This is a genomic window from Geobacter metallireducens GS-15 (genome assembly GCF_000012925.1).
In the GTDB taxonomy this organism is placed as follows: Bacteria; Desulfobacterota; Desulfuromonadia; order Geobacterales; family Geobacteraceae; genus Geobacter; species Geobacter metallireducens.
In genome coordinates this window covers 1,944,174-2,057,571 of sequence record NC_007517.1, presented here as the reverse complement: position 1 = coordinate 2,057,571, position 113,398 = coordinate 1,944,174, and the positions used below count along the sequence as shown (strand labels likewise).

Here is a 113,398-nt window from a genome sequence, read left to right as displayed (position 1 = left end):
GAATATCTCGGGCATGGTCCAGCTGTCGCGTCGTATGATCGCCTTGCATCCCTTGGGGAGAATGCGGGGAACGTTTTCCAGGAGCCCGCCTCCCGTGATGTGGGCGATGCCGTTTACCCGGAAGTCCCGGAGAAGATTGAGAACTGACTTTACATAAATCCGGGTCGGGGTGAGCAGTTCATCGGCAACGCTCCGATCGTGTCCGGGAAGCATGTCGTTGATGCCAAACCCAAGGGTATCGAAAATGATTTTGCGGGCCAGGGAGTAGCCGTTGCTGTGGAGGCCGCTTGAGGCGAGGCCGATGAGGGTATTACCGACGGTGATGGAAGATCCGTCAATGATCTTGTCCCGATCCACAACACCGACGGTGAAGCCTGCCAGGTCGTACTCGCCGTCCTGATAGAATCCGGGCATCTCGGCCGTCTCGCCGCCAATGAGAGCGCATCCTGCCTGGATGCATCCTTCGGAAATCCCCTTGACGACAGCGGCGCCGCGCTCCGGCGAGAGGCTGCCGGTGGCAAAGTAGTCGAGGAAGAAGAGCGGTTCGGCACCCTGGACAACGATATCGTTGACGCACATTGCCACGAGATCGATCCCGACCGTGTCGTGGCGGTCCGCCATCATGGCTATCTTGAGTTTCGTGCCAACGCCGTCGGTGCCGGAAACCAGCACGGGATTCTTGTATTTGTTGGTGTTAAGCGAGAAGAGGCCCCCGAAGCCCCCGATGTCGGAGATTACCTCCGGTCTCGACGTGGCCCGCACGAACGGTTTGATCATTTTGACAAAAGTATTGCCGGCATCGATGTCAACGCCGGCATCTTTATAGGTAATTCCCTTAGCGCCCAAAATGTTTCCTCCCGTGAAATGACGAAAAAATTTACCCCATGAACCGTTAAAAGTCAAACCCTATCTGGTGGTCGTCAAGGCCCAAAAAATCAGTTTACAAGGGGGGTAACGTTCGCTTAAGATGCGGTCGAAAATGGGCGTTACGGATGTACATACAATCCATCAGATGACCTCCGGCGACCTCGACGAGGTGACGGCGATCGAGTCAGTGTCGTTCCCGCGCCCTTGGACAAGGGAACACTTCATCGACGAGCTCAATTCCCCCCACTCATATCCCCTTGTGGCACGTACCGCTGACGGTATTGTGGCGGGTTACATTTGTCCCCTGCTCGTTCTTGATGAGGGGGAAATCCTTGATGTGGCGGTGCGATTGGGCTCTCGCGGAAAGGGGGTCGGCGGAGCGCTTGTCCGTCGAGCCATCACCGAACTCAGGGCGCAAGGTGCCAGAGTTGTCTGCCTTGAAGTGCGTGTTTCCAATCTCCCTGCGTTGACCCTCTACCGGCAGTTGGGCTTCAGGGAAACCGGCCGGCGCAAGGGCTACTATGAGAACGGCGAAGATGCCATTTTGATGGAATATACCATCGACTACAGCGAGGGCCGTGCCGATGCAGTTTAAAGCGACAATCATTTCCAACCAGGAAGTTTCTCCGGGCTACTTCCGGATGCGGATTACCGCTCACCCGGAACTGACCGGGGCGCAGCCCGGGCAGTTCGTCATGGTCCGGGTTCGCGATGCCATCGATCCGCTGCTGCGGCGCCCCTTCGGCATTTTCGACGTGGGAACCGTCCCCTCCGAATATCCTGGCTGCAGTTCCGCCACGTACCTTGAAATGCTCTACAAGGTGGTGGGGAAGGGGACCGAAACGCTTTCCACCTATCATCACGGCGACCACGTTGACATTATCGCACCTCTGGGTACCGGTTTTGACCTGGGCGATCCGGAGGAGGAGAAGATCCTCGTGGGCGGAGGCGTCGGGATCGCTCCCCTCTATTACCTGGCAAAAACCCTGGTTGGGCGTTCCCGGGTACGGTTCTTCCTTGGCGGACGCACCAGGGATGACATTCTGTGTGTGACCGAATTCGAGAGGCTTGGGGTTGAGACCTACGTCTCCACCGACGACGGGACCCTTGGAGACCGTGGACTCGTGACTGACGTCATGGAACGGCATGTCCGCGAGGACGGACGAAAGAAGACCATTTACGCCTGCGGCCCTATGCCGATGCTGAAGGCGGTCGCCGGGATTGCCCGCCAGACCGGAACCTCCTGCCAGGTTTCGCTGGAAGCCTACATGGCCTGCGGCATGGGAGCGTGCCTCGGGTGCGTGGTGAAGGGCAGGGACCATGGCGACGAGACCCCGGATTACCGGTGCGTCTGTAAGGACGGACCTGTGTTCGCCTTCGATCAACTGATGTGGGTATAGTGGAGTGCCAATGAAAAGACCAGACCTCTCTGTCGAGATAGCGGGAATCAAACTCAGGAACCCGGTCATGACCGCTTCGGGGACTTTCGGCTACGGCGAAGAATTTGCCGCGTACGTGAATCTCGAAAAGATCGGCGCCATCATCACCAAGGGACTCTCTCTGAAGCCCAAGGCCGGCAACCCGACGCCACGCATCCAGGAAACCACCGGCGGGATGCTGAACGCTATTGGTCTCCAGAATGTGGGAATAGATGCCTTTATCGAGAAAAAGGTGCCGTTTCTCCGCACCGTCAACACGCCTGCCATCGTCAACTTTTTCGGCAATACCGTCGAGGAATACGCCGAGCTCGCCGAGCGGCTCGACAAGATTCCCGAAGTGGCCGGGATGGAGATCAACATCTCGTGTCCGAATGTGAAGCACGGCGGTATCGTTTTCGGCACCGAGCCCAAGGCGGCATATTCGGTGGTGAAGGCGGTACGGGAGGCCACCATCAAGCCGGTAATTGTGAAGCTCTCCCCCAACGTCACCGACATCGTGGAGATGGCCTGGGCCTGTGCTGACGCCGAGGCTGATGCCCTGTCCCTCATCAATACCCTGACCGGCATGGCCATCGACCTCAAGTCCCGGCGGCCCATCCTTGCCAACGTGACCGGCGGCCTTTCGGGACCGGCGGTGAAACCGGTGGCCCTCAGGATGGTCTGGCAGGTGGCTAAGGCGGTGAAAATTCCGGTGATCGGCATCGGCGGCATCATGTCCGGGACCGACGCCCTGGAGTTCATGCTGGCCGGCGCCACGGCCGTTCAGGTCGGGACCGCCAACTTTCTTGACCCGGCCGCTTCCGAGCGGATTGCGGCGGAAATGGAGCAGTATCTGGTTAACAACGGAATTACGGACGTGAAGGAGCTAATCGGCGCACTGCAGGTCTGAAAACCAGCAGACGAGTTGCTTCTGTGAGCGAAGGCGGGGTTCCTCCCCGCCTTTGTCCGTTTGTGGAAGGAGAGCGTAAAGATGGAAACGTGGCGAAAGGCCATCGCCGACAGCATAACCACCCCCGAGGAGCTTGCGGAGCTTCTGGATATTGATCCCGAACCCCTTGCGCCGCTTGTCCGGCGTTATCCACTGCGGATTACGCGGCGCTATCTGGGGCTCATCGGGAAGCCGGGCGATGCGATCTGGCGCCAATGCGTCCCTGACCCATGTGAGCTCGATGACGATCAGCTTTCCGATCCCCTTGACGAGGAACGGCTTTCGCCTGTTCCCGGCGTTATTCACCGCTATCCCGACCGGGTCGTCTGGCTCGTTTCCAACGAGTGTGCCGTCTACTGCCGTTTTTGCATGCGGAAGCGCCGGGTGGGATGCCCGCTGGCGGGGAGCAACGGGCGTTCCGGGGATGATGCGGTCAGGTACATCGCGGCGACACCGGCCATACGGGACGTGATCCTGTCCGGGGGAGATCCGCTGCTTCTGGATGATGAGCGACTCGAAGCGATCCTGGCACGCCTGCGCGCCATTCCCCACGTGGAGATGATTCGGATCGGCACCCGTACCCCCGTAACCCTGCCGGAAAGGATTACGGCACGGCTCTGTCGAATGCTCAAACGTTACCACCCCCTCTACGTCAATACCCATTTCAACCATCCGCGAGAGATCACTCCCGAGGCGACCAAGGCCTGTGCCCGTCTGGCAGACACCGGCATTCCCCTGGGCAACCAGACGGTGCTCCTTGCCGGCGTCAATGATGAGCCGGCGATTATGACGCTTCTCATGCAGCGTCTCCTCGCCATCAGGGTAAGGCCGTACTACATCCATCAGATGGACCTGGTTAGGGGAACCGGTCACTTCCGTACCAAGGTGACAACGGGGCTCGATATCATAGGGGCTTTGCGGGGGCATACCTCAGGGATGGCGACACCCTACTTTGTCATTGATGCGGCGGGTGGAAAGGGGAAGATACCGCTTCTCCCCGATGCCGTGGAGCGGCGGGGTGATACGTGGCTGTTACGGAACTACCGGGGAGAGATTGTCGAATACCAGGATCGGTGAGGGGGAGGGGAGTTACAGTTCCTCAGGGGGAAACGCCACCACGTCGTCAATGGTGTCGGCATCAAGCAACACCATCACGAGCCGGTCGATGCCGAGGGCGATTCCGGCCGCCTGGGGCATGGCAGTCAGTTCGGCAAGGAACTTCTCGGGGAGGGGAGTGGACGTCTGCCCCCGGGAGGTACGGAAGGCGTTTTCGCTTTCAAAGCGGGCGCGCTGCTCCACTGGGTCGGTCAGCTCAGAAAAGGCATTGGCAATCTCTACACCACCAAGATAAAGCTCGAATCGCTCTGCAACGGCTGGATCGTCTTTCTTTAGCCGCGCCAGGGCGCTGCGGCAGGAAGGGTAGTCATGGATGAACGTGGGACGGCCGATGCCGAGACGCGGTTCGATTTGTTCGACCATCATCTCGTCGAAGATGTCCCTTTCAAGGGCCTCATCCATGGTTATTCCACCATATCTGACAAACGCGTCACGCACGGTGATCCGCTCCCACACAGCGGTAATGTCGATCTCCTTGCCACGGAACGAAAGTGGCCCGCCGAATCCCGCCCCTTCAGCCACGAACCTTATCAGCAACTCGGTTTCATCCATCACCCCCCGATAGTCTGTACCTGCCCGATACCACTCAAGCATGGTGAACTCCGGGACATGCATTCTTCCCCGCTCACCGGCGCGCCAGCAGTGGGAGATCTGGAATAACCGCTCGTAACCCGCCGCCAACATCCGTTTCATACAGATTTCGGGAGAGGTCTGGAGGAACCAGCCGTCCGCCGGCACCGGGTCAATGTGGGACTCGGGCGCACAAGCAGGAATGCGAAGGGGGGTCTCCACTTCGAGATACCCCCCTTCAATAAAAAAGCGTCTTATTTCCTGTATGATGCGGGCCCGTGCCCGGAGCGCTCCATGGCGGCGGGCAAGGCGCCAGTTTGCCGTCATCGGCTTACCCCTTGACCCTCGTGGAGTAATCACCGGTGCGGGTGTCGACCACAATCATCTCGCCTTCCTCTATGAAGGGGGGTACGCGCAGGACGTAGCCGGTTTCCACAGTGGCTGGCTTGGAGTCACTGCCGGAGGTGTCACCCTTGACCCACGGGTCGGTCTGGACGACGCGGAGATTGACGAAGTTGGGAAGGGATACGCCTATGGCCTTTTCCCCAAACATCAGAACATCGACCTGGATGTTGTCGATCATGAAGTTCTTTGCATCGCCTACGGCGTCCTCGCTCATCTGGACCTGCTCGAAGGTCTGGTTGTCCATGAATGTATAGTGGTTGTCTTCCTTGTAGAGGTACTGCATCTGGCGCTCTTCAAGACGGGCCGGTTCGAAGGTCTCGCCGGAACGGTAGGTCCGATCGAGGGTAGTGCCGGTAATCATGTTGCGCATCTTGGTGCGGTACAGGGCCTGGCCCTTGCCCGGCTTGGAGAACTCGAAGGCGGTGACAAGATAGGGATCGCCGTCGAGGGTTATTTTCAGTCCTTTTTTTAAATCTGCCACAGTATACATACGTGAGCCCCTTTTGTTGGTGTTATCTGCAAAAAACGTACTTTTTTACACCATAATTGATTGGATGTTAAGTAAAAAATGGCAAGATGACGCAACACGATCATGGCTACCGATCAGAGCAATGCAACGGTCTGCCGGGCATAGAGAGGTGAACATGTTCTCAGGCTATTTGAGATGCGCTCTTGACCCTTGGTTGCAGGGTCGGGCACGTTTGCCCGAATCAGTTACGGCAGGTAATAGGGATAAGGCGCTTCTGCGGGGAAAGAGCCTGACTCCCACCGCAGAAGCGTGGAGGAAGGATTACTTGGCGCGGTATGTGATACGGCCCCGGCTAAGGTCGTAAGGAGAAAGCTCCACGGTTACCTTGTCTCCCGGAAGAATCTTTATGAAATACTTGCGCATCTTGCCTGAGATGTGGGCCAGTACCACGTGGCCGTTTTCCAGTTCGACCCGGAACATGGCGTTAGGGAGGGGTTCGATGACTGTACCTTCGACTTCTATGGCTTCTTCTTTACTCATGGGTTTGTTAGCGCTCCTTGGTGCAGATAAATAGATTGACGTGTAAAACTTCGCTAACTTACCCGCTATCCGTGGAAAATGCAAGCCGTTTTCCTTGTGCTTCGCGAGCTTGACCGCTTCTATATATCGTATTGGCAGCATGCTGTAGGGCGACAAACGCCTTTACTTCAGAACTGAAGGCGTAGTATGTAATAATTTCACCAATAAACTCGATTACAGGGAAGGTTTAACGCAGCATGGCGAGCTTGATCAGGGAAATGACCCTTGAAAACAGTCTGGTTGTCCGTTTTTTTGACCACACCCGTCTCTATTATGGCGATTTTTACCTGGTGAAAGTCGAGATTGTCTGTGTAGTCCCCCTGTGCCCCGACTATTTCGATGAACATGTGGAGATTGAGGAGGTGCGACGTCTTGTCGGGGATCCCGCCATGTACCGACGCACCGTGGAGCAGATGGGTGTTCCCTCCACCGCCATCGCTACCGTGACTGAACAGCTCATCGGCAATTTTATCTCCCATTCGCTTCCTTATTTTTCCGCGTCTGACTTTCCGCGCAAATTCCTCATGACTGAGCTCGCGAGGGCTCGAAATAAGCGCAATCTTTCTGCCCGCATCACGGCGTATCACCATGACTGAAGCCGTTGTCCGGATTGAGTCCCTGGCTTTCGGTGGAGCCGGCTTCGGCCGTGTCGAGGGGAAAGCCTGTTTCGTACCGTTCACCGCGCCGGATGACCTTGCCCGCATACGGCTGAGCCTGGTAAAGAACTCCTATCTTGAAGGGGAAATCGTCGAGCTCCTTGAAGCATCACCACGCAGAGTGGTTCCCCTGTGTCCGGTTTTTGGCATCTGTGGCGGATGCACATGGCAGCATCTTTCCTACGATGACCAGCTTGAGGCGAAGGAACGAATTGTTGGCGACACCCTCTGGCGTTTCGGTCGGATTGAGTCGGAGCGGGTCGCCAGGGCTGTTCCCTCCGACTCCCCCTACGGCTACCGCTCACGGGTCCAGTTCAAGGTGCGCTGGACCGCCGGAAAGCTCCAGATGGGCTTCTACCGCCGCGGATCCCACTATGTCGTGGATATCCCCGAAGGGTGCGCTATCTGCAATTCGGCCCTCAATCAGGTATTGGCGGAGATTCGCCCTGTCATCAGTTGTTTCGCTGAGCCCGACCGTATTCCCCAAGTGGACGTGGCCGTGGGAGATGACGGCGTCACCTTGGCCGTAGTGCATTATATCGGCGACAATCGAGATCGTGCACGGGCGCATTTTACCGCCTGCCGTAGTGATCTCCCAGCGGTGGGTGGACTCCATCTTCAGTGCGGCCGAAAGGAAAGCATTGAACCCCTCTGGGGGGATGATGCTCTCACCTACCGCTTCCCTGGCGACTTCTTGCCGAAACTTCCCTCCATGACCCTGAGCTTCAGCCGAGGCGGCTTCTCTCAGGTCAATTACCGTCAGAACCGGGAACTGCTGCGCGCGGTTCATCGAATGGCGGATCTGACCGGGGAAGAACGGTTGCTGGACCTGTTCTGTGGCAACGGCAACTTTGCCATTCCTCTGTCCCGATATGCCATGGCAGTTGTGGGGATCGAAGACTATGGCCCCTCACTGGAAGATGCAAGGCGCAATGCAGCGGCCAACGGTGCAGGAAAGATCGAGTTCATCCGTTCCGATGCCGCCGCTGGAGTGCGTCAGCTTGTCTCCCGTGAGAAACACTATTCGGTGGTTGTTCTCGACCCTCCGCGGACCGGCGCCAAAGAGGCGGTGACAGAGGTGACCTCCCTCAGGCCGGAGCGGGTTGTCTATGTTTCCTGCGACCCTGCCACCCTGGGAAGGGATCTCGGGCTCTTCCGCAAGTCCGGTTACGATGTCCGCGAATGCCTCCCCGTCGACATGTTCCCCCAAACGTTCCATATTGAAAGTGTCACCTTGCTGAGTAGAGCCGACTGATCCCTGGCCGTTTTAACAGACTTCCCCATACGTTCACGATTTAACGAACAGGAGGATCCATCATGTTTTTTTCCAAGTTATTCCGGAAGGATGCAGCGTCATGTCTGGAAAAAGGCGAAAAGCTCCTGGCTGCCGGCCGCTTTGCTGAAGCACGGCTTTCCCTGGAGGACGCCCTTGAGCGGCTTGATGCTCATTCTCCCGAAGGCGCGACCACGGCTGCCGTCATCAGAGAGAAAATGGTTGTGGCGGGAAACCGTCTCGCCGAGATGAATCTTCAGGAGGCGGAACATTGCCTGAAAAGTGGAGAGTTTGCCAAAGCCGAGGAACACCTTAATTTGACTCTCGATCTGGCAGATGACGTAACCATAAGGGACAAGGCGGTAAAGTCTTTTGCGCTTCTGGAAAAGCAAATCCCCCATGTGCATCACCATGAGAAAAAGGGGGGGTGTGGCGGCTGTGGCGGATCAACGTCGCAACATTCCGAAAACATTGAGCTTGAAGACGATGGTTTGAATGACATGGACCGGTTCGAGCTCCTTGTTCGTCCGTTGCCGGGTGATTTGCCCGAACGTTATGCTGATCTGGGAGAGGAATTTGCAGGAGGGTATCTGGCAGCCCACGGCGGTGACCAGATGACTGCTGAAAAGGTGTTCGAGCGGTTGTTGGCCTCCGGAGAGAGCGACATTCTTCTTTATGAATTGGCAATTCTCTCGCATCAGGGAGGGGACGGGCGCCGTTGCGAGACCCTGTTGCGTCGGGCGCTTGCTTTGAACGACACTAATCCTCTCTGCAACCTCAGCCTGGTGCAGTTGCTGACGGAAAATGGCCGCTTTACCGAAGCGGTGCCTCTTCTGGAACGGATGGTTGAGCGGGACATATTGCCTGATCAGGCAGGGATGTTCCTGGGTGAAATATATCGGGTGCAGGGAGAGAGCGATCGAGCCATTGCCCAGTTTTCGCAACTTCTTTCAACGCCTCTCAAACGGGAAGCGGCTGAGAGGCTGGTGGGACTTCTGGAGACAACCGGACGGTCCCAAGAGGCGGCTTTGGTCGCCAAGCAGTATCTGAAGGGGTGCTGTTAAAGATTCTTGGCGAATTTACTAAAGTTTTCGAGTCCGCATGCCGAAGAGCTTTCATGAGAGACGTACGTCTCTGCAATTCTTTCTCGATACCTAACCGGGAGGAGGTTGTGATGAACAAGTCTGAACTTATTGAGGCATTGGCGGCAGAAAAAGGGCTCACCTACAAGAAGGCGGAGGAGATTGTCTCCATAGTCTTCGATGCAATGACTGACGCCATGGTGCGGAACGAGCGGATCGAGATTCGCGGCTTCGGGAGTTTTGTCGTCAAGGATTACAAGGCTTATACGGGCAGAAACCCCAAAACGGGTGACCCCATTGAAGTGAAACCGAAAAAGCTTCCGTTCTTCAAAGTCGGCAAGGAACTCAAGGAGCGGGTCGATAACGGTCAGTAACCCCTTGCGCCGGCGTTCCGGTATCACCAGCTCTGTCGGAAGTTCAGCAGCCGTTGACAAAAAATTGTCTCTGTTCGAAACCCCTTTGGTGTCGTCGGACCCACCAGGTACGCAAGGCGCTAACTCTTCATGACAAGACTTTGTGTTTTTATCATAGCGGCCCTTGTCTTTGCCGCATCGGCCTTTGCCAACCCCGCCATGAACGGCTCGACGGGCCTCATCACGGTGCCTTCGGCCGAAACGCTCGACGCAGGGAATATCTGCGTGGGGGCTTGGGGAATCAGCACGGCGAAGAACAGCGACAACGCACTGACTGTTCCTGTTGCTCTTACCCTCGGCATTGGTACTTTCTGGGAACTCTACGGCTCATATCCGAACCTTCTTTTTAACGGCGACGAGGAGAAGGCGGGGCAAGGGTACGCCGAACTGGGGTCAAAGCTCAGGGTAATTGGGAAGCGGAGTTCACCCTTTAAGCTGGCGCTTGATCTGTTCCTTCAGCGCCAGATATCAGAGGACGCAGCTGTAGACGGTACCACAAATGGTGGTGGGAAGGTCATCGCTTCCTACACCACGGACCGGTTCGGGGTCCATGCCTATTCCGGGTACCTGCTGGCTGGCTCTCCTGAGGGCAAAAATTTCGATAATGAGATTCTTTACGGCGTGGGCATAGAGTATTCACCGGCGCTCCGAATGAGAGTCACTGGCGAACTTACCGGTAACACCAGCCGTGATCCAGCCCTTGCGGATTCATTGGAGGGACTGGTTGGTTTCCAGTACTATCTCTCCCCCCATCTTACTCTCAACTTGGCCGGCAGTATCGGTTTTGCCGATGGCAGCCCCGATTGGCGTGCGATTTTCGGCCTGACTGCCTGTCAGGGGGTCGGCAGCTACGTTAAGCCGGTGCCACGACTTGGACAGGGACTGGACCCTCTTGATGAACAAAAAAAGAAGGAACCAGTCAAAATCCGCAAGATTATCCCCATTTCCTCGCTTCTTGTCAGCTCCCTTGCACCTCAGGCGCCGGCCAACAAGCTTGAGGTTACGGTTGAGCCCGGTAAGGAGGAGATCACCATCAAGCCCTACGGTCAAGTGACTATTTCGGCTCAACCTGCTGCAGCCAAGGCCGTTTCTTCCGCCACCCTTGAAGAGGTTTCCCTGACTCAGGGAGGGGAAGAAGTCCGGCTGGCGTCACGGGTTTCGGGGACTCTGGAAAACTCCGCCCTTGAGTATACCCTTGCCCGTCTCGAAGGGATCACTCCTCTCTACAGTGTCGATGTGAAGGGGCAGAACGTTCAGGTTGCCTCGGCCCGTGATGGGGATATTGCCGACAGCATGAAGGTCTATCGAAAATTTCGCTTCCCGGACGTCACCTTCGACTTTGACCAGTGGAGTCTCTCGGCGGAGGGAAAGAAGTCCATCTCCGAGGTTGCAGAGCTGGTCCGAAAGGACACGAAGTGGGTTTATCTCAGGGTTGACGGCTATACCGACAATATTGGCTCGACCGACTACAACATGGATCTTTCCCTCAAGCGCGCCGTTTCCGTGGCCAGCTACCTCGTTGCACGGGAGGGAATTGATGCGGCCAAGATCTTCATCAAGGGGCTCGGCAAGTCCAAGCCGCTGGCAGACAATGCAACTTCTGACGGGAGAAAGTTGAATCGCCGGTGCGAGATTCTCTTCCTTATCCCCAAGGAAAGCTGATGAAATCGGCTGTTCCTCTCCTTCTTCTCTCGGCATTACTGATCTCTATTCCTGTCTCTGTCTATCCCCAGGCATCGTCAATTCAGGAAGAAGAGATCGGTACGGTGCGCCTGGGGGGCAGGGCTCCCTGCTTCGACACGAGGGTACGGCGAGAACTTGATTCTTTCGTTTCCAGACTTGCCACCCTTGACTCCGGTCGAGTTGTCAAGATTGAGGCAAATGCATCCTGGGGAGCCAGTCGGGAGGAACGGGTCAGAAATTCGTTACTGCTTGCCCTTGAAGCACATCGGTATCTCCGGTCACGACTCAGATCCGGACTCAACTTGTACATTGCTGCTGCATCCAGTCGCGAAGCGGAAAAGACTACCTTCATCAGGGTGGTCTCTTTTCCTGATTCCTTTGCAACTGCTCATGTCTCAACGGTGGGGAACCGGCAGCCATAACCGGAAACTGTCAGTGGAGTTGCGCCTGAGGGGGCTTTTCGATTACCGGGGGGGATTGGTTCCTGACAGCATGACCGGGACGTGCTACACTGTTTTTCAAGTTCAAGCGTGGCCTGTAACAGAACCGATTTCCTGCAGGGGGTATATGCAATGAGAACTTTGGTGCTTTCGTTCCTCTGTGGTGCTCTTTTCCTTGCGGGGTGCTCTCTCAAGGTTGTCCCGCAGCAGGTTCCCCAAGGGGTCATCAACACCGCCGACAATTCCCAGACAATTACGAATGATGGTATAGCCATCACGGCGGCGAATTCCGACCGGGAAATGGTTTCCTACAATCTCGACGGAACGGTCACCGCATTCGATGTCAGCATCCATAACCGGACCGACCGGGAGGTGGGGTTCGGCGTCGACTCGTTCGTTCTCCTTGATGACCAGAACCGCCAGCATCTCCCTCTTACACCCGAGCGGGTAAAGGAAATAGTTTCACGCGATTCCTACTACCTGATTCCCTATCCCTATGTGGGGTTTTACTATCTGGAAGATTACGAGAGGACATCTTCGTACACTGAAACCGGATCCCAACTTCCCTATTACTATGAAGTCTATCCCCAGGACATCTTTACCCGGGCACTCAACGCCGCCACTGTTATTCCCGGAGCCACGGCGGAGGGACTCGTCTATTTCAGGATCGATCTGGCAGCAATAAAGGGAATGAAGCTCCTCGTCTTCCGGAAGGGGGCGTCAAAATCCGCACCGCCCGATTTTACCTTCCCCTTTGTCATCTCCAAATAACGCGCAAGGACACGGACGTCCATGACTATCCTCTATGTCCTTGAGGCCCTGGGGGGGCTCGGCCTTTTCATCCTCGGCATGAAGACCATGACCGAAGGACTCCAGAAGCTTGCCGGCGACAGGTTCCGCCGAACTCTGGAGAGGGTTGCCGGTAATCGGCTGGCCGCGGCCCTTCTTGGCAGTTCACTTTCGTCACTTCTCCAATCGTCGAGCGCCGCCTGCATCATTACCATCGGCTTTGTCAACGCCGGGCTCATTTCCCTCTACCAGGCCCTGGGAATTCTCCTCGGCACCGGCATCGGCACGACACTGGCGGTCCAGTTCATCGCCTTCAAGATTACTTCCTTCGCCCTTCCCGCTATCTTCATCGGGGTGGCACTCAGGTTCTTCGTGCGCCGCCGCCGCTGGGTGAACGCCGGCGAGTTGCTACTCGGCGCAGGGCTCCTCTTTCTCGGCCTCCGCGTAATGGAGGCAAATCTCCAGCCCCTGCAGCAGAACGCCATAATCTTCGGCCACGACACGTTCTTGATTTCCAAGCACCTTACAGCCGTTCTCTTCGGGGCACTCCTCACCCTCCTCGTGCAGTCGGGAAGTACCGCGATCGGCATCGTCATGGCCCTGGCAGGAAGCGGGCTCGTCTCCTTCGAGACGGGTGCCGCAATGGTCATCGGCGAACTTGTCGGCACATCGGTCATCACTGCTGTTGCATCCATAGGGGGTACCCTTGAAGCGAAGCGCGCAGTCTTTTTCTACTTTGTAATCAATATATTTGCCGTTACCGTTGTGATGCTCTTTTTTCCTGCATTCATCGAGTTCGTCGTTACCCTGTCGCCTGCGGATCTTTCCTCGTCAGCCTCGGTTTCGCGGGTGCTGGCCAATACCCACACGGTCTTCAGCATCCTCAGCGCCTGCATCTTCCTTCCCCTCATCGGCTTCTTCGCCCGCTCGGCCCCTCGCATCATTCCCGGCAGCGAGCGGGCTTCCAGTGTCGAAGCACGGACGGTCTTCATTGACAACCGCGTCATCAACACCCCTCCCATCGCACTTCTCCAGGCCCGGAACGAACTGAGAAGAATGGCCGGAATCACCCGCACCATGTACGATGAAATGGTCGAGCAGTTCTTCCGCTATGATGCCAAGAAGTCCACTGCCATTGCCCAGAAGGAGAACACCATCGACATCCTCCAGAGGGATCTGTCCGATTTTTTGGTGACCCTTTCGCGGCAGCCGCTCCCACCGGAAGAGTCAATGGATATTCCGGTCATGCTGCAGCTCATCAGTGAGCTTGAGCATGTTGCGGACCAGTCTGAGGCGATCCTCGATTATTTGCGAAAGAAGAAAGAGGAAAAACTCCTCTTCTCAACCACGGCAATGCACGAGATCAGGAATCTGGCGCGCAAGGCAGAGGAAATGGTTGCTCTGGCGGTGGAAACAATCGAAACTCCTGCCGCGGATGCCATTGAAAAGGGGCGGGGGCTGAGGGACGAGGTGGTGCAGATGCGGGAGGCGATGCTCAATGGGCATATCAAGCGCCTCTCCACCGGCAAGTGCACAGTGCGGGCCGGGATCATCTACGCTGACATGATTTCGGCGTTTGCCAAAGTAGCCGATTCCTGTCTCACCATCATAGAAACCAGGAGGGAATTCACCTGATGCATGACGTACTGGCATCCATTGACCTTGGCACCAACACGGCTCGGCTCCTCATCGGGAAAGTGGAGGGAGGAGCTGTGGCCCCGATTCTCGTCAAGCGCCGCATAACACGACTTGGCGGGGGATTCACTCGGGAGGCCGGGATTTCTCCCGAGGCGTGGCAACGCTCCCTCGATGCATTGATTGATTTTGCCGCAGAGATGAAACGGGGAGGCGTTACGCGGCTGAGGGCCGTTGCCACGAGTGCGGTCCGCGATGCAGTCAATGGCGCCGCGTTCTGCAGCGAGGTGACTGAGCGGACCGGCATCCGGTTGGAGGTGATCGACGGTGAGGAGGAGGGGCTGTTGACATTGGCTGGGGTGATTTCGGGATTGAACCGCAAGGAAGGGGACTTCTTCGTTTTTGATGTGGGAGGAGGGAGCACCGAGTACACCCTGGCCGAATCACGCAGGCCGCTCCATACCGAGAGTCTCCCCCTCGGAGTGGTCAGGCTCACCGAAGGGAAACCCGATGTCCCGGCCATGGAAGAAAAAATCGGCAGGGAACTGGCCGGGCTCGGGAAAAGTCTTGAAGGGGAGGGCCTCCGGGGACGCCTCGATGGGGCAACGCTCGTCGGTACTGCCGGCACGGCAACAACCCTGGCAGCCATCAGCCTCCAGATGACCGACTATGACTACCGCCGCGTGAACAATCATGTCATCACCCGTGATGAGATCGGGAGGATCTTTACGATGCTCCTTCCCCTATCTTCAGAAGAACGCCTTACGGTGCCCGGGCTCGAAAAGGGACGTGAAGACCTCATAATCGCGGGCATCCTCATCACCCTCAAGACTATGGATGTCTTCGGTTTTGACCGGATGACCGTGAGCGACTTCGGGCTTTTGGAGGGAGTGTTGCTTGGCCTCGGCGTTTGATAGTATCAAACCCCTACAAAAGCTCTAAAAACCCAAAGGAGTTGACTTACAATCCGCTTATTTTGTATAGTCCTTGAACCGTTAAGGGGGGCTTTCCCCTTATTTTATTTTCCAGGGATTATACACACCATGAAGGAAATTCTTTCCGGCAACGAAGCCATCGCTCGGGGTGCTTTTGAGGCGGGGGTGAAGGTTGCCAGCGCCTACCCCGGCACCCCATCCACAGAAATCCTCGAAACTATCGTCAACTACAAAGAAATAGACGCCTCCTGGGCATCCAACGAAAAGGTTGCCGTTGAGGTGGCCATCGGTGCCTCCTTTGGCGGCGGACGGGCCATCGCGTGCATGAAGCACGTGGGGGTCAACGTGGCGGCCGATCCCCTGTTCACCCTGTCCTATACCGGCGTCGGGGGGGGATTTGTCCTGGTGGTTGCCGACGACCCGGAGATGCATTCGTCCCAGAACGAGCAGGACAGCCGCAATTATGCCAAGTTCGCCAAGGTGCCGATGCTGGAGCCGTCTGACTCCCAGGAGTGCAAGGAGTTCACCCGGATCGCCTTTGAACTATCCGAGCAGTTCGATACCCCGGTGATGCTCCGCAGCTGCACCCGCATTTCCCACGGGAAATCCATCGTTGAACTGGCGGAACCGGTGGCCGGTCTCCCGACCCCGAAGCTCGTAAAGAACCCCTCCAAGCTCGTCATGCTTCCCGGCAACGCCAAGATCCGTCACCCGTTCGTGGAGGAGCGGCTCGTGAAGCTTGCCGAGTATGGCGCCACGGCAACCCTCAACCGGATTGAGATGCGTGACACCGAGATCGGCATCATCACTGCCGGCGTTTCGTACCAGTATGTGCGCGAGGTGCTCCCCACCGCGTCGGTCCTCAAACTCGGCATGGTCCATCCGCTCCCCATGGCGCTCATTAAGGAGTTTGCCGCCAAGGTGAAGAAGCTGTACGTTGTCGAAGAGCTTGATCCCTTTATCGAGGAGCAGGTGAAAGCCGCCGGCATCGCAGTCATCGGCAAGGAGATCATCTCCCGTTGCGGGGAGCTCACCCCCGGAAGGCTCCGCAAGGCATTCAACCTCCCTGACGCAAGCCAGACCACCGTTGAAAAGCTCCCGGGTCGTCCTCCCAACATGTGCCCCGGCTGTCCCCACCGGGGGGTCTTTTACAGCCTCAGCCAGCTCAAGGCATACGTCACCGGCGATATCGGCTGCTACACCCTCGGCTTCATGCCCCCCCTCAACGCCATGGATACCTGTGTCTGCATGGGTGCGAGCATAAGCAGCGCCAGCGGCATGGTCCGGGTCCTTTCCCCCGAAGAAAAGAAGAAAGTGGTGGCGGTCATTGGCGACTCCACCTTCCTTCATACCGGCATAAACAGTCTCATGGAGATGGCCTACAATCAGTCTCCCGCCACGGTCGTGCTCCTCGACAACCGGATAACCGCCATGACCGGACGCCAGGATAACCCCGCCTCCGGCTGGACCCTGTCGGGCGGCGAGACCAACGCCGTCGATCTTGTGCAACTCTGCAAGGCCGTCGGTATCAGGCACGTGCGGGTGGTCGACCCCTTGAACCTGGAAGAAACCCGTGCAGCGCTCAATGAGGAGATGGAACGCCCCGAGCCGTCAGTCATCATAACCAACCGTCCCTGTGTGCTGGTGAAGCGTGAAGGGGTATTCAAAAAAGGGCTTCTCCTCTCGATTGACCAGGATCACTGCACCGGCTGCAAAGCATGCCTCAAGATCGGCTGTCCGGCCATCGAGTGGCAGCCAGCCCCTGACGGGAAGAAGGGGAAGGCATACATCGACCCGCTGCTCTGCAACGGATGCGACGTCTGCCGACAGCTTTGCAAATTCAACGCGATCGGGAGTGCCAAATGAGCGACACCATCACCAACATCCTCCTTGTCGGCGTGGGTGGGCAGGGGATTCTGCTCGCCTCGGAGGTTCTTTCGGAGACCTTCATGCAGGCCGGTTACGACGTAAAGAAAAGCGAGATCCACGGCATGTCCCAGCGGGGAGGGAGCGTCGTATCCCACGTCCGTTACGGCCGGGAAGTTCACTCCCCCATCATTCCCGAAGGTGAAGGGGATATTCTTTTCGGCTTCGAGATACTGGAAACCTACCGCTCACTTCCCCTCATGAAAAACGGTGGGACAGTGATTGCCAACGACCTGCGCATTCCACCGCCATCGGTTCTCCTTGGGCAGGAGACCTATCCGGACGACCTTCCCGGCAAGATCGCGGCCATGTTCCCCGATTCACTCCTGGTTGACGGCCAGAAGCTGGCCGCCGAGGCGGGAAATGTCCGTGCAGCCAATACGGTGCTTCTCGGGGCTGTGTCGAAGCGGCTCGACATTCCCGATGAATGTTGGATCAAGGCCCTGGAAAAGATGATTCCACCGAAGGCCCTCAAAGTTAACCATGTTGCGTTCCAACTGGGCCGGAGTCTTTGATCGGGTAAGGAGTTCACGATGAGCTATTACAATGAAGAGTTCGAGACGCTTCCCCGCCAAGCCCTGGAGGCCCTGCAGCTCAAACGGCTTCAGGCCACTGTAGCCCGGGTTTGCACATCGGTTCCCTTCTACCGGCAGAGCTTTGACCGGGCCGGCATCACCCCCGACAGTGTCAAGTCCCTGGCCGATCTGCAACGGCTCCCCTTCACCCTAAAGCAGAACATGCGCGACAGCTACCCCTATGGCCTCTTTGCGGCGCCCATGGAGGAGATTGTCCGCATCCATGCTTCCTCCGGCACCACCGGTAAGCCGACCGTGGTCGGCTACACCCGCAAGGACATCGATACCTGGTCCGAGCTCATGGCCCGCTCCTACGCCGCCGCCGGGGTCCACCGGGGGGACATCATCCATAACTCCTACGGCTACGGCCTCTTCACCGGCGGCCTTGGCGCCCACTATGGCGCGGAGAAGCTCGGCGCTTCAGTCATCCCCATGTCGGGGGGGAACACCAAGAAGCAGATTTTAATCATGAAGGATTTCGGTTCCACGGTCCTCACCTGCACCCCGTCATATTCGCTCTTCATGTCCGAGGCCGCACGGGAGGAAGGAGTGGATTTCCGCGAGTTGAAGCTCCGCGTCGGTATCTTCGGGGCAGAACCGTGGTCAGAGGCGATGCGGAGCGAGATTGAGGAGAAGCTGAACCTCTGCGCCATCGACATCTACGGCCTGTCGGAAATAATGGGGCCGGGTGTGGCCATCGAATGCTGCGAGGCGAAGAAGGGGCTCCACATCTGGGAAGACCACTTCATCCCCGAAATCATCAATCCCGAGACCGGTGAGGTTCTTCCGGAAGGGGAGCGAGGCGAACTGGTCATCACCACTATCACCAAGGAGGGGATCCCCCTCATCCGGTACCGTACCCGCGACATCACAAGCCTCACGTACGAGCCGTGTGCCTGCGGCAGGACCCACGCCCGCCTTACCCGTATGACCGGCAGAAGCGATGACATGCTCATTATCCGCGGAGTCAACGTGTTCCCGTCGCAGATTGAGTCAATCCTCATGGGAATCGAGGGGGTCGAACCCCACTATGTTCTCATTGTCGACCGCAAGGATAACCTGGATTCCCTTGAGGTTCAGGTGGAAGTGGACGAACGGCTCTTCTCCGATGAGATCAAGGTGCTCCAGTCCCTGTCCCAACGGGTCGAAAAGGAGATAAAGGACATTCTTGGCATATCATGCCGGGTCCGTCTTGTGGAACCCCAGACCATAACCCGGAGTGAAGGCAAGGCGAAGCGGGTCATCGACAATCGGAAAAGCAGCTGATGCCCGCCGGGGCACACTCGTGCCGCGTCCAAAACAAGGAGAGCGAGCAGGCCTGACCCTGCGAGGAGGATGGAATGAACGTTGAGCAGATCTCAATTTTTATTGAAAACAAGTCCGGCCGTCTTGCTGAAATCACCAAGGTCCTTGGCGACGCGGGGGTAAATATCCGTGCACTCTCCCTGGCTGACACCTCTGACTTCGGCATTCTGCGCCTCATCGTCAATGACCGGGAAACAGCGAAGCAGGTCCTGAAGGAAAGGGGCTTTACCGTCAGCAAGACCGAGGTGGTGGCCGTCGAGGTCCCCGACCGTCCCGGCGGCCTCTCCCAGATCCTTCAGGCACTGGACCGCGATCAGATCAACGTGGAATACATGTACGCCTTTGTGGAGCGGTGCGGTGAGAATGCCGTCATCATCTTCCGTTTCGACGAGACCGCAAAAGCAATCAGTACCCTCACGGGAAATGGATTCACTGTTCTCAAGGGCGCCCGGCTCTACGCCATGTGATCGCTACGCTGGGAGAGCCGCGGGGATCATCAGGGGAGACTGGGAGTTGGTGAAGTAATCAACGGGGAGGTTGTCCATGCTGAAGAAAAGTTCTTTCATACTGACGTTTGTCGTGTCGCTGGCTCTTCTGGCCGGAAGCGCCCTTGCGGCTCCCCCCATCAAGATCGGCGGGCTCTTCGCTGTGACTGGTCCTGCATCGTTCCTTGGCGAGCCTGAGCGCAACACCGCCCAGATGGTGGTGAACGGGATCAATGCTGCCGGTGGCGTCAAAGGTCGCAAGCTTGAACTGATCGCCTACGACACGCAAGGGGATGCCACCAAGGCGGTGCAGGCTGCCAACCGCCTCATCAAAGAGGACAAGGTTGCCGCAATCATAGGCCCCAGCACCACTGGTGACACCATGGCCGTCATTCCGGTTGTGGAACGGGCAAGAATTCCGATGATTTCCTGTGCCGCCGGAAGCAAAATCACCGAGCCGGTCAAAAAGTGGATTTTCAAGACCGCTCAGAATGATGGCCTCGCCGTGGCGAGAATCTATGGGGATCTGAAGAGGAAAAAAATATCAAAGATTGCTATCCTCACCGTTTCCGACGGTTTCGGTTCGTCGGGACGCGAGCAGCTGAAGGCGCAGGCATCGGCCTACGGGATCAGGATCGTGTCTGACGACACCTATGGCCCGAAGGATACCGACATGACAGCCCAGCTTACCAAAATCAAGGGGAGCGGCGCCCAGGCCGTCATCTGCTGGGGCACCAATCCGGGGCCGGCAGTGGTTGCCCGCAACGCCAAGCAGCTTGGCCTGAAGCTTCCCCTCTACATGAGCCACGGCGTTTCCTCCAAGAAGTTCATCGGTCTTGCCGGAGGTGCTGCCGAAGGAATCCTTCTCCCGTCCGGACGAGTTATCGTGGCCGATCTGCTTCCCAATTCAGACCGTCAGAAAAAGTCCCTTCTTGCCTTCGTGAAGGATTACCAGAAGCACTACAAGGCGGAGGGTGACCACTTTGGCGGCCATGCCTGGGATGCGATCATGCTTCTCAAAGGCGCTATCGAGCGTGGCGGCGAAAATCCGGCAGCCATACGGGACCAGCTGGAACGGACGCGGGGCTTTGCCGGCATCGGCGGTGTTTTCAGCTACTCTCCTTCCGATCACGCGGGACTCACCAAGGACGCTTTCGTCCTTGTGGAGATAAGAAAACAAGATTTCGCCCTGGTCAAGTAACCGCTTAATCATACATGGACCTTCAACCAATCAAGGGAGCGCAGGCTTTGTCGGTCTGCGCTCCCTCCTTGTGAGCCAGACACATAATCTATGCATATCGGTCAGCAGATAGCGCAGTACCTTCTTTCAGGCCTGTCGACGGGAGCCATCTACGCCCTTATCGGCGTCGGCTTCGCCATTATCCACAATGCCACCGGCATCATAAATTTTGCCCAGGGTGAATTCGTGATGTTGGGGGGCATGTTCACGGTGTTCTTTCTCACGGTTCTCAATCTGCCGCTTCTGGTCTCGGTAATTTTGGCAATAGCCGCATCAACCATTGCGGGGGTTGCCTTCGAGCGGCTCGCCATACGTCCCATGAAGAACGCTTCCCCCATCAGCCTGGTCATCATCACCGTCGGCGGGAGCATCCTCATCCGGGGAATCGCCATGCTCGTCTGGGGGAAGGATACCCATGCGCTCGAAACCTTTTCCGGCAACGAGCCGATCCAACTGGGGGAGGCGACGATCCTGCCGCAGCATCTCTGGATTTTCGCCGTGACGACGGTTGTCATCATCTGCAGCAAGCTCTATTTCAACTACACTATCAGCGGCAAGGCCATGCGGGCCTGTGCGTACAACAGCCGCGCCGCGGGGCTCGTGGGAATTGACGTCAGGCGCATGGTGCTTTTCTCCTTCGCCATCAGCTCCGCCATGGGCTCCATGGCCGGCATCATCATCGCCCCCCTCACCATGACCTCCTACGATGTCGGCGTGATGCTGGGCCTCAAGGGATTTTGTGCCGCCATCATCGGAGGAATGAGCAGCGGACTCGGCACCGTATTCGGCGGTGTGATCCTCGGAATTCTTGAATCCCTCGGCGCCGGCATTTTCTCGTCCGGCTACAAGGATGCCATCGCCTTCATCATTCTGCTCATTATCCTCTTCATCCGTCCCCATGGGCTCTTCTCAAAAGGCGATACGGAGCGGGTTTAACAAACACGGGCTCTTGTTATGACGAAATTGAGATCATTCCTGAAACATGAAATGGTGAAGTTCATCCTGTTCACCATCCTGATCCTCTTCCTTCCCTTGGCGTTCAAGGGAGGGTATCTCCTCAACGTTTTTGTCTTTGTAGGGATCCACACCCTCCTTGCCGTGGCGTTGAACCTGCTTCTTGGGTACGCGGGGCAGATTTCCCTGGGGCATGCCGCCTTTTTCGGGCTCGGCGCCTATGCTTCGGGGATACTGACCGCAACCCATGGCCAGAACCCCTGGCTTGCCATGGCGGTTGTGGCTGCTGCCGTGGGCACCCTTGCCTTCATCATCGGGTTCCCGATCCTGAAGCTCAAAGGGCACTACCTGGCCATGGCAACCCTTGGCTTCGGCATTATCGTGTACATCGCTTTCAACGAGGCGGTTGAGTTGACAGGTGGCCCTTCCGGGTTTTCGGGAATTCCGAATCTCTCCCTTGGTGGATTTTCCTTCGACACGGATTTCAAGAATTACTACCTCATCTGGGGGATGACGCTGGTGACGATCCTCCTGTCGCTCAATCTGGTCAATTCCCGCATCGGGAGGGGATTGAAGGCGATCCACGATTCCGAGGTGGCTGCACGGGTGATGGGGGTGAACGTACGGTTTCTCAAGGTACAGATTTTTGCCCTGTCGGCGGTAATTTCTTCCATAGCAGGCAGCCTTTACGCCCACACCATGACCTTTGTCTCCCCCACCTCCTTTGGTTTCAATTTTTCGGTGGAACTGGTGACCATGGTAATCATCGGCGGACTCGGGAGCATCTACGGCTCGTTCCTCGGCGCAGCGCTCCTGACATTCCTGCCCGAGATTCTCAGGGCGTTTCAGGATTACGACATCGTGGTCTACGGCCTTCTGCTCATCTTCATGACCCTGTTTATGCCCGGCGGCCTTGTCCGGGGGATTCCGGCGCTCGTGGGCCAGATCGTCTCGCGGGCCGGGGCAGGGAGCAAGGCCGATGCTTGAGGTTCAGGGAATCACGCAACGTTTTGGTGGGGTCACCGCCCTCGAAGATGTCTCCTTCCGGGTGGCGGATGGGGCCATCACCGGCATCATCGGTCCCAACGGCGCCGGGAAAACCACGCTCTTCAATATTGTGACCGGCATCTATACGCCAACCTGCGGTACGGTGCATCTGCAGGGAAAGAACGTGACCCGTTTCACGCCGGAACGGCTGGCTTCCCTCGGCATGGTCCGTACCTTCCAGAATATCGAGCTCTTCGGCAGGATGACGGTGCTGGAGAATGTGATGGTCGGTCTCCACACGAAAGGGAAGAGTGGCATCATCGCTTCGTCTCTCAGGCTTCCCTGGCAGGTGGCCGAAGAGCGAAGGTTCCGGGAGCGGGCTCTTCACTGGCTCGAATTCACGGGGATCACCGACCTGGCTGACCATGAGGCGGGGAGTCTTCCCTTTGGCAAGGGTCGACTCCTTGAAATCGCCCGGGCAATGGCCCTAGAGCCGAAGGTAATTCTCATGGACGAGCCGGCCGCAGGCCTCAACAGCCGGGAAACCCTTGAGCTGGCGCGTCTCATCCAGAAAATCCGGGAATCGGGTGTCACCGTTGCCCTTGTGGAGCATGACATGGAACTCGTCATGGACATCTGCGACGCCATCGTGGTTCTCAATCTGGGGCGCAAGCTGGCCCAAGGGACGCCGCGGGAAATTCAGGAAAATCCGGAAGTGATATCAGCCTATCTCGGGGAAGGATAGGGAATGCTGAAAATCAAGAACATCAACACCTTCTACGGCAAGGTTCACGCCCTCAAAAACATCTCGATTCACCTGAAGCAGGGAGAGATTGTCACGCTGATCGGCGCCAACGGCGCGGGCAAGACGACAATCCTCAATTCCATCTCCGCCGTGACACCACCGGCCACCGGGCAGATTCATTTTGACGACCAAGATATTGCTGGCCTCGGACCCGACAGGATCGTGAAGCTTGGCATCTGCCAGGTTCCCGAAGGGAGGCAGGTCTTTAAACCCCTCTCCGTGGAGGACAATCTGGACCTGGGAGCCTATCTCCGCTACCGGGGGAGGGAAGGGCGGAGCGCCATCCGCAAGGACCTGGACGACATGTATGCCCTCTTTCCCCGGCTCCACGAGCGGCGCAAGCAGGCTGCCGGAACTCTTTCCGGCGGCGAGCAGCAGATGCTGGCCATGGGGAGGGCACTCATGGCGCGGCCCAAACTCCTCCTGCTCGATGAGCCTTCAATGGGACTTGCTCCCCTTGTGGTTCAGGAGATTTTTCGGGTCATCGAGCAGCTCCGAAGCGAGCGGGGGACCACCGTGCTCCTCGTGGAGCAGAACGCCAAGGCGGCCCTCAAGATGGCAGACCGGGGGTATGTGCTTGAAACAGGTAAAGTAGTGCTTGAAGGAATTGCCTCTGAGTTGTTGGAAAACAAGGAGGTTCAGAGGGCTTACCTCGGGAAAGACAAGAAGGAAATCTGGGAAAGATAGGCGAGGTCACCGTATGCAGATCTGGGAACCAACATACGAATGCATGCCGCGCGAGGAGCTGCAGCAGCTTCAGCTGGAACGGCTCCAGGCAACCATCAACCGCGTATACAAGAATGTCACCTGCTACCGGAACAAGTTCAACGAGCTTGGTATCGTCCCTGAGGACATCCAGTCCCTCGACGACCTCAGGAAACTCCCTTTCACTACCAAGGAGGACTTACGCCTGAACTATCCCTACGGGATGTTCGCCGTGCCGCTCCGGGAGGTCGTGCGGATCCACTCCTCGTCGGGAACCACCGGCAAGCCCACGGTGGTCGGTTACACCAAGCACGACATCAAGGTCTGGTCGAATCTGGTGGCCCGCTTCATGACCGCCGCCGGCGTCACCCTCGACGACGTGGTTCAGGTCGCCTTTGGTTACGGTCTCTTTACGGGCGCTTTTGGCCTCCATTACGGGACTGAAACCATCGGGGCGTCGGTGATTCCCATGAGCTCCGGGAACACCGAAAAGCAGATCATGATCATGCAGGACTACAAGACCACGGCGCTGGTCAGCACCCCCAGCTATGCCATCACCATCGCGGACCGGATGGAAAAGATGGGAATCGATCCCAAGACCCTGTCGCTCAAGGTGGGGCTCTTCGGCGGTGAGCCATGGTCAGAAGCGATGCGGAAGGAAATCGAAAGCAGACTTTTCATCAGTGCTACCGACAATTACGGTCTCTCGGAAGTTATTGGCCCCGGCATTGCCGGCGACTGTGAACACAAGTGCGGCATGCACATCTTCGAGGATGCCTTCATCCCCGAGATCATCGATCCGGATACCGGCGAGGTGTTGCCGCCGGGGAGCGTCGGTGAACTGGTGCTGACCACCCTCACCAAGGAGGCGTTCCCCATGATCCGTTACCGGACCCGGGACATCACGTGCCTCGATTACTCCCCCTGCGCCTGTGGCAGGACCATGGTCCGCATGAAGAAGACCATGGGGCGCAGCGATGATATGCTCATCATCAAGGGGGTCAACGTCTTCCCGTCCCAGATCGAGGAGGTTCTCTTTGCCATCGAAGGGTGCCAACCCCACTACCAGATCATCGTTGACCGCAAGGGGACCCTCGATACCCTGGAGATCCAGATCGAGGTCATCGAAAACATCTTCTTCGACGAGATGAAGCGCCAGCGTGCGTTCCTCGAAATGGTCGAGAAGCGGATCGATTCGAGGCTCGGCGTCGGCGCCACCGTCAAGCTTGTGGAGCCGAACAGTATTCCCCGCCATGAAGGGAAAGCCCAGCGGGTCATTGACCGGCGCAAGCTCTGAACAATCCTATCCACCATTCAGCAAACATTCAAGGAGTTCCCATGCCAACAGCAACCGCCCGTCACATCCTCGTGTCCACCGAAGCCGAATGCCTGCAACTCAAGGCCGAGATAGAAGCCGGCGCCGACTTCGCCGAGATAGCCAGAAAAAATTCCGCGTGCCCGTCGCGCATGCAGGGCGGCGACCTCGGCGCCTTTGTCCCCGGTCAGATGGTCAAAGAGTTCGACGAGGTCGTCTTTTCCGGTGAAATCAACAAGGTTCTCGGACCGGTCAGGACCCAGTTCGGCTATCACCTGATCGAAATCACAAAACGCTGGTAGCCACCATGAAAGGAACTCCCGGAATGACTCAACTCGATGAGGCGCTGGTTACTCTGCGTCAGGATATGCGCGATGCAAAGAATCAGTCGAAGTTCTACGATCTCTTTCTCAACTCCACTTTTTTCGTTCCCATTCTGGATGAGCAGTCCCTTGCAGAGGTGGTGGAGGCACCGCAGGACGGGCAGGTGCTCCCCCTGGTCATTGAAGCTGAGGGAAATGACTACCTGATGCTCTTCGATACTCGGGAGCGACTTCAGGCCTGGACCCAGACCGACGCCAAAAGCGTGGAGGTACCGGGCCATGTTCTGGCGGCAACCACTATGCCGCCGCTGCACTGGGCGCTCAACACGGGGACCGAGTACTCCAAGCAGTTTCATCCCGAAGAGATCGCCTGGCTCAGGGACGCTGTTGAACGCTGCAACGCCGAGGCAGCCGGGCGAGGTGATTCCTCTAAAGGAGAAGTTATATGAAAATATTGGCGATACTTGCCAGCCCCAGGGGGACGCGAGGAAATACCGGGCGCTTGCTGGATGAAGTCCTTGCCGGAGCAAGAGAGGCCGGGGCAGAGACCGAAGTTCTCTCCCTCTCCGCCCTGAAGGTCCAACCTTGCGTCGGGTGCGACAACTGCCACAAGACGGGCATCTGTCCCATCAATGACGACTACGAAGGCATCAAGGAGAAACTTCTTGCCTGTGACGGGTTCATTCTGGCCAGCCCGAATTACATCTTCAGCGTCACCGCCCAGATGAAGGCCCTCTTTGACCGCTGTAACGGAATGATTCACTGCATGGCCCTGGAGGGTAAATACGCCGCTGTCGTGGAAACCTCCGGAGGAGGCGAGGACGCGGACGTTATTTCTTACATGGAGCGGGTCATTAACATGTTGGGGGCGACTTCTGCGGGCGGAATAGGCTCTCCTGTCGCTGGCGTACGGACGTTCCCCGATGAGGCAACCCTCTATGGGAAGGCCAGCGCCCTCGGCCGTGACCTCTGCCGCTGTATCAGCGAAAAACGAAGATTTCCGGACCAGGAGCGCTTTCATGAGGCATTTCGATCAAGGATGTCCGGCCTCGTAGACTTTATGAAAGAGTTCTGGTTATTCGAACGTGATTACTGGCAGAAGAAGACACTGGCAAGGTAGCGACCATGTTCGAAACGCAGTACAACGACGAAATGGAAGCAGAAGTGAGGCGCCTGGAGGCGAAGAAGCGGGCCGCCGACGCGGGACATCCGGAATGGGTGAATGCCTGTGTCCGATGCGGATGTGAGTTGCCATCACCGGACGTTACAACATGCAGTCACTGCGCTTGACATAACATTTTACGTAATCTCCCCTGAACGAATAACGGGCCGAGTCTTCTGATTCGGCCCGTTGTATTTCGGCCGATTTTTCTGGCCGGTCGGACCGCAGGGTAGTGACCAGCCATGATACGATTTCGGGCGAGAACGGCTATCTGCGCGTTCGCAGGTAATTGATCAGGTTCCAGCGGTCCTGAACCGTGAGTTTGCCCTGGAAGGGTGGCATTCGGCCGAAACCCGAGGTAATGGCTCTGAAGATATCTGAGTCGGACAATCCCTGCACCATGTCGTGATCGAGTCCTGGTGGGTGGGGAGTGAGTTTCTTGCCGACCGGGCCGCGCTCCGCCGAGCTTAGGCCATGGCACAGGGAACAGTTAATGGCGAAAAGCGTTTCTCCTTGCTCCAGGGATTCCACGGTCGGCGCAACGGGATTTTTCTCTACGAACTCTTGCGACACGTTCTCCTTGCCGGTGACGGGAACAGCACCCTTGGGCGGAGCCAGGACCGGTGCCTGGTATGGTTTGTAGGCGGGTTGCTCATCCATCCAGATTGCTGCCATCAGCACCGGTGTTGCCGTCAGAATGGCCAGTTTCACCGCACGTCTCATATCCTATCCTCGGCAATGATCCTGACGGCTCCGGCCGCCTTCATGAGTTCCTCAGCCCGACTCACCTGCTCGTCGGAGGGAAGAGCCGCAACCGTGCCAATACACTCGCGGGGCGACACGTCCGCTTCGCAGGCTACGGCCACGCCTCCGGAATGTATGGAAACGCTGATGCCAATGTACCCCTCGGCTATGAGAGGATCGTAAACGCGTTTTCGTAACGAAGGGAGGCCCATTTCCAGAAACATCCCGATGATGGTTCCTGCAAGTGCAAAAAGCATGGTGAGCTCGTAGGTGACGATGCCGGTCGGGTAAAAGGCGATAATGGGCTTGTCGCCGGTCTTAACCGGATAGAGCCAAGCAGTGCCTGCCGCAAGAAGGAAACCGGCGCCGGCGCCGGCTATGCCGCAGGCCAGGGTGAACCAACGGAACCAGGTACGCTGTTCTGTCCTCACAAGCACGCCGTCAGGATAGGCAACCGACGTGAGAGAGGTGATTTGCCTTTCGACGAACCCTTCTTTGATCAGGTGCTCAACGGCTACCCCTGCGCTCTCCTTGTCGCTGAAAATCCCGAGGACTTCCATTCGACTACTCCTTTTCCGCGATCGACTGAAGCCGGGTTCGGCCGAGCGTGACCACGCTCTTTTGTGCCTCCAGCTCCCGCACATCGGTTACCGACACCATCGGGAAACACTTGGCAAAGAGGGTATACATCAGGGCGAAGCCTGCAAAGGCGCCTGCGGTAACAGAGAGTTCCACCCAGGTGGGGCGGTAGGTTCCCCAGACGAACGGCATGTTTTTGTGGGAGAGTGACGGCACGATGATCAGGAAGCGCTCGATGAACATGCCGACATTGATCAGCACCGAAACCACCAGCATCACACCGATTGAGCGACGCAACCGCTTGAAGCAGAGTGCCACGATCGGGAGAACGGAGTTGGCGAAAATCATTAAAAGAAGCAGGAAAGCATATTTGTCGGCCATGAAACTAAAGACTTCCCACTCAATCGGTTCATGGGCGTACCAAGTGGTCTGGACCTCGACGAAATAGGCATAGGACCAGAGGAGTGCGATGACCAGGAGGAGTTTTCCCATGTTGTCGAAGTGAAGCGGCGTCAGGTAATCCTCCAGGTGGAACACCCGGCGAATGATGATCATCAGGGTAATGACGGCGGCAATTCCCGAATGGATGGCGCCTATGACGAAGTATGGCGGGAAAATGGTGCTATGCCAGCCAGGAATAACGGTAACGGCGAAGTCCCAGGCGACGATGGAGTGCACCGAAACGGCCACCGGGATGATCAACGCTGCCATCAGGGTGGATGCCTGATGAAAGATTGCCCATTCCCGCGCCGTCCCTCGCCACCCCATTGCCAAAACTGAGTACAGCTTGAATCTCCAACCACTCGAGCGGTCCCGGGCTACTGCGAGATCGGGAAGCATTCCGAGATAGAGGAAGAGACTGCTCCCGATGATGTACGTGAAGATTGCCGTAGCGTCCCAGAGGAGCGCCGAGCGGAAGTTCGGCCACAGTCCGCGCTGGTTGGGATAGGGGATGAGGTAGAAAAAAACCCAGTTGCGGCCCAGGTGGATGAGCGGGAAAAGGCCGCCAACGGCAACGGTAAAGACGGTCATTGCCTCGGCGGCGCGCAGGATCGGTCGCCGCCAGTTGGCTCTGGAAAGGCGCAGGATTGCAGAAACCATGGTTCCCGAGTGGGAAAGCCCGATCCAGAAGACAAAGTTGACGATGTACACCCCCCACATGACCGGCCTGTTCAGGCCGGTGCAACTCATGTCGGTCGTCAGCATGTAACCAAAGGCGTAGAGTCCCCACGCCACCACGGCCCCGAGGAATAGCGCGAGCGCGTACCAGCTCCAGGTGGGGGTCCGCAGGGAGGACAACATCTCGTCATTCAACTGGCTGGAGTTCTTGGCGGCAGGAAGTGTCGGCTCAGACATGCTCGCGTCCTCCTCCCTTGAGATAGCAAATCGAGGGGTGGGTGCCCAGATGCTCCAGCAGCCGGAAGCGCCTGGGGCTGCGGGAAAGGATGGCGACCCGGCTCCGAGGGTCGGCCATGTTCCCGAACACCAGAGCGTCGGTTGGACAGGTCTGGGCGCAGGCCGGTTGTATCTCTCCGTCACGAATGGTGCGATTTTCGGACTTGGCATCTTCCTTGGCCCTTCGGATGCGCTGGATGCAGAAAGTGCATTTTTCCATCACTCCCCGGGTACGCACGGTCATGTCCGGAGAAAGTTGATTATCGAGGGGGTTGGGCCATTCGTGGTTGTAGAAGTTGAAGACTCTTACGGCATAGGGGCAGTTATTACCGCAGTACCTGGTGCCGACGCAGCGGTTGTACACCTGCCCATTAAGACCGTCGGGGTTGTGGTAGCTGGCATAAACCGGGCAGACCGGCTCACAGGGGGCGTCATGACAGTGCTGACAGAGTACCGGGAGAAAGCGCGCCCGCACGTCCGGATACTGTCCCACCCAGAACCGCTCGATGCGTAACCAGTGCATGTTGCGTCCTTCGGATATCTCCTTCTTGCCGCAGATGGCCACGTTGTTCTCCGCCTGACAGGCAACAACGCAAGCGCCGCAGCCGGTGCACCGATCAAGGTCGACAACCATCCCCCATCTGTACTGACTCGTCATTGTTTCCATAATCGACTCAATCCCGATGACCGCTTGCGCGGCTTCCCTATATCTCGACCAACTCGCTCCGGAGGCTTCCCTGGGGATGTCCTGCCGTAACCAGTTCCCCATTCCCTGAGATTCTGGTTATCCGCACCCGGGTAGCATTCCAGGCAGGCTGCTGTTTCGTCCCTTGCCGTGCCACCAGCGCGAGAGGATTTACCCCTTGCCCCTGGGCATAGCGTCCCATCCCCCGATGCCCCTGCCCCAAGGGGATCGCCACCATGTCCGGACGGATTCCGGGATAAACGACGGCCGGCAGACGGAGTGTGCCCTGGGGCGATGAGACCTCCACCAGATCGCCAAAGCCGATCCCGTGCTCGGCTGCGGTCTCGGGGTTGATCTCCACCCAACTTCCCCAAACGACGGTGGTCATCGGGTCCGGGAGTTGCTGCAGCCAGGGATACGGTGCACCGCGGCCGTCATAAAAGGCGGTGGCAGGGTAGGCAATCAGATGGAATGGGTACGTCTTCTGGTCCCCGGCAAAGTCCGGGTCCTCGGGCAATGGCGGTGGTGCGTCCGAGGACCATCGATAACCGGTGGGCTGGACACTCTTGGTTTTAAAGAGCCCTCCGTGCTGAAGCAGGTCGACCCACGCCGCTTCGAAATCCACGCCGGCCCCAAATCCGGCTTGCTTCCTGACCGCTCCCTTCAGCAACTCCAGGTACGACTCGTCCGGTAATGCTGCAGCCATCCGGCCTCCCAGCTCATGGGCAGTAGCCAGCAACACTTCGGGGAACTGGCGGGTATCGAACAAAGGCTCCACAACCGGCTGCATAAGCCCCACCAGCGGTTCCCGGGTGCCGGCGACCGGTATCACGTCTCCCCAGCTTTCCAGGGCGGCGTGGTCCGGAAGGACCAAGTCCGCGTGCAGGGCGGTATCGTCGAGCAGCGAGGAAAAGCTGACGATGAACGGAACCTTTGCCAGTGCGTCGTGAAACCCAGTCGCCGGAGGAACGGAATAGAGCGGATCGCCATGAATCATGGCCACCTTCACGTGGCCGCCGCGCATCGTCTCGATAAGAGCGATGAGTTCGGCAAAGGAATTTTCCGGTCCGGATGGGGACCCTGCATCGGGGTAGATCCCACCCGGCCGATTCAGGCTTCCCACCAGGAGATTGAGCAGGTGGACCGCACGGACCGATTCAGGGCCGTTGCTCTGAAAGGCAACCATCTCCCCGGCCAGAGCGAGTGCGGGACGGGTCGAGGCAAACTCCCGTGCCACCTCAGCGATCGCTCCTTGCGGCAGACCGGAGAGCTGCGCCACTCGGGGGAGATCGTATCTGTCCAGCGCGGCCAGCAGTTTCTTTGCCTCAAGCCCGTTCATCGCGAGTGCTCCGCTGTCGTAAAGCGACTCGGCCAGAATCAGGCGTGCAATGCCAAGGGCCAGGGTTCCTTCGCTCCCCGGCTTGGCAGGCATCCAGCGGTCGGCCGAGGCGGCAGTCAGTGACATGCGCCCCCCCACATAGGTGAAATGCCCGCGAACCGTGTCACGGCCCTGGCGCATCTCACCAAAGGCGGAACCATACTTGACCGGCGACAGGTGAGAGTCCACAAAATCAGCCCCGAAACTGAGCAGATAGCGCGTTTCGGCGATGTCGTAATAGGGAAGGGTAGGCTGCCCGAAGCTACGACGGGCAGCAATCCGAAGCAAGTCGGGGGTGAGCAACTCATAGGAGACGTGGTTGGTCGAGCCGAACGTGCGCATGAAGCGACCCGTGAGTTCCGCCAGGGTACCCCGCAAATGAGGCGTCAGCAGAGCCAGGCCATTAGTGCTCTGTTCCCGCTGCAAAGCTTTGAGCCTATCCGTGAGCAGCCCAATACCCTCTTGCCAGGAAATCCGCGTGAAGGCACCGGAACCACGGGGGCCATTCCGTTTGAGGGGATGAGGCACGCGGTCGGGATGGTAAAGTTCCTGAACAACGGCCTGCCCCCGGGCGCAGAGTTTCCCTCTATTGATGGGATGTTCCGGGTTTCCCTCAATCTTCTTTGCCCGTCCCTCGGACACTCGGACTAGGATGCCGCAGCCGGCAGGACATGCATTGCAGGAGCTGGCATAATAAGTACCTTTGCCGGGAGTTATCCCCTCATCCGGCGGAATGAGATAGGGGATGAGCTGCTCATTTTTTGACCGGCATCCATCCAGTACGGCGCCGGCAGCTATTACTGTACCAAGCTGTAAAAACGTTCTCCGTTTCATTTGCGCTCCGCTACTTGTGACACGTCCAGCAGTCGATACTGGCCTTATGCTGATGGTGGCAGTTCAGGCACCATCCCATCTTGAGGCTTGCGGTCCGGGTGATCCGTTCCATGGCAGCCACCTCGCCGTGGCAGGCTGCACAGGAAAGTTTAGCGCGGACGTGCATCATGTGCGGGAAATAGACGAAGTCCGGCAGGCTGTAAACCTTGACCCAGGGAATCGGTTCACGCTTTTCCCAGTATTTCATCAGTTTCTTTATTTCTGGAGTGTTCGGTGAGATGAACAGATGGCAGGCCCGGCACTCCTCCATCGATGGGATACCCGCAGCCGGGGACTTCGCGGCGTAACTATGACAGAAGAGACAATGGATGCCGTTGTCGCCTGCGTGCAACTTATGGCTGAAGGCAATCGGCTGGACAGGGGAGTGGTCTCGAACATCCAATGGCAGAAGGTACAACAAGACAGAGGCGGCGACGATGGCCACAGTCACAATCGCCAATCCGATGATAAGCCTCACTTTATTCATGCATCCACCTGAACGGGAGCGGGCAGTTGCGGTGACGGCGGAACGTTACGGTTCAACTAATAATAGCAACCAGTTAGCTTCTGTCAAAATGGGAGAGGCAGACATTAATCTTCAAATACCCAGGTAGGTCAGGGGCAAGATCAGCCCTATGGTTGTGGCGATGTCATCAACAACTACGAGGGAATAGGGGGGTACGAGGAAATTCATCAAGTCTTTCGCAGCGGAGGGATTCTCGACCCTCCGCTGCCCGACCAGATCGTTCCCTATATCGCGGAAGAATCAAAGGTGAGGAAGAAGCACCAGGCCTGGTGCGATTTGCATGGAAGTGGCATAAGACCGAAGCTACAGCATATATCCTCGAACAAAAACCATCATTTCTCCGGTTTCACTGTCCACTGCTATCTGTCGTTCTTCAGGTGTCAGCATTTCATGGAGATATTTCCGAGCCCGTTTCCGGTTGCCTGCAATACTATCTGAAATCTTACACATAATGGAAGCCGGCAGACCCGACCTGTAGCCCTGAACCAGCTTGGCGATTTCCTCGCGTCGTTGTGCATTGCTCCAAGTCTTGTAAATCTCGGTCCCAACATCCTCCTTAAGCATGACTTACCCCTCTGGATTAAATGATATTGATATTGGCTTTTGCAGGGTCGCATAGTCTTCTGAATCTTTCAAGGGCACAGGACAAAAATTTATTTCGCGTACTTGACATAATATATCTTATGGGACGTAAATCATGAAGTGATTGCCGCCGTGCCAGATCATCGGCGGTAAAGGCTCCTTCCGTCCCTGCTGGTCAGGTTATAGGCACAGAATGGCACCAGCAGGCCATCGGGAGACACAACCGATATGCAGCACCCCCTGAGGCGCTCCAGATCCAGGTTTTCCGCATCTTGAAATGCCATGGCAGAGATGGTTAAACTCCTGGTGGCGACATCCCGGAGAAAGCTATCCAGATCAATGGCCCCTTCGACCCGGACCGGGTTTGATCTGCCCGACTCACAACAATCGGTCTGCTCCGATTCTCTGGGATTGCCGCAGCATGGTGCGGCTGAGGGAAGCTTCCAGCGGCGCGACACGGTATCCACGGTCCTCCTGATTCCCCCGCTGCCACAGTCGGTCGTGCAGCAGGAATCGCCCCCCATCGCCCCGAGGGAGCGCAGCCCGCCGTCGGCCGAGTAGAGATATGTGGCGTGAAAGGAACAGTGGGCATGTTCCCCACCGGGAGGAGAGAAATCGGCCAGCCTGAGCAGTCCGTCGGTCTGCTCTTCGAGACACCCCATCAGTTCGGGTAAAGTGAAGCGGTTGCCGCAGCCCTGCTCAGGGAAACGGCCAAAATAGCTGACAGGCTGGAAGTGAATCCCCCGCACGATTGGGGCCAATTGAAGGGCCTGCCGCACGATGGCGCCGACGGCATGGCTGTTCACTCCGCTCACGATGGTCGGGACCAGGATCACGCCGAGGCCGGCCTCGCCGGCATGCCTGACGGCCCGGAGCTTCTGCTCCAGAAGCGGACGTCCCCTCAAGGTGCGGTAGATGCCGTCGTCGACCCCGTCGAACTGGAGAAAGACTGCCGAAAGCCCCGCCGACCGCAACCGGGCGGCATAATTCCCGTCGGCGGCAAGGCGCAGGCCGTTGGTATTGAGCTGGATAAAGGAAAAACCGATCCGCCGCGCCGCTGCCACGATCTCCGGCAGATCGTCCCGCAGTGTGGGCTCTCCGCCGGACAACTGGAGATTGCACGGCCCAGCCGCTGCCATGGCCCGTTCTAGCAGCCAGGTGATCCTGTCCAGGGAGGTATCCACGGAATCCTTTCGGCCGGAATCGGCAAAACAGACGGCGCACTGCAGGTTGCACCGGTCAGTCACCTCCAGTAGCACCGAACAGGGCATCTGTGCATGGGCACTGCAGAGGCCGCAGTCGAACGGGCACCCCTGCTCGACGGTCCCGTAGCAGAGCTCGGGGTGGACGGGCGGCTTCGGTCTCCGCCACTCGGCCAGTGACGGCTTTCCGCGCCAGATAAGGGTCCTGAACGAACCGTGCTCGTCGCACTCCTTGACCTGGAAGACCTCGTCACCCAGCACTTGTCGTGTCGCCGCTATCCTTTTCAGGCAGACGGGGCAGATGCTTTCGGTTTCACCCAGATTCACTGTTTCCATGACACTATCCTTTATCTGTTACGGAAGCGGGTCTTCAGCCTTTCGGGCCACCATGAGGAAATAGCCGAGGCCCCCACGGGCCGCCTCCCCTTTCCTCTCCGTACCACCCTTCCACGCATCCGGCAGGCATTCGCCGGCCAGGATCATGCGGACCGCGAATTCCTTCAGCAAACGGTCGTGGGTTTCCCACCGAAGGAGGGTGAAGCCATTACCGGCCACCGCGGCAAGGAGTTCCTTGCGGGTGAGGAGCCCGCCGGCCTGTCCTGTGGCCTCGTCTCCAGCCGTGCTGAAAACGTCGCTCACTACCAGATATCCGCCGTCCTTCACGACCCGCGCAAACTCCCGGAGGGGAGCCGACCGGCCAGGGAGGACGGAAAGGACGCATTCACACAGAAGGAGATCGACGGTGGCGCTCCGGAGGGGGATCGTTGCAGCCTCCCCCCGGATAAGGCGGGCCGTTTCGAGGCGGGGGGCGGCATCCCCGAGAAGGGTCTCCGACGGGTCGAGCCCCACCAGGCGGCGGAAACCGATTTGTTCCAGGTGATACAGGGTTCCGCCGGCACCGCAGCCGACATCGGCAATCAGGGAATCGGCGGAAAGGTTGCAGACCTCCAGTGCCCGGTCTGTAAGCGCGGTCCCACCCGGCCGTAGGCACGGACCCACGGTGCGACAGAGCTCCAACCAGTTGAGTGCGGTACCGTTCATCGGTTCACCGTGCCGCCGGAAAGTTACTTGTCTTCCAGCGCCTGTTCTGCCGCGGCCAGCTTCCCGGTTGCCAACTCCTCAGTGACAAGGATGAAGCCGCACCCGGAGCAGGCCGGAAGAGTGATGGGAAATATGGACTGCATGTACTGGAGCCTGACAGTTTGCTCCTCCAGGGGGGCCTGGCACTGATTGCAGAGCCATTCGCTGCCGCTGCCGGATTTTACCCACTCCTGCGTGCTCCCGCTGGACTTCATCGCCATCCGGTGGGAATACGCGGTGACCAGCCGATAGTCATCACCGGTCCGGACATACTCCGCCCAGTAGGTGACCGCTTTGGGGCGATGGAAGGCGAGAAAATGGCCGGTGGCAGAGTTGAGCAGCTTCCTGCCGGTGGTCTCGGCATGAAGGATGACCTTCTGCGCATCCTCCCTCAGGATCGAGCGGTCCTCCATGAGACGCTCGACCTCCCCGGGTATCTGCAAACTGATCTGCTCATACGCGTTCATCTGACGGTCCCCCATCCTGTCGCATGATATCTACCCCTTCCCTAACGGGTTGCCACCCGCACCCTTCTCTCGAAGGTCTCCCCCTCTTCCGACACACGGTCATCAGGTACGCAACCGGCAGTGAGGTTCGGTTCTTCCAGCAGGACCAGGTCACCGCGCAGCAGATGTACCTCCACCTCTTCCCCTGCCGCCACCACCGACGGTCCTTCGGGGAGGATGACAATGGCATTGGCCCGTTGGATGGTACTCAGCCGGCACGCCTTGTGGTTTCCGACCGTGGTGGCCATGTAGCGGCCGTTCTCCGCCTCTACCCGGACCGACTGGCAATGGACCCGGCCGGGCTCCTTGCGGATATCTTCCCGCAGCCGTGCCTTGAGGTTCGGCCTGACCGTCCGGCGATGCCCCATCAGCCTGAGCAGCCCCGGTCTGACGAATTCCTCGAACGTGACCATGGTCGACAGCGGATTGCCGGGAAGGGAGAAGACCGGGATCCCGTCCTTCATGCCGAAGGCCTTGGGTCCGCCCGACTTCATCTCAATCTTTCCGAGCATCTGCCTGACCCCCACCTCAACCAGCACATCCCGCACGAGGTCCCGGGCTCCTGCCGAGACGCCGGCCGTAGTGATCAGCGCATCGGCCTTCAGTCCCGTCTGAAGCTGCTCTTTCAGGCTTTCCCGGTTGTCACGACCGATGCAGAGGAGAATCGGCTCGGCGCCGATCTCCCTGAGAGCCGCAGCCAGATACTGGGCATTGCTGTTGATGATGCGTCCGTTTGACGGCTGCTCTCCCAGTTCGATCAACTCATCGCCGGTGGAGAGCACCGCCACCCGCGCCTTCCGGTAGACCGGCACCACCGCTTGGCCAAATGAGGCCAGCAAGCCTATTTCCTGTGCCTGAATGACCGTCCCCTCCGTCAGCACCAGGTCACCGCCTGTCAGGTCCTCACCCCGGAAGCGGATATACTGCCGGCGACGGACCGGCGCCATGACCGTCACCTGGCCATCTGTCTCCAGGGTATCCTCCCCCGGCACCACCGCATCGCAGTTGTGGGGGATAGGTGCACCGGTCATGATCCGGACGGCGCACCCCCCCAGAACCGGCTCCGACACATTGCATCCGGCCGGAATAAAGCCGGTAATCCGTAGGGTGGTCCCCTCGCCCGTGCAGTCCGCACTTCTCAGGGCGAATCCGTCCCTCGCCGAATTGTCGAAAAGCGGCAAATCCCATGGTGCCACCACATCCCTGGCCAGGACCCTCCCCAGGGCGGACTGCAGGTCGACACGCTCCACTCCGAGCGGAGTTATGTTATCAAGAATAATCCGGAGGGTTTCCTCTGAGCCTGGCATCTCACCTTCTCCAAAATCCGTTCAGCTTCCATGTTGGACGCATGTTGTGGTCCCCCCGGCCCTGCCGGGGGGAGTATCATGCTACCCGTTCTTGCGCCCGGAAGTAGTATCACTTCTTCGACATTCGGGCAACCGTATCCATTACCTTGTCGAAACCATGTTTTCGCACCAGCGATTCCAGACCGACCTCCATCTCGGTCACCGTTGTTTGTATATCCTTCTCTTCCACTTCCTCTTCCCGCTCCTCGTAGACTAGGGCATCGACCAGGCACCACTTGACACATACCGGCTCATCTTCGCCGTCGCACATGTCGCATTTCAGGGGCAGACCCGAATCCGGTTCCTTGAACAGATCCCGTGAGGGGCAGGCGGCACGGCAGGAGTCGCACTCGTTGTATTCCTTGCCGTCGATGATGTACTTGTTCCGCCCCATGCACTCGGATTCGGTGTACTCGCCGGCAAAGACCGGCATCCAGATGTCCTCGAGCCGGTTGGTGATGACCTGGATGCGCGACCGTGCCGGGTTGTTGCTGCTGTACGGCGGAACCGCGTGGAAGGCGGAGCACATGATTTCGCAGGTCCGGCAGCCGTTGCACTTGTCGGCATCAACCGTGATCGTCCTGACTTTCCGTTTAATTTTGGCCATTTTTCAAGATCCCCCTCTTTTCCAGGTCGTCGGCGACATAGCCCAGGTCCAGTTCTTCCAGCTTTTCCCGTGTGGGAATGCCGTCGTGGTTCCATCCCTTGTACGTGTAATAGGTGGAAAGAAGCTGCTCTTCCAGTTCGGGGAAGCGTTTCTTCCAGTGGTCAGCGGGCGGCTTTTCGTCAACCCTCCTGATACCCAGCCTGTTGTTGTAGGCTCGGTGCAGGTTCCGGCTCCTGTTGGCAATCTGCTTCAGCCCTGACTCGTCCAGATCCAGGCCGGTAGCCGCGGAGATTATTTTCGGGTAGTTGTGGATGTGATAGGGCGGCTTCAGGCAGAAGGACGACATGCCGCAGCACATCCCCACGGCGTCATCGATGTTGTGCATCATCTCCATCCAGTCCACGATTTCAGAGCACATGTCCGGTGTCGGGAAGTAGGGAATCGACTTCTCCCCCCTCAGTTCCCAGTCCAGCACGATCTGCTTGAACTTTTCGTCGGGAATCTGGGGCCAGTCGCGGACGAATTCCTCCCGCTGCTCCATGGTTGGGAAGGCCGATTGGGGCCACTGTCCTTCCATCTGGGTGATGCTGATCTTCTCGTTGGTGGAATACATGAGGAAATAGAGCGGATCCAGGGTCCCGAGCTTGACCGGGAGCTGCTCGTGCTTCTTGATGGTGTTGTGATCGAAGGCTTCCGCACCGTTGCCGATCTTGCGGGCTGCGAAATAGACGCCGTCGGCCAGGATATCGCCAATCCCCTCACGACGTGCGACCCGGTCGAGGAGCCAGAAGAATCTCCCTTCCTTGTCGGATGGACACCCCTTGAAGTCCTTGTCAGTGAGAATGCCGGCTTCATAGAGCTCAACGGCAAAGGCAAGAATCTGGGGCGTCGAGAAGGAATCAACCCCGTACTCGGTGGCGCGCTGGAGGATCTTCCAGGAGAAATCAAGGTCATCCACATAAGCCGCCATGGCATAGGTGAGCTTGCCGAAGCATTTCGCCATATACCGTGGGGTATCCTTGTGGGAAATAAGCGCCCCGCAATGGGTCGGACAGTTGTAACAGCTGATCAGACGCTTTACTGCGCCATGCTGTGACTTTGACCATGACTCGTCGATCTCTTCGGTCCAGAAGTCCCTTCTCCGGGTCCGGGCATTGCCCCAGGCGAAGTTCTCCGTATGCCATTTTTCATCGGTATGGAGCATCTCCTGGGGCGACCCGATGCCGGAAAGGATGGTCATGACGTCCTTAATGGGGTTGGCCCACCGGTACTTGATATAATCCGTCACCCCCTGCAACTCTTTCATGAACTCTTCCGGCCGGGCAAGGAAGACATCGCCGGTGCCGCGGACAGCCACGGCCTTGATCTTCTTGTCGCCCATGATCGCGCCGCCGCCGAGTCGGCTGGCGCTTGAGCGGGATTGCTCAATGGAAGCCGTAAAGACCCGGTTCTCGCCGGCGATACCGATGGCAGCCACCTGGGCTTTCGGATCGTTCAGCTCCTTCCGGATGAGTTCCTGGGTCTCAACCGCCCCCCTCCCCTTCAGATGCGACGCATCACGCAGCTCCACCTTGTTATTGGAGACGTACAGGTAGACCCAGTCGGGCGACTTGTTCTTGAAGATGATCTTATCGTAGCCGGCATACTTCAGCTCGGCCGCGAAAAAGCCCCCCATCATCGGATAGGCCAGTGTGCCCGATTGGGGCGAAATGAAAGAGACAACGGTGCGGTTGGCGCTGAACACCGGCGTGCCGTTCAGCAGGCCGGTACTGAATACCAGCAGATTTTCGGGATCGAATGCCCTGGTTTCCGGTGGTACCCTGTCCCAGTGGAGCTTGACGCTTGTTCCCAACCCCCCGAGATGGAGCTCCATCAGCCTGGGATCGGTTGCGACCCGTTCGATGTTCCCCTTCGCCAGGTCGACTTCCAGATAATATCCTGCCTCTGCGTATCTCATTTTTCCTCCTTTTTCCCGATGTACACCCTGTGTCTAATTTTCTATGCGGAGGCAGGTCTGTAGCGAATGCTGGCAGAATCCCTCGCACGCTTCCCCGATGCAGGCCCCGGGACGTCCCAGATGCTCTCTCATTACCTCGGGTTCCAGCGCCACCCGTTCGATAGTTCCCGTTGCCAGATTGATTTCCAGATAACATCCGACCTCTTCGTATTTCATATCCTCCTCCTCTCTCCACTTGTTGTCGTAATCCGGCATCATCACACCGGACACGTTGTACGCGGTCTATCCCGCAAAAAAACAACAGGGGCGCTCTCTGGATAGAAAGGCCCCTGAACGTCGCGGACATACCTCCGCGTCGCTGGGTCCCCTTTGCATAAGGAAGGCAACGCCGTTTCCAGCGATACCCATAGGCCGGACCGCCATGGGGATGTTCCCTTTAGGCGCCGCGGCTCGGAGACGGTTTTAAATTTTTTCAAGACCCGCTTTCCGCCGACAGCCCGCACTAGAGCCTCGGAGGGAAAAAACAAAAGGGGCGCTCTCCTGGATAGAAAGGCCCCTGAACGTCGCGGACACACCTCCGCACCGTTGGGTCCCCTTTGCATAAGGAAGGCAACGCCGTTTCCAGCGATACCCATAGGCCGGACCGCCTTGGGGATGTTCCCTTTAGGCGCCGCAGCTCGGAGACGGTTTTAAATTTTCGCGGTGCAAAGCATCTGCCGCACCCTGTTACTACGACTCCACCATAAGCTCACGCTTATTTGCGTAAATTAGTACTACATTACTATTTTACTTGTCAAACAAAAAAATCTCGCTTAGTGTGCAAATATCTGTAAGGTGCCTTGTCTGCCCAAGAATGACAACAGGCCATAAAAAGATTCACCTGGAGAACAACACCATGAACGACCAGTCAGTGAACACGATCACCTTCGATGGCCCCTATCTCGACATTTTGCTCATGAAGCATCAAGGGCTCTGTTGCAGCCAGATCGTGGTCAAGCTGGTGTTGCGCGACCTGGGTCGGGACAACCCGGACCTGGTCAGGTCGATGGCGGCCCTCTGCAACGGTTTTTACGCCGGCGTCACCTGCGGGGTGCTCACCGGTGCGTCATGTGCGTTGTCACTGGCACTGGATGGTTCGAGGGAGAGGGAGATGCAGGACTCGGAGTTTCCCCTGCTGCTGGCTGAATTGTGGGACTGGTTCTCGGTCAGGGCGGAAAAAGAGTACGGCGGGATCAACTGCGATGAAATCCTGAAGGCGAGCCCCGACAAGCGGGCCTGCTCGGACCTGCTGCTGGCAACCATGGAGAAACTCCAGTCGATACTGGCGACCGTGGGCGGTACAGGTCAATGACCACTCCGTTACCCCCTGTGAAACAAGCATGGAAGAAAGGGGTGCCGCGATGAATAGGACGCCGCTGGAGGGGTGGATACGGGACAAGTTGCTTCTGCCCGGCACGCAGGCACTGACGCGGAGCGACCTCGAGGCCTATCAGGTGCGAAAACTGCGGGAGGTGGTCGCCTATGCCCGGACGAAGAGCCCCTTCTACCGGAACCTTCTTGCCGAAATCGACGGTCGGGACGTGAAGGATCTGCAGGCATTCAGCCGCCTCCCCTTCACGACGCCGGACGATGTGCGAACCCAGGGGATGCGGATGCTCTGCGCCTCCCAGGACGAAATCGAACGGGTGGTCACCCTGCAAACCTCAGGGACCAGCGGCGAGGCAAAGCGGATATTTTTCACGGCAGAAGACCTGGAGCTGACGGTCGATTTTTTCCATCACGGCATGGCGACCATGGTCGCTGCCGGGGCAACCGTCATCATCTTTCTGCCCGGCGAACGACCCGACAGCGTTGGTGATCTGCTGGCTCGGGGATTGGCACGGCTGGGGGTGAGGCCGGTCGCCTTTGGACCGGTACGGGACCCGATAGCGGCACGGGCGGAGATTCTGCGCCACCCTTCCCCTTGCCTGGTGGGGATACCGACCCAGATTCTTTCTCTGGCCCGTGGTGAGGGTGGCGAGGCGATTCCACGGGGCTGGGTGGAGAGCGTCCTTCTTTCCACGGACTACGTGCCCACGGCGATCGTGGAGGAACTGAAGCAGCACTGGGGCTGCCGGGTCTTCACCCACTACGGCATGACGGAAACCGGGCTGGGGGGAGGCGTGGAGTGTGAGGCAAGGGACGGCTACCATCTGCGCGAGGCCGACCTGTACACGGAAATCGTCGACCCGGCCACAGGCCGGCCGGTAGCCGATGGCGAGTTCGGGGAAGTGATCTTCACGACCCTCACCCGAAGCGGGATGCCGCTCGTGAGGTACCGGACCGGGGATATGGCGAGGATGATGCCGGAATCCTGCCCCTGCGGCACGGTGCTGAAACGTCTCGGGCGGGTGCAGGGACGAATCGGGGCGACCGTGAGGCTCAGGGATGGGGCAAGCATCGCCATGGCAACTCTGGACGAGGCGTTGCTTCCGATTCCCGGACTGCTGAACTTTACGGCCGAAATCGCCGATAACGGCGGCCGGGATCAACTCAACCTCTGTCTCCAGGCATGCGAGGGGCAGGAAGAACAGGTCGCCAGAGGGGCCGTTGCCGCCCTTGTGCGCGCCGAATCAAGCGATCCCCTGTTCCGGCAGGGGGGGCTGACGCTGGGGAGCATCACCTTCGACAGGGCCGGCTGGTTCACGACCGGCACCGGGAAACGGCAGATCAGGGATGTCCGGCAGGAGAACCAAGGTGCCGTAAGTGCATAAATTCCTTCTGCAGGGTAATCGGCACGCGGTTGGGCACTCCCCGAAAGGTTGATCCGCTATCCTTTCTGATGTCGCTGAACAATCCGACTTTGCCGATAATGTTGCCTTCTTCATCGGTCATGGGGGTGACACGAACTGATACAGGGATTCTGTGACCATCCTTGTGATAGAGGTACACCTTTGTTTTATACAATTCTCTGTTGGGCCTGGCGGGTAATTCCTTCGATGGCCAGCGTCCCGTGGTCGTAACGGTCAAGGGTTGCCAGCGCATAGGCGTAATCGTCGATGACCCGCAGCACGTCCCGGCCGGTATCGCTGACAAGCTCCTGATTGGTCAGGGTCCGCGCCAGCAATGCCACCGTCTGCTGCATCGCCTGCAACTTGGCGCTCTCCTCCCGCAGCCGCTGCTCGTTGAGCGTGTACCCCTTGACGATATGGTCATGCAGCACCCTGGTCGCCCATTGGCGGAAGCGGGTCCCTTGCTGTGACTTCACCCGGTAGCCTACGGAAATTATCACGTCGAGGTTGTAGTGGGCCGTATCGTAGCTTTTACCGTCTGAGGCAGTTATCCGGAATTTCCGGATAACTGAAGCATCATCAAGCTCCCCTTCCCTGAAGATGTTCCTGATGTGTTCGTTGACGGTTCTGACATCCTTTCCAAACAGTTCGGCCATCTGCTTCTGTGTAAGCCAGACGGTGTCATGGTCGAGATGGACTTGAAGAGAAGATGACCCGTCCGGAGTCTGATATAGGACTATTGCCTTATCGGCTCGGTTCATACAGGTTCCTCATAAAGTTCGGTGATGCTGCTGGTCTGGCCCAGCGGTACGACCCACTGCCAGTAGAGGTTTTAACAGCTCGCTGAAGCTCCTACAGAACTAAACCGGGGAGCGCCTCCTATTTACCTCCATCGGCAAGCGCTGCATGCTGCGCTAACGTGTCGACAGGCCACCCTTTTTTGCATGTGAGGCAGCCATAGAATTGCTGTCCAATTCGAGGGCCACTCTGGAATTGCCGCAAAACTAATTCTTCACCACATTGAGGGCATAGTTTCTTACTGGCATCCACTGGGGGGATAGTCGGTTGCATTGTTACCTTTGCCTGGTCTGTGTCCTGATTTATTGTAACGGGGACAATTCCCTTACACTTTGGATAGGTTGAGCACCCCCAGAATTCCCTGCCAGCATTACTGCCCTGTCGTGCTACACGCTTTTTCATTTCAGCTCCGCACTTGGGACAGTTAGGAGAGGAAACCGCTTTCGGAAATATCTCGTGGCGAACGACATCTGTCGATGGTCTACGAGCATTATCGATAATCTGCCGAAGCTGGCGACCATCAATCAATTCGACATTCAAACCGCGAGCGAAGTCAACCGCCTCGTCGGTAAACTTGCCTGAAGTGACGACATAACCTCCAACGGCACCTCGCGATGCCATCACGCCGTATAGCTCACGAACTGGCTGCACACCGACCTTGTAAGCTTTCCACTGCTTGCACTGCACAAGGTACGTTTCGCCGCCATTCTTGAGTATCAGATCAACACCACCATCCGGACCGTTTCCTCCCTGTCTGGTCACCTGGAACCCTTGACGGCGGAAATGCTCTCCTACCAACATTTCAAACTCATCCCATCCCATTTCATTCAGAGCTGCAACATCGCCACGACCTGCAACGGTATCGTAAAGCTTTTTCTGACGAGACGACGTAACGGCCGACAACAGAGCAGCCAGTGCAAAAGCGAATGGCATCACGTACTGTCCGAACATGGCCAGAGTCGTAATGAGTCCCCGGGCTACGGCGTCGCCCATCTGGCCTGGAACAACCGTAGCAGGCATTACAGGGCGCATTGCCATCGTGTGAAGCACGGCGTACGACACAAGCGCCAGTAGCAGGCACGCCCACCACGGAAGTTTGCTGGCGACCAAAATCATATCTTCCATTGGGCTAGTTCGTTGTCGTGCCATATCTCCTCACTTCTGACTCGTATCTAAATATGTATTCGTAATTCATGACGTATTTTACAACCGCCATTCCCGTCGATGCTCGGCCAGATACTTCGGCGCAGGCCAGTGATCGCGCTCTGCCGGAGGGATAATGCCACGGCCGGAGAGGGTTAGGAGCAGGCCGGGGACGTTGCGATCAATGCCGATGCTGCGGGAGGTGATGACGGTGTAGTTGTCGGAGACGCCGAGCATCCCCTCGTCGACCCCCCAGTGGCAGAGCCGGCAGAGTGCCATGCCGTTGCGGATGTCGTCGTTCTGGCTTCTGCTCCACGGTACGATATGGGCCGCCTCCACCATCGTGTGGCCGTCGGGAGTGACGATGCGAATGCCGCACAGGGCGCAGCGGGGGTCGTAGGCCGTGGTCACCACCCGTCGGAAGGCCTGATCCCGCACCGCCGGCCGATAGTTGTCCGCTTCCACGATCTCCTTCACCAGCGGCAGGTGGGCCTGCTCCAGATTGGCCAGCATGCCCCGAGGGTCACTGCTGCCAATGATGCTGGGTGGTGCGAATGATTTCGAAATAGCCCGGCTCCCGCACGACCTCTTGATATCCCGGAACGGCTCCCACCCACTTGCCCAGTCGGACGTTGCGTTCCTGGGTGAGATAAAGGGTGGGCAATCCCATAAGCGCCGGTCCGTCCATGCCGGCAGTGGTAACGCCAATCTGGCCCACCAGGCCGTGGCGGCATCTCAACTCTTCAAACAGTTGCAGTTGCGCTCGGCGCATGTCCGGCCCCTGGAAGAGCGGCTCTTTCCAGCACAGGGTCAGGTTGACTGCGCTTGGCGGAACAAGCTCCAGAGGAACTTTATCGCCGAAAAAGATGGGGGTGAGCCCGGCATTCAATACCAGTTCAGAAAGCTGACGCAATTCATCGAAACAGGTATTGCGCTGGGCATCGTGGTCACCCGTTCGAACCCAAAGCAGCACCTTCTGTTCCAGCTTCCCCCCCACCTTGCCATCAATCCATGATCTTAAGGCAGCCGACGGCGATTCGTCTCCCAGAAAGCCTGCGCGCAGCGTGCACTGTGCTCCTGGCGCGTCGGTGCGAAAAGCCTCGGCAATGATATGAGTCAGATGCTTGGGGCTCGCCGGACGAGACCGATAAGGGCGAAGGGATCCTTCTAACCCGGCATCGAAAAGGAACCGCCTGACTTGCAATTCTTGGGCAGCGCCAGGTCTGATCTGAATAGAAAGGCCGGCAAACAGTGCCGCAGCAGCCAGGTACCAGCCTTCGCCAAACGAGAAGCCGGGATCGGCATGGAAAGTATATGCGCGGTTCCGCTCCAGGACGATTTTCCTGGCGGCTTTTCCGGCAACTTCAGCTCTGCGGGCAATCTCTCTCGCTTTGGCCGTATTAAGTAGCTGGGCAATACGTGCGGTCTCCAATGCCGCATCTTCTGCATTGCAAACGATCTGCTCTACTCGCTGCCAGCCGTCTTCGCAATCTTCCAATGTGGGCGCCCGCTGAGAACCGCGAGAGAGCTGCCCGGCACCATAGCGCGCATCCTCTCCCCGGGCCCCTAAAGCCTGAACCAACACCCATTGGAGCAACGCAACCTCCCGGTTCTCCCCCGCATTGCCCAGCGCCCTTCTGGCCAACAGAACAACCTGCTCCAGCCGAGATCGATAATCATCGCGTACTCCGGGCATATGCAGCGTTCCCTGCAATGCGGTAGCCTCTCCCAAAAGAGTGACGACCTTTCGTGTGAACTCCCCGCTATCAGTTTCGTTATAAAGCATTCTTGTCACAGTATCTTCTTCGACCATGTTTTCGGCGCGAGCAGCCCGTCTTTTTCCAACGAGTTAAACTCCACCAGATCGGCGGTGACGTCGATGAACGGGGTGGTGATGACGCCGCGATGCACCAGGTCCAGCACCGCCAGGAGGAGCAACGGCTTATGTGGCGCCTTGCGTCTGGTGGCCTCGGTCCAGACCGCGCCGGGGGCGCGGTAGAGGGAGGTAAAGAGTTTGAGGGTGGAGGTGAGGTCGATCGTGAGCATCTAAGTTATTGTGTCGGTAGCTTATCTAGAAAGCTCGGACTGCCTCCGTAGAGTTCTTTTAATTTCACCAAGCGTTCGCTCAACTGTCTATCATTAGGAGAATTATTGATCCCCTTTAACAATAGTTCAATTGCCTCTTCTAGCCGCCCTTCAGCAGCCAGCAGCTCAGCACATCGCATGATCAATGACGCGATATTCCCCATCCGTGGGCCGTTTATGCCGTTTTTAAGAAGCTTAATTGCTTCCCGAGCCTGGCCCAATTCAGCCAGGAGGTCCGAACACGTTTGATAGAGCATGATTCTACCCGGCAATCTCGGAATTTGCATAGCCGTTTGTAGAAGTTTAATTCCTTCATCAGCACGACCAACCTGCGCCAGTAGTTTGGCGCATTTTTGATAAATTACTCCTTTGTTGGTCAACCCCGGAACTTCAATCCCCCGCTTCATCAAGGAAATAGCTTCTTCAATCCGATTAGCCTTAACCATATAATCAGCGCAGTCTTTGTAAATGAAGTCAATGTTGTGGTATTCGTTTCCATCAATCCTTGTCAAAAGAATTGCAATAGCTTCATCAAGGCGGCCCTGCCACACCGCCATTTCAGCACATTTTTGCGCCAATTGGTTCTTTTCCTTCAGCTTGGGCTCCTGCAACCCTTTCTGCAATACTTCGATGGCACCATCTAAGTCCTTTGCATTGGACAACAAATCGGCGCAGGCCCGATAAATTGAGGGCTCTAACCTAGTTCGCGGGTTGGTCATCGCCTTCTTGAGAATTTTAACGCCGGTATTGGATTCACCGTTTTTTCCCAATAATTCGGCAAGATAATGATAAAGCGGCAGTTGGTCCTTTACCTGACGTGAAATAATCCCGCGTTGCAGTAATGAGACAGCTTCCGAAGTTCGGCCGTTCTTCACGAGAAGTTCTGCAACATAGCGATACATCAATTTGGCGTCGAGTACACGGCTATCGTGAACCCCGCTTTTCAGGAGTCGGATAGCCTCTTCATCACGCCCCTCATTAACAAGGTTTTCGGCGAGGAGAAGATAGACCGAATAATATTTCGTCATTCCAGGGACATATAGCCCCTCTTTCAGAAATGTTATCGCCTCGTCCATGCGATTCAGGCGAGCCAACAATCCCGCACAGTGAATATAAACAGTACCGAGTTCCTGTACATTCGTCATTACCACGCCCTTCTTCAAAAAGTCGATGGCGTCATCAAACCTTCCGGCTTCCTCCATGCATCTAGCACACAGGCTGATTAATGACGTAACACAGGCGATTCCTGGAATGGTGACGGCATTCTCCAATAGCTTGATGGCATCATCCAGTTTGTCACTTTTTCTGAGAAGGTGAGCGCAATGATGATAAACCGCAAAAGCGTTGCTCCCGCTCCCCAAAAATCTGATGGCTTCCCGTTGCGCGTCCATCATGGCATCAACACCGTTGATGGTGTATTCAAGGTCAAGCAGCAGCAACCAGACCGCGTAGTAGGCATGAGGACCAGTTGCTCTACGCACGTGTTTGAGAGCATTGTGAAGATCATCACCGATATTCCGATGTTTCAGGCACAAAGCAAGGTGATACTCCAACCCTTTTGTTCTCTGCGTTTCCGGAAGTGCGCTAATCAGGGCAATATGCTCTTCCAAGGTTTCAAGGTTATCCGGGACCTTGGATTGCGCAGGCTTGGGAAGTAGGGCGATGGCGAAAGCACTGAGCTTTGCGCTGGCCTGATACAGTTCATCTATACGACCCGATTCAAAAAGATGATGACGCAATTCGGCGTAAGACGAAGCCAGCTTTTTTGCCCCGGAAATTTGCGGATTTTTGAAAACATTGAAGTAATAATTGGCGGCAAGTCCGTGAGCTAGACACCACTCCTCGTTGTCTTCTCGAAGACGGGCAAGGCTGATTTCCCGAGCCAATGGATGCAAGGTGTCGCCGCTGTTGGAAAATTCCAGCAGATACCGGTCAATAAGCTGTTTTCGAAGTGAATGTGGCGGAAGTTCAGAGTCGGTGTATTCGGCATATATCTCGTTTCTGAATGGTCGTCGATACACCGCGAGGCGTCGCATAAACCGCAAAAGCCCACCATCAATTCTGGAAAGTGTGCGTTCTATCAGCTCCCGCTCAAAATCCTGCACCAATTCGGGGTTAAGGGTACCGTCCGGTCTGGGGGCGAGTGAAATCAATTCATCCATCGGATAGTATTTCAGGCCCTCTACCAGCGTTTTAATTGCCCGAGGATTGCCACCCAAGCGACGGCCCACCTCAACGAACCTGTCCGATGGAACATTTGCCGTTAACCCACTTAATGCAAGAGATTCGGACAGAAACTCCGCTGATTCAAGCTCAGTTAGCCCTTTCAGTTCCCTTGAAACTGACTTCTCACACCAACGAGCTCTTTTCACGTAACGGTTGCTGATGAGTAACAGACGGCCTGCCACGTGAGGAGCATTAATAAGGCGTTCAAAAAAATGCTGCCATTGATCTGGCGGCAAATTTTCGTTTGGAGACAAGAGGCGCTGGAATTCATCGATGATGATCAGAATTTTCTCTCTGTGCAATGTCACGAGCAGTGCATTGAAAAGATCGCCTTCAGCGCCTTTCTCAAGTTCCTGCATCAAATCAGGAATACCTTCGTAATCAAGGTCTAGTGCTAAGTCGGTGAGAAGATCCAAAGAAGGATTTTGCGTTTCCAGTTGAGGTTCGTGCCGCACAACAATGACTTTCGGCGTCTGCTCCACGATGGATGAGGCAAGCTGGGTTTTCCCGCTGCCAGGGAAACCTTGTACGATGGCGACTGGAGGGCCGTTCGGTAACCAATCGGAGACAAAGAACTGAAGTAACCCTCTTCGTTGCTTGCCGTGATATTTGGATTCCAACGGTGACTCAACTGCTGGTGCGTCGATTCTGTCTGATTGCGGCTCTTCACTGGGACGTGCAAATAACGGCGTGGCTGTACTGGTCCTGAGTTCAGGCTCGGAACCGATAGAGGGCTTAAGGTGAAGCGGGCGGTTCAAGACCTTTCGTAAAAGCGTCTCGTATCCAGTGTGATTGTCGAGAATGAAATAATCGTAACCTACAAGCTCAAGAGGGATGTGATGGTCATCCGACTTATCAAAGAACACTGGGAATATCCGGTCATTATGGAGTTTCTTTTGATACAGCAGACGTCTTATCAGACCTGATTCCCATCCAACACCTAGCCCCCTGTCCGGCAACTCCTTGTCGTTAAACCGTCGAGCATAGGTTTCAGTGACCACGCAGACAATAAAATCTGCTTCGGTCAACTGGCGAGTCATCCACAGCGGCCAGTCTTCGTCGGTATCCTTGTAGAGATCGATGCGGCAATCACAGCCGTCGCGCAACAAGCAGGCACCGAGGCCGAGCACCTTGTCACGGTGCTCGGCAGAATCATGACTATAACTGATGAAGACCCTTTTCCCATTCATAGGCAAATCATCCTATCCACCCCTTCGGTTATCCTCAAACATGACAGAATTCGGGGGACACAATACTCATCTCGTATCAACAGAATCCATTTTCTACTCTCACCATATCTTTCATTTCATTGTGCCAGCAAAAAGGTCTTGATCCGTTCGAACTCCTCCCCCATTCCTTCCTGCTGCGACCAGCGTTCCACCTCTTCCAAGTCAATCTCAGCATCGTGTGCCACCATGATCGCCTGCTCCAGGCACTGTCGATCCAGCCAATGGTAATAACCGGCCAGCCGGTCCTTGACGCAATCGGTCGGAGAGAGGAGGCGCAACGTGCCGGTGGCAAACTCAAGCTCTGCTATGGCACCAGCGGGTTCGGCGCCGAGTGCCAGCGGGCCGGAAGGAAATTCCACGAAATACATTGTGTCAGGATGGATAAAGTAGCGATCCTTCTCCAGGAAGCCGATCTCCATGAGGATGGCAGCAATTTTCTTTCTGGAGGCTCTGCCCACTTCAATGAAGTCCAGGTCATAGGAGAGATAGCGGTTGTCTGTGTAGATTGAGACGCAGCTGCCGCCTGTCAGTACCACTTCGACGCCGCCCTGGCGAAGGTGTGCGGCCACATAGGCGGCAATTTCGCCAATGGTCATCTCTTTGAGCGGTTTCATAGCGGCTTGCCCTTGCGCCGCGGCCGACGCCTGTTTTCCTGGAGGCCAACGCGAATATCCTCTGGGTAAAAGGTCAGTGCCTTGTCCAGCAGGGCCCTCAGTTCATTAAGAAATGGGTAGCGCGGATTGAAGCCGTAGAGGCGAGTGCGACCGGCCAGGCGGCTGAAGAGGACCCCGCCGTTTTCCAACTTTTCTAATTGTTTGAGTAGCGGCGCCGGCGCAGTCTGGTAGAAATCTGCCATCTCTCGAAGATACCCCTCACCGCGAGCAGCGATGAAGATCAATACACGTTCGCAGTTGGTTGATGACAGCAATGGTTCGAGCATGTTCCGCCCCGTTTATGATCTTATTTAAAGAACATATGTTCTCTATTTAGTATCAGAATATCGGTATCTCACCGTCCATACAAGATTTTTTTGTTATCAACATTACCCCTTCCCTTGCCCCTCCGCAAACATGCGGCTCCGCAGCCACTCTCCTATCACCCCATTGGCCTCGGCCACGTTGCGCCAGAACATAAGAAAGACCTCTCGATCACTTCCTCAATGGCCGCATTCAGGTAGGCCACCGCTTCACATGGGCCATTAAGCACCATTTTACACTCAGTGTTCTCAGCTATGGTCCCTCATCCGGCATCCCTGCTGATAAGACTTAATCACCGGCAGATCGGCCTCGGCCCAGTCGAGGGTGTGGAGTTCATCGGGAGGAAGCCAGGTTACGGCAACGTGTTCGTGGAGGACGATCTCTCCCGATTCGATGGTGCAGAGAAAGGGATAAAGCGTGACCGAGAACGTCGGGTATTGATGGGTGCTGACGGGAAGACTCTGTCCCACGCGCACGTGAACCGCCATCTCCTCCACCAACTCCCGTCGGAGGCATTCTTCGGGCGATTCACCGGGGTCGATCTTACCACCGGGAAACTCCCACTTGAGCGGCAGGCTCATGACGGCGCTCCGCTGGGCGGCAAGGACGAGACCGTCTCGCTCGATGATGGCGCAGGTGACGTGGATATGCTTCAACGAGGTGTTAGCGGCAATGTAAAAATGACCCACCTCGGAAATTGAAAATTGACCCACTCTTCCTGATAACCTAGCCGACCTGGAGGGTCGGCATGATCGGAAAGGAAGAGTGTATGGAAGTCAGAATTCTCAAGAAACAGGGCAAAAGCATCCGGGAGATCTCGCGGATCACCGGGCTATGCCGAAACACGGTCAGGAAGTTCCTCAGATCAACGGCCGATCCCAGATACAAAGAACGGGCGAAGCGGCCGGGGAAGCTAGATCCATTTAAAGCCTTTCTCGAAGAGCGGGTGAAGGCGGCGCTGCCACACCGGATTCCTGCTCCGGTGCTTGCTCGGGAAATTGCCAGCTTTGGCTACGATGGCTGCGAGCGCACCGTAAGAACGTTTTTGGCGACACTTTACTCCCGTGTCACTCCGGAGCCGGTTGTCCGGTTTGAAACGGAGCCCGGCAAGCAGATGCAAGCCGACTGGTGCGAATTGCGCAGGGGTAAACACCCATTGTACGCGTTCGTTGGAACCCTTGGTTTCAGCCGCGATTCGTTCGTCGTCTTCACCACCAGCCAGGCCTTTGATGTCCTTCGTGAGTGCCATGAGATGGCATTTTCCTTCTTCGGCGGCGTCCCGCGTGAAGTGCTCTATGACAACATGAAGACTGTGGTTCTGGAGCGAAACGCCTTCGGCGAGGGCAAGCACCGCTTCCACTCCGGCCTGTGGGACACAGCCAAGCATTTCGGGTTTATCCCCCGGCTGTGCAAGCCGTACCGCGCCAAGACCAAGGGAAAGGTCGAGCGGTTCAACCGCTACCTGCGGTACAGCTTCTACTATCCGCTGGTCTCGCGCCTTAAGCAGGCAGGATTAACTCTCGATGTCGCGACCGCCAACATCGAGGTCCGTAACTGGCTTAATGACGTAGCCAACTGCCGAATCCATGGCGAGACCAGCGAGCGCCCCTGCGATCGTCTCAAGATCGAGCGCGCGGCAATGTCGCCGCTGCCGCCAAGGGTTAAGGTTGAGCAGGGCAAGCCGGAAGTCATCACTCCCATGCCGTGGCCGGTGATCCCACTTCAGCGCCCCGCCTCCTTCTATGATCAGATCCTTCAGGAGGGGCGGCTATGAGCGACATCCAGCACCAGCGTATGGTCACCCTCTGCGACGACTTGAAGTTTCTGGCGGTGACCGATGTGTACGCCGACCTTGCCGATGCTGCGGCAAAGCAGGAGTCGTCATACATCGACTATCTCGAGCAGGTACTCAAGGCCGAGAACGACGTCCGGCAGGGGCGCTCGCGCCACACCATGGCAAAGCTCGCGGGCTTTCCCGCGATCAAGACCCTTGAGGATTATGACTTCGATTTTGCCACCGGCGCCCCGAAGCAGCGAATCCTGGACCTATCGGCAATGGCGTTTCTGGAGCGTCGGGAGAATGTAATCCTGCTCGGTCCCAGCGGTACCGGCAAGACTCACCTCGCCATTGCCCTCGGCTACCGGGCAACCCAGTGCGGCGTGAAGGTGCGCTTCATTTCCGCTGCGGACCTGATGCTGCAACTCGAAAGCGCCCAGCGCCAGGGGCGGTACAAGGAAGTAATGCGGCGCAGTGTCCTGGGGCCGAGACTACTCATCATCGACGAGATTGGATACCTTCCGTTCAGCGAAACACAGGCAAACCTGTTCTTTCAGGTGATCGCCAAAAGGTACGAAACAGGTTCCGTCATCCTCACCTCGAACCTGAGCTTTGGGGAATGGGAACAGGCTTTCGGCGGCAACACGGCACTCACATCAGCAATGCTCGACCGGTTGCTGCACCACGCCCATGTCATTCAGATCAGGGGTGACAGCTACCGATTGAAAGAGAAGCGCCGAGCTGGCATTCTCGGGCAGCAACTGCCGACACCCCAGATGGATGATTAACCCAGGAAGGTGGGTCATTTTTCAATTGCCGATCAACCGGTAAAGTGGGTCAATTTTCGATTGCCGTTGACACAGGAGGAATCGAGGGCCGGCCGGTGTGGGAGTACATGGCCTCGAATTGCGGGCTGAGCTCTGCAAGGGCCTTATCCACCATCGCCCTGATCGACCGCAAGGGGTGGTCCTTCGGGACGTACGACTCAGGGGAGAGATAACAGAACAGAGCTTCGGTTTTTGTCTCGGCGCCGCGCATAACTTTTCTCCTGTAAATTCAGATTGTTACGCGTAAAAATATAGCACAGTTCGCTAACTTATTGAATCAAAAAGGTTTAGTTTTTCAACAACCTGTTAAAACTTGATCCGCTTATGATACACGATCCTGCCATAGGATATCAGATTCAAACCTTACGCCTCCAAGGCAAGCAGAACGATTACGAGAAGGTCATAGATGCGGTTAAGAAGCTGCCGATCACATCCTATAGTGATATCAGCAAAGCGAGATTGAGCGTCAAGAGCGATTATGGCGCCCTCATCGCCGCAATTGCCGAAGCCTTGCACAAACCCTTTGAATGGCCAGAAATCCGCCGTTTGTACGATGCATTGGCAAGAGACTTCGATGGAACTGAAATCGATCCAGATATAAAAAGTCCGGAAAGCTTTGACAAGACCATCAAGACCAAGATGGTTGAATGGCAAAACAAGTACCAACTTTCGGAAAAACAAAAATAAATCCATTTCCGCGACCGCTGCCCGCCTTCATGGCAACTCCTTAGGAAAATTCCAATCCTTAGGAGGACCCATGCTTAAGCAACAATCACAGCAACACCAAGCATCTCCACAATTACCATCCACAGAACACACAACCGAACACCACCAGAAACAGCCCTCCGGCTCGCCTGTGGTTCCCGGCTTAGCCGGGACCATTGGCGGGACGGAGGAAAGAACCGCCACACCTTCCCCTCCCCTCCCCGGCCTTGAGAGTTACTTTCCGCCTTTGCCTCTTGAACTTGATAATAGTTCGAAAACTCTGACACCAGAGTTAAAGGCCCTCTTTGAGAAGTGGGATAATGAGAAACCCCGCAAAGGTGCCTGCATCACCATCTTTCCCAGTGGTGAGATAACCGGTGGGTACTACCGGACTGGCAGACGAACCATGCCCCACAAAAGGGAGAAAATAGCATCCGAGGAGTTTACCCGGCAAGCGCGCAAGACTATTCGGCGGGCAGTGGAATGCGGCCTAACCTCGTTCAAGCTCTTTATCACCCTAACTTTCGATCCGAAACTGGCACAACTGGACGATGAAGGCAGGGTTAATCAAGATTGGGGCAAGAAGCAGTTCAAGCGATTTCTAAACACTCTGAAGAAGAAATATGACCGCAAGCTTGAAAAGCAAGGCAAAGATCACCAGGAACTGACGTACATCTGGGTTGCCGAAATCCAAGAGAAGACCACACAGAATATCCATTTCCACATGCTGGTGGATCAGCCTTTCATTCCGGTTCAGTGGCTTGTGGATATTTGGGGGCAGGCAAATAACAGCGTGAACGTCAAGAAAGTCAGCAATCAGGAGCATGCGGCCCACTACATGCTCAAATACATGAGCAAGGGGCATTGCCCCATCGAGGGCAAGCGCTATGGGATGACTCAGAACCTTCTGGAAAAGATCAAACCCCAACGGATCAGGCTAGAGGGTGAGGCTCGCCGGGAAGCCTTCAGGAGGGTTAAAAGGGACTTCTACTGGCAGATTGAAAACAATGGGGGGTGCATATCTGATTTTGGATTCTCTATCCCTGCTCCGAGAAGGGAGCGGGTTTGGCGTGACAGACAAGGGGTCATGCGCAAAACGAAAGCTATTCCCCGTTCCTTATCGGAAAAATTCCTGCAAACCCTGGAAAGTCGGGTGAAGCAAATAGAGCGGGAGAAAGAAGTCGATTCTGCATACTCCAATGACTATTCCGATGAAGTGCCATTTTAGGAGGGAGCCATGATGCCTGATTCCTTCTATCCCCCTTCCCTACCTGAAGTACTGACGGTTGAGCAGTTGGCGGAACGGCTGCAAGTGTCTCGTGCCACCCTCTTCTCCTGGATGCAGAGAGACATCCTTATTGCGGGTAGGCACTATTTTAAACAAGGGAGGGTCTTACGGTTCCTGTGGTCCTCTGAACTGGTCATGGAACTCGTGGTAGGCAGTGAGGCTCGAAAAAATAGACGGCCGGTCACAGGACCCGTTTCACCTCATCCTCGGAAGCAATCAAACCCGATCAATTGGGAGTACTGAAATGAGCAGTGAAATGTGCTATGGTCAATCCCGGACTTTGACCGGTGGGGACGTGGATAGCGGAACGGAGACATCCATGAAGCGCACAACCCACCATGAAGCATTGCTCTTTGACAACGAGGAGAAGAAACAGGGAACCATCATCCGAAAGCCCGGCTCCAGGAAGCTCTATATCCTCTTCTACTACTTCAACCGCCGGGTGGAGAAGACAACCGGCTTAACCGACACCAAGAAGAACCGGGAGAAGGTCCGGCTCTGGCTGGATCGGATCATCGAACGCCGGGACGCGGGGAAGCTCATCTTTGCCGATGCCTTCCCAGGGGCACCGGAAGCGGAGAAGGCTTACTTTTCCAAGCTGGAGGGGTGGCAGTATGCCCCAGAACCGCGGGACATCCTCTTTGGGTCGTACCTCCAGGAGTGGTACACAAACGTCTGGAGCCATTACCCGGAGGGGACGAAGAAGGACGACTACCGACTGATTATCGACTATTGGCTGGTGCCGTTCTTTGGGGAGATGACCTTCTTCCAGATCAGCGGGGTGGAGATTCAGAAGTTCATTGCCTCCCTCAAGTGGAAGAAGGGGGCCAAGAAGGGGCAACCCCTCTCGAAAGCCAGGGCGAAGAACATCCTGATACCGCTTCGCACCATCTGGAACGATGCCTGCGACCAATACCGCTGGGTGCTGCACAACCCCTTCACCAACTTGAAAAAGCACCTTCCCAAGACGCAACCGAAACGGCGGGAAGGGTTCCGTTTCGATGAGTGGCGGGACTTCCTGGAACACATCGATCCCTGGTATCAGCCGGTAGTGGAGTTGATGATCCTCACGGGGATGATCAATTCGGAAATGGCGGGACTCAGAAGAAGCGACATCCGCCCCGACCACATCCTGGTTCAGCACACCATCGTTCGGGGCAAAGAACACGACACCCCGAAGACCATCTACCGGATCAGGAAGATTCCCATCACCCAGGCGATCAGAAAACGCCTCGACATCCTCCAGCAAAGAAGCACCGGGGAATTGCTCGTCACCACGAAAACCGGCACCATCTTTCGACCGGCAAACTTCCTCAAAGATGTTTGGACCAAGGCAGGGAAAGCCAGCGGCATTACCGACAAGGTGCCCTACTCCATGCGCCACTCCTTCGCGGCCTGGGCGCTTACCCTGCGGATCGATCCCAACCGCCTTGTCAGGCTCATGGGACATGGATCAAAGAAGATGGTCTATGAGGTCTACGGGGATTACATCGACGGGCTGGAGGAGGACTTCTGGAAGATTCTGGAATACTTCGGCCGGGACTTCGTGGAGACAAAGGCAAAAAGGCCGCCCCACCTCCTGGGATACCCTGGGAATATCTACCCGATGGTTCCCGGCTCTTATCTCCAGCTAGAGCCTGAACAACAAAGCCCCGGCCTTCAGTTAAAACTCTCTTAGTGAAAGTTTTGGTGAAAGTCGGGGCAACAAAAAAGGAATCCCGAAGGATTCCTTATTGTTAGATGGAGCGGGAAACGGGATTCGAACCCGCGACTTCAACCTTGGCAAGGTTGCACTCTACCACTGAGTTATTCCCGCGCAACAGGTTCCCGTTATATAGCAAACGGTCCCCGGGAGAGTCAACTCTTTTTTTTCGCAAAAATGAAAACCAGTGGGATGCTCTCCGAGATTCAGTCGGTACTTCGCGTAGTTACGGCGGAAGTGATCTCATTGACAGTGAGGCCGTTGTGGAAAGTGGATGGTGCTGGCGACGAGGGCGATCATTAACTCTAGTGAGACAAACAGCTGATCGGTAAAGATAACGACCTCTCGGCGCTCCGGGAGATTGCGGTTGACAGTGCCAACCCCTCTCGGTATATGTGTGCTCCTTCACATTACGCTATCAAGGAGTTCTTCAGATGGAATGGCTTACCGACCCCCAGGCGTGGATCGCCCTTGCTACCCTTACTGCGCTCGAGATCGTTCTCGGCATCGACAATATAATTTTCATCTCTATCCTGGCGGGGAAACTCCCCCGTGAGCAGCAGGAAAAAGCCCGCGTCACCGGTCTTGCCCTTGCCATGTTCACCCGCGTGGGGCTCCTTTTCTCCCTCACCTGGCTCATGGGTCTTACGGCACCGCTCTTCTCCGTGGTGGGCCGCGAGATTTCGGGCCGTGACCTGATCCTCATCGCCGGCGGCCTGTTTCTTCTGGCCAAGAGCACCATGGAAATTCATGAAAAACTGGAAGGCGACGAAGGCCACTCCTCGACCAGGGCCGCGGCGTCGTTCGCCGGGACCATCGTCCAGATCCTCCTCTTGGACATTGTCTTCTCCCTCGACTCCATCATCACCGCCATCGGCATGGCCAACAAGCTGGCGGTCATGGTGCTGGCGGTCATCATCGCAGTGGGCTTCATGATGTTCTTCTCGGGGAACATCAGCGCCTTCGTGCATAAGCATCCCACCATAAAAATGCTGGCACTCTCCTTCCTGATCCTTATCGGTGTTGCCCTCATCGGAGACGGCCTCGAAATGCACATTCCCAAGGGATATATCTATTTCGCCATGGCATTCTCCGTGGGGGTCGAGATGCTCAACATGCGGATGCGCGCCAAAGGCAAGCCCGTGAAGCTCCATGAGCCGTACCTGGAGGAGGGACGGTAGGCTCGTTCACTTTTGAACCGCTCTCTGGTAGACTGTGATGTAATTACTTTGTTACCGGTGGGACACCATGAAAAGAACCTTTATCTGGATGGTGTTTCCCCTGATGGGAGCGATCCTCTTCTGGGGGATTGATGCACTTGTTATGGCGCACCATGGCACATGGTCCACGGCAGCCTGGATTACCGCCAAGAGCATTGCCCTCCCCGTGGCCTGCGGCAGCGCCTTCTGGCAGATGGTAAAGCTCTTCTTCTGCCAGGACCGCCTCATGGGCGCCGCCATGGCCATGGCAACGGGAATCTGGGTGTCCGGCCCCCTCTATTACATCTACTTTTATCTCGCCTTTGGAACGCGTCCCATGTCCACCGCGGAGATGCTCTTCCACGTCGCTCTTTTCCCCATCACAACCCTTATGGTTTCCCTCTTCAACGGCTCCATCGGCGGACTACTGATCACCTCTGCGCTACTCGTCATTCTCGGCACCGGCTGGCTGGGGATTCCTGGTCATTGCGAGGGTAATCATCAGTGAACCGAGAGGGGGGCGGACGCCGTGGGAACAAGGGCGATATCAAAATTGGCCGCCCCCCAGGCAAGAACCTCCTTCCCGTTGGATCCTGCGAGGGATTCAGGAGGACGCTGCCCCAAGAAGCGTAACGCGGCCAGGATAAGCCTCCCTCCTTCGACGGCCAGATCGAGGCCGGCGGCGAGGGACACGGCATTGTCCCGCTTGGAGAGCTTACCCCCGCCGGCGGCGGTAACCAGGGGAAGATGGGCGTAGACCGGTGTTTCGTAATCGAGGAGACTCTGGAGCAGGATCTGCCGAGGAGTCGATGACAGGAGGTCGGCACCCCGCACCACCTGGTTCACACCCTGGTCGGCGTCGTCCACGACCACAGCCAGTTGGTAGGCGAAAAGCCCGTCGGCCCGCTTCACCACGAAATCTCCGCAAATTTGTGACAGGTCATACCGCTTCTCCCCCATGACGAGATCCCGTACCACGATAGGTTCGCTCCCCACCTTCACGCGGTAGGAGCGCGGCTCTTTCCCAGGCTGCAGGCCGTTGCGGCAGATATTGGGATAAGCCACCTCCCCTTCGCCGTCGTGGGGGGCCGAGGCGGCTCGGGCGATCTCGGCCCGGGAGCAGCCACAGGGATAGGCCTCGCCGATCGCCAGAAGGCGCTCGAAGGCGGCACTATAGGCATCAGACCGGCGGCTCTGCCACATGACCTCGCCGTCCCAGGCAAAACCGAGGGCTTCCAGGGTGCGGAACATGTCATCCGCCATCCCCGGCACGACCCGAGGGGTATCCAGATCCTCCATCCGGAGGAGCCAAAGTCCTCCCTCCCGCTTCGCCATGGCATAACTACCCACGGCGGCCACCAGGGAACCCAGGTGAAGGGGACCAGTGGGAGACGGGGCGAAGCGTCCCACAACGCTGCGGTTATCAGGTATCTGTTCAGACATCATACGAATACGGACCAACCCTTGATGAGAATCCCTTCAGGTGCGATAAACTTGAGGCAGGAGGCTGCCATGGGGAGAGGAGTGGTTCGACTTTTCATACTGGCCGGTGTTTTGATCGTGCTGTTGATGACCCTGACCGCCACCGGTGCGGCCGGTTCTATCGGCCCCAAAGGCGAGGTAACGCTTTACTTTTTCTGGGGCGAAGGCTGTCCCCATTGCGCCAAGGCAAGACCATTTCTCGATGACCTCCGGCGGAAACACCCCGGCCTGCAGGTTTGCGACTACGAAGTCCTATCAAATCGCAAGAACGTCGATATTCTCATGGCCATGGCCAAGAAGCGGGGATTTGAGGCAACCGGTGTCCCTGTCTTCATCATCGGCAATCACGTCATTGCTGGCTTCTCCGAAGAAAAAGCGCGGGACATCGAACAAAAGGTCTCAGTAGAGTTGGCGGGCCGGGAGGCTACGGCGCCACCTGCAACAAACTCGCCGCCGGCAGGGGAAACCATCACCATCCCCGGTATCTGCACCGTGAACCCTGCCGCCATGTCGCTGCCGGTCTTCACCGTCGTCATTGCGGCCCTTGACAGCTTCAACCCCTGCGCCTTCTTCGTGCTGTTCTTTCTCCTGAGCCTCATGATCCACGCCCATTCCCGCAACCGCATGGCGCTCGTGGGAGGAACCTTCGTCTTGTTCTCGGGGCTCGTGTACTTCCTCTTCATGGCAGCCTGGCTCAACCTCTTCCTGCTGACCGGCACCCTGGCCGCTGTCACAACGGCAGCGGGAATCATCGCCCTCATGGTGGCTGTCATCAACATCAAGGACTTTTTTTTCTTCGAAAAGGGGATCTCCCTTGTCATTCCTGAGGAGAAAAAGCCAAAACTCTTCGAGCGGATGCGTCATCTCGTCCACACCGGAACGCTCCCTTCAATGCTGGCGGGGACGGTGGTTCTGGCTGTGGCGGCCAACAGTTACGAACTTCTCTGCACCGCCGGATTCCCCATGGTCTACACCCGGCTTCTGACCCTGCGCGCCCTCCCCTCCTCCGAATACTACCTCTACCTGGCCTTTTACAACCTGATTTATGTGATTCCCCTTGCCGTCATCGTCGCCATCTTTACCGCAACACTCGGCAGTCGCAAACTGACGGAGTGGCAGGGGCGGGTCCTGAAGCTCCTCTCCGGCATTATGATGCTCATGCTCGGCCTAGTCATCCTGCTGAAGCCGACCCTCTTGAATAATGCCCTGGCTTCGCTGGTCCTCATGGCGGTGGCCCTCAGCGTCACGGCCATCATCGCAGTGGTTGCACACCGGATGAGTCGACAAACCGAAAAACCCCGTCCTTAGGGGACGGGGCTAACAGCACGGACAACACCTAGCCGAGGAAAGAGCAACAGTAATCGGTGAGGGAGAGGACCTTCATGGTGAAGGAGGAATTGGCCGGCACCTCGAAGGATTCCCCGCCTCCGATCCGGTCCCACAGATCGCTGCCGGGAAGCTTGAGATCCAGTTCGCCGGTGAGGATCTCCATGATCTCCGGGGCGCCGGTATTGAAGGTATACTCCCCCGGTTGCATGATGCCGAGGGTCTTCTTGGTGCCGTCGGGGAAAATGACGGTGCGGCTCACGACGCCGCCATTGAAGAATACGTTTGCCTCCCGGACTACGGTTACGTTGATGAATTCAGACATATTTCCTCCATTCTGAAATTGGTGCAGCACTGTTTTTTTATGCGATTCCCGCCAGTTCAAGCCGGCCTCCCCAACGCCGAGCCAGCTCCGTCCGGAGCTTATCGTGCCGGGGCAACCGCAGCTCCGGATCCACCTCTGCCACAGCGAAGGCCTCCTGTCGGGCCTCTTCCAGGATACGACCGTCCCGCAGGATGTTGGCGACGCGAAAATCGGGAATTCCCGCCTGGCGGGTGCCGAGGAAATCGCCGGGGCCCCGGATCTCCAGATCGGCCTCGGCAATCCTGAAACCGTCGGTGGTGGACTCCATGACCCGGAGCCGCTTCTCGGCGTCCTCGGAAAGGCGCTCGCCGGCCATGAGGATGCAGCGGGATTTCTCGCTCCCCCGCCCCACCCTTCCCCGCAGCTGGTGGAGTTGCGACAGGCCGAACCGCTCGGCATGCTCGATGACCATCACCGTGGCATTGGGGACGTCGATCCCCACCTCGATGACTGTGGTGGCCACCAGGATATCGATCTCCCGCGCCTTGAAGGAGCGCATCACCGCCTCCTTCTCCTCGGGCTTCATCCGGCCATGAAGGATGCCGAGCCTCAACTCCGGGAAGATGTCGTTGGCCAGGTGCTCGGCCATCTGGGTGGCGGCCTTGAGATCCGACTTCTCCGACTCCTCTACCAGGGGGTAGATGACGTACGCCTGATGCCCCTTGGTCACCTCGTCGCGGATGATGCCGTAGACCTGCTTCCGGCGTGACTCGAAACAGATCCGCGTCTCGATGGGGGTCCGCCCCGGCGGCAACTCGTCGATGACCGACAGCGAAAGGTCGCCGAAAACAGTCATGGCAAGGGTCCGGGGAATGGGGGTGGCGGTCATGACAAGGATGTCGGGGTTCTCACCTTTTTTCCGCAGAAGCCCCCGCTGCAGGACGCCGAAACGGTGCTGCTCGTCCACGATGCCGAGGCCAAGCCGATGGAACTCCACCTTGTCCTGGATCACCGCATGGGTGCCGATGACGATCTGTGCCTCCCCACCGGCTACCCGTTCCAGGGCATCCTTCTTCGCCTTCCCCTTCAACGACGAGGTAACGAGCGTCACCGAAACGCCCAGTTCGTCGCACCAGCGGTGAATGTTCAGATAATGCTGCTCGGCAAGGATCTCGGTGGGTGCCATGATCGCCACCTGGTAGCCGTTCTCCACCGCCACCAGGGCCGCCATGAGCGCCACGAGGGTCTTGCCGCATCCCACATCCCCCTGTACCAGGCGGTGCATGGGGTGCGGAGCCATCATATCCTCCTTGATCTCGGCCAGGACCCGCCGCTGGGCCCCGGTCAGCGAGAAGGGGAGGAGTTTCAGGAGCGGCTTCGTGTACGTGTGGCTGACAGTGAAGGCGATTCCCGATTCGAGGGTTACGCCACGTTTTTTCATGGCCAGCCCCAGCTCAAGGAAAAAGAACTCGTCGAAAACCAGGGTGCGATTGGCGGGATCCTTTCCTTCCTCAAGCCCCCGGGGATCGGCATCGCTGTCGGGGAAGTGGACCCGTCGGAGCGCGTCAGAGAGGGGCAGGAGTCCCTGGCGCCCCGCCACTTCCAGCGGCAAGGCGCTCTCCACGCAGGACGCATACTGGTCCACTACCCCTTTCATTACCTTCCGCAGAGTCTTCTGGTGGAGTCCCTCGGTGAGGGGGTAGACCGGCACCACGCGGCCGAAACTGACCGGATCCCGGGCCATGACAGATGCCACCGTTTCTCCCTCGGCCAGCCATTCGGCGTCCGGATGATGCACCTCGCGCTGGAGTCCAAACTGAGAGACCAGTCCGGTAAATATGCCCCGCCTCCCCTCCTTCCAGGTCTTCTTGAGAAAGGCGGGATTAAAATTGAACCATTTGAAGGAGATGGTGCCGCTTGCATCCCGCACCACCACTTCGAAGAAGCGACGCCCCCCCTTGGTGCTCACCACGTCAGCGGTAATCACCTCGCCGGAAAAGACACTCGTCACTCCGGGGCAAAGCCTTGCAATGGGCACCACTTGGCGGCGGTCCTCGTAACGGTTGGGAAGAAGATAGAGGGCATCCTCCACCGTGGCAATCCCCTTCTTGCCAAGGGTCTCCGCCAGCTTCGGACCGACCCCTTTTATGAACTGAATGGGAGTTTCCAGGTTCTTGCGGTTGATGGACTCATGGAGTCGGCTCTGGACCGCACCAGGAGAAGGAGGGGCATGACGGGACAGGAGGATGCCGCCCGATGTCTTTTCCAGTAAGACCGGATCGCCCGGCTTGATTCCCAGATCCTTCAGAAGGTCGTCGGGTATGGCTAGCTGACCGTTCTCGGCAAGAGTAACAACCGGCATGGCTCCTCGCTGCGGATAGACGAAGGGCGAAGAGGTTTCCCCCTTCGCCCTTGTGGCATAGGTTTACTGGCCGATAGCGTTCAGGTCTTTCAGGACCTCGTTGACATCGAGACCATGGGCGCTGCACCCCTGCTCAAGGGACTCGTTCTGAGCACCCATGCAGCCGATGCAGCCGAGATTGTACTTGCGAAGCACCTTGGCCACTTCGGGGTTGGCCTGGAGGGCTTGGGCGAACGTCATATCCTTGGTGAATTGCTGGCTCATTGCATTTCCTTTCCTTGTTGAACGGTTGGTGACGAAAAATCAGATATATTTGATGTCGATGATCTCGTATTCCTTAACGGACCCCGACGGCACCTTGATTTTGACGCTGTCGTCGAGCTTGTGGCCGATGAGGGCCTTGCCGACCGGCGAGGTGCACGAGATCTTCCCCAGCTTGATGTCGGCCTCCTCTTCGCCGACGATCTTGTAGGTTACCTCTTCCTCGCTGGTGGTGTCGTAGAGGGTGACGGTGGCGCCGAAAACCACCTTGTCGGGCTTCAGGCCGGAAAGATCAACCACGTGGGCACGGGCAAGCTTTCCCTGGAGTTCCTGAATGCGTCCCTCGATGAACGCCTGGCGGTTCTTGGCGGCGTCGTACTCGGCGTTCTCCGAAAGGTCGCCGTGGCTGCGGGCCTCGGCAATATCCTGGATCACGCGGGGCCGCTCCTCGCGGATCAGACGCTTGAGCTCTTCCTGAAGGGAATCGTAACTCTCTTTTGTCATGGGTACTGAATAGGACATCGTACTCACTGCTCCTCTATGAAAATCGCGGGGCAGCCGTTTGGCCGCCCCGTTGGTACATTCCGCCAGATTGAATTCCGGAGAGTAGCCTCCTTCGGCAACTTCTCCGCCTGGCTCAGGCCAGGTATTCCTGCAACGGTTTCACATCAAGTTCGCCGTTGATCATGGCGATGATCCCTTCTGCAGCCGCATTTGCTCCGGCAACGGTGGTGAAATAAGCCACGTTGTGCATGAGAGACTCACGCCGGATAGAGAAGGAATCGGCCACGGCCTGAGCACCCTGGGTGGTGTTGAGCACCATGCAGACCTGCCCACTCTTGATGGCGTCGACGATGTGAGGCCGTCCTTCGAGCACCTTGTTGATCACCTCCACCTCCACACCCTTCTCCTTAAGGTAGGCGGCGGTACCCCGCGTGGCAACCAATCTAAAACCGGCATTATAGAGCTTTTTCGCTGAGTCGACAATATGTTTCTTGTCGGCGTCATGGAGGCTGATGAAAACCTTCCCCGATCGGGGCAGTTTCACGTTGGCGCCGAGTTGCGCCTTGGCGAAGGCGGTGGCGAAATCGGAACCGATCCCCATGACCTCACCGGTAGACTTCATCTCCGGTCCGAGGATCGTGTCAACACCGGGGAACTTCACGAAGGGGAAAACCGCTTCCTTGACCGACATGTGCTTCGGCACGATGTCGCCGGCAACGCCCAGCTCCTTCAGGGACTTGCCGGCCATGATCCGGGCCGCGATCTTGGCCAAGGGGCGCCCCGTGGCCTTGGAGACGAAAGGTGCTGTCCGGGAGGCCCGGGGGTTCACCTCAAGGATGTAGATGGTCCCGTCCTTAATGGCATACTGAACGTTCATGAGCCCCTTGACGTTCAGCTCCAGTGCCATGACGGTGGTCTGGCGCCTGATCTCCTCCACCAGTTCCGGCGAAATTGAATGGGGCGGCAGACAGCAGGCTGAGTCGCCCGAGTGGATGCCGGCCTCCTCGATGTGCTCCATGATTCCGCCGATAACCACCTCGGTCCCGTCACAGAGGGCGTCTACGTCGATCTCGATGGCCTTGTCCAGGAACTTGTCGATGAGGATCGGATGCTCCGGCGACGCCTGGACGGCGGTGGTCATGTAACGGCGCAGATTCTCCACGTCGTAGACGATCTCCATGGCCCTGCCGCCAAGAACATAGGAGGGACGCACCACCACGGGGTAGCCGATCCGGTTGGCCACCTCTTCCGCCTCCTCAAAGGAGCGGGCGGTACCGTTCTCGGGCTGCAGCAGGTTCAGCTTGTGGAGCATCTCTTGGAACCGCTCCCGGTCCTCGGCCCGGTCGATGGCGTCGGGAGAGGTGCCGATAATGGGAACCCCGGCCTTCTCCAGGGCAACAGACAGCTTGAGCGGAGTCTGGCCGCCGAACTGGACGATGACCCCCTGGGGCTTTTCCAGATCGACTATGGAAAGGACGTCCTCGTAGGTGAGGGGCTCGAAGTAGAGGCGGTCGGAGGTGTCGTAGTCGGTGGAGACCGTTTCCGGGTTGCAGTTGACCATGATGGTCTCGTAGCCGTCTTCTCCCAGGGCGAAAACCCCGTGGACGCAGCAGTAGTCGAACTCAATCCCCTGTCCGATCCGGTTGGGACCGCCGCCGAGAATCATGATCTTCTTCCGGTCGGTCACCTCGGCCTCGCACTCCTCCTCGTAGGTGGAGTAGAGGTACGGGGTATAGGCCACGAACTCGGCGGCGCAGGTATCAACCCGCTTGAACACCGGCTTCACGCCGAGAGAAAGGCGCAGTTGACGGATCTCCTCGTCGTTCTTCCCCCAGAAACGACCGAGCATCTTGTCGGAAAAGCCGTACTGCTTGGCCTCGCGGACGATGGCAGCCAGATTTTCCCTGGTTTCCGCCGCCAAATCGACCGTCCGCAGATCCTCTTCTTTCTCGATGATCTGCTTGATATTGTGAAGGAACCAAGGATCTATGGCGGTGAACTGGAAGATCTCGTCGATGCTCATGCCACAGCGGAAAGCATCCCCCAGGTACCAGAGCCGCTCCCAGTTGGGTACCCGGAGCTTGTCCTGAACAAGCTGCTGCTCCTTGGCGCTGAGGGCCCGACGGGTGTCGCCGTTGGTGAAAAGCCGCGATTCGAACCCGGCGGAGCCGATCTCCAGAGAACGGAGGGCCTTCTGGAACGACTCCTTGAAGGTACGGCCGATGGCCATGACTTCACCCACAGACTTCATCTGGGTGGTGAGGGTGCTGTCGGCGGCGGGGAATTTCTCGAAGGTGAAGCGCGGGATCTTGGTCACCACGTAGTCGATGGTCGGCTCGAAGCATGCCGGGGTCTCGCGGGTGATGTCGTTTCTGATCTCGTCCAGGGTGTAGCCCACGGCCAGCTTTGCCGCAATCTTGGCGATGGGAAAGCCGGTGGCCTTGGAGGCCAGGGCCGAGGAACGGGAAACCCGCGGATTCATCTCGATGACTACCAGGCGGCCGTTCCGGGGGTTGATGCCGAACTGGATATTGGAGCCGCCGGTGTCGACCCCGATCTCGCGGATGATCTTGAGGGCCGCGTCGCGAAGGATCTGATACTCCTTGTCGGTGAGGGTCTGGGCCGGGGCCACGGTGATGGAGTCGCCGGTATGGACCCCCATGGGGTCGAAGTTCTCGATGGAACAGATGATCACCACGTTGTCGGCGGTGTCGCGCATCACCTCCAGCTCGTACTCCTTCCAGCCGATGACCGATTCTTCCACGAGAATCTCGTCGGTGGGGGAGGCGTCGATGCCCCCCATGGCCATCTTTTCATACTCTTCCATGTTGTAGGCAATGCCGCCGCCGGTTCCCCCCAGGGTGAAGGAGGGGCGGATAATGGCCGGAAAGCCGACCGTCTTGATCACCTCCATGGCCTCGGTGTAGTTGTGGGCAAGGCCAGAGCGGGGAACCGAAAGGCCGATCTTCTCCATGGCCTCCTTGAAGAGGGTCCGGTCCTCGGCCTTCTTGATGGCCGGAAGCTTGGCCCCGATCAACTCAACCCCGAACTTCTCCAGGGTGCCGTTCTCGGCCACGGCCACAGCGGTGTTCAGGGCAGTCTGGCCGCCGAGCGTGGGGAGAACCGCGTCGGGGCGCTCCTTTTCGATGATCTTGGCCAGTACGTCAGGAGTAACCGGTTCCACATAGGTTCGGTCGGCAAAATCGGGGTCGGTCATGATGGTGGCCGGGTTGCTGTTCAGCAGCACCACCTCAAACCCTTCTTCCTTCAACGCCTTGCACGCCTGGGTGCCGGAGTAGTCGAATTCGCACGCCTGGCCGATGACGATGGGGCCGGCGCCGATGATGAGAATCTTTTTGATGTCGGTACGTTTGGGCATTGCAACTCCTTGCTGATATGTATCGTCGAGAATGTAACTATCCGCGAAATATGAAAAAGACTGCTCCGGCCAGACAACAGGCGGCCCAGAGGTAGTCCAGCTTCAGGGGCTGTCCCATGTAGTAGACCGCAAAGGGGACAAAGACCGCAAGCGTTATGACCTCCTGCATGATCTTGAGCTGCCCAAGACTGAAGGTGCCGTATCCCATGCGGTTGGCCGGCACCTGGATCAGGTACTCGAAAAAGGCTATTCCCCAGCTCACGATCACCGCGATGTACCAGGGGGCGGCCCTCAGGTTCTTCAGGTGCGCATACCAGGCAAAGGTCATGAAGATATTGGAAAGCGCCAGCAAAACAATCGTTCGCATGTCAATCCTGCACCCAGCCGTTCTCCAGACCGGCTTCCTCCAGGGCCTCCACCGCTTCGTCGTACTCCTCGTCAGTGACCTTGCGGTGGATACCCGGCGTCTCGGCAGCCCGGTGAGCCGGGAAAAACTGGTTCATCAAGGCGATGTGGGTCTCGCTACCCAAGTTCGCGGCGATCCAGCGCAGGGTCTCGCCGCTGCTGGCCGCCCCCTCCGGCAGCACCAGGTGACGGATGATGAGACCGCGCACCGCGATCCCCTCGTCGTCCAGCACCAGGTGCCCCACCTGGCGGAGCATCTCGGCAACCGCCCGCCGATTCACCTCCCGGTAGCCGGGGGCCGAGGAGAACCGGACCGCCGGCTCTTCCGCCACGTATTTCATGTCCGGCAGATAGATGTCCACGACACCGTCCAAGAGTTGGAGGGCATCTATCTTCTCGTAGCCGCTGGAGTTCCAGACGATGGGGAGCCGGAACCCGCAGGGGATCGCCAGCCAGAGGGCTGCCAGAATCTGCGGCAGGAAATGGGTCGGAGTGACGAAGTTGATGTTGTGCACCCCGCGTTTCTGAAGCCCGAGCATCCGCTCCGCCAGTTCCAGCGTGGTCAGATCGCTCCCGTTCCCCTGTTGGCTGATGGGGAAGTTCTGGCAGAACCGGCAGTGGAGGCTGCACCAGGAGAGAAAGATCGTCCCCGACCCCTGTGAGCCCGAAATGGGGGGCTCTTCACCGTGGTGGACGTTGGCCGAGGCGATCCGAGGCCGCCACCCTGCCCGGCAGACGCCGGTCTCACCGGTCAGCCGGTTCACCCGGCAGTCGTGGGGACAGAGGTCGCAAGAGCGGAGCCGTGCGTAAGCCTCCCTGACCCGCTTCAGCAATTCGCCTGCTTGATAAAGATCTATGTACCGCATGGTTGTGTAGGAGCGTGATTGATCACGCTCAGGGCGCAACGAATTGCGCCCCTACGATTTATGTTTCTCCATCAGTTCCACGAACCGCCCGAACAGATAGTGGGAGTCATGGGGACCGGGCGATGCCTCCGGGTGGTGCTGGACCGAGAAGATGGGGAGATCCTTGTGCTTCATCCCCTCCACGGTCTGATCGTTCAGGTTCTCGTGGGCCAACTCGCAGGCATGTCCCAGTGACACAATATCCACTGAGAAGCCATGGTTCTGGGCGGTTATTTCAACCTTCCGGGTATCCATATCCATGACCGGCAGGTTGGAGCCGTGGTTGCCGAACTTGAGTTTCATAGTCTTGCCGCCGAGGGCAAGCCCCAGGAGCTGGTGGCCGAGACAGATGCCGAAGATGGGCTTCTTGCCCACGAATTTCCTGATGTTCTCGATGACGGTGGTCATGGGCTCCGGATCGCCGGGACCGTTGCTGAGGAAGATACCGTCAGGGTTCATGGCCAGGGCCTCCTCCGCCGGGAAGGTGGCGGGGACAACAGTCACGTCGCAGCCGGCCGAGACGAGGCAGCGGAGGATGTTGTACTTGATGCCGAAATCGTAGGCCACCACCTTGTACTTCAAGTCTTCCTGTTTCGCAGCGTTATACCCTGCCTCCAGGTCCCAGAGCTTTTCGGTCCAATGGTAGGGCTTATCGCAGGTGACGCCGGAGGCGAGGTCGAGACCGGCCATGCTCGGCACGGCCCGTGCTTTCTTTACGAGGCTCTCGTGGTCGAAATCGACGGTAGAGATGATCCCGTTCTGGGCCCCCTTGTCCCGCAGATGTCTGGTGAGCGCCCGGGTGTCGAGCCCCTGGATCCCCACCACGCCGTTCTCCTTCAGATAGGCGTCTAGGCTCATGGTGGCCCGCCAGTTGGAGTAGCAGTCGTGGTACTCCTTGACGATGAAACCCGAGAGGTAGAGCTGCTTGCTCTCGATATCCTCCGGATTAATGCCGGTGTTGCCCATCTGGGTGTAGGTCATGGTGACCATCTGCCCCCGATAGGAGGGATCGGTCAAAACCTCCTGGTAGCCGGTCATGGCGGTATTGAAGACCACCTCGCCAGTCGCCTCGCCGGTGGCTCCGAACGATTTCCCTTCAAAAATGCGCCCATCAGCGAGCGCTAGGACTGCTTTCATGAACTTACTCCTGTGTGGCAATATTGAATCAACCATCAACGTTTATACACAACCTTTCCGCCGACAATGGTGAACGCCGCGGCCCCCTTCACCTCCCACCCGAGGAAGGGAGAGTTCTTGGATTTGCTGGCGAGCTTGTCGGCATCCACAGTCCACGTAGCCTTCGGATCGATGACGGTGATGTCGGCAACAGAGCCAGGCTTCAGGGTTCCGCGGTCAATCCCGAGGATTTTTGCAGGGTTGCATGCCATTTTATCAACCAGAACCGGAAGGGTCAAAACCCCTTCTTCCACCAACCGGAGTGACAACGTCAGGGACGTTTCCAACCCGACGATGCCGTTCAGGGCCTCGTTGAACTCCAGGTCCTTTTCGTCGATATGGTGGGGAGCATGGTCGGTGGCGATGGCATCGATGGTTCCGTCCTTCAATGCCTCCTTTACCGCTGTCACGTCATCGGCCGTGCGAAGCGGCGGGTTCATCTTGGCATTGGTGTCGTACCCCCGCACCGCATCATCCGTAAGGCTGAAATAGTGCGGCGCGGTTTCGCAGGTGACTTTCACGCCCCGAGCCTTGGCATTGCGGATGATGCGGAGGGACCCCTTGGTGGAAACATGGGCGATGTGGAGCGGAGAATCGGTGAACTCGGCCAGGTAGACGTCGCGGGCGGTTGCCGCGTCTTCGGCGGCCCACGGAATCCCCTTGAGGCCCAACTCAGTGGAGACGAACCCCTCGTTCATGACCCCTGCCCCCACCAGTGACAGGTCCTCGGCATGGGAGATGACCATGATCCCCATTCCCTTGGCATACTCCAGTGCCCGGCGCATGAGCTCCGAGTTCGTCACCGGATGCCCGTCATCGGAAACGGCCACGCAACCCGACTCCTTCAGCTCGCCCATCTCGGAGAGAAGCTCGCCTTTGGACCCCTGGGTGATGGAGCCCACCGGGAAGACGTTGACTGATCCTTCTGCCTTGGCCTTGGCGATAATGTAGCTGGTCACCGCCTTGTTGTCGTTTACCGGCTTGGTGTTGGGCATGCAGGCCACCGAAGTGAACCCGCCGGCCGCTGCCGCCTTTGTGCCGCTGACGATGTCTTCCTTGTACTCGTGGCCCGGGTCCCGAAGGTGAACGTGCATGTCGATGAGTCCCGGCGTTACGATGAGGCCGGAAGCGTCGATGGTTTCGGTTCCGGAGGGTGCCTTCACCCCTTTGCCCAGCTCTTTGACGGCCCCGTTCTCGACGAGTATATCGAGCACTTCATCAATTCCCTGCGACGGGTCGATTACCCGCCCTCCCTGTATCAACAAATTCATGGATCACCTCGCGTCCTGGTGTAGGGACGATCCTTGTGATCGCCCAAATCGGGCGAATGCGAGATTCGCCCCTACAAGCATTGAATCACTCCGTAACCAGCGTTCCCCCGCTCACGTGATAGAGCATCGCCATCCGCACCGCCACGCCGTTTTCCACCTGTTTGAGAACGTGGGAATTGGCGCCGTCCGCCACGTAGGAAGAGAGTTCCACACCGCGGTTGATGGGGCCGGGGTGCATGACCATGGCGTCGGGCTTCGCCCACTTGAGGTTTTCGGGGTTAAGGCCGTAATAGCGGGAATACTCACGGGTATTGGGTATCAGGGTTTTCCCCTGCCGCTCCTGCTGGATGCGGAGCATTATGATTACGTCGGCATCCTGGATCGCTTCCTTCATGGTGGCGCAGACAGTGACGTTGCCGAGCCGCTCCACCCCCGGAGGCATCATGGTGGGAGGCCCCGCCAGAAACACCCGGGATCCCATCATGGTGAAACCTGCGATATCGGAGCGTGCCACCCGGCTATGGGTGATATCGCCGACAATGGCCACCTTGAGTCCGTCAAGCCGGCCGTAGCGGTCCTTGATGGTCAGCATGTCGAGAAGCCCCTGGGAGGGGTGCTCATGGGCGCCGTCACCGGCGTTGATGATGGAGCAGGAGAGCCGTTTGGCCAGGAAGTAGTGGGAGCCGGAAACGGCGTGGCGCATGACGACGATGTCCGGTTTCATCGCTTCCAGGTTTTTTGCGGTATCGAGGAGCGTCTCCCCCTTGGTTGCCGAACTCGTGGATGCGGTAATGTTGACGGTGTCGGCCGACAGCCGCTTTCCCGCGATCTCGAAGGAGGTACGGGTACGGGTCGATGACTCGTAGAACAGATTGATGATGGTCTTGCCGCGCAGGGTCGGCACCTTCTTGATATCGCGGCTGTTGATCTCCCGCATGTTTTCGGCGGTCGAGATCAGCAGTTCAATCTCATCCTTGCTGAGGTCTTTCAGCGCTATGATGTCCTTGTGCTTGAATCCCATCGCTTCCCCCCATCTCGCGTAGGGCTAGGCCCCGTGCCTGCCCTGTCAAAAGTAACCGCCTGGGTTGCCCCCGACGCAAATCACTTTTCCAGAACCACTTCCACCGGCTTGGCATCGGCATCGAACTGGACCGTGATCTTCTCCCTGCGGCTCGTGGGGACGTTGCGCCCGACAAAATCAGCCCTGATGGGGAGTTCCCGGTGTCCCCTGTCGATGAGGACCGCCAGTTGGATGCTGCCGGGCCTGCCATGATCCATGATGGCATCCATGGCGGCGCGGATGGTCCGACCGGTGAAGAGCACATCATCCACGAGAATTACCTTTTTCTTTTCCACGGTGAACGGGATATCGGTCTTCCCCACCGGCAGATGAACGGCGTGCCCTTTGAAATCGTCGCGGTAGAGGGTAATGTCAACCTCGCCCACCGACACTTTCCCTCCTTCGATCTCTTCAAGCCGGGACGACAGCTCCCGGGCCAGGTGGACTCCCCCGGTCCTGATTCCAACGAGAACCAGGTCGGCAACCCCCTTGTTCCGCTCGAGAATCTCATGGGCGATGCGGGTCAGCGCCCGTTTCACGCCAACCCCATCCAGTATGGTCGTCTTCTCTTCAGCCACCTCGTCCCTCCTTTCGCTCACAGGGCCTTGTCGCCGACTCCGCCGGCAGGCACGAAAAGAGCCCTTCCGCACGACGCGAAAAGGCTCAGTAAGACTGTATGGTACGAGTCTGTCATCGGCACCTTTTCTAACCTCACGGGGCTAATTTAAAAGGCAAAGTCTGTTGTTTGTCAGCAAAATTTGGAGAATTTTATCACCCCGTTACGGAGGGTGTCAAGGTCAATTTCAGTGAATCAGGTCACCGATGCTCTTCCAACGGACACGCATATTGTCGCGGTCCCACGACCAATACTTGATGAAGGCAAGTCCCTTAATCTGCTCGCTTTTCACGAATCCCCAGAAGCGGCTGTCGTAGGAGCGGTCCCTGTTGTCACCCATGACGAAGTAGGAGCCGGCCGGCACCGTGACGGGACCGAAGTTGTCCCGCGGATTCTGGGCAGCAGCAATAACTTCGTTCTCCTTGTGAACTTCCTGGGGAATCTTGTAGGGCTTTCCGTTGACATAAACCGTCTTCATAATGACCCTGATTTCATCACCAGGAACACCGATGACGCGCTTGATGAAGTCCTTGCTCGGATCTTCTGGATACTCGAATACAATGACATCACCCCGCTTCGGCTCCCGGATCGGGGCAATTTTCATGTCGGTAAAGGGAATCTTGGTGCCGTAGATGAACTTGCAGACGAGAATATGATCACCGATGGCAAGGGTGTCCTCCATGGATCCGGAGGGGATCTTGAACGCCTGCACCACGAACGTACGGATGATGAGAGCAAGGATAACAGCGATGATGATCGACTCGGCATATTCCCGAACGATATGCTTTTTCTTGACCTGCGGCTCCTCTGCTGCCGGCCTTTCGCCCATGGCGTTGTTCGATCCGTATTGAGAATTTTTGTAGTCCATTGCGGTTCCTTTTCGGTGAATGTTCTATGGGTAAACCCTTACTCTTCCACCTTGAGAATGGCGAGAAATGCCTCCTGGGGCAACTCCACGTTTCCCACGTTCTTCATCCGTTTCTTCCCTTCCTTCTGCTTTTCGAGGAGTTTCCGCTTGCGGGTGATGTCGCCGCCATAACACTTGGCGAGGACATCCTTGCGCAGGGCCTTGACGGTTTCCCGGGCAATGACCTTTGCGCCAATGGCAGCCTGGATAGCTACCTCGAACATCTGGCGGGGGATCAGCTCCTTCATCTTGGAGACGAGGTCACGGCCCCGATAGTATGCCTTGTCCCTGTGAATGATGAGTGAGAGTGCGTCCACCACTTCGCCGTTGATCATAATGTTCATCCGCACGAGCTCGCTCCGGCGATAGTCCAGATGTTCGTAATCAAGGGAGGCATACCCCTTGGTGATGGACTTGAGCCGGTCGTAAAAATCGAGCACCACCTCGTTCAGGGGGAGTTCGTAGATGATCATGACCCGCGTCGGGGTCAGGTACTTGATCTCCCGCTGCACCCCGCGCTTCTCCTCGCACAGGGCAAGAATTCCGCCGACGAACTCATTGGGGGTGTGGATGGAGGCAAGGATGAACGGCTCCTCTACATAGTCGATCTCCTGGGTCGGGGGGAGTTGGTTGGCACTCTCGATGGAGATCATGTCGCCTTTGATCCGGTGGACCCTGTAAACGACCGTTGGCGCGGTGGTGATGAGGTCGAGATTGAACTCCCGCTCCAGCCGCTCCTGGATGATCTCCATGTGGAGAAGCCCCAGAAAGCCGCACCGGAAGCCGAATCCCAGCGCCAGTGATGTCTCCGGCTCGTAGGAGAAGGAGGAATCATTGAGTTTGAGTTTGGCCAACGCATCGCGAAGCTGTTCGTATTGCGAAGTGTCGATGGGGTAGAGCCCCGAGAAGACCATGGGCTTCACTTCCTTGAAACCGCCGAGGGGGGTCGTACAGGGCTTGAGGGTATGGGTGACGGTATCGCCGATCTTGGCGTCGGCAACGTCCTTGATGCCGGCAATGACAAAGCCGACCTCACCGGCCGACAACTGGGGCACCTCCCGCATCACCGGGGCGAAAACACCAACTTTAAGGGCCTCGTAGCTACGTCCGGTGGAGACGAGCTGGATCTTATCACCCTTCTTGAGGATGCCATCGATGAGCCTCGCCAGAATAATGACTCCCTGGTACTGGTCATACCACGAATCAAAGAGCAGAGCCTTGAGCGGCGCGGCCGGGTCTCCCTCCGGGGGAGGGATCTTTTTTACGATCTCTTCCAGGATCTCCCGGGTCCCGATCCCTTCTTTGGCGCTGGCAAGCACCGCATCGTGGGCGTCCAGGCCGATGATCTCCTCGATCTCGTGCTTGACCCGCTCCGGTTCCGCCGCCGGGAGGTCGATTTTGTTCAGAACGGGAAAGACCTCAAGGTTGTTGTCGATGGCCAGATAGACATTGGCGAGGGTCTGGGCCTCAACCCCCTGAGAGGCATCCACCACCAGAAGTCCCCCCTCGCAGGCAGCGAGAGAGCGGGAAACTTCGTAGGTGAAGTCCACATGTCCCGGCGTATCGATCAGGTTCAGCACGTAATCCTTCCCGTCGTCGGCCCGGTAATTCAGGCGGACGGTCTGGGCCTTGATGGTTATCCCGCGCTCCCGCTCCAGATCCATCTTGTCGAGGAACTGATCCTGCCTCTCTCGCTCGGAAAGGGCACCGGTATACTCCAGGAGCCGGTCTGCAAGGGTGGACTTGCCGTGGTCGATATGAGCAATTATTGAAAAATTGCGGATATTTTCGATCTTCATAGACACCTTGTCGTTAAATGAGTGTAACCGTAGAACAATAGCCGAAAGAGGGAGATTTTGTAAAGGGTATTCTCCGGATACATCCAGCATTAATTCTCCGCCACTTCTGCGATTGCCGAGCCCCTGGAGCTGTGATATACAAATGTCAAGATTAGGCGTCATTATTGATTTGGCGATTTGCTGCCACCGGCATAAAGAGCCGGCTCATCCATTACAAGCTAAATACAGTGCGTCGAGAGGAACACCGACCGTGACCCAGACCGGAACGACAGCCGTAACGGATGCCGATCGAATCGTTGAACTCGAACATCTTCTCGTCGAATTGAAGGCGGAACTGGCCGAGAGGAAAAATATCGAACGGGATCTCAAGCGAGCCAAGGTTTCAGCCGAAGCTGCCTGCCACTCAAAAGAAGATCTTCTCGCCCTGGTGAGTCATGAAATCCGCTCTCAAATACAAATGCTGACCGGTGCCGTCGAATTGCTCCGCGAAACCCCCCTCGACAAGAAACAGACTGAATACCTGAATGCCTTCAATCATGCAGGCGAATTTCTTCTTTCTCTTGTCAATGATCTTCTTGACAACTCACGGCTTGACGCAGGACGTATTCACCTTGACCAAATTGAATTTCCGTTTCGGGAACTGCTCGAAAGAACGGCACAACTTATCGCCTGGCAGGCGGGCAGAAAAGGTCTTGAACTGGAATATCACCTGTCACCCGACATTCCTGCCCAACTTGTCGGTGATCCGAAGCGCCTTCAGCAGGTGATCCTCAATCTGGCCGGTAATGCCATCAAGTTTACCGAACAGGGGAAGATCATCATCACCGTTGAACCGGAAGCATCATCGTTGGCTTCCCAGGAAATGCAGCTCATCTTCACCATTCAGGATACGGGGATCGGCATTCCCGGTGACAAGCTCGAAGAAATTTTCGAGCGATACGCCCAGGCATCTCCGGCTACGTTCCGCACCTATGGAGGAACAGGGCTTGGACTAAACATCGCCAAGAGGCTTGTCGGCTTGATGGGGGGCACGATCAGAGTGACGAGCAAGGAGGGAAAGGGAACTTCTTTCGTGTTCAACGCCCGACTGGGAGTTACGCCCCCCCTTCTCTCCTCCGCAGTAGAACGCAGAAAATCAAAGAGTCTGCCGGAACGGAGCCTTCGGATTCTTCTGGCAGAAGACGCCGCGGAAATACGAATGCTTCTCGGCGCCTTTCTCGGAACCACCTCCCATGCCGTCGATATGGCCCATAACGGAGAAGAGGCGTTGAAGAAGTTCACTTCCAGCAACTATGACGTAATTATCATGGACATTCAGATGCCGGTCATGGATGGCCTTTCGGCCACGAGGAAGATCCGGGAATGGGAGCGAACGCATGACCGGACGCCGGTGCCCGTCGTTGCTCTCACGGCCGGTCCTGAACGCAGCGATTATCTCAGGGCACGGGAAGCCGGTTGCACAACGCACCTTGCCAAACCGATCAAAAAGGAACTGCTCCTGAACACGATCAGCGCTGTGGTGCTGCAGTAACCAGAGGGCTCATGCCTTGGCCCGGGCCGGCATTAGCCGGAATCAAGGAATTAACGAGCGTACCTGCGTTGCCTTGCCGTTTGATTCATGCTATACGTCCGGCAGCTCGAACAACCACAATTAAAGGAACCAGCATGCTGACCGGAAAACAGAAACGCTTTCTTCGTGGGATGGGGCACAGCCTCAATCCCGTAATTACAGTTGGCAAAGGAGAAATCTCCACTCCCCTCGTGCGCGAAACCAGCGAAGCACTCGAGCATCACGAACTCATCAAGGTGAAGATTCTCGAAAGCTGCATAATGGACCGTCACGAGGTGGCCGACGAGTTGGCGAAAGCCTGTGGCGCAGAGGTCGCCCAGGTGCTCGGGAGAACTTTCCTGCTTTACCGCAAGGCCGAGGAACCGAAACTGGAGCTTCCCAAGGGGAAGTAACGCATCCATTCCATGACCAGAAAAAAAGCCCGGATTTCTCCGGGCTTTTTTTATCTTATCTCGATCAGGCGCTGACAACTTCAGTTTCAGTCGTCGTGCCCGTGCCCATGACCCTTTTCCTCGCCATGGTGTTTATATTCGCGCTTTTCCCGCTTCCGCTCCTCCTTGTAGCGCTCCTTGTACTCTTTCCCCGGCTTGAAATGTTTGCCCCGATAATGATCATGTTCATGGCTGTATACTCGATACTCGTCATCGCGGTAGTAACGAATCCGCTCCAGTTTGTGTTTGCGGAGTCCGGGGGGGAGGTTTCTGTGATTGACCACGGTCCATGGTCCCCCGTAGCTGGGCGCACGGTACCAGTAATTATCTTGCCAGAGATAGTAACGACCGGAGATGTAAAAAATATCGTAGGGGATATCGACACCAACATAGAAACCGAGACGAGGAGGTGCAATAAAAAGCGGGGGTTCCTCAATCACAACCCGCGGAGCCGGGACCACTACCGCCGGGGGGGCCGGAATCACAACACCAGAGCGGTTTCCGACGTTGATATTCACGTCAAAACCAACGTCGGAAGCAGCAAACGACGGGGACACCGTTGCAAAAAACAAAGGTAGGACCGTAAGAAATTTTTTCATAAAGAATTTCCTTTCTCGATAAGATTACCTTGACCACTATAGCACCCAAGGTGGCTGGACGCAAAAAAGCCGGGGCCGCATCATTCTAAAATGATATTTCGGCAACCCGGCTGTCTGCATGAGACCCTATAGGCTTTCCGCCCCATTCTCGCGAATGGTTGAGTATTATCGTCTATCAATGCATTTTTCTACAGCACTAACCCAATAGCGGCGACAAGTCAAGAATATACCCCTATTCTTCTGTGATAACAGGCCGTTATGTGATCAAACTCTTTCATACGGCTCAAAAAGACGCTTGAATTCATCGAGAGCGAAGCGGTCTGTCATTCCGGCTATATAGTCGCACACGACCCGCTCACGTCCCAGGATCTCCATTTTTTTCTGATATTTGCGCGGTAAAAGCGTCGGGTGCTTCACGTAGGATTCGAAGAGCTGACGCAGATAGCGCTCGGCTTTCACCCGCATCCGCTCAACCCTATAGTGACGGTAGAGGTTTTCAAAAAGAAACCCTTTGAGCTTACGATTTTTTTCAGCCGTGGCAGGGCTAAAGGCCACCACTGGACGGTTAATCCTTCGCAGATCATCCAGAGAAGTGATGCGAAGGCGTTGAACGTTTTCCAGGCTAGTGGTGGTCAGATCCTTGATGAAAACACCGATAAGGGCACTGATGGTCTGAAGCTTACGCCGCTCCGGATCGATATCAGGATAAGCCCTGGCTATTCCCTCGTGAACCTCCCGCCAAAGCTCCACGCCATCGAGTTGGTCAAGGGTTATGAAACCGGATTTGAGCCCGTCGTCGATGTCGTGATTATTGTAGGCAATCTCGTCGGCATAATTGATGATCTGCGCCTCAATGGTCGGCACCACGCCGGGAAGGAACCTGTCGATCACCCCCACCGGCCGGTCATAGGGGGAAGAATGCTTGACGATCCCTTCGAGCACCTCCCATGAAAGATTGAGACCATTGAAACCGGGGTACCTCTCCTCCAGTTGGTCTACCACCCGAAACGACTGAAGGTTATGCTCAAAGCCGCCGAACCCCTCCATAAGGCGATTCAGGACCTCTTCTCCCGTGTGGCCGAAGGGAGTATGTCCCAGGTCATGGGCAAGGGCCAACGCTTCGGTCAATTCCTCGTTCACCCCCAATCGCCGGGCGATAGCCTTCCCTATCTGGGCCACTTCGAGGGAGTGGGTGAGCCGGGTACGATAGTAGTCCCCTTCATGATTGACGAACACCTGGGTCTTGTATTCCAGGCGACGAAATGCCGCGCAGTGGATAATTCTGTCCCGGTCCCGCTCAAAGGCAGGGCGATGATCACGAAATGCTTCCTGATACTTCCTGCCACGGGATTCAGCACTTCGCGCCGCAAAGCCGGCCAGATCGGAGCGCTCCTGGGAACGTCCTTCAACTCCTTCAGTCATATCCCCTCTCCTCCCATTCCGCCCAACTCTAATGTCGCTTCCCGGGGGTGTCAATGGCGAAAAGATATCCATTGACTACAATTGGCGTATCATGCTAAATTTCTAAGCCTTTTTTAAGAATATCAACTTTTTGCCAGGATTACATACTGAACATTATGATAAATGATCTCCTCGAATTGGTTCCTCCGCGAATCCGCAACAAGATCGGGTCACAGTCGCGAATCTGCCTTCTCAATGGCCGCGACTTGTTCTCCGCTCTCAAAAACGAAAATTTGATCCTCATGGCCTGCAACCCACGGATCAAACATGTCATTCCCGGCATCATGAAGGCCGCCGAGGAACTCGATGCCGTGATCGCCTTCGAGCTGACCCGCACCGAAGGGGGACTCAATGGAGGCTACACCGGTCAAACCCCACAGGTATTTTTCGACACGGTAATCGAATGCGCCGAACGGTACAAATTCACAAAACCGTTCATCATCCACGGCGACCACACCACCGTCCAGAACACCTCTCCCGAAGAGCAGGAGCGCGCCCGACTTCTCATTGAGGGACAGGTCAAAGCGGGTTATACCTCCTTCGCCATCGACGCTTCTTTCAATCCTCTGCCGGACAATATTCGAATCACCGCTGAATTGGCGGCAACCGTCGAGAACGAGGGGTACGGCCTTGAGGTGGAACTGGGGGAAGTCAAGCGGGCAGGAGTTGAATCGAACCTGACCACGGTGGAGGAAACTCAAGAATTTTTGTCCTGTCTCGTGAAAAAAGGGATTCATCCCCAACTCCTTGCCATTGACAACGGCTCCAAGCGGGGAAATTACCTGGACGGCGAGATGATCAGAATCGATCTGGACCGGACAAAGGAAATCTACGACGCCGCCGTTCGCCTCGGCCTTGCGGGATTGGTACAGCACGGTATTACCGGAACTCCCCTTAGGCTCGTGGGCAAACTGGCCAACTATGGTATCCGCAAGGGAAACATCGGCACCCTCTGGCAAAACGTGGCCCATGCAGGGCTTCCCCTCGACCTCATGGACGCCATGCGCCACTGGGCACGGGAGAACGGCAAGGACATAAAATTCGCCACAAAAATATTCAAATCCGAGATCGACGCGATACCCGAGGAGAATGCAAAGCAGATTTTTGACATGGCATACCGCGAAGCCAAGGAGTTTCTTCAGGCGTTCCACGCCAAGGGAAGCGCCTCCCGACTGGCCGCCTCCATCGGGAAACCCCGGTGAGAGTCATCGGTGGAACCGCGCGGGGACGCCGCCTTGCCGCCCCGCGGGGCGAACGGGTACGCCCCACTGCGGATCGGGTCAAGGAGGCATTGTTCAGCATTCTCACCTCCCTTCTGGGGAACCTGGAGGGACTGAGAGTTCTCGACGTCTTCGCCGGAACCGGCAATCTCGGCATCGAGGCCCTGAGCCGGGGGTGCAGCGAGGCAATATTCGTCGACAGCCACCGGGAGTCGGCCGCCATTATCCGGCAGAACCTCACCCAACTCAATCTCACAGACAGAGGCAGGGTTATCGTAAAAGACGCTGCTTCAGCACTGCAATGTCTTAACGAAAATATTGCACCGTTCACCATCATTTTCCTCGACCCTCCCTATCGGCAGGGTTTGGCTGAAAAGGTCCTCGGCATTTTGGCCTCAGCACCGTTTGTCACCAGGGAAACAATCATTGTATCTGAATCGGATTCGAGTGAAGTTTTTCCTGAAAGATTCGGTGCATTGCAGCAGTTCGACCGGAGGGTTTACGGCGACACCGCCCTCACTTTTTTCCAGAAAGGGACTTCCTGACGACCATGCCTAGAAAAGTTGCCGTCTATCCCGGCTCCTTCGACCCCATCACCTACGGTCATCTTGACATCATAGACCGGGGGCTGCGAATCTTCGACGAAATCATCGTTGCCGTGGCCCGTAATTCGGCAAAGAACTCCCTCTTTTCCATTGATGAACGGGTCGACATGATCCAGCGTGTGCTGGCGGACAACGTCAGGGCGCGCGTTGACACTTTCGACGGTCTTCTGGTAGATTACGTCCTCTCCCAGAACGCAACGGTCATCATCCGAGGGCTTCGGGCAATATCCGATTTCGAATACGAATTCCAGATCGCCCAGATGAATAGAAGCATCTCCCAGGATGTTGAAACGCTCTTCATGATGACATCGGTTCCCTTCGGATACCTGTCGTCATCCATCGTCAAGGAAGTAAGTTCCCTGAACGGCCCCATCGACGGTCTGGTCCCTCCCCTGGTGCGGGAGGCCCTCAAGGATAAGTTCTCAAAACCAAGATAGACTTGAGCTAGAGCGGACGCTACCCTTCAACGGAAGAAGGCGGGGAATACTCAGGTACTACCTCGCCTTTTTTCATATTCAACCGGCACGAAGAGACGATAACCTAAAGCATCCGCCCGACCTGCCGATGAGTAGTATGTATCTTGAGTTCAGGAATGGCGGAAAACAGGGCTCAAGCCCCAACAAAGGAGTAGGCGATGATCACGAAAACCATGAGAATCGGCGACATCATCCGCACCTATCCCCAATCCCTGAAGATATTTGAGAAATACGGCCTCGATTGCTATGAATGCCAGGTGGCCGATTACGAAGAGCTTGAGCACGGGGCCGGCGTCCACAAGACCGATCTGGAAAAACTTCTTAAAGAACTCAACGAACTCATTCAATCCTGAATCCATGGAAGCACCATGAAAGAAGAGTTCTCCGATTACCAGAAGCATTTCGCTACCGGACTCCGGGTTGAGGTTCGCTTCCCCCGCGGGCAAAATAAACCGTTCCGTGATGGAGCGATCATCACCCTGCAGGAAGAAGATCTCATCACGTTACAGATTTCACGTGATGCTCTTCCTGAAGACGTCAGGGCAGAAACGGGGACTTTTGTCGACATCCGCACGGGGAAGGATGGCAACGCCTACTGCAGTCGTGCCATCATCGTAGCTGAACGGGACGGCTCACAGGTAACCGCCCGGTTGATCGGCAACGTCATCCCCGATGAAATGCGTGAGTACTACCGCATCGAGACCTATGTTCCGGTTCGGTATCAGTTGGACCTCGACGCAACTCCCGAGCAACTGCAGGAACGGTGGCGAGCAAAACGGTATCCGGTACATCAATCCACGGACGATGCCGCCCATTTATCAACCGATAGGGAAACATCTCCTGCCACTGAGCCGTCCAGAGCAGTTCCACTGGCGGCCAATCTGAGCGGCTCGGGCATCAGAATCAGAACGCGGGATAAATTTCAAACAGGCACTCTCCTGTCAATGGAACTCTACCTTCCCCTTGAAGATCTCAAGATTGTGCCAATCATTGCGGAGGTGGTCCATGTGGACACCCTCCGCACCAAGGAAGGGACTCCCCCGCTGTTCAGCACCGCCCTCCATTTCCTCTGCATCGACGAACGGGACCGCGACTCAGTAATCAGGTTTATCTCACTTGAACAACTGGATCGGCTTCGTGACCATCAGGGCGGAACCGTAAGTATCTCTTCCCTTGAGTATGCGGCTTACTCCCGCCGAAAGCGGTTGTTGCGATTAGCAACAGCCGCTTGCATCATACTTCTTTTCGGCGCCATTGCCTTTGCTCTTGTCTATTACAGATTGAACAGCCCAAAGGGAGAGATCGAACAAACCTTTGAGCAGGAGATCCGGAAATACCGCACGCTCTTCCCCTGGCGCTGACCACTCCGGTAATCTTCATTTTGTAGACCATCGGCCCAACCGGTCAGTGTGCAAACAATGTAATCTAACAGCATCCCTTTTCTACACCCCACCACCCCAACCCCATAAGCCGCAACTAATTCAGGCGCCCTCCCACATCGACAAGCTCTTCAATACACATACAATTACGTGTCATTTCAAGACATTGCCATCAACAACATCAGAAACCACAAAACTGGTACGCCTCTTGTATAACCTGTAAGCCACGAGGCACGAGAGTACCCACACACTCGCGCACCCGCTTTCAGGAGGTTCCACGGTGCTCTACAAATCTGTAACGGAATCGTTCAACGAATTCATCATCGACCGCAGCGACGCCACATGCATCCGCTGCAAGGTCTGCGTCCGCCAGTGCGCCTACGAGGTCCACGCCTATGAAGCCAAGGCCGACGCCCTGACCGAGGACAACACCCTCTGCATCGGCTGCCGCCGTTGCTCGGCCCTCTGCCCCACCGGCGCCATCACCATCCGGAGCAACGAAGAGGTGTTCAAGCGGAACGAATCGTGGTCCAACGCCCACATCCGCAACCTTTACGCCCAGGCCGACACGGGGGGGATTCTCCTGGCCGCCATGGGAAACCCGGCCAAGTATCCCATCTACTGGGATCACATGCTGCTGGACGCCTCCCAGGTGACCAACCCTTCCATCGACCCCCTTCGGGAGCCCATGGAGCTGCGGACCTACCTGGGTAAGAAGCCCCATTCCATCGAGGTGGTCCGTGACGAGCAGACCGGCAAGCCCAAGCTCGCCACAAAGCTCACCCCCCAGATCAAGATGGAGTACCCCTTCATCTTCTCCGCCATGAGCTACGGGGCTCTTAACCTCAACGCCCATAAGGCCATGGCCATGGCAGCCAAGGAACTGGGCACCCTCTACAACACCGGCGAGGGTGGACTCCACAGGGATCTCTACCAGTACGGCAGCAACGTCATGGTACAGGTGGCATCGGGACGCTTCGGTGTGAGCGAAGCCTATCTGAACGCCGGCGTTGCCATCGAGATCAAGGTGGGCCAGGGGGCAAAGCCGGGGATCGGCGGCCACCTCCCCGGCGAGAAGGTTAACGATCAGATTTCCGAAACCCGGATGATCCCGGCCGGGGCTGACGCCATATCGCCGGCGCCCCACCACGACATTTACTCCATCGAAGATTTGCGCCAGTTGATCTTCGCCCTCAAGGAAGCCACCAACTACACGAAGCCGGTGTCGGTGAAGATCGCTGCGGTCCACCACGTGGCGGCCATCGCCTCGGGCGTGGCCCGGGCCGGAGCCGACATCATCACCATCGACGGTTTCCGGGGAGGGACCGGCGCGGCGCCCCAAGTGATTCGCGACAACGTCGGCATCCCCATGGAGCTGGCCCTGGCCGCCGTTGACGCACGGCTCCGGGACGAGGGGATCAGGAACCAGGTATCCATCGTGGTGGGGGGTGGGGTTCGCTCATCAGGGGACGCCATCAAGGCCATTGCCCTTGGGGCCGACGCCATCAACATGGGGACCTCGACGCTTCTGGCCCTGGGATGCACCCTCTGTCAGCGCTGCTACACCGGCAAGTGCCCCTGGGGGATCACCACCAACAACCCGTACCTCGCCAAGCGCCTCAACCCCGAACTTGGTGCCGAGCGGTTGGTGAACCTGGTCCACGCCTGGGGCCACGAGATGAAGGAAATCCTGGGCGGCATGGGGCTCAACGCCCTGGAGTCGCTGCGGGGCAACCGTTACAAGCTCCGCGCCCTTGGCCTCACCGAGAAAGACATGAACATCCTGGGCGTCATGCCCGCTGGAGAATAAGGTATGAAGCGCATCTACATGATCGAAGACGTCTGCATCGGCTGCCACCTCTGTGAGGTGGCGTGCATCACCGAGCACTCCCAGTCCAAAAACCCGGTCAAGGCATTTCTCCACGAGGAGTACCGCCCCATTTCCCGCTGCACCGTCGAGGAGTGGGACGGAGGAGTCGTCTCCTTCTCCACCACCTGCCGCCACTGCGACGAGCCCGACTGCCTGCGGGCCTGCATCTCCGGCGCCATCCAGAAAGACGACAAGGGCGTGGTCCGGATCGACACCGAACAGTGCGTCGGCTGCTGGTCCTGCGTCATGGCCTGCCCCTACGGCGCCGTGCAGCGCAACCTCACGAAGAAAAAGGCCAACAAGTGCGACCTCTGCCCGGACCGCACCAGCCCGGCCTGCGTCGATGCCTGCCCCAACCGGGCACTCGTCTACAAGGAGGGGAGCCAGAAATGAACTATGTGATCATTGGAAACTCCGTGGCTGCCGTGGGCGCCATCCGGGGTATCAGGAGCATCGACCAGCAGGGGAACATCACCGTCATCTCGCGGGAGCGCCACGTAGCCTACGGCCGCCCCCTCATCTCCTACCTCCTCGGCGGCCTCATCACGGAAAAGCGGATGGCCTACCTCCCGGAGGACTTCTACGAGAAGAACCGGGTGAACCTCCTCCTCAACGCGGAAGTGGTTGGCGTCGACACCGACAACCGGAAAGTGACCATCGCCGGCGGCGATGTGATCGTCTACGACAAGCTCCTCGTTGCGACGGGAGGCGACCCTTTCGTTCCTCCCATCGAGGGAATGGCCGGCAAGGACCGGATCTTCACCTTCACCACCTGGGACGACGCGGCGAAACTCAAGGGGATTGCCGACGATATCGAGAAGGTAGTGGTCATCGGCGGCGGCCTCATCGGCCTCAAGGCTGCAGAAGGACTCCATCTTATCGATAAAAAAATCACCATCGTGGAACTGGCCGACCGGATCCTCTCCGCCGCCTTTGACCGCCCCGCCGGGCGGGTAGTGGCCAAAAAGATGAAGGCCAACGGCATCGACGTCATCACCGAGGACACGGTGGTGCGGATCGAGGGTGATGGCGCCGCCATCACCGGCGTCACCCTGAAGTCGGGCGACTTTATCCCCTGCGACACGGTTGTCGTCGCCATCGGGGTGCGCCCCGCAGCCGGATTCCTCAAGGGAAGCGGCGTGGAGGTGAACCGGGGCATCGTGGTGGACGACCTGATGGAGACCAACGTGAAGGGGGTCTTCGCCGCTGGCGACGTGGCCGAGGCAAAGGACTTCTTCTCCGGCGTCAAGAACCCGATGCCCATCTGGCCCGACGCCTACATCCAGGGGGACATCGCCGGGGTAACCATGGCGGGCGGTTCAAAGGGGTACCAAGGCGGCATTGCCATGAACTCCATCGAACTCTTCAAGGTATCCACCATCTCCATGGGGATCACGAACCCGGTGGAGCCCAAGGAATACGAGATCCTCACCTATCAGGATCTGGAGAACTACCAGTACCGAAAGATCGTCCTCAAGGACGGTATCCTGGCTGGCGCCGTCCTCGTGGGGGCCGTGGACCGGGCCGGCATCTTTGCCGGTCTTATCCGCGACCGGATCGAGGTAAGCTCTTTCAAGGACCACCTCCTCACCCCCGACTTCGGCTTCGTCAATCTCCCCCGGGAGATTCGCTCCACCCTCTTCGCCCCCGTCGGCAAAGTGACGGGAGCTTACGAACAGGCCAGGGCCGTCGGGCATTGACCCGGCACCGTTTCGCGACGACCAGATCGAGGTTTTGACATGACCAGAGAATTGAAACCGACCCACTACTTCCAGAAAGACATCTCCAACTGCGGCCTGACCGGCTTCATCTCCACCGCCGGCAACCTGGTCGAGGGGAGTGTCATCATCAAGTCCATCGCCCTCATGCACGACCGGGGAAACGGCCTCGGCGGTGGCTTCGCAGCTTACGGCATCTATCCTGAGTTCAAGGATTTCTACGCCTTCCACCTCATGTACGAGAGTGGAATGGCGCAACAGCTCACCGAGGAATATCTGGAGCAGCACTTCTACATCGAACATCACGAAGAGATCCCCACCCGTCGTACCCCGGCCATCGCCAATCCGCCGGCCTTCAAACGTTACTTCGTGAAGCCCCTCCAGACAGCCGAGTACAACGAGGCTATCGAGTTTCAGAACATGACCGACGAGGACGTCATCGTCCGACACGTCATGGGGATCAATAACGGTATCGAAGGAGCCTTCGTGGTCTCCTCCGGCAAAAACATGGGGGCCTTCAAGGGGGTCGGCTATCCTGAGGAGATCGCCAACTTCTTCCGACTCGAAGAATACAAGGGATACATCTGGACCGCCCACAACCGCTTTCCGACCAATACCCCGGGCTGGTGGGGTGGCGCTCACCCCTTTACGCTGCTGGACTGGTCCATTGTCCATAACGGCGAGATCTCGTCCTACGGCATCAACAAGCGGTACCTGGAAATGTACGGCTACCTCTGCACCATGCTGACCGACACCGAGGTCGTGGCCTACACCCTCGACCTCCTGATCCGCAAGCACGGTCTCACCCCGGAGTTGGCGAGCCTAGCCATGGCCTCCCCCTTCTGGGACATCATCGACGCCCTTCCCGAAGACGAGCGACAGCTTCTCACCGCCATCCGCCAGTGTTACGGCAGCGCCTTGCTCAACGGCCCCTTCGCCATCCTCTTTGCCAGCAATGAAGGGCTTATCGGCCTCAATGACCGGGTGAAGCTCCGTCCCCTGGTCTGTGCCACCAAGGACGATTTTGTCTACATGGCCTCCGAGGAGGCGGCAATCCGCGAGATTTGCCCCAAACCCGACAAGGTCTGGGCACCCCGCGGCGGAGAGCCGGTCATCGCCAAGATGCAGCCGGGAGTAATCTGACATCCGGGACCAGGGACCGGGGAGCGGGGACCTGTTACCCCCGTCACCCCAGCCTGGCCCCTTTGAGAGAGGTTCCTATGACAAAAATTGACGCTCAAGGTCTCTACTACCGGGACCTGAACCTGAAAATCCGTGAGGCAGTGGCCGCAGGGGCCGCGGAGATCGTCCTCGACAACGTGAACGGCCAGTACTTCATCGGCGACGGCATCAACAGGCCGGTCACCATTGCCATCAACGGCGTTCCAGGCAACGACCTGGCTGCGTTCATGAACGGCGCCACTATCGTCGTGAACGACAACGCTCAGGACAACATCGGCAACACCATGAATGCGGGCAAGGTCATCGTCCACGGCCACGCCGGTGACGTGCTCGGGTACGGCATGCGCGGTGGGCGGGTCCACATTCGCAAGGACGTGGGATACCGGGTCGGCATCCACATGAAGTCCTACGAGTCCAACAAGCCGGTTCTGATCGCCGGCGGCAAGGCTGGTGACTTCTTCGGCGAGTACATGGCTGGGGGGGTACTCATCCTTCTCGACCTGTTCAGCGACGAGCCGGAGAAACCGAAGCACGGCTTTCGCTTCGGCACCGGCATGCACGGCGGCACCATCTTTGTGCGGGGGGGCGTGGACGAAACGAAACTCTCACGAGAGGTCGGTGTGTTCGAGCTTACCGATGAGGATCGGCTTGAGCTGGAAGGGTATTTGAAGGAATACTGCAACGATTTCGGCATCGACTACGCAGACGTGGCCAAGGAAGAGTTCGTGAAGGTTCTTCCCCTAAGCCGACGCCCCTACGGCAACCTTTACTGCCCCATGCCCCGCTGAGGCACGGAGTGTAAATTTCCTGTAAAATTCACAAAAGGAAGGCGATTGGCCTTCCTTTTGCTTTATCAATGGCATACGTTCCGGTAATTGACCCATTCGGCAGCCACTGCAGGCCGCAAGGGACCGAAACGGTTGACACACAAAACCCGTTTTTGGTACGAATAGGACTCCGTTTTCCCGCAGCACTCGAATAAAGGCAGGTAAAAATCAATGGATTTCAAGATGTTAAACAGAAGAAACTTTCTAAAGGCCACCCTTACAGGAGCACTTACGCTCATGGGGGTGGGATCGGCATTCGGACGTTTCGTGTCAACACCGGAACTCTTGCCCCCTGGACAGCTTTCCCTCTTCAACACTCATACCCGTGAACGAATTGCCCTGGCCTTCCGGGATGCAGCCGGAAATTACGATCTCGACTCCCTCAACACCCTCAACTGGATTCTCCGGTGCCACTACACCAATGAAGTGACCGAGATGGACGTCAACACCCTTGAGTTCCTCAATCTCGTCGACAAGAAGTTTGGCGGCAACAACGAGATACACATCATCTCGGCCTACCGTTCGCCCCTCTACAATAACCTGCTGCGGGAGAACGGCCACGGAGTTGCCCAGCATAGCCTCCACCTTGCCGGCAGGGCCATCGACATCTCCATTCCCGGCAAGAGCATCGCCAGCATTCGGGAGGCTGCCGTCGACCTCCACATGGGCGGTGTCGGTTTCTACCCCAACTCGGGATTTGTTCACATCGACTCAGGCGCTTTCAGAACCTGGTGAGTGGTATGGCGCCCCGCCATACCGTCAACGGCCTCCATTGCCCACGGCCGGATCAAGCTCGTAGTTGACGCTGAATCCCCCCTCGCGCCGCACTATCTCCCGAAAGAAGCCCGATGCTTCTTCCAGCAGATAATCCCTGAGATGCTTCCGTTTTTTCGGCGGCATCAGCAATGTCGGCTCACCCTTGATTCCTGCCAGGCGACCCGCCTCCTCAACGGCATCCTCAAGGGTCCCGAGCCGGTCAACGAGTTTGAGCGACACAGCCTGCTCGCCGGTATACACCCGCCCGTCCGCGAGACGCCTGACCTCTTCGACCGGGAGTTTCCGCGCCTCGGCGACGGCCTTCACAAACTGGGTGTGAAGATTGTCGATTACTCCCTGAAGCAGCGCCCTGTCCTCATCGGTCAAGGCACGTACCGGTGAGCCTGCGTCCTTGAACTTACCGCTCTTGAGGGTAAAGGCCTTCATCCCCACCTTGTCCATCAAACCCTCGACATTGGCAAGTTTCATCAAAACGCCGATACTCCCGGTTATGGTGCCGGGATTGGCATAGATGACCGCGGCGGGGATGGCAATATGGTACCCTCCGGATGCGGCCACGCTCCCCATGGAAACCACGACCTTCTTGGTCTTGGCGAGCTTCTTCACCGCTTCATAAATCTCCTGGGACGGACCGATGACCCCGCCGGGGGACTCAATCCGCAGGACGACCGCTTTCACATTGGTCTTTTTCCGCATTTCGCTGAGTTGTTTGACGATTTCCTCGGATTCCAGGATAGGTCCCTTGACCTCCACATACCCGACCCCTTCGCCGGAACTCACCATGGGTCCATCGCCCAAAATCAGCCGCGCAATCTGGATCGAAAGGGTGAAAAGAAGGGCAAGGGCAGCCACGATGATCACGCCGATCACTACATGGTTTTTCTTCATGGGATTCTCCGCAGGGACTGAGCGTCAGTATGGTCCCCCTCATCCGGATGCGGAAACTTCATCGGCAACCGTTTACAGACATGAATGGAGGACAATATTCTTTTGACTGTGAGGGGGGGGTGTTTGTTACAATAAAAAAATGAAAATTGCGATTTTTTCAGATACCCACGGCAATCATACCCTTCTCGCCCGCGCCTTTGACCTGGCTGGCGACGTGGACCACATCTTTCACCTGGGCGACGACACCGATGATGCCATTTTTCTGGAGTTGTTGTGCGGCAAAACCGTCATCAAGGTTCTCGGTAACTGCGATTTCTCGACAGACTCTCCCCGGGAATCCTTATTGTCGCTTGAAGGAATGAAGTTTCTCCTCACCCACGGCGACCGTTACGGCGTGAAGGGAGGCTTGGACAAGCTTACCACGAGGGCTGCCGAAGAGAAGGCCGATGCAGTATTCTATGGCCATACTCACGTCCCCACCGTCACCACGATCGATGGAATACTCTACGTTAACCCCGGTTGCCTCAAAAGGGGATTCAGCAAACCGAGCTTCGCTCTTCTTTCACTTGAAAACGGCACCCTCTCCGCAAGCATTGTGCCTGTGACGCCGCTCCAGGACTGACTCAGCATAGTGCTCAACAGCCACAACCGCAGTTGTGACATACCTTCCGGTTATGGTCCTCTGGAGGAACAGTCTCCGGCGCAAAGGCGATTCTCATCACGGCACGTCGGATGTCGTCCATAATGTCGAGATTCTGGCTTTGCCCGATTATGTGCCCGATGCAGACGCTACCGAAGCCATCAGCGGGTGAGGAAATTCTTACCGCATTTAACAGGTCGGCATAGCTGTTGATGTCTATGGTAAAGGCTTCGTTGCGGGATCTCTTCAGTACGACCCCGGCACGGGAGAGGTCTCCCTCCAGCTTGCCGAAGAAACGTTCCGCCTCAACACCGTCGAGATCCACTTTCCAGTTGTCTCTCATGTGATTCTGACGGTAAAACACAACCGTAATCTCTTTTGCTCCCATCGGCAGATCCTCCTGCACGGAATTATCCTTATCTCCCCGCCGCCTTGCGCTGAAGTGAACTGAATACCATGTCGAGCACGGCCTTCTGCCGTGCTTCGTACTTGTTCATCACTGCGAGACAGGTCCCCAGGGGGAAATGCTCATGGAGAAAATCCGCGTCACGGCTGGAAAGTACGATTATCCTGCTCTTGTCCATCCCTACTTCACATGCGTACTTGACGACCTTATCCCCGTCGAGCACCGGCATTTCATAGTCAACCAGAAGCAGATCAACATCACCCTTGCTAATTATCGGAAGGGCTCGGACCGGACTCGTGCAGATCTGCACCTTGAGTACTGGATAATGCTGATTAATATATCGTTTGAGAAATTGCGAAAACGCCTTATCGTCATCAACGATCAGAATCTTTCCCATCAATACCTCTATCGGCACACCAACCCATTATCACGCTGAATCACTTGATCACCTTCGTGGCAAGACTCAATACACGGAACGGAACCTGAAGGTCAAGGGATTTCGCGCTTTCCAGATTGATTACAAGATCGACTTTGCGGGGCGTAAGAATCGGAAGATCTCCCGGTTTCATCCCCGAAAGAATCTTGGCCACGTGGTTGGCAGCCAGTTGTCCCTGTTCCGTGGGGCTCACCTCCAGGGATACCAAGGCCCCCTTCCCTGCCGCATCAGGTGCGAGAGAAATGACCGGAACCTTAGCTCTCATGGCCTTGTGCATTACCTTATCCATCCCACGGTTCACAACGGAACTCTCGGAGACAAAGAGGCAATCGGATTTTGACAGCACATGGGTTAATGCCGCGTCGAGACCGGAAGCAACCGGCACGTTCGCCTCTAACACCGCAAATCCTTGCTGGGCGGCCAGTCGCTTGATCTCCTGCATCTGGACATAAGAACCGCGCTCCCTGCTGTTATAAAGAATACCAAGGGTCTTAACGGGACGTATGGCCATCATAGCCTTAATGAGTGTGGTCATGGGCACCTTGGAGCTGACGCCGCACAGATTTCCTCCTGCTTTCGTCATGCTTCGCGAAATGCCCGTTTCCACCGGTCCGTACACGTCCACGAACACGATCGGCATCCTGAGGACTTCCTGTGTGGCCGATATTGTGGCAGGCGCACCGAACGTGACAAGGATATCAGGGTCAAGGGCGCTGAATTTTCTGACACTGTTGGCCCAGGAGATGGGGTCCGGGTTCGGAGTCTGGGTCACAAATTCCACCTCACCTTCTCCGTATCCCTTGGCGGCAAGTCCCTTGACGAAGGCACGGTAGGCCTCCTTGTACCGCGGCATGTCGCTGGTAAGGACAGCCGCCACGAACTTTCTCGCCGCGGACGCAGGTGTAGCGCAGACTGCAAAAATCAACACCGGCAGAATATATATGAGTCGTTTCAGTATCAAGGTGCGTTGCCACATAAAAATATTACCACGAAGTCTTTAGTAGGGCGGTAACCTCATGAACCGCTCCGTCACCTTCGGAAGACAACCGATTGTCGTATGCACGGTAAGTATAATCCAACGAACAGCCAAAATGCTTCATTAGCCGGTAGTCAGCGCGGGCCGACAGGGAATGTTCCACGGTCTTTATCCGCGAAAGCTCACTGATTCCGTCGGTAGGAGTACCGTCCGAGGTAGTCCTGCCAGGCTTGAACGTCGAGCGGGAATGGACCAGCTGATACGCAAGGGAGAGATCGAGTTGCTCGGAGGCATGGTATGCGGCGTTTACGGAATAGATTTCGCCCTGGGAGACATATTCGGTTGCGGCATTCATACCATTGAAAACGGTGGCAAAGAGGACTGCCTGTTCAGCCCTGGTCCGCAAGTATCCGAAATTGCCGCTTACCGTGAACCGGTCGATGGGGCTTACCCAGAAGCCGACGGACGCATGCACGAAATTCCGGTCGCGAGGAAGAACGTAGGTCTCGGGGCTATCGAGGAGTTCAGGGTGAGTGGTCCGGGAGATGCGATCGTTCCATTCCCGGGCAATGCGATAGTTTGCCGACGCGCCCCATCGGCTGGAATTCGTGTAGGTGGCGAGAAGTCTCCCTTCATGTTTCTGTTCGGGGTCGGAATCGTAGAGGGGATTGTTGGTGGTGGTGTACTCGTAAAGGCCCCTGAGCCGAAATCCCTTGATGGGGCGGAACAGTACCGTCAGGATTCCCTTATGGGTATCGGAATCCTCGGGAAGATTCCACATCGTCTTGGGATCTGTCGTTCCGGTGTTGCTGCGGTGCTGAAAGATACCCTGATATTCGCCATTGACGCTCATGAGCATATTGGGCCGGATGGTCAGGTTTGCCGAAATGGTGTCCTTTCGCGTATCAATACCCTGGCGGAGTGTTACCGTCTGGGTCGACAGAGAGGGAATAAACAGCGTTGACGGTGTATCGCGATCGATAGTGAGATGTCGGTATTTGATGGCAGTCGTGAACCACGCGCAGGGAGAGTAAGTGAAATCGCCCGCTGCATTCTGGATTGTGTCCTTGACATTAGCAGCTCCGACAACCGACGTCAGCGAAGAAAGGTTCTCCCTCCTGCCATGCGTATAGGAGGCTGCGCCGGTAATCCCCCCTGCTGGTGACGTGTAAAGCTTTACGGTGTGGGAATAGTAGCGGCTTTCCGGGTCTTCGTTGTGCTCGGAAGGGCCTGTCAGCGCTTTGTATTCATGGATAGGCGTTGACTCCCCGTTGTCAAACTCCCTGAAGAGGAAGGAATAGACGACGTTGACCGGCCCCAGATGGGCGTCGAAGCCAGCCGTCCCTTCGGAGGACACCTGCTTAACACTGCGTGACCTGAAGTAGAGTTTTGACCCGGGAACAATAGGAGGCTCAGTCGGGATAAGGATATTGTGATAGTAATCTTCAAATGAAAAATCAGCATAGCGGCGCTGCTGCGTACCTTCCCGGTCAATGAGCCAGTGGCTCAGATTCAAATGGATAGGGTAATCGTGGAGTTTGTAGCGAAACTGGATAGAGTCCCGCCGGGTGGAGACGCCGTAACGTGCAGCACGATCAGGATCATCGAAAATACCCAAATCGCTCGTCACGTGATCCAGGTTATGGAAGAGCGATTCGGTCCGCGCGGTCAGCCGGTAGTACCCGCCGTAATCGGCCATGAGGTTGGCGAAGTAGTCCTCGGTATTGAGAAAGGCGCCGTCCACATCGAGCTTCAGGTCCTTGCCAAGATGCGTCAAGCGCGCTCCACCCGCAAGGCTCGAATGAAGATAGTCGTACTCAGCAGCCCTGACGCCGCTGTCGCGGGTGCCAACAAAGCGATAGCCGGCTGAAGCCTCCGCAATGCGATGGGTCTCGATCTCCATGTTCTGGAGGGGTTGCTCGGGGGGGGGCTCGGGGGGGGGCTCGGGGGGTTCCTCGAAAGTTTGCTCTTCGGTCACACCTTCGACGGCGGGTGGCTGACCAGTGGTTCCGCTGTCAGAAACGGCCTCGTCGCTTCCCGCCGCAACGGCCGTCGCAGCCCAAAGACACACCACCATCATCACGAATTTTGCTATGTATCCCCGCCTTATCACAATACAAACTCCTTACGGTTGCCTGGATTCCGCCTACCGGAGGAAGTTGCCCCTATTATTATTGGCCCCCGCCGGTATGTCGGTCCCATGGATCTGTGAGTGACAGTCGGTGCAGCGGTTGTTGAACAGACGCTTGTCTACAGGATCATTCGGCATCAGCGTAACCACATGCCCCCCGTGGCACTGGAGGCAGAGAAACGGCATGGCGGCATTGAGGAGATGGTTGTTGACCGAACCGTGTGGTGAGTGGCAGGTGGCGCAATTCTCGGTCACATCGCCGTGCTCGAAGGCGAAGGGCCCCTGCTTCTCCATGTGGCAACGGGTACAGAGCTCCTTGGGGGTGCTTCCCTTGAGGAGATGGGGTTGCACGGAGCCATGGGGATCATGGCAGTCAGTGCAGGCAATCTTCTTCTCCCTGATCGGATGGTGGGAAAAGAGGCTGTTCTCGGCTTTGATCTCCGTATGGCAGCCATAACAGAGCTCTGCGGTCTCCTCCCTGGTCACCTTCTGGCGAGGGCTTCGGTGTAGTTTGTGGCAGTCAAAGCAGCCAACGTCGTTCAGGGCATGAACGCTTCCGGTCCAGTGGGCCAGGGTCGGCGACGAGGCGGCCGCGTGGCATTTGAGGCAGATGAGTGACTGGGCTGGTGTCGGGAGATTGTGGATGTCAAGGAACGTGCTTGTGTCGCACTTCACCTTTTTTTCGTCATTTTCTTCCACGTTATCGCCGAGTTTTTCTATGGCAAGACTCCCAGGGCCATGGCACGACTCGCAGTTGACGAGCGGAAGGCCGGTCTCCGGCTTTATCTGCTCGCCGTGCAGACTGTGCCTGAAATCATCGGCAATCTTCTCGTGCTTGTGGCATTTGGAGACGCAGTTGTCGGTTCCCACATACTCGGCGTCGAGGCGCCCCACGATCATCCGCTCGTATTCGCGGACCGGCAGCAGGGGACGGTCCTGCTTGAGCTCAGCGCAGGATGAGAGCAGAAGGGCGCCCGTCGTCACGACGGCAGCAGTGAAAATACCGCTAATTGTGTTGAGCATATTCATGGATTCCTGCCCTGACCGGGTACGCCGGAAACCAGCAAAGCGGCGCTCACCCCTTGATCCCTTTGGTAGTCGTATAGATGAATCCCTTGATTATAGGGTTTTCGCTCGCCTTTATCTCGGCAGGAGTCCCGGCTCCAACGATGGTTCCCCCGTGCATCATGGCGATCCGGTCGGCAACATAGAGGGCGAAATTGAGATCGTGAGTCACGATGACCGTGGTGTTTTTCGTCGTTTCCTTGAGTCTGATAATCGTATTTGCCAACTCATCGGTGGTAACCGGATCCAACTCTGCAGTGGGCTCGTCATAGAGAATCAGGTCTGGATTCATGGCCAGGGACCGCGCAATGGCGACCCGCTTTTTCATACCCCCCGAAAGCTCTGAGGTTTTGAGCTCTTCGGTCCCTTCAAGCCCCACCATGGCCAGTTTCTCGCGGATTATCTCCCCGATCCGCTGTTCCTTGCAAACGCGTTTCTCCCGCAGCCACAGTCCCACGTTCTCTCCCACGGTAAGGGAGTTGAACAGGGCCGATGACTGAAAGACCATGCTGTAACGGTAATTGGCGGTCGTTTCCTCGCCATTGGCGGCAAATATGGGGTGCCCATCGATATAAATCTCGCCGTTGTCGGGGCGCACAAGTTTGACGATGTGCCGAAGCAGAACGCTCTTGCCGGTTCCCGATGGACCGATGATGGCGAATGTTTCGCCGGAACGAATCTCCAGGTTCACATCCCTGAGCACATGTTTGTCGCCAAAATGTTTGTTGAGATTCTCGATCCTGATCGATACTCCGCGGGTATCGCTCAGGTCAATCCGGGAATTCGCCTGTTCGCCATGGAAGATGGAACCGGCAAGGCCGTGCATGAGCTTCTGGAAAAGCCCACCTTCCTCCTTTGGCTCCATCAATGACTTCAAAAACACATCTATCCTCCCGTAAAACGTTTAGCTGCCCACATCTGAGCGCCAGAAACAGGGGTACCCACCTCGGCATACGCCGGTCAAATCCCTGTCAGAAGAGATACTTCCGAGAGTTCGTGAAGTAATGCTTGTGCCGGTAGATATACTGGGTCAGGAGCAGAATCGCCAGGGCGCTCGCGATGTTGTTGACCATGAGCGCCTCCTGGTCGATCCGTTCTCCGATGACCCGCTCCAGTTCTGCCGGCGTGATAAAGGTCAGGTTAACGATTGTGTTGATTACCTCGAACAGGTTGTAGCAGATAAGCAGGTACCAGGTCATGTTTTGCCGTTTCATGAGCCCGAGAAAGAGATAGAGGCAGACAAGGCTGTCGACAAAGATAAGTGCCTTGGCAACCGTCCCGAGGTAAATCCTGCCGAGAAACGGAAACGGACTGCCATACGTGGACACTGTCACGACAAAAAAGAAGAGATAGAGCCCGGTAAGGAGCACCAGCCCCAATGGTCGTCGCTCGTCATGCTCATCCGTCATTTCGCTACCTTCCATACCGAATATCCGCACGCATCAGTGTTATTTCCTCCGCATGTCGCTGATGGCAACACAGGTAAAGATCGTTGCCATCACCAGGCCAATGAAAATCCAGTCTGCAATGCTGAAGCCGAACATGGACACCCCTAACTACGCAGCAGCGATCGTGGCAAGGAGAGCTCGGGCCTCCTCGTGAGCCGGATCCATCACAAGGGCCTGGCGAAATTCCGCCTCGGCGTACTTCGGCATGTCGAGGGCCGTGAATCCCTTACCGATGACGCAGTGAATCTCAGGGATGGGAAACTCCTCGCTAAATACCGGATCCATCAGGATATCCTGAAGAATGGCAATAGACTCTTCGTACTCTCCGGTCTGGTTACATGCAAAGGCCGCTCCGATTGCTTCCAGATAATCAACAGGGGGAATCAGGGGAACATTCCCGGCGCTAATCCGTTCAATGCGCTCCCGCAGCCGCTCCGCTTCCGGCTCGTCAGTTGTCGTGGCCTTTCGCCAGAAACCGACCGCCTCGTCGTACTTGCCGAGAAGGTAGTACGCCTCTCCCAGGTAACGATTGATGTTGCGGTCGTCCGGTGCGAGGGTATGGGCCCGGTTGAGGAAGTGCTCGGCCCGATAGATGCTGACGGTGGAAAGATGGAGGGCCGAAAGCCGCATCCCCCGATCAAGAAAGACCCTGCCGATCTCAAGGGGGAGAGCCGGATTTTGCGGCTCCAGAAGGGCAAGAACCTTCAGGCAGGCGATCTTGCGGTCGAGATAGGGAACTTCCACGTCCTTGCTGTCGATCATGATGGCATTGCTGGCCAACTCGGCCAGGTAGTGGGGATAGGCGTCCCTGAGGAGTGCCGCATATTTGTCGCAGAGGATGCAGTCGGGATTGCTCCGAAGGGCCTGGTAAACCCCACGGCCAACCTCATCGTAGGATGGCTCTCCGTCCAGCCTGGCAAAGTCATCCTCCAGCAGCGGCACCGGCATGCCGCCGTAATGTATCCGCTCCTTCTCGTCCTTGAAAACCAGAACGGCATCATCGGGTGGGTAATAGTAGCGAATTCCCTTGATGGGGGTGAGGTCTTTCGTTTGCGCGTGCATGTCAGGGGTGTCCTCCTTCATTGTTTCTGTCGGGAAAGGTGTCGATTCCAGCATGTTCTCCAACCGTCTTGTAGATCCGCACCTCGTCCCAGGGTTCGTCCATGATCCCGTCGTGGATGGCCCAACTCCTCCCCCGCACCGTACGCTCAGCACCTGGCATCCGAAACGGGTTAGAACCGTCGAGCCGCCCGAAAAGGATTCCGCCCCGGCGGAACTCCTGGTCTATTTCCAGCATGAGCCGCTTTCCGGTTATGTAGTCGAAACCGTACTTTTCATAGCGGATGGCATTGTCGTAGGTCAGGGGCTCCGCCACTATCATCTCCATTCCGAGGGAATCCACGAACCGCTCGAAGATGGGGAAGAACTCCCCGAAAAGGTGTAGTCCCCGCCTCGTCTGGTTCGGGAAGAGACCCGCCTCCATGGCCCTGAGTTCCTCGGGAATATTGCGGCCCAGGGTCGTAAAGCAGTTGTCTCGCCCCGCTGCGTCCTTGTCCACGTAATAGCGGGGCGTTTCAGGATCGGCGATGATGCAGAATGAAAGCTCCATCTGGCCGTAGTGGGTGTCTGCCAGTTCCAGAAAAAAGGCTGTGTCTGTGTCTGCCGGGTGCGCCTTGACCTCGATCCGCGCAATCCCTATCCCCTCCGGGGCGATGACCTTGATGCGCCTCAGGCCGTCGGCGCCGCAGAGGGTTTGCGGCGAGATGCCAAGGTACGCAAAGAGCCGCGGAGGAAGTATGCCGACGTAGAATCGCTCACGCTCCACCTGAGATAGGAAATTGATCTCCCGAAGGGAGTGGAGCACCCGTCCGGCAGCGTCAACGAGTGCACTATTCCCCGGCAGCCGCGGCATAATTTCCGATAATCACGGGAAAGACCGTTTCCCGAATGGCAGCGATACTCCTCTCCACCGCGTCGAGGGCCCGGTTCCGGTCATCCTCCTCTGCCCAGTGCATGGCGTCAAGAAGCATCCGGTTCGGATGTCCCATGGGCGCGATCATATCCACGAATTGGGCCGGCAGCTTCGGCGGCAGTTCCACGCCGTTCATGATCCCCCAGGCAAGGGTCCATCCCCGGGCAACGTTGATCATGTTATATCCGCCGCCACCCACTGCCACCCACGGAATTTTCAGCGCCTTCAGCTTGCGCAGGATATAGGTGTAGCTGTGGGTGGTTATTTCGAGGCGCGTGAGGGGGTCGGTGCGAAACGTGTCAACGCCGAGTTGGGTTACCAGAACATCGGGGTTGTAGGCGGCGATCAGGGGATAGGCCACTTCGTCAAAGGCCTTCATGAACAGAGCGTCGTCGGTGTGGGCCACGAGGGGAACATTCACCGAGTATCCCCTCCCCTGCCCCCTACCGATCTCGTCCTCGAAGCCGGTGCCGGGGAAAAAATAGATGCCGCTCTCGTGGATAGAGACGGTCAGGACCTGGTCGGTATCGTAAAAGGCCTCCTGAACCCCGTCGCCGTGGTGGGCGTCGATGTCCAGGTACGCAACCCGCAATCCCTTCGCAACAAGCGTGTTAATGGCGATAACTGCGTCATTCAGATACGAGAAACCCGATGCCTTGCTCCGGTGGGCGTGGTGCCACCCCCCTGCCATGGTGAAGGCGATGTCGTACCCCTCCTCGGTCACGAGTCGGGCGGCCTCCATGGTCCCTCCGACGCCGAGTATTGCCCAGTCATAGAATCCCTTGAAGACCGGGTTGTCCAGATCTCCCAGACCATACCGGAAGTCTGCGCGAGGTTCGTCGGAATCGCTGAATTCCCGGAGCCGCTGTAGATAGTCCGGGGAATGAAACGTGAGAAGGGATGCCTCGTCCGCACGCGGGCAGTCATGGATACAAGCGCCGGGCAACTCCGTGAGTCCCAGCATGCCCATGAGCTCGCGGGCAAGAATGATACGCTGGATCTTGAACGGATGGTCGTCACCGTAACTGAACCGGCTGAAGTCGTTCGAGTATATGAGGGCGGTCTTGGCAGGCAATCGGCATCCCGGTCACAACGGTGTTATGCATGATTTTCTTTTAATGCCGCGACTTTACAACGTAGACACACGAGCGTCAACTCCAAATTTGCCAAAAGACAGCCCATTCCCCGGGCATGGGTGATGAATAAACAGTCAGCACCGTTGCTTTCGAAACGCTCAGTGCACCTTCTTGTGTGTGATTTCAACTGGTTAAACTATTGGCAAAGAGGTTGCTAAAGGGAAAACGGCCCTTCCCGACGACGGGAGAACGAGGGCCGAACCACATGCCAACGGAGGTATGCCCATGGATCAGCTGTCGATGGCGACAGGTCTCAAGAACAGCACCGATGTCCTCTTCCTCATGCTCGGCGCCGTCATGGTCTTTGCAATGCACGCCGGTTTCGCCTTCCTCGAAGTGGGGACAGTCCGCAAAAAGAATCAGGTCAACGCGTTTGTAAAGATCCTGACCGACTGGTCAGTCTCCACCATCGCGTATTTCATGGTCGGCTTCCCCATCGCCTACGGCATATCCTTCCTCGTGCCGGCCGGCGACCTCATGGGCGCCACCCAGGGGTACGACCTCGTTCACTACTTCTTCCTCCTCTGCTTTTCCGCCTGCATCCCGGCCATAATCTCGGGAGGAATCGCCGAACGGGCCAAGTTCTGGCCCCAGGTCTTCGCCGGCGCCCTTTTCGCTGCACTGACCTATCCCATCTTCGAATCTCTCATCTGGGGAAAGAACGCTTCGATTCTTCAGGGGTTCTTCAAGAGTATCGGCGGCGCTGAATTCCATGACTACGCCGGTTCGGTGGTGGTCCATTCCATGGGTGGCTGGCTTGCCCTCCCCGCAGTCCTTACCCTCGGCCCCCGCATGGGAAGGTACATCAGGAGTAAATCCCACCCTATCCCCATCAGCAACATCCCCTTTCTGGCCCTCGGATCCTGGATCCTGGCGGTCGGATGGTTCGGTTTCAACGTCATGAGCGCCGGCCACTTGGACAAGATATCGGGCCTCGTTGCGGTGAACTCCCTTCTGGCCATGGTTGGTGGCGTGCTGGCGGCCCTCCTTGCAGGGAAAAACGACCCGGGTTTCATCCATAACGGCGCCTTGGCAGGACTCATCGCCGTCTGCGCGGGCAGCGACATCATACACCCTCTGGGGGCCTTCGCTACCGGCGCTATCGCCTCCGTTATCTTCGTCTACGGTTTCCAGATCGAGCAGGAGCGACTCAAGATCGACGACGTTCTCGGCGTCTGGCCCCTTCACGGCATCATCGGCTCCTGGGGAGGCATTGCCGCCGGGATCTTCGGCCAGCCTCTTCTCGGCGGCATTGGTGGCATATCATTCATTTCCCAATTGCTTGGCACGGTCGCTGCCATCCTCTTCGCCCTTGCGAACGGGTTCCTCGTCTACACCGTTCTTTCCAAGACCGTCGGCATCCGGCTCTCGGACGAAGAGGAGTTTGCCGGCGCTGACCTCTCCATTCACAAAATCGGCGCCTATCCAGAGGATCATGTGCGCTGATCTTCTTCCCTGTCACCCTTATCAAGGCCCCGTTTCGGGGCCTTTTTTACGCCGATTCGAACAGTTGAACAATTTCTTACTGTTTGGCTAAAGTATTTGGGAAAGTGTCCGATATAATGAGTGAAGTTTTCCGTCAGTACGCCACTATGGCAGGAAATTCGCGATCCAGCTCTCAAATCTCCGGAAGTGAAGGGAATTGCTGATGGTACAGAAAAAGCAACTGGGCGACCTGCTGGTGGAGGCGGGAATCATAACCGTCAAGACCATTGAGCGGGCCCTGGAGCGCCAGAAGGGGAGCGGAAAACGACTTGGTCAGGTTCTCGAGGAGATGGGGGTCATCACCGGTGAGGAACTGATCGATGCCCTGTCGAAACAACTCGGCATCAAAACGGTGAAGGGGTTTGTCGATTACGCATTTCCGCCGGAGCTGCTCTCCCTCGTCCCCCAGGACATGGCGGTACAGCGGCTTGTTTTTCCCCTCAAACTGAAAGAGAACATGCTGGCCCTGGCCCTGAACGATCCCTTTGATCAGGACACCGTCGATTTCCTGGCCAAGAAGCACCGGCTCAAAGTGGTGCCGATCCTTGCCACGCGGCAGGAGCTTTTGGCCGCCATAGAGAAGCACTACCTCCATGGCAAGATGAAGGACGTGCAACGACAGAAAGTCCTCGTGGTGGAAGATACCCTCCCCGTGGCTACCGTCATTCAGGTGGCGCTTCTGAAAGAAGGGTACGACGTTCTGGTGACCCATGACGGGGTTGACGGACTCAAGTCGGCCGTGACCGAAAAACCCGACATGATTTTAACCGACGCAACCATGCCGCGCATGGATGGCTTCGGCCTCCTGCGTGCTCTGCGCACAAACCCGGCCACCGCCGACATTCCCGTCATCCTCATCACCTCCAAGGCCACCGGCGAAGATGAACAACGGGCGTTGGAGGCCGGTTTTCTGGACTTCATCGCCAAACCGGTCCAACCAATCAGAATTGTTACTCGGGTCAAGCGGGCCTTCGAGCTGACGAAGCGTTACAAGTAAACCACCCTAACCGGAAAAAGGGGCGACACGAAATCATATCGTGCCGCCCCTTTGATTTTCGCCCATGACCTGTGAGGCTTGCTGCGTTACCCGATAAAAGCCACGGCGCGGCGCAGCCTCCGCAGGGTTTCTTCTTTCCCCAGGGCCTCGATTACCTCGTAGATGCCGGGGGATGCGGTGCCGCCACAGAGGGAGACACGAACCGCCGGCCCCACCTGCCCCAGCTTGATCCCCTTCTCAGCGATGAACTCCTTGAACAGAGCCTCTATGCTCGCCTGACTGAAGTCGGCGAGCGCCTCCAGTTTGTCCGCCAACGCTTCCAGCAGTGGTGCGGCATCGGGAACCAGGTGCTTGGCCGCAGCCTGTTCGTCATAGGCAAAATCGCCTCGGTAGTAAAAAATCGCGCCGTCAGCCATCTCCACGAGGGTCCGGGAACGCTCCTGGAGGGTCTTCACCACGAGGGAAAGGCTCGGTCCCGACTCGGGAACAATGCCACGCTCCTTCATGAAGGGGATTAAAAGCTCCGCCAGCCGCTCGGAAGCGCTCTCCTTGATGTAGTGATGGTTGAGCCAGAGGAGCTTGTCAGGATTGAATACTCCGGCAGATTTGCCCACCGCCTCGATGGAAAACTTCTCGATGAGTTCCTCTCGACTGAAGATCTCCTGATCGCCGTGACTCCAGCCAAGCCGCACCAGGTAGTTGACCATGGCTTCGGGGAGAAACCCCATGTCACGGTAGGCCATGACGCTCGTGGCGCCGTGGCGCTTGGAGAGACGGGTCTTGTCGGCGCCGAGGATCATCGGCACGTGGGCAAAGCGGGGCACGGGATAGCCAAGGGCCTCGTAGAGAAGAATCTGGCGAGGGGTGTTGTTGATATGGTCATCGCCCCGGATAACGGTGGTTATCCCCATGGTGGCGTCGTCGATAACCACAACGAAGTTGTAGGTGGGGGTGCCGTCACTGCGCTGGATGATGAGGTCGTCCAGTTCGTCGTTATTGAAGGCAATCCGACCCTTGATGAGGTCATCGAAGACCGTTACCCCTTCGTGGGGCGCCTTGAAACGGATTACGTACGGCTTATCCCCGGGCTCCTCCACTCCGTTGCGACAGGTGCCGTCGTACTTGGGCTTGCGCCCCTCCTTCATGGCCAGCTCCCGCTTGGCCTCCAGCGCCTCGGAGGTGCAGTAGCAACGGTATGCCTTACCCTCGGCCACGAGCTTCTCCACGAACTCCTTGTAGACGGGAAAACGCTCCGACTGGTAGAAGGGACCTTCGTCCCAGCCGAGGCCAAGCCAGGCCATCCCCTGAAGGATGGCGTCCACCGATTCCTGGGTGGAACGGGCCACGTCGGTGTCCTCGATGCGGAGGATGAAAGTCCCTTTTTCCTTGCGGGACAGGAGCCAGTTGAAAAGCGCGGTACGCGCCCCCCCAACGTGAAGGTAACCGGTGGGGCTCGGCGCGAAGCGGAGGCGTACGTCGGACATGGGAACTCCTTTACGGGTTTTCGTCAGATTCATCATCGCCAGGGGTATCCTCACTGGCGATGCGGTATTCCTCATCGGCCCAGGCGGCAAGATCCATGGTCTTGCACCGCTCGGAGCAGAAGGGTCGGAAGGGGTTTCCCTGCCAGGGGGTTTCTTTCCGACAGCGTGGACACGGCACTATGGTGATTGGTTTTTCGCTCATTTGTGCAAACAAAAACCCCAGGTGCTGTGGCATACCTGGGGCAGGTTCAGGATATCCGGCCAGGTTCAACGGCCGGATTCTAACGTCAATGAACAGGGCAAGTCAACGGCTAAACATGGATACAGCAATCGTCACTGGCAGAATTGATAGCCGCGGCGATGAAGTTCTCGGGCAACGGCGTCGGGAACCACCCAGTACATGTTGTCCGGTCCGAAAACAATGGAAACGGGGCGGTCCATTGAAAAAGAATGGACCTGCGCCACAGAGAGAAACGGGAACTTGTAAACTGCCTCTTCCACACCGAACCCCTTCGCCATACGGGCGATAATCTAACTGCTCAATAATAGGTATCGGCGGCTGCACGAAAAGACTTTAGATATTTATTCATCAATGGATGCCAACGGATATCATTGCCGAACCGTCCCGGCAATAATCCCGGCACCGTTCGGCAATTCCAGCGGCAGGCGCCTCACGTCACGGAGACCGGCTGCAGCCATCATGGAAGAGAGTTCGCCTTCGGAATAAGACTGCCCGGCTGTGGTTCCCACGAGCATATTCAGGGAAAAGAGCGCCGGAAAGAGGGGACCGGATCTGGTGTCGTCCAGAACGAACTCCTGGACGAGGAGAAGTCCTCCCGGTTCCAGGGCTCTCACCGCCTTCTCGAGGATCACGGCGCACTGGTCCGGGCCATAGGCGTGGAGGATATGGGAAAGCCAGACCACGTCGAAGCCCTTTGGAGTATCGTTTTCGAGGAAATCCCCAGCCACGAACCCGACCCGATCCGCAAGTCCGAAGCGGGCGACGGTCTCCTCGGCAAAGCGGCGGGTGGTGGGAAGATCATAGACAATCGCGTCCAATCCCGGATTCTGGAGACAGAAGTGGATTGCCCAGGTACCGGGTCCTCCCCCAAGATCCAGCAAGCGTTTGCGGCCGGTGAGGTCGATGAGCGGGACAACCTTCGGCGCACTCTGCATGGCCAGGTTGAACATTCCCATGAGGAAGTTCTCCCGCGCCCCCTCATCGTCGCCATGGGAAGCGCTCTCCCGCACCGGGGCTCCCCGCCGCACCGCCTCGTCGAGCTGCGACCATCCCGCCATGAGGTGGTGATGATGCATGATGATGTACCCCAGATACTCCGGCGAACTCTTGGCGAGATACCGGGCCGCGAACGGTGCGGCTTCGTAGCGGTCTTCCCGCTTATGTACCAGGGCCATGGCCGCCAGGGCGTCGAGGAGCATGGCAACGCCACGAACGTCAACGGCGAGACGCCCGGCCACCTCGGCAGCGGTAAGCGCCTCGCCTGCCAGGGGGGTCACCACATCGAGGGCTACAGCGGCATGAAGCGCGCAGGCGCTCCAGTAGCCCCCGGAGAGTTGCAGCAGTTCTGCCGGGGTCCAGGTTTTCTCTTCCATGACAACCTCCACAAAATCAAATATCAATCAGGTGATACAGTCTACCGCATTCGGGTCGCTGGGCAAACCGGGGCGAAAAGCGGTGGAATGAGCAAAGGGAATCTGCTAGAAAAAGAGCACTATGAAAACGGAAAACTCAATCTTCGAAACCTCCTTCACCATCCGCTCCTTCGACGTGGACCCCCACGGCTTCGTAAGCCCCGTGACGCTTCTCGGTTACCTCCAGGAAGCGGCATCGGAGCACATGACACTCTTGGGGGGGACGGTCAGGTCACTTATGGCCGAAGGACTCACCTGGGTGTTGTCCCGGGTCCATCTCAGCATCGAACGTTATCCGAGGGTACGAAACGAGATGACGGTGCGAACCTGGCCCTCGCTGCGGGAAGGGCGCTTTACCTGCCGCGAGTTCGAACTGCTGGACCGGACGGGGGCTGTCATGGCCCGCGCCACCACATCGTGGGCGGTTATCGACTTCAAGACCCGGCGGGCGGTGCGGGTCGACCGTCATCCCCCCTACCCTCTCACGCCACGGCGTGCCATTGACGACGACTTTGCGTTGCTCCCCGCGCTCAAAGGAAGTCAGGCCGAGGAACGCTTCAGAGTGCGGCGTTCGGACCTGGACTTGAACCACCACGTTAACCACATGGTCTATGCCGGTTGGGCCCTCGACGCCGTACCCGACGAAGTGGCGGAGCGCCACAAACTGGTTTCCCTTGAGATCGGATACCGGGCTGAAGCACTGGCAGGAGAAGAAGTAACCGTATGCTGCGCCTGCGCCGAAGACGACAACGGGATTCTTGTCATCCACCGGATAGCCTCGGCCGACTGCCGCGAACTGACCCGGCTCAGAACCCGCTGGCGGTAATTCTCTGCAGCTACGACGCGGGAGCCAAAATGCCGCGGGTGAAAATCTCCCGGTACTGGTGAATAAGTTGCTCATCCTGCTCGGGTGAATGGCTAATCAGGTCTTCAGTGGCAAGGGTGCTGAGAAAATAGTAGTTGACCATGCCCGCAAGGGCCAGCGCCGCATTAACGGCGTGGGCATCCTGCCTGAACACCCCCTCGCGGATCCCTTCCTCGACAACTTTCACGAGAATCCGTATGACCTTGCCGATTGCCGGCGCAACGATCCGGGGGAAGTAGGAAGTTGGGTTGGTGAGCTCGCTGGTGTAGAACCGGAGCAAATGGGGGTTGTTCCGGTGCCGCTGGATGGTCCAGCGGATGTAGGCCTCGATCTTGTCCACGGGGCCTGCATGCTGCTCCATGATTTCCCCGATCTGGTCAAAGCAGGCAAACTGCTCCTGCAACACCGCCGAATACAGCCCTTCCTTTCCGCCGAAATAGTAGGAAACCATGGAGATGCTGGCCCCGGCCCCGTGGGACAGCTCCCTGATGCTGACGCCGTTCAATCCCCGTTCGGCAAAGAGCTGTGTCCCCACTTCCATCAATTTGCTGCGGCAGTCCGGTCTCGTCATTTCACTCCCTACCCGTGTTGATGTGAGTGCCGCAAAGAGTAGCAAAGTCCCTTTCTAAAGCCAATTTAATTGACACGACATCTGCATAAATTATTGCGCCGTAATCGTCGTGTCTGTTATGATGGGAATCGAACGAACGTTTGATACGAAACCATTCAATTGTCGATTTCAGGGCCGGCACAGCACTCACACTGATACGCCAGGCACCAATATCCAGGAGAAGGAGGATGTAAGTAGATGTCTGAATTGCTCAACAGGATAAGAAGAAAGAGTCTGCACGACAGAATCAGGAAGGTCGAAGAGGTCATTCCCCTGTTCAAGCACGGGATGAATCTCGGCTGGTCAGGCTTCACCCCTGCCGGCTACCCGAAAGCAATACCCATCGCCCTTGCGGATTACGTGGAGAAGAACCAGCTCCAGGGGAAGATGAGATTCAACCTCTTCATCGGCGCCTCCGTCGGCGTCGAGACCGAAGACCGCTGGGCATCCCTTGACATGATCGACCGCCGCTGGCCCTACCAGACCGGCAAAAACATCCAGGCCGGCATCAACGAAGGGCGCATCCGCATGGGGGACAAGCACCTCTCCATGTTCGCCCAAGACTTGGGCTACGGCTTCTACACCAAGGACAATGGCGGCCGTCTCGACATCGGCATCATCGAATGTTCCGCCATCACCGAGGACGGCGGCCTCGTCCTGACCGCCTCCTGCGGCGCCGTGCCGGAGATCGTGCAGATTGCCGACCGGCTCATTATCGAGATCAACACCGCCATCCCGAACTACGAAGGGCTCCACGACATCATCGACCCGGTCAATCCCCCCAACCGCCTCCCCTACCTCCTCAGCCGGGTTGACGACCGTGCCGGCTCGCCCTATGTCCGGATCGACACCGACAAAATCGTCGCCATCGTCGAATCGCAGCACCCCGACAACGGTCGTGCCTTCAGCGAGCAAGACGACACCTCCGCGGCCATCGCCAACAACATCCTCGACTTCTTCCAGTTCGAGGTAAAGGAAGGCCGCCTGCCGAAGAACCTCCTGCCGCTCCAGTCTGGCGTGGGTTCCATCGCCAACGCCGTCATCGGTGGCTTGGCCAAGGGACCGTTCTCGGGTCTCAAGGTCTGGACCGAAGTGCTGCAGGACACCATGCTCGACCTCTTCGATTCGGGGAAACTGGATTTTGCCTCCACGGTCTCCCTCTCCTTCTCGGTCGATGGCTTTAAGCGCTTCTACGGCAACTGGGAGAAGTACAGCAACAAGGTGATCATGCGTCCCCTCTCCGTCGCCAACCACCCCGAGCCGATCCGGCGCCTGGGTTGCATCGCCATGAACACCCCCGTGGAATTCGACATCTACGCCCACGCCAACTCCACCCTCGTGGGGGGAACCCGGATGATTAACGGCATCGGCGGCTCCGGCGACTTCCTGCGCAACGCCTATCTCTCCATCATGCACACGCCGTCGGCCCGCCCCAGCAAGACCGACCCGACCGGCATCACCTGCGTGGTGCCGCACGTGCCGCACGTTGACCACACCGAGCACGACCTCGACGTGCTAGTCACGGAGCAGGGGCTTGCCGACCTGAGGGGACTCGATCCGAAAAGCCGCGCCAAGCTCATCATCGACAAGTGCGCCCACCCGGACTACAAGCCGCTGCTCCGTGAGTACCTCGAAATCGCGACGAAAGAGTGTTTGGCCCGCAAAGCCGGCCACGAACCGCAACTCCTTGACCGGGTCTTCAAGATGCAGGTGAACCTGGCCAAGAACGGCACCATGAAGATCGCAAACTGGGATATCTGAACCTGTATCGGCCCACAGGGATGCCGAAACGGAAAGGGAGGCAACGACATGCGTGATTCCGACCAACTGCCGAGGTATTACCTCGGAACGGCGCTGCAGGCCATGGAAAAGGCCTATGCGCTCAATCATGACGCAAGGGTGGGACAGAACATATCCCAGGCCATTGCCGCCCTGCATCAACTGATGCACCAGACGGCAGCGTCCCATGTCGCCAATGACAACAAGGCGCCATACGACCCCTATGAGGTAAATGAACACAATTCGGCCATCTGAGATTCGGCCGACATTCTGCGCAACAAGGGAAAGGCCGCATTTTGCGGCCTTTCCCTTTTCACCGTCCCTTCATCCTTCCTGAAATTCCGATCCCGACGCTCGAAGCTGTCCCGCGAATGCCTCTTCCCCTGAAACCATGTATACTGATACCATGCGGCTGCGCTCACTACGGGCGCTACCGACGAACAACGGAAGGAGTTCGAAACCATGACCGCGGCATCGGCAGCCTCAAAACCCCAGAGTGCGGAGCGGGCAGAAAACCGCCTCTGGCTTCGGGAACAACTGAACCCCTACTTCTTCATTGCCATGAAGGACGAACCGGAGGCCCTGGGACTATTGACCCGAGAGCTCGGGACGCTGCGGCACAACCGGCGGCTTATCCTGGCCGACCGGGAAAAGGCCCTTATCCTGGCGATTGTCAACCAGCCCGGCACTCTCTACGATACCCTGCGCCACATCCATGAGCGGGAGATATCCTACACCATGATCGCCCACTCGGACGATCCGATCCCGGGTTTGGACCAGAACCTGGAGATCCAGCGCTTCGAGTTTGACCGCAGGAGCAACGAGGAGATCCTCGCCGGCAAGGACGGGGAGACACCGATCGGCATCAGGCGAACGGTGGCTGCGGCGTTGCGCAAGTACTACCCCGACTTCGACATGGCCGATTTCGACCGTCTGCTCCGCATCCTCTGGCTTAACAATCAGAACTACGTCCGAATCTCGCCCCCGCGCCGGGTGGCCCAGGCGCTTCGCCTCTACCAGGAGGGAAACCGTCGCGGCGGCCTCTACCTGGACGTGGAAGAGATGGAGAGTGGCGCCAGCCATGAATCGCGGGTCTTCTTCGCGGTGGGGAACCCGCCCCAGAAAGACTTCCTCCTCCAGATAATGGAGGTCTTCAACCGCCTCGAACTCGGCGTGAACCGTGCCTACTGCCTCACCATCAGCAACGGCGTTCACCCTTACTTCCTCGGCACTTTTTACGTGCGACGCCGCGACGGCGGCGTGCTCGCCAGGGGATCGGAGGCCTTCAGCCGGCTCGAAGGGGAACTCTCCAACACCCAGCTCCTGGCAACCCGCTCCCACGCCTATCGGGAGTTCGTCACCACCGGCCTCATGAGCGGCGAGGACGCTACCCTTACCAACGCCTTCATTGCCTTCTGCCACTCGAACCTGGCCCACAACCAGCCCGACCGTTTCGGTCTCGACGATGTGCGCGACGCGTTCCTGGCGCACCCGGAAATCGCGCTCCAGTTGGCCGGGCTCTTCCGCTCCCGCTTCGATCCGGCCGTGGAGGAGCGGGACGCCGACCACGAGAAAATCCTCGCCGATACCCGGCGCGAGGTGACGGAATACAACTCCGGCCACCGCTACCTGGACGAGGTGCGGCGAACCATCTTCCGTTGCTGCCTTGCCTTCATAACCCACACCCTGAAGACAAACTTTTTCGTACGGGAGAAGCAGGCCTTGGCTTTCCGGCTCGACCCGGCCTACCTTGCCGAGCTTGGTACCGACTTCACCGCCGATCTGCCGCCGGCCATGCCGTTCCGGATCACCTTCTTCTACAGCCGCTACGGCTTCGGTTACCACATCGGCTTCTCCGACATCGCCCGGGGCGGCTGGCGCACCGTCATCTGCCGCACCGCCGACGATCTCGTCACCAACGCCAACACCCTTTTCCGCGAGAATTTTGTCCTGGCCCACACCCAGCACCTGAAGAACAAGGACATCTACGAGGGGGGATCGAAACTGGTGACGCTCCTGGACGCCTCGGACCTGATGCGGGAGCGTGAACGGGAACGGGAGGTGGAGACCTGGCGGCTCTACAAGCTCCAGTTCGGCATCACCGGCGCCTTCCTCGACATCTTCACCACCGAAAACGGGGTGGCGAAACATCCGGCCGTGGTGGACTACTACCGGGAGGACGAGCCGATCGAACTGGGACCCGACGAGAACATGCACGACACCATGATCGAGACCATCGCCGCCATGTCGAAGCGGCGGGGCTACATGCTCGGCATCGGTATCATGTCGAGCAAGAAGGTGGGGATC

Annotated in this window: 115 protein-coding genes, 1 tRNA gene, 1 pseudogene and 3 riboswitches (2 of these 120 only partly in view); of the genes and pseudogenes, 55 read left to right on the top strand and 62 right to left on the bottom strand. The window is 57.4% G+C overall.

Translation table 11 applies throughout. The features are described 5' to 3' along the window. Positions 1-846, bottom strand: the 5' portion of a protein-coding gene (purM, locus tag GMET_RS09285; protein WP_004512002.1) for a phosphoribosylformylglycinamidine cyclo-ligase. It extends 201 nt beyond the left edge of the window; 846 of the gene's 1,047 nt are visible here — the first part of the coding sequence; its start codon is at positions 844-846; its stop codon lies off the left edge, out of view. Between the two features lie 133 nt (positions 847-979). Between purM and rimI the strand changes: the two genes are divergently transcribed. The 4 genes from rimI (at position 980) to GMET_RS09265 (ending at position 4,311) form a co-directional block, all read left to right on the top strand. Then, on the top strand, positions 980-1,462 hold the full coding sequence (gene rimI / locus GMET_RS09280) for a ribosomal protein S18-alanine N-acetyltransferase (protein ID WP_004512003.1): 483 nt from the start codon (positions 980-982) through the stop codon (positions 1,460-1,462). Then, on the top strand, positions 1,452-2,267 hold the full coding sequence (locus GMET_RS09275) for a dihydroorotate dehydrogenase electron transfer subunit (RefSeq protein ID WP_004512004.1): 816 nt from the start codon (positions 1,452-1,454) through the stop codon (positions 2,265-2,267). The genes rimI and GMET_RS09275 overlap by 11 nt, the downstream gene beginning before the upstream one ends. A 10-nt stretch (positions 2,268-2,277) precedes the next feature. Next, on the top strand, positions 2,278-3,195 hold the full coding sequence (locus tag GMET_RS09270; RefSeq protein ID WP_004512005.1) for a dihydroorotate dehydrogenase: 918 nt from the start codon (positions 2,278-2,280) through the stop codon (positions 3,193-3,195). Between the two features lie 81 nt (positions 3,196-3,276). Then, entirely contained in the window at positions 3,277-4,311 is a 1,035-nt protein-coding gene (locus GMET_RS09265; RefSeq protein ID WP_004512006.1) for a KamA family radical SAM protein, read from the top strand. A 12-nt stretch (positions 4,312-4,323) separates the two neighbouring features. Here GMET_RS09265 and epmA read toward each other — a convergent pair whose 3' ends face one another. The 3 genes from epmA to infA form a co-directional block, all read right to left on the bottom strand. Further along, positions 4,324-5,247 (bottom strand): EF-P lysine aminoacylase EpmA, encoded by a 924-nt coding sequence (gene epmA, locus GMET_RS09260; RefSeq protein ID WP_004512007.1) that lies wholly within the window; start codon positions 5,245-5,247, stop codon positions 4,324-4,326. Between the two features lie 4 nt (positions 5,248-5,251). Then, positions 5,252-5,815, bottom strand: a complete 564-nt coding sequence (efp, locus tag GMET_RS09255; RefSeq protein ID WP_004512008.1) for an elongation factor P — start codon at positions 5,813-5,815, stop codon at positions 5,252-5,254. A gap of 300 nt (positions 5,816-6,115) precedes the next feature. Next, on the bottom strand, positions 6,116-6,334 hold the full coding sequence (gene infA, locus GMET_RS09250) for a translation initiation factor IF-1 (protein ID WP_004512009.1): 219 nt from the start codon (positions 6,332-6,334) through the stop codon (positions 6,116-6,118). A 236-nt stretch (positions 6,335-6,570) separates the two neighbouring features. Here infA and GMET_RS09245 point away from each other — a divergent pair, with 236 nt between their 5' ends. Both GMET_RS09245 and rlmD read left to right on the top strand, forming a co-directional pair. Further along, complete coding sequence (locus tag GMET_RS09245; protein ID WP_004512010.1) at positions 6,571-6,969, top strand: hypothetical protein; 399 nt, start codon at positions 6,571-6,573, stop codon at positions 6,967-6,969. Continuing rightward, positions 6,962-8,284 carry a 23S rRNA (uracil(1939)-C(5))-methyltransferase RlmD gene (rlmD, locus tag GMET_RS09240; RefSeq protein WP_004512011.1) on the top strand — a complete coding sequence of 441 codons (1,323 nt, stop codon included), beginning with the start codon at positions 6,962-6,964 and terminating at the stop codon, positions 8,282-8,284. Before GMET_RS09245 ends, rlmD begins: the two co-directional genes overlap by 8 nt. 98 nt (positions 8,285-8,382) lie before the next feature. Here rlmD and GMET_RS19010 read toward each other — a convergent pair whose 3' ends face one another. Next, entirely contained in the window at positions 8,383-8,574 is a 192-nt protein-coding gene (locus GMET_RS19010; protein WP_238378893.1) for a hypothetical protein, read from the bottom strand. On the opposite strand from GMET_RS19010, the gene GMET_RS09235 reads away from it, so the two are divergent. The 19 genes from GMET_RS09235 to GMET_RS09140 all read left to right on the top strand — a co-directional run bounded on the left by GMET_RS09235 (position 8,551) and on the right by GMET_RS09140 (position 27,019). Beyond that, positions 8,551-9,366, top strand: a complete 816-nt coding sequence (locus GMET_RS09235; RefSeq protein WP_238378892.1) for a tetratricopeptide repeat protein — start codon at positions 8,551-8,553, stop codon at positions 9,364-9,366. The genes GMET_RS19010 and GMET_RS09235 overlap by 24 nt on opposite strands. A 110-nt stretch (positions 9,367-9,476) precedes the next feature. Further along, complete coding sequence (locus tag GMET_RS09230) at positions 9,477-9,758, top strand: HU family DNA-binding protein (RefSeq protein WP_004512013.1); 282 nt, start codon at positions 9,477-9,479, stop codon at positions 9,756-9,758. A gap of 129 nt (positions 9,759-9,887) precedes the next feature. Continuing rightward, positions 9,888-11,459, top strand: a complete 1,572-nt coding sequence (locus GMET_RS09225; protein ID WP_004512014.1) for an OmpA family protein — start codon at positions 9,888-9,890, stop codon at positions 11,457-11,459. A gap of 593 nt (positions 11,460-12,052) precedes the next feature. After that, positions 12,053-12,691, top strand: a complete 639-nt coding sequence (locus GMET_RS09215) for a hypothetical protein (protein ID WP_004512015.1) — start codon at positions 12,053-12,055, stop codon at positions 12,689-12,691. A gap of 21 nt (positions 12,692-12,712) precedes the next feature. Next, a complete protein-coding gene (locus tag GMET_RS09210) occupies positions 12,713-14,344 on the top strand; it encodes a Na/Pi cotransporter family protein (RefSeq protein ID WP_004512016.1) in 1,632 nt (543 codons plus the stop codon). Next, positions 14,344-15,258, top strand: coding sequence for an exopolyphosphatase (locus GMET_RS09205; RefSeq protein ID WP_004512017.1), 915 nt, complete (start codon positions 14,344-14,346; stop codon positions 15,256-15,258). Before GMET_RS09210 ends, GMET_RS09205 begins: the two co-directional genes overlap by 1 nt. A 129-nt stretch (positions 15,259-15,387) precedes the next feature. Then, complete coding sequence (gene iorA / locus GMET_RS09200) at positions 15,388-17,145, top strand: indolepyruvate ferredoxin oxidoreductase subunit alpha (RefSeq protein WP_004512018.1); 1,758 nt, start codon at positions 15,388-15,390, stop codon at positions 17,143-17,145. Then, positions 17,142-17,720: an indolepyruvate oxidoreductase subunit beta gene (locus GMET_RS09195; RefSeq protein WP_004512019.1), complete on the top strand. Its 579-nt coding sequence runs from the start codon at positions 17,142-17,144 to the stop codon at positions 17,718-17,720. The genes iorA and GMET_RS09195 overlap by 4 nt, the downstream gene beginning before the upstream one ends. Before the next feature lie 18 nt (positions 17,721-17,738). Then, positions 17,739-19,046 carry a phenylacetate--CoA ligase family protein gene (locus tag GMET_RS09190; protein ID WP_004512020.1) on the top strand — a complete coding sequence of 436 codons (1,308 nt, stop codon included), beginning with the start codon at positions 17,739-17,741 and terminating at the stop codon, positions 19,044-19,046. A gap of 74 nt (positions 19,047-19,120) precedes the next feature. Continuing rightward, complete coding sequence (locus GMET_RS09185) at positions 19,121-19,552, top strand: ACT domain-containing protein (RefSeq protein WP_004512021.1); 432 nt, start codon at positions 19,121-19,123, stop codon at positions 19,550-19,552. A gap of 76 nt (positions 19,553-19,628) precedes the next feature. After that, a complete protein-coding gene (locus tag GMET_RS09180; RefSeq protein WP_004512022.1) occupies positions 19,629-20,771 on the top strand; it encodes an ABC transporter substrate-binding protein in 1,143 nt (380 codons plus the stop codon). Between the two features lie 90 nt (positions 20,772-20,861). Further along, the gene (locus GMET_RS09175) at positions 20,862-21,746 is read left to right on the top strand and encodes a branched-chain amino acid ABC transporter permease (RefSeq protein WP_004512023.1); all 885 of its coding nucleotides are present in this window, start codon (positions 20,862-20,864) and stop codon (positions 21,744-21,746) included. Positions 21,747-21,764: 18 nt separating this feature from the next. Continuing rightward, a complete protein-coding gene (locus GMET_RS09170) occupies positions 21,765-22,751 on the top strand; it encodes a branched-chain amino acid ABC transporter permease (RefSeq protein WP_004512024.1) in 987 nt (328 codons plus the stop codon). After that, positions 22,744-23,496, top strand: coding sequence for an ABC transporter ATP-binding protein (locus GMET_RS09165; protein WP_004512025.1), 753 nt, complete (start codon positions 22,744-22,746; stop codon positions 23,494-23,496). The genes GMET_RS09170 and GMET_RS09165 overlap by 8 nt, the downstream gene beginning before the upstream one ends. Positions 23,497-23,499: 3 nt before the next feature. After that, positions 23,500-24,243: an ABC transporter ATP-binding protein gene (locus GMET_RS09160; RefSeq protein WP_004512026.1), complete on the top strand. Its 744-nt coding sequence runs from the start codon at positions 23,500-23,502 to the stop codon at positions 24,241-24,243. Between the two features lie 13 nt (positions 24,244-24,256). Continuing rightward, positions 24,257-25,558: a phenylacetate--CoA ligase family protein gene (locus GMET_RS09155; RefSeq protein ID WP_004512027.1), complete on the top strand. Its 1,302-nt coding sequence runs from the start codon at positions 24,257-24,259 to the stop codon at positions 25,556-25,558. A gap of 41 nt (positions 25,559-25,599) precedes the next feature. Continuing rightward, a complete protein-coding gene (locus GMET_RS09150) occupies positions 25,600-25,878 on the top strand; it encodes a peptidylprolyl isomerase (protein WP_004512028.1) in 279 nt (92 codons plus the stop codon). 23 nt (positions 25,879-25,901) lie between these two features. Beyond that, the gene (locus GMET_RS09145) at positions 25,902-26,348 is read left to right on the top strand and encodes an SseB family protein (RefSeq protein WP_004512029.1); all 447 of its coding nucleotides are present in this window, start codon (positions 25,902-25,904) and stop codon (positions 26,346-26,348) included. Continuing rightward, positions 26,345-27,019, top strand: coding sequence for a flavodoxin family protein (locus GMET_RS09140; protein WP_004512030.1), 675 nt, complete (start codon positions 26,345-26,347; stop codon positions 27,017-27,019). Before GMET_RS09145 ends, GMET_RS09140 begins: the two co-directional genes overlap by 4 nt. A gap of 309 nt (positions 27,020-27,328) precedes the next feature. On the opposite strand, the gene GMET_RS09135 is transcribed toward GMET_RS09140, so the two are convergent. The 14 genes from GMET_RS09135 to GMET_RS09070 all read right to left on the bottom strand — a co-directional run bounded on the left by GMET_RS09135 (position 27,329) and on the right by GMET_RS09070 (position 40,737). Then, positions 27,329-27,784, bottom strand: a complete 456-nt coding sequence (locus tag GMET_RS09135) for a c-type cytochrome (RefSeq protein WP_004512032.1) — start codon at positions 27,782-27,784, stop codon at positions 27,329-27,331. Next, the gene (locus GMET_RS09130; protein WP_004512033.1) at positions 27,781-28,365 is read right to left on the bottom strand and encodes a quinol:electron acceptor oxidoreductase subunit ActD; all 585 of its coding nucleotides are present in this window, start codon (positions 28,363-28,365) and stop codon (positions 27,781-27,783) included. The genes GMET_RS09135 and GMET_RS09130 overlap by 4 nt, the downstream gene beginning before the upstream one ends. Positions 28,366-28,369: 4 nt before the next feature. Further along, positions 28,370-29,740 carry an NrfD/PsrC family molybdoenzyme membrane anchor subunit gene (gene nrfD / locus GMET_RS09125; RefSeq protein WP_004512034.1) on the bottom strand — a complete coding sequence of 457 codons (1,371 nt, stop codon included), beginning with the start codon at positions 29,738-29,740 and terminating at the stop codon, positions 28,370-28,372. Further along, positions 29,733-30,437: a 4Fe-4S dicluster domain-containing protein gene (locus GMET_RS09120; RefSeq protein ID WP_238378891.1), complete on the bottom strand. Its 705-nt coding sequence runs from the start codon at positions 30,435-30,437 to the stop codon at positions 29,733-29,735. The genes nrfD and GMET_RS09120 overlap by 8 nt, the downstream gene beginning before the upstream one ends. 46 nt (positions 30,438-30,483) lie before the next feature. Next, positions 30,484-32,676, bottom strand: a complete 2,193-nt coding sequence (locus GMET_RS09115) for a molybdopterin-containing oxidoreductase family protein (protein ID WP_004512036.1) — start codon at positions 32,674-32,676, stop codon at positions 30,484-30,486. A gap of 10 nt (positions 32,677-32,686) precedes the next feature. After that, on the bottom strand, positions 32,687-33,202 hold the full coding sequence (locus GMET_RS09110; RefSeq protein WP_004512037.1) for a cytochrome c3 family protein: 516 nt from the start codon (positions 33,200-33,202) through the stop codon (positions 32,687-32,689). A gap of 342 nt (positions 33,203-33,544) precedes the next feature. Continuing rightward, positions 33,545-33,805 (bottom strand): hypothetical protein, encoded by a 261-nt coding sequence (locus GMET_RS09105; RefSeq protein ID WP_004512038.1) that lies wholly within the window; start codon positions 33,803-33,805, stop codon positions 33,545-33,547. Positions 33,806-33,963: 158 nt separating this feature from the next. Then, positions 33,964-35,361: a radical SAM (seleno)protein TrsS gene (trsS, locus tag GMET_RS09100; protein ID WP_004512039.1), complete on the bottom strand. Its 1,398-nt coding sequence runs from the start codon at positions 35,359-35,361 to the stop codon at positions 33,964-33,966. 18 nt (positions 35,362-35,379) lie between these two features. Beyond that, complete coding sequence (gene trsM, locus GMET_RS09095) at positions 35,380-36,066, bottom strand: DVU_1556 family methyltransferase (RefSeq protein ID WP_004512040.1); 687 nt, start codon at positions 36,064-36,066, stop codon at positions 35,380-35,382. Positions 36,067-36,089: 23 nt separating this feature from the next. Next, positions 36,090-36,572 carry a DVU_1557 family redox protein gene (locus GMET_RS09090; RefSeq protein WP_004512041.1) on the bottom strand — a complete coding sequence of 161 codons (483 nt, stop codon included), beginning with the start codon at positions 36,570-36,572 and terminating at the stop codon, positions 36,090-36,092. A gap of 41 nt (positions 36,573-36,613) precedes the next feature. Beyond that, positions 36,614-37,918 (bottom strand): molybdopterin molybdotransferase MoeA, encoded by a 1,305-nt coding sequence (glp, locus tag GMET_RS09085; RefSeq protein WP_004512042.1) that lies wholly within the window; start codon positions 37,916-37,918, stop codon positions 36,614-36,616. A 109-nt stretch (positions 37,919-38,027) separates the two neighbouring features. Beyond that, positions 38,028-38,564 (bottom strand): hypothetical protein, encoded by a 537-nt coding sequence (locus GMET_RS09080; RefSeq protein WP_004512043.1) that lies wholly within the window; start codon positions 38,562-38,564, stop codon positions 38,028-38,030. After that, entirely contained in the window at positions 38,551-40,521 is a 1,971-nt protein-coding gene (locus GMET_RS09075; protein WP_004512044.1) for an aldehyde ferredoxin oxidoreductase C-terminal domain-containing protein, read from the bottom strand. The genes GMET_RS09080 and GMET_RS09075 overlap by 14 nt, the downstream gene beginning before the upstream one ends. A 33-nt stretch (positions 40,522-40,554) precedes the next feature. Then, positions 40,555-40,737 (bottom strand): hypothetical protein, encoded by a 183-nt coding sequence (locus GMET_RS09070; protein ID WP_004512045.1) that lies wholly within the window; start codon positions 40,735-40,737, stop codon positions 40,555-40,557. Positions 40,738-40,869: 132 nt separating this feature from the next. Further along, positions 40,870-40,989, bottom strand: a riboswitch (molybdenum cofactor riboswitch). A gap of 107 nt (positions 40,990-41,096) precedes the next feature. Beyond that, a riboswitch (molybdenum cofactor riboswitch) is annotated at positions 41,097-41,216 on the bottom strand. Between the two features lie 200 nt (positions 41,217-41,416). Between GMET_RS09070 and GMET_RS09065 the strand changes: the two genes are divergently transcribed. Together GMET_RS09065 and GMET_RS09060 are read left to right on the top strand one after the other, a co-directional pair. Next, a complete protein-coding gene (locus GMET_RS09065) occupies positions 41,417-41,872 on the top strand; it encodes a DVU_1555 family C-GCAxxG-C-C protein (protein WP_004512046.1) in 456 nt (151 codons plus the stop codon). 49 nt (positions 41,873-41,921) lie between these two features. Then, the gene (locus tag GMET_RS09060) at positions 41,922-43,274 is read left to right on the top strand and encodes a DVU_1553 family AMP-dependent CoA ligase (protein WP_004512047.1); all 1,353 of its coding nucleotides are present in this window, start codon (positions 41,922-41,924) and stop codon (positions 43,272-43,274) included. A gap of 185 nt (positions 43,275-43,459) precedes the next feature. Here the strand turns inward: GMET_RS09060 and GMET_RS09055 are convergent, their stop codons facing one another. The 9 genes from GMET_RS09055 to GMET_RS09015 all read right to left on the bottom strand — a co-directional run bounded on the left by GMET_RS09055 (position 43,460) and on the right by GMET_RS09015 (position 52,406). Beyond that, positions 43,460-43,948, bottom strand: coding sequence for a virulence RhuM family protein (locus tag GMET_RS09055; RefSeq protein ID WP_238378890.1), 489 nt, complete (start codon positions 43,946-43,948; stop codon positions 43,460-43,462). A 223-nt stretch (positions 43,949-44,171) separates the two neighbouring features. Next, the gene (locus GMET_RS09050) at positions 44,172-45,215 is read right to left on the bottom strand and encodes a restriction endonuclease (protein WP_238378889.1); all 1,044 of its coding nucleotides are present in this window, start codon (positions 45,213-45,215) and stop codon (positions 44,172-44,174) included. Between the two features lie 78 nt (positions 45,216-45,293). Then, complete coding sequence (locus GMET_RS09045) at positions 45,294-45,746, bottom strand: HNH endonuclease (RefSeq protein ID WP_004512050.1); 453 nt, start codon at positions 45,744-45,746, stop codon at positions 45,294-45,296. A 10-nt stretch (positions 45,747-45,756) separates the two neighbouring features. Further along, complete coding sequence (locus GMET_RS09040) at positions 45,757-47,046, bottom strand: hypothetical protein (RefSeq protein WP_011365873.1); 1,290 nt, start codon at positions 47,044-47,046, stop codon at positions 45,757-45,759. Beyond that, entirely contained in the window at positions 47,025-47,279 is a 255-nt protein-coding gene (locus tag GMET_RS09035) for a hypothetical protein (protein ID WP_004512052.1), read from the bottom strand. The genes GMET_RS09040 and GMET_RS09035 overlap by 22 nt, the downstream gene beginning before the upstream one ends. Positions 47,280-47,284: 5 nt before the next feature. Further along, positions 47,285-50,734: a tetratricopeptide repeat protein gene (locus tag GMET_RS09030; RefSeq protein ID WP_004512053.1), complete on the bottom strand. Its 3,450-nt coding sequence runs from the start codon at positions 50,732-50,734 to the stop codon at positions 47,285-47,287. 116 nt (positions 50,735-50,850) lie between these two features. Beyond that, positions 50,851-51,387 carry a hypothetical protein gene (locus tag GMET_RS09025; RefSeq protein ID WP_004512054.1) on the bottom strand — a complete coding sequence of 179 codons (537 nt, stop codon included), beginning with the start codon at positions 51,385-51,387 and terminating at the stop codon, positions 50,851-50,853. Then, positions 51,384-51,713 (bottom strand): winged helix-turn-helix domain-containing protein, encoded by a 330-nt coding sequence (locus GMET_RS09020; protein WP_004512055.1) that lies wholly within the window; start codon positions 51,711-51,713, stop codon positions 51,384-51,386. Before GMET_RS09020 ends, GMET_RS09025 begins: the two co-directional genes overlap by 4 nt. A 285-nt stretch (positions 51,714-51,998) precedes the next feature. Then, entirely contained in the window at positions 51,999-52,406 is a 408-nt protein-coding gene (locus tag GMET_RS09015) for a (deoxy)nucleoside triphosphate pyrophosphohydrolase (protein WP_035468520.1), read from the bottom strand. 92 nt (positions 52,407-52,498) lie between these two features. On the opposite strand from GMET_RS09015, the gene istA reads away from it, so the two are divergent. Both istA and istB read left to right on the top strand, forming a co-directional pair. Then, positions 52,499-53,524: an IS21-like element ISGme4 family transposase gene (gene istA, locus GMET_RS09010; RefSeq protein ID WP_004514801.1), complete on the top strand. Its 1,026-nt coding sequence runs from the start codon at positions 52,499-52,501 to the stop codon at positions 53,522-53,524. Next, entirely contained in the window at positions 53,521-54,315 is a 795-nt protein-coding gene (istB, locus tag GMET_RS09005; protein WP_004514800.1) for an IS21-like element ISGme4 family helper ATPase IstB, read from the top strand. Before istA ends, istB begins: the two co-directional genes overlap by 4 nt. Positions 54,316-54,388: 73 nt before the next feature. Here istB and GMET_RS09000 read toward each other — a convergent pair. Next, a pseudogene (locus GMET_RS09000) lies at positions 54,389-54,565 on the bottom strand (IS5/IS1182 family transposase); the annotation flags it as partial. Between the two features lie 113 nt (positions 54,566-54,678). On the opposite strand from GMET_RS09000, the gene GMET_RS08995 reads away from it, so the two are divergent. From GMET_RS08995 to GMET_RS08980, 3 genes are all read left to right on the top strand, one after another. Beyond that, positions 54,679-55,041 carry a hypothetical protein gene (locus GMET_RS08995; RefSeq protein WP_004513317.1) on the top strand — a complete coding sequence of 121 codons (363 nt, stop codon included), beginning with the start codon at positions 54,679-54,681 and terminating at the stop codon, positions 55,039-55,041. Between the two features lie 70 nt (positions 55,042-55,111). Then, positions 55,112-56,287, top strand: a complete 1,176-nt coding sequence (locus GMET_RS08990; RefSeq protein WP_004513318.1) for a rolling circle replication-associated protein — start codon at positions 55,112-55,114, stop codon at positions 56,285-56,287. A gap of 379 nt (positions 56,288-56,666) precedes the next feature. Next, complete coding sequence (locus tag GMET_RS08980) at positions 56,667-58,025, top strand: tyrosine-type recombinase/integrase (protein WP_011365871.1); 1,359 nt, start codon at positions 56,667-56,669, stop codon at positions 58,023-58,025. A gap of 63 nt (positions 58,026-58,088) precedes the next feature. Here GMET_RS08980 and GMET_RS08975 read toward each other — a convergent pair. After that, positions 58,089-58,163, bottom strand: a tRNA-Gly gene (locus GMET_RS08975). Positions 58,164-58,483: 320 nt separating this feature from the next. Here GMET_RS08975 and GMET_RS08965 point away from each other — a divergent pair. Both GMET_RS08965 and GMET_RS08960 read left to right on the top strand, forming a co-directional pair. Continuing rightward, positions 58,484-59,230, top strand: a complete 747-nt coding sequence (locus GMET_RS08965) for a TerC family protein (RefSeq protein WP_004513321.1) — start codon at positions 58,484-58,486, stop codon at positions 59,228-59,230. 67 nt (positions 59,231-59,297) lie between these two features. Further along, entirely contained in the window at positions 59,298-59,756 is a 459-nt protein-coding gene (locus GMET_RS08960; protein ID WP_004513322.1) for a hypothetical protein, read from the top strand. On the opposite strand, the gene gluQRS is transcribed toward GMET_RS08960, so the two are convergent. After that, positions 59,750-60,691: a tRNA glutamyl-Q(34) synthetase GluQRS gene (gluQRS, locus tag GMET_RS08955; protein ID WP_187148475.1), complete on the bottom strand. Its 942-nt coding sequence runs from the start codon at positions 60,689-60,691 to the stop codon at positions 59,750-59,752. The two genes, GMET_RS08960 and gluQRS, sit on opposite strands and share 7 nt — an antisense overlap. Before the next feature lie 69 nt (positions 60,692-60,760). Here gluQRS and GMET_RS08950 point away from each other — a divergent pair, with 69 nt between their 5' ends. After that, positions 60,761-62,038, top strand: coding sequence for a glutaredoxin family protein (locus tag GMET_RS08950; RefSeq protein ID WP_004513324.1), 1,278 nt, complete (start codon positions 60,761-60,763; stop codon positions 62,036-62,038). 28 nt (positions 62,039-62,066) lie between these two features. Here the strand turns inward: GMET_RS08950 and GMET_RS08945 are convergent, their stop codons facing one another. The 13 genes from GMET_RS08945 to lepA all read right to left on the bottom strand — a co-directional run bounded on the left by GMET_RS08945 (position 62,067) and on the right by lepA (position 77,005). Beyond that, positions 62,067-62,381 (bottom strand): pyrimidine/purine nucleoside phosphorylase, encoded by a 315-nt coding sequence (locus tag GMET_RS08945; RefSeq protein ID WP_004513325.1) that lies wholly within the window; start codon positions 62,379-62,381, stop codon positions 62,067-62,069. Between the two features lie 37 nt (positions 62,382-62,418). After that, on the bottom strand, positions 62,419-64,722 hold the full coding sequence (gene recG, locus GMET_RS08940) for an ATP-dependent DNA helicase RecG (protein WP_004513326.1): 2,304 nt from the start codon (positions 64,720-64,722) through the stop codon (positions 62,419-62,421). Positions 64,723-64,785: 63 nt separating this feature from the next. After that, entirely contained in the window at positions 64,786-64,986 is a 201-nt protein-coding gene (locus tag GMET_RS08935) for a DUF1858 domain-containing protein (RefSeq protein WP_004513327.1), read from the bottom strand. Between the two features lie 39 nt (positions 64,987-65,025). After that, a complete protein-coding gene (greA, locus tag GMET_RS08930) occupies positions 65,026-65,505 on the bottom strand; it encodes a transcription elongation factor GreA (protein ID WP_004513328.1) in 480 nt (159 codons plus the stop codon). Positions 65,506-65,620: 115 nt separating this feature from the next. After that, a complete protein-coding gene (gene carB / locus GMET_RS08925) occupies positions 65,621-68,866 on the bottom strand; it encodes a carbamoyl-phosphate synthase large subunit (protein ID WP_004513329.1) in 3,246 nt (1,081 codons plus the stop codon). 37 nt (positions 68,867-68,903) lie between these two features. Then, positions 68,904-69,233 carry a DMT family protein gene (locus tag GMET_RS08920; RefSeq protein ID WP_004513330.1) on the bottom strand — a complete coding sequence of 110 codons (330 nt, stop codon included), beginning with the start codon at positions 69,231-69,233 and terminating at the stop codon, positions 68,904-68,906. Between the two features lies 1 nt (position 69,234). Then, positions 69,235-70,137, bottom strand: a complete 903-nt coding sequence (locus GMET_RS08915; protein WP_049756793.1) for a radical SAM protein — start codon at positions 70,135-70,137, stop codon at positions 69,235-69,237. A gap of 51 nt (positions 70,138-70,188) precedes the next feature. Further along, a complete protein-coding gene (gene carA, locus GMET_RS08910) occupies positions 70,189-71,313 on the bottom strand; it encodes a glutamine-hydrolyzing carbamoyl-phosphate synthase small subunit (RefSeq protein WP_004513332.1) in 1,125 nt (374 codons plus the stop codon). A gap of 35 nt (positions 71,314-71,348) precedes the next feature. Beyond that, the gene (locus GMET_RS08905; protein ID WP_004513333.1) at positions 71,349-72,623 is read right to left on the bottom strand and encodes a dihydroorotase; all 1,275 of its coding nucleotides are present in this window, start codon (positions 72,621-72,623) and stop codon (positions 71,349-71,351) included. Positions 72,624-72,708: 85 nt separating this feature from the next. Continuing rightward, positions 72,709-73,644 (bottom strand): aspartate carbamoyltransferase catalytic subunit, encoded by a 936-nt coding sequence (locus tag GMET_RS08900; RefSeq protein WP_004513334.1) that lies wholly within the window; start codon positions 73,642-73,644, stop codon positions 72,709-72,711. A gap of 80 nt (positions 73,645-73,724) precedes the next feature. After that, on the bottom strand, positions 73,725-74,261 hold the full coding sequence (pyrR, locus tag GMET_RS08895) for a bifunctional pyr operon transcriptional regulator/uracil phosphoribosyltransferase PyrR (RefSeq protein ID WP_004513335.1): 537 nt from the start codon (positions 74,259-74,261) through the stop codon (positions 73,725-73,727). A 225-nt stretch (positions 74,262-74,486) separates the two neighbouring features. Then, positions 74,487-75,167, bottom strand: coding sequence for a signal peptidase I (gene lepB / locus GMET_RS08890; RefSeq protein ID WP_004513336.1), 681 nt, complete (start codon positions 75,165-75,167; stop codon positions 74,487-74,489). Between the two features lie 38 nt (positions 75,168-75,205). Beyond that, complete coding sequence (gene lepA / locus GMET_RS08885) at positions 75,206-77,005, bottom strand: translation elongation factor 4 (RefSeq protein ID WP_004513337.1); 1,800 nt, start codon at positions 77,003-77,005, stop codon at positions 75,206-75,208. A 112-nt stretch (positions 77,006-77,117) separates the two neighbouring features. On the opposite strand from lepA, the gene GMET_RS08880 reads away from it, so the two are divergent. Beyond that, a complete protein-coding gene (locus tag GMET_RS08880) occupies positions 77,118-78,536 on the top strand; it encodes an ATP-binding protein (protein WP_187148474.1) in 1,419 nt (472 codons plus the stop codon). A 134-nt stretch (positions 78,537-78,670) separates the two neighbouring features. Continuing rightward, on the top strand, positions 78,671-78,967 hold the full coding sequence (gene yhbY, locus GMET_RS08875) for a ribosome assembly RNA-binding protein YhbY (RefSeq protein ID WP_004513340.1): 297 nt from the start codon (positions 78,671-78,673) through the stop codon (positions 78,965-78,967). Between the two features lie 86 nt (positions 78,968-79,053). Here yhbY and GMET_RS08870 read toward each other — a convergent pair whose 3' ends face one another. Continuing rightward, positions 79,054-79,524 (bottom strand): hypothetical protein, encoded by a 471-nt coding sequence (locus GMET_RS08870; RefSeq protein WP_238379007.1) that lies wholly within the window; start codon positions 79,522-79,524, stop codon positions 79,054-79,056. A 178-nt stretch (positions 79,525-79,702) separates the two neighbouring features. Further along, a riboswitch (cyclic di-GMP riboswitch) is annotated at positions 79,703-79,779 on the bottom strand. 90 nt (positions 79,780-79,869) lie between these two features. Continuing rightward, complete coding sequence (locus tag GMET_RS08865) at positions 79,870-81,027, bottom strand: deoxyguanosinetriphosphate triphosphohydrolase (protein WP_004513342.1); 1,158 nt, start codon at positions 81,025-81,027, stop codon at positions 79,870-79,872. Positions 81,028-81,182: 155 nt separating this feature from the next. Here GMET_RS08865 and GMET_RS08860 point away from each other — a divergent pair, with 155 nt between their 5' ends. From GMET_RS08860 to GMET_RS08810, 11 genes are all read left to right on the top strand, one after another. Continuing rightward, positions 81,183-82,268 (top strand): class II fructose-bisphosphate aldolase, encoded by a 1,086-nt coding sequence (locus GMET_RS08860; RefSeq protein ID WP_004513343.1) that lies wholly within the window; start codon positions 81,183-81,185, stop codon positions 82,266-82,268. Further along, positions 82,265-82,831, top strand: coding sequence for a 16S rRNA (guanine(966)-N(2))-methyltransferase RsmD (rsmD, locus tag GMET_RS08855; protein WP_004513344.1), 567 nt, complete (start codon positions 82,265-82,267; stop codon positions 82,829-82,831). Before GMET_RS08860 ends, rsmD begins: the two co-directional genes overlap by 4 nt. A 5-nt stretch (positions 82,832-82,836) precedes the next feature. After that, positions 82,837-83,328: a pantetheine-phosphate adenylyltransferase gene (coaD, locus tag GMET_RS08850; protein ID WP_004513345.1), complete on the top strand. Its 492-nt coding sequence runs from the start codon at positions 82,837-82,839 to the stop codon at positions 83,326-83,328. 197 nt (positions 83,329-83,525) lie between these two features. Further along, entirely contained in the window at positions 83,526-83,720 is a 195-nt protein-coding gene (locus tag GMET_RS08845; protein WP_004513346.1) for a DUF1858 domain-containing protein, read from the top strand. A 15-nt stretch (positions 83,721-83,735) separates the two neighbouring features. After that, positions 83,736-84,728 (top strand): PilZ-like domain-containing protein, encoded by a 993-nt coding sequence (locus tag GMET_RS08840; RefSeq protein ID WP_004513347.1) that lies wholly within the window; start codon positions 83,736-83,738, stop codon positions 84,726-84,728. Between the two features lie 298 nt (positions 84,729-85,026). After that, the gene (locus GMET_RS08835; RefSeq protein ID WP_011365867.1) at positions 85,027-86,556 is read left to right on the top strand and encodes a glutamate synthase-related protein; all 1,530 of its coding nucleotides are present in this window, start codon (positions 85,027-85,029) and stop codon (positions 86,554-86,556) included. Positions 86,557-86,559: 3 nt separating this feature from the next. Then, positions 86,560-87,009 carry a 4Fe-4S dicluster domain-containing protein gene (locus GMET_RS08830; protein ID WP_004513349.1) on the top strand — a complete coding sequence of 150 codons (450 nt, stop codon included), beginning with the start codon at positions 86,560-86,562 and terminating at the stop codon, positions 87,007-87,009. After that, positions 87,006-88,316: an NAD(P)/FAD-dependent oxidoreductase gene (locus tag GMET_RS08825; RefSeq protein WP_004513350.1), complete on the top strand. Its 1,311-nt coding sequence runs from the start codon at positions 87,006-87,008 to the stop codon at positions 88,314-88,316. The genes GMET_RS08830 and GMET_RS08825 overlap by 4 nt, the downstream gene beginning before the upstream one ends. 39 nt (positions 88,317-88,355) lie before the next feature. Further along, positions 88,356-89,477 (top strand): class II glutamine amidotransferase, encoded by a 1,122-nt coding sequence (locus GMET_RS08820; protein ID WP_004513351.1) that lies wholly within the window; start codon positions 88,356-88,358, stop codon positions 89,475-89,477. 77 nt (positions 89,478-89,554) lie between these two features. Continuing rightward, the gene (locus tag GMET_RS08815; protein ID WP_004513352.1) at positions 89,555-90,304 is read left to right on the top strand and encodes a hypothetical protein; all 750 of its coding nucleotides are present in this window, start codon (positions 89,555-89,557) and stop codon (positions 90,302-90,304) included. A gap of 306 nt (positions 90,305-90,610) precedes the next feature. Continuing rightward, positions 90,611-91,078 (top strand): YcbK family protein, encoded by a 468-nt coding sequence (locus tag GMET_RS08810; protein WP_315971695.1) that lies wholly within the window; start codon positions 90,611-90,613, stop codon positions 91,076-91,078. 24 nt (positions 91,079-91,102) lie between these two features. On the opposite strand, the gene sppA is transcribed toward GMET_RS08810, so the two are convergent. Next, on the bottom strand, positions 91,103-92,008 hold the full coding sequence (gene sppA / locus GMET_RS08805) for a signal peptide peptidase SppA (protein ID WP_004513354.1): 906 nt from the start codon (positions 92,006-92,008) through the stop codon (positions 91,103-91,105). Positions 92,009-92,147: 139 nt separating this feature from the next. Between sppA and GMET_RS08800 the strand changes: the two genes are divergently transcribed. Further along, entirely contained in the window at positions 92,148-92,630 is a 483-nt protein-coding gene (locus GMET_RS08800; RefSeq protein WP_004513355.1) for a metallophosphoesterase family protein, read from the top strand. A gap of 13 nt (positions 92,631-92,643) precedes the next feature. On the opposite strand, the gene GMET_RS08795 is transcribed toward GMET_RS08800, so the two are convergent. The 10 genes from GMET_RS08795 to GMET_RS08750 form a co-directional block, all read right to left on the bottom strand. Further along, positions 92,644-93,036, bottom strand: a complete 393-nt coding sequence (locus tag GMET_RS08795) for a hypothetical protein (protein ID WP_004513356.1) — start codon at positions 93,034-93,036, stop codon at positions 92,644-92,646. 28 nt (positions 93,037-93,064) lie between these two features. After that, entirely contained in the window at positions 93,065-93,451 is a 387-nt protein-coding gene (locus GMET_RS08790; protein ID WP_004513357.1) for a response regulator transcription factor, read from the bottom strand. Between the two features lie 40 nt (positions 93,452-93,491). Further along, the gene (locus tag GMET_RS08785; RefSeq protein WP_004513358.1) at positions 93,492-94,367 is read right to left on the bottom strand and encodes an ABC transporter substrate-binding protein; all 876 of its coding nucleotides are present in this window, start codon (positions 94,365-94,367) and stop codon (positions 93,492-93,494) included. Positions 94,368-94,473: 106 nt separating this feature from the next. Continuing rightward, complete coding sequence (locus GMET_RS08780) at positions 94,474-96,579, bottom strand: MtrB/PioB family outer membrane beta-barrel protein (RefSeq protein WP_011365865.1); 2,106 nt, start codon at positions 96,577-96,579, stop codon at positions 94,474-94,476. A gap of 33 nt (positions 96,580-96,612) precedes the next feature. Next, entirely contained in the window at positions 96,613-97,620 is a 1,008-nt protein-coding gene (locus GMET_RS08775; RefSeq protein ID WP_004513360.1) for a DmsE family decaheme c-type cytochrome, read from the bottom strand. Between the two features lie 52 nt (positions 97,621-97,672). Further along, positions 97,673-98,527, bottom strand: a complete 855-nt coding sequence (locus GMET_RS08770) for an ABC transporter ATP-binding protein (protein WP_035468719.1) — start codon at positions 98,525-98,527, stop codon at positions 97,673-97,675. Between the two features lie 106 nt (positions 98,528-98,633). After that, positions 98,634-99,086, bottom strand: coding sequence for a hypothetical protein (locus GMET_RS08765; RefSeq protein ID WP_238379005.1), 453 nt, complete (start codon positions 99,084-99,086; stop codon positions 98,634-98,636). Positions 99,087-99,218: 132 nt separating this feature from the next. Then, positions 99,219-100,172: a tetratricopeptide repeat protein gene (locus tag GMET_RS08760; RefSeq protein WP_004513364.1), complete on the bottom strand. Its 954-nt coding sequence runs from the start codon at positions 100,170-100,172 to the stop codon at positions 99,219-99,221. 1 nt (position 100,173) lies between these two features. Continuing rightward, positions 100,174-101,022, bottom strand: a complete 849-nt coding sequence (locus tag GMET_RS08755; protein ID WP_004513365.1) for a hypothetical protein — start codon at positions 101,020-101,022, stop codon at positions 100,174-100,176. After that, positions 101,000-102,157, bottom strand: coding sequence for an acetoin utilization protein AcuC (locus GMET_RS08750; protein ID WP_004513366.1), 1,158 nt, complete (start codon positions 102,155-102,157; stop codon positions 101,000-101,002). The genes GMET_RS08755 and GMET_RS08750 overlap by 23 nt, the downstream gene beginning before the upstream one ends. Before the next feature lie 286 nt (positions 102,158-102,443). On the opposite strand from GMET_RS08750, the gene GMET_RS08745 reads away from it, so the two are divergent. Together GMET_RS08745 and GMET_RS08740 are read left to right on the top strand one after the other, a co-directional pair. Next, complete coding sequence (locus GMET_RS08745) at positions 102,444-103,664, top strand: ammonium transporter (protein ID WP_004513367.1); 1,221 nt, start codon at positions 102,444-102,446, stop codon at positions 103,662-103,664. Positions 103,665-103,866: 202 nt separating this feature from the next. After that, positions 103,867-104,700: a response regulator gene (locus GMET_RS08740; RefSeq protein WP_004513368.1), complete on the top strand. Its 834-nt coding sequence runs from the start codon at positions 103,867-103,869 to the stop codon at positions 104,698-104,700. A gap of 86 nt (positions 104,701-104,786) precedes the next feature. On the opposite strand, the gene gltX is transcribed toward GMET_RS08740, so the two are convergent. The 4 genes from gltX to GMET_RS08725 all read right to left on the bottom strand — a co-directional run bounded on the left by gltX (position 104,787) and on the right by GMET_RS08725 (position 107,798). Next, the gene (gltX, locus tag GMET_RS08735; protein ID WP_004513369.1) at positions 104,787-106,184 is read right to left on the bottom strand and encodes a glutamate--tRNA ligase; all 1,398 of its coding nucleotides are present in this window, start codon (positions 106,182-106,184) and stop codon (positions 104,787-104,789) included. Positions 106,185-106,194: 10 nt separating this feature from the next. After that, entirely contained in the window at positions 106,195-106,386 is a 192-nt protein-coding gene (locus tag GMET_RS08730; protein WP_011365863.1) for a DNA gyrase inhibitor YacG, read from the bottom strand. 131 nt (positions 106,387-106,517) lie between these two features. After that, positions 106,518-106,685 carry a hypothetical protein gene (locus tag GMET_RS18560; RefSeq protein ID WP_011365862.1) on the bottom strand — a complete coding sequence of 56 codons (168 nt, stop codon included), beginning with the start codon at positions 106,683-106,685 and terminating at the stop codon, positions 106,518-106,520. Positions 106,686-106,793: 108 nt separating this feature from the next. Continuing rightward, a complete protein-coding gene (locus GMET_RS08725) occupies positions 106,794-107,798 on the bottom strand; it encodes a methyltransferase (protein WP_004513370.1) in 1,005 nt (334 codons plus the stop codon). A gap of 121 nt (positions 107,799-107,919) precedes the next feature. On the opposite strand from GMET_RS08725, the gene GMET_RS08720 reads away from it, so the two are divergent. After that, positions 107,920-108,663 carry an acyl-[acyl-carrier-protein] thioesterase gene (locus GMET_RS08720; RefSeq protein ID WP_004513371.1) on the top strand — a complete coding sequence of 248 codons (744 nt, stop codon included), beginning with the start codon at positions 107,920-107,922 and terminating at the stop codon, positions 108,661-108,663. A 10-nt stretch (positions 108,664-108,673) separates the two neighbouring features. Here the strand turns inward: GMET_RS08720 and GMET_RS08715 are convergent, their stop codons facing one another. Continuing rightward, positions 108,674-109,273 carry a TetR/AcrR family transcriptional regulator gene (locus GMET_RS08715; RefSeq protein ID WP_004513372.1) on the bottom strand — a complete coding sequence of 200 codons (600 nt, stop codon included), beginning with the start codon at positions 109,271-109,273 and terminating at the stop codon, positions 108,674-108,676. Positions 109,274-109,510: 237 nt separating this feature from the next. On the opposite strand from GMET_RS08715, the gene GMET_RS08710 reads away from it, so the two are divergent. The 3 genes from GMET_RS08710 to GMET_RS08700 all read left to right on the top strand — a co-directional run. Beyond that, a complete protein-coding gene (locus GMET_RS08710; protein WP_004513373.1) occupies positions 109,511-111,073 on the top strand; it encodes an acetyl-CoA hydrolase/transferase C-terminal domain-containing protein in 1,563 nt (520 codons plus the stop codon). Positions 111,074-111,121: 48 nt separating this feature from the next. Further along, positions 111,122-111,346 (top strand): hypothetical protein, encoded by a 225-nt coding sequence (locus tag GMET_RS08705; RefSeq protein WP_004513374.1) that lies wholly within the window; start codon positions 111,122-111,124, stop codon positions 111,344-111,346. A 207-nt stretch (positions 111,347-111,553) separates the two neighbouring features. Continuing rightward, positions 111,554-113,398 carry the 5' portion of an NAD-glutamate dehydrogenase domain-containing protein gene (locus tag GMET_RS08700; protein WP_004513375.1) on the top strand. The gene runs 1,134 nt beyond the window's last position, so 1,845 of the gene's 2,979 nt are visible here — the first part of the coding sequence; the start codon lies at positions 111,554-111,556; its stop codon lies off the right edge, out of view.

Coding starts and splice junctions, on each gene's coding strand:
- GMET_RS08705 (WP_004513374.1), top strand. CDS start 111,122: ATGCGTGATTCCGACCAACTGCCGAGGTATTACCTCGGAACGGCGCTG.
- GMET_RS08715 (WP_004513372.1), bottom strand. CDS start 109,273: ATGACGAGACCGGACTGCCGCAGCAAATTGATGGAAGTGGGGACACAG.
- carA (WP_004513332.1), bottom strand. CDS start 71,313: ATGAAAGCAGTCCTAGCGCTCGCTGATGGGCGCATTTTTGAAGGGAAA.
- coaD (WP_004513345.1), top strand. CDS start 82,837: ATGCCTAGAAAAGTTGCCGTCTATCCCGGCTCCTTCGACCCCATCACC.
- GMET_RS19010 (WP_238378893.1), bottom strand. CDS start 8,574: ATGTTCCGCCTCCTGAAGATTCATCTCGGCGAGACGGTTTCCCGCCAC.
- GMET_RS09030 (WP_004512053.1), bottom strand. CDS start 50,734: ATGAATGGGAAAAGGGTCTTCATCAGTTATAGTCATGATTCTGCCGAG.
- GMET_RS09160 (WP_004512026.1), top strand. CDS start 23,500: ATGCTGAAAATCAAGAACATCAACACCTTCTACGGCAAGGTTCACGCC.
- GMET_RS09050 (WP_238378889.1), bottom strand. CDS start 45,215: ATGGAAGATATGATTTTGGTCGCCAGCAAACTTCCGTGGTGGGCGTGC.
- recG (WP_004513326.1), bottom strand. CDS start 64,722: ATGCCGGTTGTTACTCTTGCCGAGAACGGTCAGCTAGCCATACCCGAC.
- GMET_RS09195 (WP_004512019.1), top strand. CDS start 17,142: ATGAGCGACACCATCACCAACATCCTCCTTGTCGGCGTGGGTGGGCAG.
- GMET_RS09190 (WP_004512020.1), top strand. CDS start 17,739: ATGAGCTATTACAATGAAGAGTTCGAGACGCTTCCCCGCCAAGCCCTG.
- GMET_RS09175 (WP_004512023.1), top strand. CDS start 20,862: ATGCATATCGGTCAGCAGATAGCGCAGTACCTTCTTTCAGGCCTGTCG.
- GMET_RS08950 (WP_004513324.1), top strand. CDS start 60,761: ATGGGGAGAGGAGTGGTTCGACTTTTCATACTGGCCGGTGTTTTGATC.
- GMET_RS09080 (WP_004512043.1), bottom strand. CDS start 38,564: ATGGCCAAAATTAAACGGAAAGTCAGGACGATCACGGTTGATGCCGAC.
- GMET_RS09165 (WP_004512025.1), top strand. CDS start 22,744: ATGCTTGAGGTTCAGGGAATCACGCAACGTTTTGGTGGGGTCACCGCC.
- GMET_RS09065 (WP_004512046.1), top strand. CDS start 41,417: ATGAACGACCAGTCAGTGAACACGATCACCTTCGATGGCCCCTATCTC.
- istB (WP_004514800.1), top strand. CDS start 53,521: ATGAGCGACATCCAGCACCAGCGTATGGTCACCCTCTGCGACGACTTG.
- GMET_RS09185 (WP_004512021.1), top strand. CDS start 19,121: ATGAACGTTGAGCAGATCTCAATTTTTATTGAAAACAAGTCCGGCCGT.
- sppA (WP_004513354.1), bottom strand. CDS start 92,008: ATGAAGAAAAACCATGTAGTGATCGGCGTGATCATCGTGGCTGCCCTT.
- GMET_RS08830 (WP_004513349.1), top strand. CDS start 86,560: ATGAAGCGCATCTACATGATCGAAGACGTCTGCATCGGCTGCCACCTC.
- GMET_RS08840 (WP_004513347.1), top strand. CDS start 83,736: ATGAAAGAAGAGTTCTCCGATTACCAGAAGCATTTCGCTACCGGACTC.
- GMET_RS09215 (WP_004512015.1), top strand. CDS start 12,053: ATGAGAACTTTGGTGCTTTCGTTCCTCTGTGGTGCTCTTTTCCTTGCG.
- GMET_RS08820 (WP_004513351.1), top strand. CDS start 88,356: ATGACCAGAGAATTGAAACCGACCCACTACTTCCAGAAAGACATCTCC.
- GMET_RS08860 (WP_004513343.1), top strand. CDS start 81,183: ATGATAAATGATCTCCTCGAATTGGTTCCTCCGCGAATCCGCAACAAG.
- GMET_RS09155 (WP_004512027.1), top strand. CDS start 24,257: ATGCAGATCTGGGAACCAACATACGAATGCATGCCGCGCGAGGAGCTG.
- GMET_RS08965 (WP_004513321.1), top strand. CDS start 58,484: ATGGAATGGCTTACCGACCCCCAGGCGTGGATCGCCCTTGCTACCCTT.
- GMET_RS09275 (WP_004512004.1), top strand. CDS start 1,452: ATGCAGTTTAAAGCGACAATCATTTCCAACCAGGAAGTTTCTCCGGGC.
- nrfD (WP_004512034.1), bottom strand. CDS start 29,740: ATGTCTGAGCCGACACTTCCTGCCGCCAAGAACTCCAGCCAGTTGAAT.
- GMET_RS08900 (WP_004513334.1), bottom strand. CDS start 73,644: ATGGGATTCAAGCACAAGGACATCATAGCGCTGAAAGACCTCAGCAAG.
- greA (WP_004513328.1), bottom strand. CDS start 65,505: ATGTCCTATTCAGTACCCATGACAAAAGAGAGTTACGATTCCCTTCAG.
- GMET_RS09120 (WP_238378891.1), bottom strand. CDS start 30,437: ATGACGAGTCAGTACAGATGGGGGATGGTTGTCGACCTTGATCGGTGC.
- GMET_RS08905 (WP_004513333.1), bottom strand. CDS start 72,623: ATGAATTTGTTGATACAGGGAGGGCGGGTAATCGACCCGTCGCAGGGA.
- GMET_RS09170 (WP_004512024.1), top strand. CDS start 21,765: ATGACGAAATTGAGATCATTCCTGAAACATGAAATGGTGAAGTTCATC.
- GMET_RS09055 (WP_238378890.1), bottom strand. CDS start 43,948: ATGGCCGAACTGTTTGGAAAGGATGTCAGAACCGTCAACGAACACATC.
- GMET_RS08800 (WP_004513355.1), top strand. CDS start 92,148: ATGAAAATTGCGATTTTTTCAGATACCCACGGCAATCATACCCTTCTC.
- GMET_RS08935 (WP_004513327.1), bottom strand. CDS start 64,986: ATGAGCCAGCAATTCACCAAGGATATGACGTTCGCCCAAGCCCTCCAG.
- GMET_RS08920 (WP_004513330.1), bottom strand. CDS start 69,233: ATGCGAACGATTGTTTTGCTGGCGCTTTCCAATATCTTCATGACCTTT.
- glp (WP_004512042.1), bottom strand. CDS start 37,918: ATGCCAGGCTCAGAGGAAACCCTCCGGATTATTCTTGATAACATAACT.
- GMET_RS08915 (WP_049756793.1), bottom strand. CDS start 70,137: ATGCGGTACATAGATCTTTATCAAGCAGGCGAATTGCTGAAGCGGGTC.
- GMET_RS09210 (WP_004512016.1), top strand. CDS start 12,713: ATGACTATCCTCTATGTCCTTGAGGCCCTGGGGGGGCTCGGCCTTTTC.
- GMET_RS09110 (WP_004512037.1), bottom strand. CDS start 33,202: ATGAATAAAGTGAGGCTTATCATCGGATTGGCGATTGTGACTGTGGCC.
- GMET_RS08825 (WP_004513350.1), top strand. CDS start 87,006: ATGAACTATGTGATCATTGGAAACTCCGTGGCTGCCGTGGGCGCCATC.
- GMET_RS09230 (WP_004512013.1), top strand. CDS start 9,477: ATGAACAAGTCTGAACTTATTGAGGCATTGGCGGCAGAAAAAGGGCTC.
- GMET_RS09140 (WP_004512030.1), top strand. CDS start 26,345: ATGAAAATATTGGCGATACTTGCCAGCCCCAGGGGGACGCGAGGAAAT.
- GMET_RS09070 (WP_004512045.1), bottom strand. CDS start 40,737: ATGAAATACGAAGAGGTCGGATGTTATCTGGAAATCAATCTGGCAACG.
- iorA (WP_004512018.1), top strand. CDS start 15,388: ATGAAGGAAATTCTTTCCGGCAACGAAGCCATCGCTCGGGGTGCTTTT.
- rlmD (WP_004512011.1), top strand. CDS start 6,962: ATGACTGAAGCCGTTGTCCGGATTGAGTCCCTGGCTTTCGGTGGAGCC.
- GMET_RS09150 (WP_004512028.1), top strand. CDS start 25,600: ATGCCAACAGCAACCGCCCGTCACATCCTCGTGTCCACCGAAGCCGAA.
- GMET_RS09040 (WP_011365873.1), bottom strand. CDS start 47,046: ATGGTCGAAGAAGATACTGTGACAAGAATGCTTTATAACGAAACTGAT.
- GMET_RS08795 (WP_004513356.1), bottom strand. CDS start 93,036: ATGGGAGCAAAAGAGATTACGGTTGTGTTTTACCGTCAGAATCACATG.
- GMET_RS08770 (WP_035468719.1), bottom strand. CDS start 98,527: ATGGAGCCAAAGGAGGAAGGTGGGCTTTTCCAGAAGCTCATGCACGGC.
- GMET_RS09265 (WP_004512006.1), top strand. CDS start 3,277: ATGGAAACGTGGCGAAAGGCCATCGCCGACAGCATAACCACCCCCGAG.
- GMET_RS08995 (WP_004513317.1), top strand. CDS start 54,679: ATGATACACGATCCTGCCATAGGATATCAGATTCAAACCTTACGCCTC.
- GMET_RS08730 (WP_011365863.1), bottom strand. CDS start 106,386: ATGAGCGAAAAACCAATCACCATAGTGCCGTGTCCACGCTGTCGGAAA.
- GMET_RS08790 (WP_004513357.1), bottom strand. CDS start 93,451: ATGGGAAAGATTCTGATCGTTGATGACGATAAGGCGTTTTCGCAATTT.
- GMET_RS09025 (WP_004512054.1), bottom strand. CDS start 51,387: ATGAAACCGCTCAAAGAGATGACCATTGGCGAAATTGCCGCCTATGTG.
- gltX (WP_004513369.1), bottom strand. CDS start 106,184: ATGTCCGACGTACGCCTCCGCTTCGCGCCGAGCCCCACCGGTTACCTT.
- GMET_RS08740 (WP_004513368.1), top strand. CDS start 103,867: ATGGTACAGAAAAAGCAACTGGGCGACCTGCTGGTGGAGGCGGGAATC.
- epmA (WP_004512007.1), bottom strand. CDS start 5,247: ATGACGGCAAACTGGCGCCTTGCCCGCCGCCATGGAGCGCTCCGGGCA.
- GMET_RS08710 (WP_004513373.1), top strand. CDS start 109,511: ATGTCTGAATTGCTCAACAGGATAAGAAGAAAGAGTCTGCACGACAGA.
- GMET_RS09035 (WP_004512052.1), bottom strand. CDS start 47,279: ATGCTCACGATCGACCTCACCTCCACCCTCAAACTCTTTACCTCCCTC.
- GMET_RS08720 (WP_004513371.1), top strand. CDS start 107,920: ATGAAAACGGAAAACTCAATCTTCGAAACCTCCTTCACCATCCGCTCC.
- GMET_RS09115 (WP_004512036.1), bottom strand. CDS start 32,676: ATGAAACGGAGAACGTTTTTACAGCTTGGTACAGTAATAGCTGCCGGC.
- GMET_RS08845 (WP_004513346.1), top strand. CDS start 83,526: ATGATCACGAAAACCATGAGAATCGGCGACATCATCCGCACCTATCCC.
- infA (WP_004512009.1), bottom strand. CDS start 6,334: ATGAGTAAAGAAGAAGCCATAGAAGTCGAAGGTACAGTCATCGAACCC.
- efp (WP_004512008.1), bottom strand. CDS start 5,815: ATGTATACTGTGGCAGATTTAAAAAAAGGACTGAAAATAACCCTCGAC.
- istA (WP_004514801.1), top strand. CDS start 52,499: ATGATCGGAAAGGAAGAGTGTATGGAAGTCAGAATTCTCAAGAAACAG.
- GMET_RS09105 (WP_004512038.1), bottom strand. CDS start 33,805: ATGCTTAAGGAGGATGTTGGGACCGAGATTTACAAGACTTGGAGCAAT.
- GMET_RS09090 (WP_004512041.1), bottom strand. CDS start 36,572: ATGAACGCGTATGAGCAGATCAGTTTGCAGATACCCGGGGAGGTCGAG.
- gluQRS (WP_187148475.1), bottom strand. CDS start 60,691: ATGTCTGAACAGATACCTGATAACCGCAGCGTTGTGGGACGCTTCGCC.
- GMET_RS08980 (WP_011365871.1), top strand. CDS start 56,667: ATGAAGCGCACAACCCACCATGAAGCATTGCTCTTTGACAACGAGGAG.
- GMET_RS08775 (WP_004513360.1), bottom strand. CDS start 97,620: ATGCTCAACACAATTAGCGGTATTTTCACTGCTGCCGTCGTGACGACG.
- GMET_RS09245 (WP_004512010.1), top strand. CDS start 6,571: ATGGCGAGCTTGATCAGGGAAATGACCCTTGAAAACAGTCTGGTTGTC.
- trsS (WP_004512039.1), bottom strand. CDS start 35,361: ATGGAAACAGTGAATCTGGGTGAAACCGAAAGCATCTGCCCCGTCTGC.
- GMET_RS08865 (WP_004513342.1), bottom strand. CDS start 81,027: ATGACTGAAGGAGTTGAAGGACGTTCCCAGGAGCGCTCCGATCTGGCC.
- GMET_RS08990 (WP_004513318.1), top strand. CDS start 55,112: ATGCTTAAGCAACAATCACAGCAACACCAAGCATCTCCACAATTACCA.
- GMET_RS08815 (WP_004513352.1), top strand. CDS start 89,555: ATGACAAAAATTGACGCTCAAGGTCTCTACTACCGGGACCTGAACCTG.
- yhbY (WP_004513340.1), top strand. CDS start 78,671: ATGCTGACCGGAAAACAGAAACGCTTTCTTCGTGGGATGGGGCACAGC.
- GMET_RS09075 (WP_004512044.1), bottom strand. CDS start 40,521: ATGAGATACGCAGAGGCAGGATATTATCTGGAAGTCGACCTGGCGAAG.
- GMET_RS08755 (WP_004513365.1), bottom strand. CDS start 101,022: ATGCCGCGGCTGCCGGGGAATAGTGCACTCGTTGACGCTGCCGGACGG.
- GMET_RS09270 (WP_004512005.1), top strand. CDS start 2,278: ATGAAAAGACCAGACCTCTCTGTCGAGATAGCGGGAATCAAACTCAGG.
- GMET_RS08745 (WP_004513367.1), top strand. CDS start 102,444: ATGGATCAGCTGTCGATGGCGACAGGTCTCAAGAACAGCACCGATGTC.
- GMET_RS08725 (WP_004513370.1), bottom strand. CDS start 107,798: ATGGAAGAGAAAACCTGGACCCCGGCAGAACTGCTGCAACTCTCCGGG.
- GMET_RS09180 (WP_004512022.1), top strand. CDS start 19,629: ATGCTGAAGAAAAGTTCTTTCATACTGACGTTTGTCGTGTCGCTGGCT.
- rimI (WP_004512003.1), top strand. CDS start 980: ATGGGCGTTACGGATGTACATACAATCCATCAGATGACCTCCGGCGAC.
- lepA (WP_004513337.1), bottom strand. CDS start 77,005: ATGAAGATCGAAAATATCCGCAATTTTTCAATAATTGCTCATATCGAC.
- lepB (WP_004513336.1), bottom strand. CDS start 75,167: ATGGACTACAAAAATTCTCAATACGGATCGAACAACGCCATGGGCGAA.
- GMET_RS09145 (WP_004512029.1), top strand. CDS start 25,902: ATGACTCAACTCGATGAGGCGCTGGTTACTCTGCGTCAGGATATGCGC.
- GMET_RS08760 (WP_004513364.1), bottom strand. CDS start 100,172: ATGCACGCGCAAACGAAAGACCTCACCCCCATCAAGGGAATTCGCTAC.
- GMET_RS08765 (WP_238379005.1), bottom strand. CDS start 99,086: ATGGAAGGTAGCGAAATGACGGATGAGCATGACGAGCGACGACCATTG.
- trsM (WP_004512040.1), bottom strand. CDS start 36,066: ATGAACGGTACCGCACTCAACTGGTTGGAGCTCTGTCGCACCGTGGGT.
- GMET_RS09045 (WP_004512050.1), bottom strand. CDS start 45,746: ATGCTGGCCAATCTGGAGCAGGCCCACCTGCCGCTGGTGAAGGAGATC.
- GMET_RS09225 (WP_004512014.1), top strand. CDS start 9,888: ATGACAAGACTTTGTGTTTTTATCATAGCGGCCCTTGTCTTTGCCGCA.
- GMET_RS08960 (WP_004513322.1), top strand. CDS start 59,298: ATGAAAAGAACCTTTATCTGGATGGTGTTTCCCCTGATGGGAGCGATC.
- GMET_RS09135 (WP_004512032.1), bottom strand. CDS start 27,784: ATGAGACGTGCGGTGAAACTGGCCATTCTGACGGCAACACCGGTGCTG.
- GMET_RS09235 (WP_238378892.1), top strand. CDS start 8,551: ATGAATCTTCAGGAGGCGGAACATTGCCTGAAAAGTGGAGAGTTTGCC.
- GMET_RS09205 (WP_004512017.1), top strand. CDS start 14,344: ATGCATGACGTACTGGCATCCATTGACCTTGGCACCAACACGGCTCGG.
- GMET_RS09020 (WP_004512055.1), bottom strand. CDS start 51,713: ATGCTCGAACCATTGCTGTCATCAACCAACTGCGAACGTGTATTGATC.
- GMET_RS09130 (WP_004512033.1), bottom strand. CDS start 28,365: ATGGAAGTCCTCGGGATTTTCAGCGACAAGGAGAGCGCAGGGGTAGCC.
- carB (WP_004513329.1), bottom strand. CDS start 68,866: ATGCCCAAACGTACCGACATCAAAAAGATTCTCATCATCGGCGCCGGC.
- GMET_RS09060 (WP_004512047.1), top strand. CDS start 41,922: ATGAATAGGACGCCGCTGGAGGGGTGGATACGGGACAAGTTGCTTCTG.
- GMET_RS08945 (WP_004513325.1), bottom strand. CDS start 62,381: ATGTCTGAATTCATCAACGTAACCGTAGTCCGGGAGGCAAACGTATTC.